This is a genomic window from Micromonospora sp. CPCC 206171 (assembly GCF_036906755.1).
In the GTDB taxonomy this organism is placed as follows: domain Bacteria; phylum Actinomycetota; class Actinomycetes; order Mycobacteriales; family Micromonosporaceae; genus Micromonospora; species Micromonospora purpureochromogenes.
The window spans coordinates 1-111,707 of record NZ_JBAKHT010000017.1; the positions used below are offsets into that span (position 1 = coordinate 1).

Below are 111,707 nucleotides of genomic sequence, written 5' to 3' on the forward strand. Positions count from 1 at the left end.
GGAATCCCGGGCTGGGAAGATCGCCGAACACCTGCTCGGCCCCGGCCTCTTCTCCGGCTGGGGAGTACGCACCCTCGCCGAGGGGGAGGGCCGGTACAACCCCATCGGCTACCACGTCGGCACCGTCTGGCCCTTCGACAACGCGTTCATCGCCTGGGGGCTGCGCCGCTACGGCTTCACCCATGAGGCGGGCCGCATCGCGGCGGGCATCATCGACGCCGCCGGGTTCTTCCAGGGCCGGCTGCCGGAGGCCTTCGGCGGGTACGACCGGACGCTGACCCGGTATCCCGTGCTGTATCCCACGGCGTGCAGTCCACAGGCCTGGTCCACGGGCACCCCGCTGTTGTTGCTGCGGACCATGCTCGGCATGGAACCCCGGGGAGACCACCTGGTGACCAGGCCGGCCGTGCCCCCGGGCATGGGCCGGATCGAGCTGCTCGGCATTCCCGGCCGGTGGGGCCGGGCCGGCGCCCTCGGACGCGCCCACCCGGAGCGGCACTGACCGCCGCGAGTGGCCACGGGACGTCCTACGCCGCCGGGCCGTACGGCAGGACAGTGGCCGGGATGCCGGCTACCCGCCTGCGCCCCGCGCCCACGAGCACCGCTGCCGGCGTCGCCCGCGCGAGCAACCGCCGGCTACGTCGCGGAGCGTACGCAAAAGGCCGCCGGTGGCACGACGGCACTGTTGCCGTCGTCACCTACCGTGACTGAGGACGGTGTGGCGCGGTTGACCATGACGTGGCGTCAGGTTCTAGCGTCGGTTCCGGCGCCGTCCCGGCGGGCGGAAACGCGCTCGACCGGTCGTCGGCTCAGGGGCAACCCTGATCCCGGGTCGGGGCCGACCCGCAGTGCGAAATCCGCATCCGCTCCACCGGGAGTCGGACGGAATCGGGGCGCGCGGCATCGAGGATGGAACCAGCCCCACCGACCAGCGGGGGCGGCGGGGGATCACCGCAGGCAGACGGAAGAGGTATATGACGTGACGGCGACGGTAGGCCGGCAGGCGCAGGCCGCGGCCAGGGCCAGCGACGTGTGGAAGGTGTACGGCAGCGGCGAGGCGCAGGTCGCCGCGCTGCGGGGGGTGAGCGCCGAGTTCGAGCGTGGCCGGTTCACGGCGATCATGGGCCCGTCCGGTTCGGGCAAGTCCACGCTGATGCACTGCCTGGCGGGGCTGGACTCGGTCACCAAGGGCACGGTGCACATCGGCGACACGACGGTGACCGGGCTCGGCGACGCCGGCCTGACGAAGCTGCGGCGGGACAAGGTCGGTTTCATCTTCCAGCAGTTCAACCTGCTGCCGACGCTGACCGCCCAGGAGAACATCCTGCTGCCGCTCTCCATCGCCGGCCGCAAGCCCGAGCAGGCCTGGTACGACACGGTGATCGACACGGTCGGCCTGCGGGACCGGCTGGGGCACCGCCCGGCGCAGCTCTCCGGCGGTCAGCAGCAGCGGGTGGCGTGCGCCCGGGCGCTGGTCGCCCGACCCGAGGTGATCTTCGCCGACGAGCCGACCGGCAACCTCGACTCCCGCTCCGGCGCGGAGGTGCTCAACTTCCTGCGCAACTCGGTACGCCAGCACGGCCAGACCATCGTGATGGTGACCCACGACCCGACCGCCGCCGCGTACGCGGACCGGGTGATCTTCCTGGCCGACGGGCAGATCGTCTCGGAGCTGATCGAGCCGACCGCCGACACCGTGCTGGACACCATGAAGAAGCTCGACACCCCGGCCGAGGTGGCGCGCTGATGTTCCGCGCGACGTGGAAGAGCCTGCTGGCGCGCAAGGTGCGCCTCATCCTCTCCGGCCTGGCCGTGGTGCTGGGCGTCATGTTCGTCTCCGGCGCGTTCGTGCTGACCGACACGCTCGGCCGCTCGTTCGACGCCGTCTTCGCCGACGCGTACGAGGGTGTCGACGTCAACGTCTCCGCCAAGCCGAAGATCGAACTCAGCGAGACCGAGGGTGAGCAGGTGCCCGCGGCGATGCCGGCCGCGACGCTGGAGAAGGTCCGCACGGTCGGCGGGGTGGCCGAGGCCACCGGGATCGTCGCCGCCGACGGCGCCCGCCTGATCGGCAGCAACGGCAAGGTGGTCACCTCGTTCGGGCCGCCGCAGCTCGGCGAGAACTGGGTGGGCGAGAGCGACCTGGTCAAGCTGCGCGAGGGCCGTGAGCCGCGCGCCGACGACGAGATCGTGATCAACGGGGCGCTGGCGCAGGCCGCGAAGGTGAAGGTCGGCGACCGGGTCGGCGTGCTGACCCTGGAGCCGAAGAAGGACTTCACCGTGGTGGGCGTCTTCGGTTACAGCGGTGACCGGGACTCCCTCGGCGGCGCCAACGAGGTCGCCTTCACCACCCCGGTGGCGCAGCGGCTGATGCTCGGCGAGCCGGACGTGTTCACCAACATCAGCGTGACGGCCGCCGACGGGGTCGGCGAGACCGCGCTGCGCGACGACATCGCCGCCGCGGTCGGCGGCGACTACGAGGTCAAGACCGGCGAGCAGCTCTCCGCCGACGCCTCGGCCGGGCTGAAGGAGGGGCTCTCCTTCTTCAACAAGATCCTGCTCGGCTTCGCCGCGGTGGCGCTGCTGGTCGGCACCTTCCTCATCCTCAACACCTTCTCGATCATCGTGGCGCAGCGCACCCGGGAGCTGGCCCTGATGCGGGCCATCGGGGCCAGCGGGCGGCAGATCATCGGCTCGGTGGTGCTGGAGGCCGTGGCGGTGGGCCTGATCGCCTCCGTGCTCGGCCTGGGCGCCGGCATCGGCGTCGGCGCGCTGCTGGCGTACCTGTTCGGCAAGCTGGCGGGCGGGCTGGCGCTGGCCGGCATCGGCGTGCCGGCGGCCGCGGTGATCGGCGCGTTCTCGGTGGGTCTGGTGATCACCGTGGTGGCGGCGCTGCTGCCGGCGCTGCGGGCCTCGCGGATCCCGCCGATCGCGGCGATGCAGGACGTGGCCACCCCGGACCGCCCGCTGACCAAGGTGACGGTGGCCGGCGCGATCGTCACCGGGATCGGCGGCACGCTGCTCTTCCTGGGGCTCAGCGGCAACGCCGGGGACAACACCCTGGCCACCATCCTCGGCGGCGTGCTGTTCGCCTTCATCGGGGTGGCGCTGCTGACCCCGCTGATCAGCCGGCCGGTGGTCTCCCTGCTCGGGGCGCTGTTCGCCTGGTCGGTGCCGGGCAAGCTGGGCCGGCTCAACTCGGGTCGCAACCCGCGCCGCACCGCGATCACCGCGGCGGCGCTGATGGTCGGCATCGCGCTGGTCACCGGCGTGACGGTGATCCTCGACTCGGCCAAGGGCAGCATCAGCGCGCTGGCCGAGGACCAGATCAAGGCGGAGCTGGTGATCTCCGGGGTGCAGGGCGGTCCCCGGCCGCCCAGCTTCGACCCGGCGGTGCTGGAGAAGGCGGCCGCCATCCCCGGCGTCCAGATGGTCGACGGCGAGTACGGCGACATGGCGGTGGTCAACGGCGAGCGCACCTGGGTGGCGGCGTCGAGCAACGTCGCGTCGCTGGAGCGGATCTTCGGGGCGAAGGCCACCGCCGGTGACATCAGCCGGCTGGCACCGGATCAGATGCTGTTCAGCTCCGACACCGCGACGTCGCGCAACGTGTCGGTCGGCTCGAAGGTCAGCGTCCAGCTGTCCCGGGGCGAGGCCCGCACGTACACGGTCAGCGGCATCTACGAGAGCTCGCAGCTGACCAACCCGGTGGTGCTGCCGCCGCAGGCGGCCAAGGACTTCGCCATCCCGCAGCCGATCCAGGGCTTCCTGCAGCTCGCCCCCGGCACCCGGGTCGCCGACGTGCAGCCGCAGGTCGAGACGCTGCTCGCCGACAGTCCCGAGGTGTCGGTGGCCGACCGGGCCGCCTTCATCGAGCAGCAGACCAGCCAGCTGGACACCCCGCTGCGGATGATCCAGATCCTGCTGGCGCTGGCCATCGTGATCGCGGTGCTGGGCATCATCAACACCCTGGCCCTGTCGGTGCTGGAGCGGACCCGCGAGCTGGGCCTGCTGCGGGCGATCGGGCTGCGGCGGGCGCAGACCATGCGGATGATCACCGTCGAGGCGGTGGTGATCTCGGTCTTCGGCGCGCTGCTCGGCGTGGTGGTCGGCACCGGCCTCGGCGCGGCGGTGGTCGAGGCGCTCAAGGACGAGGGCATCACCGACCTGATCCTGCCCTGGGGCCAGATGGGGATCTTCCTCGGGCTGGCCGCGATCATCGGGGTGATCGCCGCGGTGCTGCCCGCGGTGCGCGCCGCGCGGATCAACGTGCTGGGCGCCATCGCGCACGACTGATCCGCAGCAGGGACGACGAAGGGGCTCCGCCGACCGGCGGGGCCCCTTCGCGCGCGGTTCAGGCCGGCGGCTCGCCGAGCAGCGCGGCCAGCAGCTCCAGGTCCGCCGCGGTCAGGCTCTCCACCTGGTGTACGCCGTCGATCGGCGCGATCGGCACCTCCGCGGGCACCGCCAGCACCGCCGCGCCGGCGGCGAGCGCACTGGCCACCCCGGCCGGCGAGTCCTCGATCGCCACGCACCGGCCGATCGGCACGTCCAGCAGCCGCGCCGCCGTCAGGTACGGCTCGGGGTGCGGCTTGGCCAGGTCCACCTCGTCGCCGCAGACCACCGCGTCGAAGCTGTCCCGCCCGAGGGTGTCCAGGGCCACCTCGACCAGCGGTCGCCCGCTGGAGGTCACCAGCGCGGTGGGGATGCCGGCGGCGCGTACCGCCCGCAGCAGGGTCAGCGCGCCGGGCCGCCAGCGCAGCCCGGTGCGGAACAGCTCCAGGATGCGAGCGTTGATCCAGCGGGTGCTCACCTGCGGGTCGCGCTCCGGCTGGCCGAGGTCGTCGTGCACGATCCGCATCGACTCGGCCATGCTCGTGCCGATCACCGCGTGCCGCGCGGCGTCGGAGAGCGTGCCGCCGTACTCGCCCGCCAGCTCGCGCAGCGCGACGTCCCACAGCTTCTCGCTGTCGACCAGGGTGCCGTCCATGTCGAAGAGCACGGCGGCGGGGTGTGGGCTGCTCAGCGGGGGCCTCCTCCGGCCGGGGTGTGTCGGGCCGATCCTCTCAGCCCGGCCCGGGCGGCCCACCGCCCTCCCCGAGGAAGGTGACCTGGGCGATCCCGCTCAGCCGAGGTCGCAGGCGTCGAGGGAGTTCTCGTAGCCGCGGAAGAACGAGTCGGTGCGCTGCTCGGCGGTGCCGTGCGAGCCCTCCGCGAACCACGGCTGGTCGGGGTCGTCGCCGACGGCGAGCAGCCCCTCACGGAACTCGTCGAGGTCGCCCGTGTCCAGCTTCAGCACTCCCGAGCGGACCGAGTCACCCAGGTACGCCCCGGCCATGCAGTCGGCCTGCAACTCCTGCTGGATGGTGAAGTTGTAGCGGATGCCGAGGCGGACCTGGATGCCGTGGGCGTACTCATGGCCGAGCAGGTAGAACACGAACGCGTCGCCGACCTGGCGGAACGCGGCCACCGACCAGTTGACGTCGTAGGCGATGAAGTCGCCCTGCGAGCAGTAGACGGCGTTGTTGCGCGGCAGCGCCTGGCCGCCGCAGGCGACCTCCCCCTCGCGCTGGTAGGGGACGATCCGACGGATCGGGCGGAACTGCTGGCCGGAGGCCTTGAACTGGGTGCCCCAGTAGTCCTCGGCGATGTTCACCGCGTGGCCGATGTCGGTCTTGAACTCCTCGACGCTGGTGGTGCCGTCGGCCCGGGTGGTGTCCGGGCCCGGCGAGGCGGCCTGGCGGGACTGGCCCGGCGCCGGTTCGCGCGGCGCCTGCGGGCCGCTCTCCCCCACCCCGCCCACGGCGCAGCCGGCCGCCACCACCAGCGCCACCACCGCCGCGGCGAGCGAGCCGCGCGACTGCGATCCCGAGCGTGCCGTCACAGTTGCCCTCCCAGGCGTCGCGGCCGATGCGGTCGGTGTACCCCGACCGTGGAATGATCATGCCGGGCGACGGCCACGGGGACCACGGGCGGACGGCCGCGGTTCAGCCGTCCTGCAGGAGGAGCAGCACCACCGCCATCCGGGTCCGGGTGGAGCTGGACGGGCCGGCGCGGGAAGGGCTCTCTTCGTGGGTGGCGCGGTGCCTCACCTACCACGTTCCGGAATTGTGGCCGCGATGGGTGACGTGGCCCTGGGTGGCGTGCCGGGCCGCTTCGTACCGCTGCTGCTCCACCAGCGCAGCCTGCCCGGCACCCCGGTCCTCCGCGGAGGCTGTCCGCTCCCGGTCGCGCCAGGCGACCCAGCCGACCGCCGCCGCCACGACCGCACCGAGCACCCCGAGTATCACCCAGGTCATCATGGATCCACGGTAGACCCGGACCCCTAGGCTGCGCACCCATGACGGGGGCCAGTTTCGACGACCACGAACGGGAACGCTGGGCGGGGCGGGCAGCGGCGTACGAGCGAAGTCTCGCCCGGCTGTGCGCGTACCCGGCGGGGGCGGTGCTGGACGCGGCGGGCGCCGGGGCCGGCATGCGGGTGCTCGACGTGGGCACCGGTCCCGGCACGGTGGCGGCGCTGGCGGCCGGTCGTGGCGCCACCGTGGTCGCGGTGGACGCCGAGGCGTCGATGCTGGCCAGCGCCCGGCGGGCCGTGCCCGACGCCCGCCTGGCCCACGCCGCCTTGCCGCACCTACCGGTGGCCACCGGCGGCGTGGACGCCGCCGTGGCTTCGACCGTCCACGGCCACCGCTGGCGGTCTTCGTGATCGACGAAGCGGCGCTTCGCCGCGGAGACCCCGAAGTCATGAACCCCCAGCTGGATCACCTGATCACGATGGCGCAGCGGCCCAGCGTCATGGTTCACGTGCTGCCACTACGCGCCGGGCTTCATCCCGGCCAGGCGGGGCCGTTCATCATCGCGACGACACCGGATGGTGAGGAGGTCGGCTACCTGGACGACCAGTCGGCCGGTCGCATCACAAACGGCGTTGCTCCCGTGTGGGCGGTCTGGGATACCGTCAGGTCGGTAGCGCTTCCGCGCGACCAGACCATCGATCTCCTGAGAGCACGAGCATGGATGACCTGACCGGCGCGCGGTGGCGTACCAGCACCCGCAGCAGTTCCAACGGCGGTGCCTGCGTGGAGGTAGCCGACAACCTTCCCGGCGTCATTCTCGTCCGCGACACGAAGGACCGCGCGGGTGGCACCCTGGCCTTCAGCCGCGCCGCCTGGCAGGCGTTCGTCACTCGGGTCGCCGCCCGGCCCTGACCCGTTGTCCGGCTCGGCCCGGCGGCTCCGACGTTCCCGGTGACGGCCCACCCGGGGCCGGCCGAGAGGAGTGACACCGTGAAGTACATGATCATGCTGTACGGCTCGCAGCGGGACTACGACGCGATGGCGGGCCGCCCCGGCGACAACCCACCGCCGATGTCGCCGGAGCAGGTCGCGGCGATGCACGCCCACATGGAGGCGGTGCACAAGGAGATCGCCGAGTCCGGCGAGCTGGTCGACGGCCGGGGGCTGACCGCCCCGGTGCACGCCCGGCGGGTGCAGCTGCGCCAGGGCGCGCCCGTGGTGACCGACGGCCCCTACCCGGAGACGCAGGAGGTGCTGGCCGGCTTCACGATCGTGGAGTGCGACAGCTTCGACCGGGCCACCCAGATCGCCGCCCGGTTCGTCAACCCGGACGCCGAGGGCGAGTACGTCGACGTGCGGCCGGTCGCCGAGGGCATCGAGGACCTGAACGGCTGATGACCGCCGACGCCGTCGAGGACCTGCTGCGCCGCCTGACGCCGCAGGTCCTCGGCGCGGTGGTGCGCCGCTACGGGCACTTCGACACCGCCGAGGACGCCACCCAGGAGGCGCTGCTGGCGGCCACGACGCGGTGGCCGATCGACGGCGTACCCGATGATCCGCGCGCCTGGTTGATCACCGTCGCGGCGCGTCGCCTGACCGACCTGCTCCGCAGCGAGCAGGCCCGGCGGCGGCGCGAGGACGACGTCGCCCGGCGGTTGCCACCCGAGCAGTGGCTCGCTCCCCCGGCGGACCGCCGGTCCCCGGAGGACGACAGCATGGTGCTGCTCTTCCTCTGCTGCCACCCGGAGCTGCCCCCGGCCGCGCAGATCGCACTGACCCTGCGGGCCGTCGGTGGCCTGAGCACCGCCGAGGTGGCCCGGGCTTTCCTGGTCCCGGAGGGCACGATGACCCGCCGGATCACCCGCGCCAAGCAGCGCATCCGGGACAGCGGCGTGCCGTTCGGCCTGCCCACCGGCCCGGACCGGGAGGCCCGCCTGGCCGCCGTCCGGCACGTGCTCTATCTGATCTTCAACGAGGGGTACGCCAGCACGGCCGGCCCGCTGCTGCGCCGGGTGGACCTGTCCACCGAGGCGATCCGGCTCGCCCGGATGCTGCACCGGCTGCTCCCCGACGACGCCGAGGTGACCGGGCTGCTGGCGTTGATGCTGCTCACCGACGCGCGGGGGCCGGCCCGGGTCGGGCCGAACGGCGAGCTGGTCCCGATGGCCGAGCAGGACCGCAGCCGCTGGCGCGCCGATCAGATCACCGAGGGCGTCGCGCTGGTCAGCGCGGTGCTGCCGCGCGGCGAGGTCGGGCCGTACCAGGTGCAGGCGGCGATCGCCGCGCTGCACGACGAGGCCCCGAACGCCGAGGAGACCGACTGGCCGCAGATCGAGGCGCTCTACGCGGTGCTCACCGGCCTCTCCGACAACCCGGTGGTGGCGCTGAACCACGCGGTCGCGGTGGCCATGGCCCGGGGCGCGTCCGCCGGGCTCGACCTGCTCGCCGGGCTGGCGGCCGACCCGCGGCTCACCGCCGACCCGCGGCTGCCCGCCGCCCGCGCACACCTGCTCGAACGGATCGGCGACCTCGGCGCGGCGCGCGGGGCGTACGAGGAGGCGGCGCGGCGGTCGATGAACCTGCCGCAACAGCGCTACCTGTACGCCCGCGCCGCCCGCCTCGCCGACGCCGGCTGAGCCGGTCTCACCACTGCCGGTTCGGGCACCAGCACCCTGGTGGCATCGGGCAGCGTGGTCAGCACCCGACGGCTCCCGGCTCGACGGCGACCAGCTCGGTCCGCTGCCGGCGCTCGGTCGCAGGCTCAGCATCCCGGCCGCGCTGCCGGCCAGCGCCCGGCCATGAGAACCGCGAGTCACCCGCGCCCGCGTCCCCGTCGCGGCGTCGGTTCCTCCACCGTGGATTCCATCCCCGTCTCCCCATGCCGGGCGATCCCGCTCGGGCACAGCGAAGCCGAGGCCGGCGGCGCCGTCGACGCGCTGGTGCGATCCGACGCACGAAGTCGACCTGATCGAGTCCGGTCAGGGTCGGGGCGCGGATTCCACCCGGAACACCGGGTAACCGGCGGCGACCGCCGCGAACTGCGCCAGCGGGGCGCGCCGGTCGACCGGCAGGTGCGGCCGGGCGCCGGGGGCGAGGGCGAGGTAGCGGCGCAGGATCGGGGCGCGCCGGGCCACGTCGATCTCCCGCAGCAGCACGGGCTCCCGCCCGCCGTGGCGCAGCACCGCCCGGCCGCCGGCCGCCCGGACGTTGCGTACCCAGTTGGCGTTCTCGCCGAGCATGGATACCAGGTAACGGTCGCCGTCGAGGTCGGCCACCACCACCGGCACGGCGATCCTCCGGCCGGTGCGCCGCCCGGGTACCTCCAGGGTGACCGCGCGGCGCGGGGCGAGCACCCCGGTGGCGAACTGGGCGGCGTCCAGCCGGTTGAGCACCCGGGCCAGCCGGCTGGGGCGATCACCCGGGTACAGCCGGCGCTGGGCCTCGTACAGCAGCTTGACGACGCGGCGCACGTTCACCTCCTGCGGTCCCGACTCGGATGCGGCGTGTCGCGGTGCCCCGGGACGCGGGACCGCGACACGCGGCGAGAGTCTCCAGTCTGCGCGCCGCCGACCGGCCAGGGGCGCTCTGGTGCCGGGCGGGTAATCCGGATGCCGCCCCGGTGCGCAGGCGGCACACTATCGCCCGATGAGCGACGGCGAGGAGCACGGCTGGCACTACGCCCCGTCCAGCACCCTTGCCGGGGCGTTGCAACGCGGGTTGGGCCGTGGAGGGCACCGCGCCATGGTGAACCCGGCGGCCCCCGACCTGGTACGCGACTGCCTGCGCCGGGACCGGCGGTTCTGGTGGGTGGTGGACGAGCGCGGCGTCTACCTGGCTCGCCTGGTCCGGGACCTCGCACCGCCGCTGGAGCCGATCCTGCGCGAATGGTACGACTCACCCGACGAGGAGCACGACGACGACAACGCCTTCACCGCGACCCTGGAGGTCCTCGACGTGCTCGGCCGGGCCGGCGTCGAGGAGGCGGTCGAGGGGGTGCGCCGGTACGTCCGGGAGGGGCCCCGGTGGAACGAGGCACTCACGCAGGTGGCGCGCACGTGGCCCGAGGCGTGGTGGGACGACCTGTACCCGGCGGTGCTGAGCCGGCCGGACGCGCTGGCCCAGGCCCGCGAGTGGCGGCGGTGCCTGCCCTGGCGGGCCTGGGCGGACCGCGACCCGCGCATCGCCGACGCGGTGCGCGACGACGGACCGCGGCGGCCGCACCGGGCCGGGTGGGACGAGCCGTCGACGGTGCTGCTGGCGATACTGCGCGACCGGGACCGCTCCGCCCAGTGGCGGATGGTCCTGCGCGAACTGGGCTTCCGCCCGCCCGAACCGGCCCTGCTCGACATGGCGGAGGAGCTGGCCGCCGCCGGGCTGGCCGGTCCGCTGAGCCGACCGCTGCTCGCCGTCGGCCCGCCGGCTCTGCCGGCCGCCCGCGCGTGGGTACGCGCCGACGCCCACCCGCTGACCTGGCCGGCGCTGCAACTGCTCGCCGCCCATGGGGACGCCGGCGACGTCCCGGCGCTGCTGTCCGGGCTGGACTGGTTGGACACGCACGACGACCGGTGCGGCTACGACCAGCTCGTCGAGGGGCTGGCCCGGATCGGCGGGGCGCGGGCGCGGGAGGTTCTGCCCAGGCTGCGCCGGCTCTGGTTCAGCCCGCACTCCTACGAACGTGCCGCCTACCTGCGGGCGCACGCGGCGCTGGACCCGGTCGGGGTGCACCGGCGCTTCGCCGAGGGCCTGTGGGACTGCGAGGCGGACGTGCGGCTGCTGTCGGCCCGGCGGGTGGTGCTCGACGGCACGGCCCGGGAACGGTTGCGCTATCTGCGCGACGACCCGATCGAGACGGCCGAGGTGCGGGCCGCGGCCGCCGAGCGCCTGGACGAGTGAGGCGGCCGGTGGTAGGCGAACCGGCCGAGGATCGACCGGCCGACCGTAGCCGCCGTCAGTCCTCGGCGAGGACCTCTCGCAGGCGGGCGGCGAACCGCTTCGGGTCCTCCACGAAGCCGATGTGGCCACCGGGGAACATTGTCGGCGCGGTGCCGAGCGCCCCGGCCAGCGCCCGGGAGGTGAGGTCGCAGACCTGGCCGGTCGACTCCTCGCCCAGCCCCACGACGACCCGGGTCGGGCCCTCCCGCAGCGCGGTGACGTCCGGCTGGTACCGGGTGGTCCCGCGGATCATGTGGACGTACTGGAAGTGCTCGTCGGCGGCGGCCTGCGGCTCGGGTTCGCCGCCGAACATGCCCTGGACCACCGGCTCGGGCAGCTCGATGTTCGCGTTGGCGAGGAACTGCCGCCCCGCGCCCAGCCGGTCCCCGGCCAGGTACGTGGCGATCATGGCGTCCTCCCGGGCGAAGCGGTCCGCGCGGTCGGCGAGCAGGCCGATCAGCGGCGGCTCGTGCGCGATGACGGTGTGCGTCCGCTCCGGGTGGGCCTGGGCGAGGGCGAGGACGGTCACCGCGCCGCCGCTGGAGCCGAGCACGGCGGCCGGGCCGGCGTCGAGGTGGGCGATCAGCCGGGCGACGTCGTCGGCGCGCAACTGCGGGGTCGAGTCCTGGTGCGGGTCGTGCAACAGACTGCGGTTGATGCCACGCGGGTCGGTGGTGAGCACCGTGTGGTCGGCGGCCAGGAGGTCGGCCAGCGGCGCGAACGCCCCGGCGTCCATCGGGGCGGCGACCAGCGCCACCAGCGGCCCCCGTCCGCGTACCTCGTAGTGCAGTCGCCCGTCGGGGACCTCCAGGGTCGCGGTGGTGACAGGTGCGGTGGATGTGCTGCTCATCGGGTCCTCCCGGGTCGGGGCGTGCGCGTTCGGAGTGGAGACTTCCGTCGTACGGCAGAATCGTCGCTCGTGAGGGCTGTTTCTCCGCGCGTCACCGACGACGCCCGCGACGCCGGGCTGGACCGGGCGCGCGAGGGCGACCGGGGCGCGTTCGACGACCTGGTGGCGCCGCTGCGCCGGGAGCTGCACGCCCACTGCTACCGGATGCTCGGCTCCGCGCACGACGCCGACGACGCCCTCCAGGAGGCGCTGCTGCGGGCGTGGCGCGGGCTGCCGCGCTTCGAGGGGCGCAGCTCGCTGCGCTCGTGGCTGTACACGGTGGCCACCCGCACCTGCCTGGACGCGGTGGCCGGGCGCGCCCGCCGGGCGCTTCCGGTGGACCTCGGCCCGGCCAGCGAACGGGCGGTGCTGGACAGCGCCCCGGCGGGCCACGTCGCGTGGCTGGGGCCCTACCCCGACGCCGGGCTCGCCGCCGGTCCAGCCGCCCCCGACGTACGCTACGAGCAGCGCGAGGCCGTCGAGCTGGCCTTCGTGGCGGCCCTGCAGCACCTGCCGGGCAACCAGCGCGCGGCGCTGCTGCTCTTCGAGGTGCTGGGCTTCTCCGCCGCCGAGATCGCCACCATGATGCGCACCTCGGTCGCCTCGGTGAACTCCGCGCTGGCGCGCGCCCGGCGGCTGGTGGCCGACCGGGTGCCGGCGGTCAGCCAGCAGCGGGCCCTGCGCCGCGTCGACGACAGCCGGCTGCGGGAGATCGTCACCGGCTACGCGACCGCCCTGGAGAACGGCGACACCGAGGCGCTGGTCGCGCTGCTGACCGAGGACGTCACCTGGTCGATGCCGCCGCTGCCGCAGTGGTACCGGGGGCTGGCTGCGGTCACCGACTTCGCCCGCGAGCTGCCGATGACCCGGTGCGGGAGCTGGCGGCACCGGACGACCGGCGCGAACGGGCAGCCGGCGGTGGCCTCGTACCTGCGCGCGCAGGACGCCGGCCCGTACCTGGCGTGGTCGATCAACGTGCTGACGCTGCGGGACGGGCGGATCGCCGAGATCACCTCGTTCCTGGGGGCCGAGCACTTCGCCGGGTTCGGGCTGCCGGACTCGCTGCCACCGGCGGGCGAGGACGGCAGCGGCCCGCCCCGGTGACCGGGGCGGCGCGAATTCGTTGTCCCGCTGGTGCTGCCGGCGGCCGGGCAGCTAGTGCGGTGTCCACTAACGTTCACCGGGTATCCGGTGGGTGTTGGATCCTCGCCGGGTGGGCGAGCGACTCCCCACCGGGTGGTGGGGCGGGCCTCCGCGGGCCAACTGATCCTCGCGCCACCCATGCTGGGCGCCGCGGGTCACGTCGGGACCGTCCGGCACCAGGGAGGTGCCGGCCAGCTCGACGTGCGTGACCACCTGCGGCAGCACGACGGCTGTCGGGGTGGTGGGTCCGCCGCCCGGGGTTCGGGTGGCGATGCTGGCGGCCGCGACGAGGTCGCGGTGCCCGGAGAACGCGCAGTGCGGGCAGGACAGGGTCCGCCCGCGGGGTTTCGGTACCCGGCGGGCGCAGGCCGGGCAGGTGGAGGAGGTGCCGCGTTCGTCGACCAGCCGGACGGTGATGCCGGCGAGGGTGGCCTTGTCGGTGAGGACCTGCAGGAGCCGGCCGATCTGCCACTGCCGCAACCGCAGGTTGTGCCGCCGCCCCGCGGAAAGATCCAGCACACCCCGTGGGTCACCGACATGCAGCACACCGACCCGCTGCCGCACCGCCCACGAAACGACGCCGCGGGCGGCCTCGTGCTGGGCTTGACGGACCCTACGCCGGTGCCGGCCCTCGACTAGGCGTGCCCGACGCCGGTACTGCCGCCACCGCCGCGACCCCTTCTGGCCCGGCTTCGGTGCCCGGCGTGAGACAGCACGGCGGCGGGCTTTCGTGTCGGTTAGGTGCATGCGGTGCTCGGCGCGGATCGCCCGCCCCGACACGAGCAGCCCTTCCCCGTCGGGGCCGGCCACCGCGTAGGGGTGGGTTATCCCCAGGTCCACCCCTGCCACCCTGCCCGGGTCCGGTTGTTCACCGGCCGGGTAGACCGTCACCGGCACCTCGGCGGTCACGTCGAGGAACAGGCGCCCACCCTCACACAGCAGCGTGATCGACCGGATTTGCTCGGCCGGATACGGCACCTCCCTGGCCAGGCGCACCCACAATGGCGCGGTGCCTCTGGCGGTGGGAATCCGCAACCGGCGCCCGTCGAGGGTGAACGTGCCGTGATACCAGCGCACCGGCACCAACCCCCGCCGGCGACGGGGGAACCGGGCCGACAGGTCACCGTCCTTGCGGCGTTTCGCCGCCGCGAACCACGCATCCGAAAACCGGCGCAACACCGAGCGGGCACCCACAGAGTTCAACTCGGCGAACGTGCCCGGCCCGGATGCCGCCAGCTCGCGACACAACTGCTGATAGCCGGCCAGCGGCGTGTCCCAGCGGCGGCGCCGCCACGCGTTGACCTCCACCACACACGCCCACACGTCACCGGCGGAGCGCAGCAGTCCGAAACACCGGCGCCGCTGCCCTGGCGTGACCCGCACAGCGACACGCGCGGTGCGGTGCACGACCCGCTCGGCGGCGGGATCCCGACGGCGAGGCACAAACCGAAGCGAACACCACCCCTACGACATTCTCCCAACCCGACCCACCCAGCCAACGTTTGTGGACACGGCACTAGCCGATGCGGTCGAGGAAACCCAGCACCCGCTCGGTGAGCAGCGCGGCCGCCGGCTCGTGGTAGGAGGGCAGGCTGCTGTCGGCGAACAGGTGCTGCGGACCGGGGTACAGGAACAGTTCGGCGTCCGGGGCCGCTGCGACGAGGGCGCGGGCGGCGTCGAGGTCACCCTCGTCGACGAAGAACTCGTCGGCGTCCATCCCGTGCACCTGGACCGGCACGCCGGCCGGCCACTCCCCGCCGAACTCGGACGTCGGGATGCAGCTGTGGAAGAGCAGGGCGCCCGTCGCGCCCGATCGGGTCTGGGCCAGCAACTGCGCCGGCATGACCCCGAGGGAGAACCCGGCGTACACCAGCCCGGCGGGCAGCCCCTCGGCCGTGCGCCGCCCGCGCTCCAGGATCACGTCGAATCCGACCGTCCGGCCGTAGTCGAGGCCCTCCTCGAGGGTGTCGAAGGTCTTGCCGTCGTAGAGGTCCGGCGTGTGCACCGTGTGCCCGGCTGCCATCAGCCGGTCGGCGAAGTCGCGGACACCCGGTGTCAGCCCCTGCGCGTGGTGGAACAACAGCACCTCAGCCATGCGACGTCCCTCTCCGTGGAATCTGCTCGTGCGCGCCGTCCAGGATGATGCCCCGCACGCCCGACATTCTGGCGAGCGGCACGGCCCTGGACGACCGGTAAATCACGGGCGCCGCCGCCGGCTCCGGCGGTACGGTCCGGCGATGCGGGATGCGGACGGCTACTTCGGCGAAGCAGTGGCGGCGACCTACGACGACCCGACGAGCGAGATGTTCGACCCCGCCGTCGTGGCGGCCACGGTCAACGTGCTGGCCGAGCTCGCTGGCGCCGGCCGCGCCCTCGAACTGGGCGTCGGGACCGGACGCGTCGCGCTGCCGCTGGCCGCCCGCGGTGTGCCGACACACGGCATCGACCTGTCCCGGGCGATGGTCGACCGGCTGCGCGCCAAGCCCGGCGGCGACGCGATCGGCCTGACGATCGGCGACTTCGCCACCACCCGGGTGGACGGGACCTTCTCCGTGGCGTACCTGGTCTTCAACACGATCATGAACCTGACCAGCCAGGAGGCCCAGGTGGCCTGCTTCCGCAACGCCGCCGCGCACCTGGCCCCCGGTGGCCGCTTCGTGATCGAGGTACTGGTCCCCGAGCTGCGCCGGCTCCCGCCCGGCCAGAACGTGCTGCCCTTCCACGTGTCCCCGACCGGATGGGCGTACGACGTCTACGACGTCGCCACCCAGGCGACCAGCTCCAACTACGTCCGCATCGTCGACGGTCGCGGGGAGTACCGGTCGATCCCCTTCCGGTACGTGTGGCCGGCGGAACTCGACCTGATGGCACAGCTCGCCGGACTGCGACTGCGGAACCGCTGGGACGGATGGAACCGGGCGCCGTTCACCAGCGAGAGCCGCCAGCACGTCTCGGTCTGGGAGAAGCCCGCCGACTGAACCCCCGGGGCGCGCCACCTGCCCTCGCGCCACAGCGGTCCCGTGCCGCTCGGACCACCTGCCGCATCGCCCGGTGACATGATGGGGCATGCCCGCGATCGAAGTGGTGCTCGGTGACATCACCGCCGAGAACGTCGACGCCATCGTCACCGCGGCCAACGAATCGCTGCTGGGTGGCGGCGGTGTGGACGGGGCGATCCACCGGGCGGCCGGACCGCGACTGGCCCGGGCGGGTGCCGCGCTGGCGCCCTGCGACGCCGGCGACGCGGTCGCCACACCGGCGTTCGACCTCGACCCACCGGTGCGCCACGTCATCCACACCGTCGGCCCGGTGTGCCAGGGCGGCGGCCACGGCGAGGCCGACACCCTGGCCTCGTGCTACCGGCGCAGCCTCGCCGTCGCCGACGAGGTCGGCGCCCGCAGCGTCGCCTTCCCCGCCATCGCCACCGGCGTGTACGGCTTCCCGCCCGAGCGGGCGGCGACGATCGCGATCTCGACCATCCGAGCCACGCCCACCCAGGTTGAGCGTGTCCGCCTGGTCGCCTTCGACGAAGCGACGTACCAGCTGCTGACAAGGGCGGCGCAGGATGGAACCACGACCGGGAGCTCCCGCTTCGAGCCATGGAATGAGCCGGTTACCCGGCGGCGGCACCGAGGCCGGCGTCTCGCCGGTCGGACCAGGGACGGCGCGTCGTGGCGGGACCCCGGGGCTTGCTGAGCGCCGCAGGGCCCAGCACACAGTTCGACAATCGCCCGGTCGCCCGCCCCCGCGTCTACTAGCTTTGACCATGGCGGTGTGAAGTCACCCGGAGCACCGACCGCTGCCCTGCCGCGTACCCGGAAGGCTCCGGTCGGCCGACGGACCTGGACGTTGCCCGACGCCCGGACTGAGCACCAGGGCGATCAGTGCGTCCCGACACCGGCGGTCGACGTTCCCCGGGATCAGATCCGAGAGGGCGGCCCGGCGTCGCGAGATCGAGAAGGCCGAAGTGATGGATGCTGGTCGCCGGCTGATAACGCGGGGGCCGGGCGGTGCACGGCGGACCGATCTACTCGAGCTCTTCTTCGACCTCGCGGCCATCGCCACCCTGACCCTGGCCTCGACGAAGATGGCGACCGAGCAGAGCTGGACGGGTATCGCCCAGGCACTGCTCGCCCTGTCGACGCTCTGGGCGGTCTGGGTGACCACCACGTCCTTCACCGACCTCTACAGCCCTCAGGCGCGACCCGTCCAGCTCGTGATCCTGGGCATCATGTTCGGCGGCATGCTGATGTCCGCCGCCCTGCCGACCGCGTTCGGCGATCACGGCCTGGTGTTCGGCGCCACCTGGGCCGGGATCAACTGGGGTCGGGCGTTGGTGGTCATCCCGTCGCTGCGGGGCCGGCCGGAGCAGCAGCGCCCGAAACGGGTTCTGCTCTGGACCACGGTGTCCGGAGTCCTGTGGATCACCGGCGGCCTGATTCCCTCCCCGGGTACCCGTCTCGTCGTGTGGCTGGCCGCGCTGGCGGTGGACTACCTCGGCTTCGGCCTGCGGTTCCCGCTCCCCGGGCGACCGCCGCTGCCCAGGTACGACGTGGTGCCGGAGCACCTGGCCGAGCGGTACCAGCAGATCTACGTCCTCACCCTGGGCGAGCTCATCCTGGTCACGGTCCTCTCCCTGAGCGACATGCCGTTCAGCGCCGGCCGGATCACCGCGTTCGCCACCGCGTTCGTCGCGGCCGTGCTGCTGTGGTGGAGCTACGCCCGGGGAACCGGCGCCCGGCTGAGTATCGCCATCGAGCGGTCCCCGCACCGGGAGCGGCTCGTCCAGACCAACCCGTACGTCCATTGGCTCATGGTGGTGGGCGTGGTCGGCGTCGCGGCCGGATTCATGCGGGTCATCGAGCATCCCACGGAGCGGCCGGACGACACCATCACCGCGCTCATTCTGGGCGGCGCGGTCCTGTTCCTGCTGGGGCGGGCCGCCCTCGACCACGAGGTCCTCGGACACATCCCGCTCTCGCACGTGGTCGGCGTCCTCGCCGCCGTCGCCCTCGTGCCGGCCGCCCCGCACGTGTCGAACCTGGTTCTGGGCTTCGGCACCCCCATCGTCCTGCTGGGAGTCGCGGCAGTGGAGCTTATGAGACGGCAGCGCTCGGACGGGTCTGCGGCCCCGGCTGAGGACGAACGCCCGCCACGGCCCCCGGAAGACCGACATTGACGTCGTGGCGTCGGGTGGCTGAGGAAGCTGGCCCATCCACTTCCGCGAGACCAGTCTGTCGACGTATCTCGCTTGCCCAGACGGATCTTGACCGACAGGATGCGGGACATGCTCGCCGATCTGTGGCCGCTCTACGGTCTCACCATCGTCACACCGCACCTGCAGCTGCGCCTGCCACGCGAGGAGGAACTGGCTGCGCTAGCCGATCTCGCCGGCCAGGGCGTGCATCGTCCCGGCGAGCGGCCGTTCCTGACCCCGTGGACCGACGGCAGCCATGCGGACCGGGCGCGGTCCGTCCTGCAAGGGCACTGGGACCAGCTTGCCTCCTGGGACGTGGCAGCGTGGCAGCTCGGGATGGGGGTCTTCCGGGCGGGCCAGCCGATCGGCAAGGTCACGCTTCGCGCACGGGACTTCCCGGTCGTCAGACAGGTGACGACCTCGGCCTGGCTCGGCATGGATCATCAGGGCAGAGGCTATGGAACGGAAGCCAGAGCCGGACTGCTCACCCTTGCTTTCGATCATCTCGGCGCCACCGCCGCACTGACCGAGGTGTTCCAGGACAACCACTCCTCGCAAGGCGTATCGCGCAAACTCGGCTACGAGCACGACGGGATTTCCGTCGATGCGCGCGACGGTGAGGCCGTCGTCTCGGACCGCCTGCGTCTGACCCTGCAGCGGTGGCGCCAGCACAAGCGGCCAGCCGTGACGGTGGACGGCATGGACGCCTGCCGAGCCTCGTTCGGCCTCTGATCCAGCAGCCGGATCTGCCGCCGACGGCACGCCTCAGCGGCGCAGGGCGGTCTCCCGTTCCATGTGCGACAGTTTCTCGGGATTTCGCACGGCGTAGAGCCCGGTGATGAGGCCGTCGTCGATGCGCACCGCCACAACGGTGTCCAGCTCGCCGGCCTGCCAGAAAATCAGCGCCGGGTAGCCGTTGACCTGCGCCGGCCGCAGCGACGCGGTGTCGGCCAGCCTACCCAGCCCGGCAACCAGCAGGCGCGCCACCTTGTCGGCTCCCACGATGGGACGCGGGACGGCCTGCTTGACTCCGCCACCGTCACCCAGGAGGACGACATCCGGTGCGAGGATGTCGAGCAGACTCTGCAGATCGCCCGTCTCAGCCGCCCGGCGGAACGCCTCGAGCGCGTCTCGGGCCTCGGCCGCGGAGACGACCCCGCGCGGGCGGCGCGCCGCAACGTGTGCCCGTGCCCGGTGCGCGATCTGGCGGACCGCGGCCTGGCTCTTGTCGACGGCTTCGGCGATCTCGTCGTACCCGACGTCGAACACCTCGCGCAGCACGAACACCGCGCGCTCGGTCGGCGTGAGCGTCTCCAGCACCAGCAGCATCGCCATCGAGACGCTGTCGGCCAACTCGACGTCCTCGGCCACGTCGGGGGTGGTGAGCAGCGGCTCGGGCAGCCAGGGACCGACGTAGGACTCCTTGCGGCGGCCGAGCGTACGCAGCCGGCCGAGTGCCTGGCGGGTGGTGATCCGGATCAGGTAGGCACGCTGATCCCGCACCGTGCCGAGATCGACGCCCGCCCACCGCAGCCAGGTCTCCTGCAGCACGTCCTCCGCGTCGGCGGCCGAGCCGAGCATCTCGTAGGCGACGGTGAACAGCAGGTTGCGGTGGGCGAGGAACGCCTCGGTGGCGAGGTCCGGGCGGTCGTCGCGGGCGCTGCCCCTGCCACGAGCGTCGGGTGCGGTCTGCGACGTGCCGGCCATGGGTGACTCCTGTTCACTCGCGCCTGTGTCACCCACCAGATGCCGGACCCCGCCGTCGTGTGACACCGAGACCCTGTGGCGGGTGCCACGTACTCACACCGTCACAGGGATCTGATCGTCGGCATCTCGTGTTCGTCCAGTGCCACACCACGAGGAAGGGCTTCAATCATGGACGCTCGGTTCAACATGTTCGACAACGAGATCGCCGTCAAATTCTTCAGGCGGTTCGCCAACGCCAGCCTGGTGATCCATCAGTCGCCGCTGCCGAGCTCCACGCAGGAGTTGGTGTCGCTGCGGGCCAGCCAGATCAACGGCTGCGGCTGGTGCATCGACATGCACACCAAGGAGGCCGCGGCCGCCGGTGAAACCGCGGTCCGGCTCAACCTGGTCGCCGCCTGGCGCGAGTCCGCCGTTTTCACCGAGGCCGAGCGGGCCGCGCTGGCGCTCGCCGAGGAGGGCACCCGGCTCGCCGACGCCCACCACGGCGTGTCCGACGAGACGTGGGCACAGGTACGCAAGCACTACGACGACGACCAGATCGCCGCGCTGGTCTCCCTGGTCGCCGTGATCAACGCGGCCAACCGGCTCGCGGTGATCGTGCACCAGCAGGGGGGTTCCTACGAGCCCGGCATGTTCGCCGCCGCGTTCAACTGATCAGCGGACGAATCCGGCCCGGCCCAGGATCAGTCGGTCCGGGCCGGGCCGGCGGATGTGCGGGCGTCACCTGGCAACGTTGCCGGCAGGCGGGCGAGCAACTCGCGCCCGGGTTCACCGCCGTCATCGACCCCGACGGCGGCGTACTCGCCGGGCCGAACCACGGCGCGAGACGCTTCTCGTCACCGAGGTCGAAAGTCGCCGGCGGCATTGCACCGGTCGTCACTCGATCAGTCACCCGAAGGGCATGTGACGCCGTTATGCTGCCGCCGTGCGAGCCGTCTGGTTGATGGAGGCAGGCGCCATTCTCAGCCTTGCCAACGTCGCGGCCGGTTGGAGCTGGGCCTTGGCTGATGCCGATCTTCGTATCGGCACCTCCGCCCCTCCGGGCATCGACTGGAGCCAGGCGAGCGTGTTGTTGGGCGTGCCGGCGACAGTGACGCTCGTATTGGTGACGGCCGCTGTCCGACGTTCGATGGCTCTGCTACGGGTGGGTGCCGTCGCGATGGGACTGCTGTTCATCGCCTGTGGTTGGGCGCTGCTCATCGACCATGCAGGGATGGACGGGGCCCGCCTCGCTCCATGGGCATGGGCCGCCCATCTGATCGCTATGTTCCTCGGCCTGCCCACTGTTCTCATCGCGCTGTGGCTGCACCACCGTGACAGCCGACACTGAGGCCCCACCTCGTGTGGCGGGCCGACCCGGCCGATGCCGGCCGGAGGTCGCCAGCAGGCCGGACCATCGGCTTGGCTGGCCGCACGCAGTTCACCCAACCCAAACGCCACCGGGCCGTGGCCACCAGGTTCGACAAGCTGGCCCGTGCGCTACGAGGCCGCACTCCACGTCGTCGGAGTCAACGAATGGCTCTCACCCGAGCCAGGGGTGACACGCGGCTCGACAGGCGGCCGCACACTGACGGCATGCTGATCGCGTTGGGCGTGCTCGCCGTCGCCGTGCCGGGCGCGCTCGGCTGGTTCGTGGGCGAAGCGCTGGGCGGGCACGGCGAGGTGGGCCTGGCCGTGGTGTACGGCATCGGCGTGCTGCTGTGGGCGCTGCTCGACGAGCACACCGGCGGGGCCACCTTCACGGCGATCCTCGCCTTCGTGGTCGGCCTGCCGATCGTGTACGTCGTGGTTGTCGCGGTCAAACTGCTCGTCCTGGCATTCGGTCTCGCCGACCTGAACGCTCGCGCCATCCTCCTGTCCAGCCTGCTGAGCGCGCTGGTCGGCACGGGAATCAGCGTCGGGCTCTCGCTCGTCGGCGCGTTCAAGCGGGCGACGGAGCCGTCGGCCGGCCGGCGCCCGGCCGACCTGGAAGAGTCGTTCCTGTCCGGCCTGTCGTTCCGGATGCCGCTGGCGCTGCTCATCGCCGGCCTGATGGACCTACCCGACACCCCGGCGGCGCGGGTCGTGACCGGTACGGCGTGGGGCGTCGCCGCGGCGGTCTGCGCAGTCCTGTACACCGGGCTGGTGGACCGGGAGCCGATCCGGCGCGCGTGGTTCCACATCGTCATGGCACAGGTCATCCTCCTGGCCTGCGGCCTGTTCGCCGTCATCCAGAGCCTCGGCGAGGCGAACCTGGTCGACGAGGCCGCGCAGCTCGCCGTGCCGGCCAGCGCGGCGTGTGGCGCGACGTATCTCCTGGCGCTGCTCGGCGCCACCGCCGCCCGCCTGTTGCCCCGGCGCGCCCCGGCCATGGGCGAGCCGACGCCGTCGAGTGCGGCATCAACCGTCGCAATCAACGAGTAGCCGTCCAGGATGCGGATCTGCCGCTCGGGCGGGAACTCCTCCGCGCCGCACAGCGCCTGGACGATGAGGCCGAGCGCGAAAGACGGGACAGCGGCCCGCGATATCGTCCGGATCAAGCGTGGCAACTCTTGGGATGGTTTTCTCCGGCAGACGCCGACTCCTTGGGCACGGACGAGCTGTGCCCTCGAGATACTCGATCGTGGCCAGCATCAGCGCAGGAGTGATGCCGCTCCCATCCGCCGATTCTTCAACAGCCAGGACGGACCTGTCATCGGCGAGAAGCGGAACGGGCCTGCATCGAGACTCACGCTGCCTTCCTGGTGCATCGCCCCCGCCGCAGTTTGCCCGCTGCGCCTGCCAAGTATTTGTTGACCGGTCGGCATCGCGTCGGTACGGTCATGACGCCATCTGCGGCGTCGCGAGGGAAACCGGTGGGAATCCGGTGCGGTCGCGCCACTGTGAGCGGCCTTCCTTTCGATGATGGAGACGAGGTCGCGAGTCAGGACACTCCTTCGTCGCAGTCCTTTCGTAGGGGACGCGCCATCCCCAGGAGGTCGACTCGTCATGTCCAGTGCTACTCCGGCTCGCCCGCTGACTCATCCTGCCGTCTCCCCCCGGATGGTGTGGGCGGTGCTGACCATCGTCGCCGTCCTGCTGCTCCTGACGTACCTCGTGGCCTTCGACCAGGGGGCCGTTTCGCGCAGCGGCATGTACCTGCACGAACTGATGCACGACGGCCGGCACCTGCTCGGCGTCCCGTGCCACTGAGCGCCGCCGCGATGCCTACCTTCACAGCTGTGCTGCTGCGTGGTCTCCTTGCCGGGTTGGTCGCCGGCCTGCTCGCCGGGGCCTTCGCCTATGTCGCCGGTGAACCCCGCGTCGAGGCGGCGATCGCAATCGAGGAACAGGCTGTTCACGCCGATCCGGTGACCGGCGACGACCACCACGCCGACGAGTTGGTCAGCCGCGAAGGCCAACGCGCTGGACTGTTCCTCGCCACCGGATTGTTCGGCGTCGCCATGGGCGGCCTGTTGTCCATCGCGTACGCACTGCTACGGCGACGGCTGCGGATCCGCCACGACGCCCACGCCGCCCTCGCTCTGGCCGGTGCGGCCCTGCTCGGTGCTGTGATCGTGCCGTTCGGCAAATATCCGGCCAACCCACCTGCGGTTGGTAACCCCGACACGATCAACCAGCGCACCGGCAGCTACCTGGCAATGGTGATCCTCGGCCTGGTCGCCGTGTGGGCCGGCGCCCTCGCCTACCGATCCATGCGGGCCGGGACACCACAATGGGTACGCTGTGCCGCCGCTCTCGCTGGCTTCCTGGCCACGGTGACGGTCGGCTACCTGATGCTGCCATCGTTCAACGAGGTGCCCGCGGACTTCCCGGCGGGACTGCTGTGGAACTTCCGTCTCGCCTCCCTTGGCACCCAGCTGGTGATGTGGGCTGGCATCGGGCTTGCCTTCGCCGCGCTGCTGCAGGGTAGTCACAAGAAGCCCACCGGCAGCGAGCCCACACCTGAGACGATCGTTCCTGCCCGATCGTGACCACGACCAGGCTTCAGCTGGTCGCCCACGCGCCCACCCGTGCCCTACGACTGGTCACCTTCGGCGGCGGAAACGTGGACCTGGACGAGGGCGGCCGACGTGCCGCCCTCGCCCTGGCCAACCAATCCCCCGCCCACAAGGGCGAGAGCCGCTGCGTGAGCAGTCCCGCTGCGGCGGCTGTCCAAACCGCGATGGCATGGGGGCTGAGACCGACGATCGAAACCGCGATCGCCGATTGCGACTACGGAGACTGGACCGGTCGCACGCTCGACGAGGTCGCCGCGGCACACCCGAACGACCTGCAGGAATGGCTCACCGACCCTGATGCCGCACCACACGGGGGAGAAAACCTCACCGCGTTCATCGACCGCGTCGGCCACTGGCTTCACGCACAGACCGCCCGATGCGAGCGAATCACCGCGATCACTCACGCGGCAGTGGTCCGCGCCGCGGTGATCAACGTCCTGCAGGCACCGCCGACAGCCTTCTGGCAACTCGACGTCGCACCGCTATCGATCCTGCACCTAGGAGCAGGCAACCGCGGATGGAGAGTTCACGTGAAGACGGCAGGACCAATGAATGCCATCGGACGTTGAAGCGGAACCTGGATCGGCCCTCCCGTGACCTGCGGCAACCTCGCCGGCAGCCTGGCCACGCCCCGGATCTGATCCACGGCGTTGGTGGCCTGGTACCGACGTTTCACGCTGTCTTGTCCCCCGTGTGAGCCCCGGACGGGCTCCCTCACCCCGGGACGGCTCGCGCAGCAGGGCGGGCAGATCGCTGAGGGCGGGGAACGCGGTTCCGCCCCAGCTCGGGCCGGTGTCGTTGTGCTCCGTGGTGCGGAACACGGTCAAGCCGATCTCCACCTGACAACCCCGGCCGCCGCAGGTCAGGACACCTGCGGCGATCACTTGGCGTTGAAGTAGTTCGCCTCCGGGTGGTGCACCACGATCGCGTCCGTCGCCTGCTCCGGCACCAGCTGGAACTCCTCGGACAGCTGCACCCCGATCCGCTCCGCGCCCAGCAGCTCCACGATCTTCGCCCGGTCCTCCAGGTCCGGGCAGGCCGGGTAGCCGAACGCGTACCGGCAGCCCCGGTAATCGGTGCGCAGCAGGCCGGCCAGGTCCGCCGGGTCGTCGTCGGCGACGGTACGGCCACCGGGCAGGGTCAGCTCCGCGCGCACCCGCCGGTGCCAGTACTCGGCGAGCGCCTCGGTGAGCTGCACGGACAGCCCGTGCACCTCCAGGTAGTCGCGGTACTCGTTGCCGGCGAACATCTTCGCGGTGTACTCGCTGATCGGCTGCCCGACGGTGACCAGCTGCAACGCCACCACGTCCAGCTGGTCGCCCTTCGGGCGGAAGAAGTCGGCCAGGCAGAGCCGGCGCTCCTGCCGCTGTCGGGGGAAGGAGAACCGGGCCCGCTCGACGCTGCCGTTCTCGTCGAGCACCACCAGGTCGTTGCCCTCGGCGTACGCGGGGAAGTAGCCGTACACCACGGCCGCCTCGAGGACCTTGTCGGCGATCAGCCGGTCCAGCCAGTAGCGCAGCCGGGGCCGGCCCTCGGTCTCCACCAGCTCCTCGTACGACGGGCCCTGCCCACCCCGGGCGCCGCGCAGCCCCCACTGCCCGAGGAAGGTGGCCCGCTCGTCGAGCAGCGCCGCGTAGTCGGCCAGCGGCACCCCCTTGACCACCCGGGTGCCGAAGAACGGCGGGGTGGGCACCTCCACGTCGGTGGCCACGTCGGAGCGGACCGAGGCGTCGTGCAGCTCGGGCAGCGCCTCGGTGACCATGGTGCGCTGCCGCTCCCGGCGGGCCCGCCGGGCGGCCAGGGCAGCCTCCCGCTCCGGGTCGACGACCGGCGCGCCACCGCGCTTGGCGGTCATCACCCGGTCCATCAGGGACAGCCCCTCGAAGGCGTCGCGGGCGTAGTGGACCTGGCCGGGGAACATCGACCGCAGGTCGTCCTCGACGTACGCGCGGGTGAGCGCGGCCCCGCCGAGCAGCACCGGCCAGCGTTCGGCCACCCCTCGGGAGGCCATCTCGGCCAGGTTCTCCTTCATGATGACGGTGCTCTTGACCAGCAGGCCGGACATCCCGATCGCGTCTGCCCGGTGCTCCTCGGCGGCGTCCAGGATCGCGCTGATCGGCTGCTTGATGCCGATGTTGACGACCTCGTAGCCGTTGTTGGACAGGATGATGTCGACCAGGTTCTTGCCGATGTCGTGGACGTCGCCCCGGACGGTGGCGAGCACGATGCGGCCCTTGCCGCCGTCCTCGGCCGTCTCCATGTGCGGCTCCAGGTAGGCCACCGCGGTCTTCATCACCTCGGCCGACTGCAGCACGAACGGCAGCTGCATCTGCCCGGAACCGAACAGCTCGCCGACGACTTTCATGCCGTCGAGCAGCAGGTCGTTGATGATCGACAGCGGGGACCTGCCGCCGGCCATCGCCGCGTCCAGGTCGGCCTCCAGGCCGTTGCGCTCGCCGTCGATGATCCGCCGCTTGAGCCGTTCGTCCAGCGGCAGCGCGGCCAGTTCCTCGGCCCGCCCGGCCCGCGCCGACGCCGCGTCGACGCCCTCGAAGGCCTCGATGAACCGCTGCACCGGGTCGTACCCCTCGCGGCGCCGGTCGTAGATCAGGTCCAGCGCCACCTCCCGCTGCTCGTCCGGGATCCGGCTGATCGGCAGGATCTTGCTGGCGTGCACGATGGCGCTGGTCAGCCCCGCCTGCTGGCACTCGTGCAGGAACACCGAGTTGAGCACCTGCCGGGCCGCCGGGTTGAGGCCGAACGAGACGTTGGAGATGCCGAGGGTGAAGTTGACGCCGGGGTAGCGGCGGGCGATCTCCCGGATCGCCTCGATCGTCTCGATGCCGTCGCGCCGGGTCTCCTCCTGCCCGGTGGCGATCGGGAAGGTCAGCGCGTCGATCAGGATGTCGGAACGGTCCATCCCCCACCGTCCGGTGAGGTCGTCGATCAAGCGGGCGGCGACCCGGACCTTCCACTCGGCGGTCCGCGCCTGCCCCTCCTCGTCGATCAGCAGCGCCACCACGGCGGCGCCGTGCTCCTTGACGACCGGCATCACCCGGGCGTACCGGGACTCCGGCCCGTCGCCGTCCTCGAAGTTCACCGAGTTGACCACGCACCGGCCGCCGAGCATCTCCAGCCCCGCCTCGATCACCGCCGGCTCGGTGGAGTCCAGCATGATCGGCAGGGTGGAGGCGGTGGCGAAGCGCCCAGCCAGTTCGCGCATGTCCTGCGTGCCGTCGCGGCCGACGTAGTCGACGCAGAGGTCCAGCAGGTGCGACCCGTCCCGGGCCTGACTGCGGGCGATCTCCACGCAGGCCTGCCAGTCGGCGGCGAGCATCGCGTCGCGGAACGCCTTGGAACCGTTGGCGTTGGTCCGCTCCCCCACCATCAGCACCGACGCGTCCTGCGCGAACGGCACCGGGTGGTAGATCGAGGAGACGCCGGCCTCGTGCCGCGGCTCGCGCGGCGTCGGGGTCGCGCCGTGCAGCCGCTCGGCCAGCACCCGGATGTGCTCCGGCGTGGTGCCGCAGCAGCCGCCGACCAGCGTCACGCCGTACTCGGCGACGAACCGCTCCAGCGCGTCGGCCAGCTCGACCGGGGTCAGCGGGAAGTACGCCCCGTCCGCGGTCAGCACCGGCAGGCCCGCGTTCGGCATCACCGACAGCGGGGTACGGGAGTGCTGGGACAGGTAGCGCAGGTGCTCGCCCATCTCGGCCGGGCCGGTCGAGCAGTTCAGCCCGATCAGGTCCACGCCCAGCGGCTCGATCGCCGCCAGCGCCGCCCCGATCTCGCTGCCCACCAGCATGGTGCCGGTGGTCTCCATGGCCACCTGGCAGATGATCGGGACCGTGCGGCCGAGCTCGGCCATCGCCCGGTGGCAGCCGACCACCGCCGCCTTGACCTGGAGCAGGTCCTGGGAGGTCTCGATGATCAGCGCATCGGCCCCGCCGTCGATGAGGCCGGCGGCGTTCTCCTGGTACGCGTCACGCAGCGTCGCGTACGCGGTGTGCCCGAGGGTGGGCAGCTTGGTGCCCGGCCCGATCGACCCGAGCACGAACCGGGGCCGCTCCGGCGTGGCGTACGCGTCGGCGGCCTCCCGGGCGAGCCGTGCGCCGGCCGCGGAGAGCTCCCGGATCCGCTCCGGGATGTCGTACTCGCCGAGGTTGGCCAGGTTGGCGCCGAAGGTGTTGGTCTCCACACAGTCGGCCCCGGCAGCCAGGTACGCCTCGTGCACGCCGCGCACCACGTCCGGGCGGGTGACGTTGAGGATCTCGTTGCACCCCTCCAGCCCCTCGAAGTCGTCGAGGGTCAGGTCGGCAGCATGCAACATCGTCCCCATCGCCCCGTCGGCGACGAGGATCCGGTCGGCCAGCACATCCAGCAACGAAGTCCGCACGGGTTCAGGTTAATGCGACGATGCGCCCGTCGGTCCACAGCCGTAGCCGGTCCCACATTCTGCCAGCGGGAACGCGCATCCCTTTCGTACCCTTTCGCCCGCCCACCCGCGCGGCGGACCGGCGCGGCCGACGGGCCGCACCTGGCACCGCCACGTAGGCTGGCGGACGTGAAGGACATCAGGGACGCCACCGTGCACGGCGGGCGGAGGACCGGGTCGGCGCCCGGCGCCGTCGGCGACGAGCAGGGTGAGGTGACGGCGTGACCGAGTTCGACGGGCTGCCGGTGCTGCGGTCCCCGGTGGCGATCGCCGCCTTCGAGGGCTGGAACGACGCCGCGGACGCCTCCACCGCCGCCGTGGAGCACCTGGAGCAGGTCTGGCAGGCCCGCCCGGTCACCGAGCTGGACCCGGAGGACTTCTACGACTTCCAGGTCAGCCGCCCGACCATCACGATGGCCGAAGGTGAGACCCGGCGGGTCGAGTGGCCCACCACGAAGTTCATGGTGGCCAGCCCGGAGGGCACCGAGCGGGACGTGGTGCTGATCCGGGGCATCGAGCCCAGCATGCGCTGGCGCACTTTCTGCGAGCAGGTGCTGGAGATCTGCCACAGCCTGGAGGTCGAGCGGGTGGTGCTGCTCGGCGCGCTGCTGGCCGACGTGCCGTATACCCGTCCCCTGCCGATCAGCGGCAGCGCCTCCGACGCCGAGGCCGCCCAGCGCTACCAGCTCACCCCCACCCGCTACGACGGGCCGACCGGCATCGTCGGGGTGCTGCAGGACGCCTGCACCCGGGCCGAGGTCGACGCGGTGTCGTTCTGGGTGCACGTGCCGCACTACGCCAACAACCCGCCCTGTCCCAAGGCCACCCTGGCCCTGCTGCACCGGGTCGAGGACGTGCTCGACCTGCCGGTGCCGATGGCCGACCTGGCCGAGGAGGCCGCCGAGTGGGAGCAGCGGGTGCGCGGCGCCGCCGAGCAGGACGCCGAGCTCGGTGAGTACGTCCGCGAGTTGGAGGAGCGGGTCGGCGACGCCGGCATCACCCCGTTGACCGGGGACGAGATCGCCCAGGAGTTCGAGAAGTACCTGCGCCGCCGGGGCGGTTCCGCCGGCCCCACGGCCGGTTCCTGGTAGCACCCCCCTTCCTCGTCGCATCGACCCCGGACGTTCGCGTCCGGGTTCGATCTGCGTGTGTCGGGGTGGCGCTCGTCACGCCCTCTGAGGCATCCTAGGAACCTAGTGGTATGAGGAGGCGGGTGTGCAGATCAACCCGGGGGCCGCCGAGTTCCCGCACCGGCAGATCGCCGCGCAGCTCAAGACCCAGGTGCGCCGCGGCGACTGGGCGCCGGGCGAGCGGCTGCCGTCCATCCCGGCCATCGCCGAGATGTTCGGCGTGGCGAAGCAGACCGTGCAGCGCGCCGTCGACCAGCTGCGGGTCGAGGGCATCCTGATCACCAAGCCCGGCTCGGGTACGTACGTGCGGGGCACCCGGCGCCGGCTCAACCGGCTCTCCCGGGGCCGCTACGGCGGCTTCCGCGGCTACCACACGGACCTGGCCGCCCGGTACCGGCAGCAGCTGGTCTCCGTCGGCCGCTCCCCCGCCCCGCCGGAGGTCGCCGACGCGTTCGGGGTGCCCGACGGCACCGACCTGCTCTGCCGCCGGCACCTGGTACGCACCGAGGACTCGCCGGTGGAGGTGGGCGCCTCCTGGTTCCTCCCGGCCGACACCGCGGGCACCTCGCTGGAGCGGGCGGAGGCGTTCGGCCGCCCGCTCTACCAGGAGGCCGAGGAGGCCACCGGCCGCCGGTACGTCTCAGCCACCGACACGATCAGCGCCCGCCAGCCCAGTCGGGAGGAGGCCGAGACCCTGCAGATCCGGCCGGACACCCCGGTGCTGCACCTGCTGCACGTCGCCTACGACGAGAAGCGCAAGCCGATCGAGGTGGCCCAGGCCACCTGGCCCGGCCCGATGACCACCCTCACCGAGGAGTACAGGATCCCCGCTCCCGCCCCGGACCAGGACCCCGACCCCGGCCTGGTACTCGGCTGACCGCTTCCGCACCCGGTGGGGGCCGGTGACCCTCATGATCCAGTCGCATTCACCGACACGACACGCCGTGGGCGGTGTCGGTAAGTGCGACTGGATCATGGGGCTGCGACCCGGGCCGGCCGCCGCCGGGGGAGCCGCCGCCGGCCGAGGCTCAGAGGCGGATGCCGAGGAGGGCGTCGACGGTGTCGGCGAAGAGCGCCGGTCCCTGCCCGTCGTCGCCGGTACCGGCCAGGGCGCGGTCGGCCCAGTCGTCGGCCAGCGCCAGGGCGCCGGGGGTGTCGAGGTCGTCGGCGAGCCGGGCGCGTACCCCGGCCAGGAAGTCCGCCCCGGACGGCCCGGCGGGCGCGGCGGCGGCCCGCCGCCAGCGGTCCAGGCGCGCCTGCGCGGTGTGGAGCAGGTCGTCGGTCCAGGCTCGGTCGGCGCGGTAGTGCCCGGACATCAGGCCCAGCCGCACCGCCATCGGGTCGACCTTGTCGGCGCGCAGCCGGGAGACGAAGACCAGGTTGCCCTTCGACTTCGACATCTTCTCGCCGTCGAGACCGATCATGCCGGCGTGCACGTAGTGGGCGGCGAAGGGCGCCTGGCCGGTGAGCCGCTCGGCGTGCGCGGCGGAGCACTCGTGGTGCGGGAAGAGCAGGTCGTTGCCGCCGCCCTGCACGTCGATCCGGTCGCCGAGCAGGTTCAGCGCGATCACCGCGCACTCGATGTGCCAGCCGGGGCGGCCGGCGCCCAGCTCACCGCCGGGCCAGGACGGCTCGCCCTCGCGGGCGCCGCGCCACAGCAGCGGGTCGAGCGGGTCGCGCTTGCCGGCCCGGTCGGGGTCGCCGCCGCGCTCCGGGAAGATCTCCAGCATCTGCTCGCGGGTCAGGTTCGACTCGTAGCCGAACTCGGGGGCGGCTTTGACGTCGAAGTAGATGTCGCCGCTGCCGTCGTCGAGCCGGTACGCGGCACCGTCCTTGAGCAGGACGAGGACCTTCTCGGCGATGTCCGGGATCGACTCCACCGCGCCGACGTAGTGCGCCGGCGGGATGATCCGCAGCGCCTCCATGTCCTCCCGGAACAGCGCGGTCTCCCGCATGGCCAGGACCTTCCAGTCCTCGCCGTCGCGCGCCGCGCGCTCCAGCAGCGGGTCGTCGATGTCGGTGACGTTCTGCACGTACCGGACATCCATTCCCGCATCACGCCACATGCGCTGCACCAGGTCGAACGTGATCATGGTGGCGGCGTGGCCGAGGTGGGTGGCGTCGTACGGGGTGATGCCGCAGACGTACATGGTGGCCGCACCGTCGGGGCGGCTGGGGTGGACGCCGCGCCGCGCCGAGTCGTACAAGCCCAGTGGCCCGCCGCCGCCCGGCAGCCGTGGCACCTCGTGTCCCGCCCAAGACTCCATGACCGTCAGCCTAACGAGCCGTCCGGCGGCGGGCAGGCACCCCACGGGTGATCAACGTGACAGCGACTCACATGGGGGGCCAGGGCATCGCCGGCCAGTCCTGCGGGGGCTGCGGGTAGCGCCCGGTGTCGCGCAGCCGGTCGATCCGCGCCGCCAGCTCGGCGATCTCCCCGATCGTCAGGTGGACGGACAGCTCCTCGCCCAGCTCGCCGGCGACCTGGCCGGCCAACGTGTCGAGCATCTCCACCGCGTCCGCCGGGAGCTGCCGGCCGGCCCAGCCCCAGAGCACCGTGCGCAGCTTCTCCTCCACGTGGAAGCAGACGCCGTGGTCGACCCCGTAGAGGCGGTCGTCCGGGCCCACCAGCACGTGGCCACCCTTGCGGTCGGCGTTGTTCAGCACGGCGTCGAGCACCGCCAGCCGGGCCAGCCGCGGGTCGTCGGCGTGCGCCAGGGCGTACGCGGCGCCGTCGTCGTCGCGGGCCGCGGCGACCGGGAACCAGCGCGGCGGCACCGCCTCGGCGGGTACGAAGCCGACCAGCGGCTCGGCGTCGTCGGGCTCGTCGATCCAGAGCTGGCAGGAACCGGGGCCGAACGGGCCGTCGCGCAGCACCGTCGGCGGCACCAGGTCCCAGCCGGTGGCCCGGGAGACCAGGTAGGCGGCGACCTCCCGGCCGGCCAGGGTGCCGTCGGGGAAGTCCCAGAGCGGCCGCTCGCCGCGCACCGGCTTGTAGACGCAGCGGGCCGTCCGCCGGCCCAGGGTCAGGATCCCGCGCAGGGTGGTGTTGGACGCGTCGACCAGCCGCCCCTCCAGGGCGAGCTCACCGTCGCGGAGCAGCCGGAGCGCCGCGCTGCCGTCCTGGCGGGGCTGCAACTCCGACGACGTCACCGGTGGTAACCGTTGTGCCGCGGGCAGAGGTGCCCGGCGGGGTCGAGCGGCTGGCCACAGAGCGGGCAGGGCGGGCGGCCGGCGTTGACCACCCGGCGGGCCCGCTCGATGAACTCCCGGGTCGCCTCGGGGGTCAGCCGCACCCGGAGCCGGTCGAGGTCCTCGTCCGGCTCCTCGACGTCGTCCTCGTCGTCGTCCTCCTCCTCGCCCAGCTCGACCTCGACCTCCGCCTCGCCGGCGGCGATTGCCTCGATCACCACGGTCGCGCTGTCGACGTCGAAGGCCAGGCCGAGGGTGCCGACCCGGAACTCCTCGTCGACCGGGGTGTCCAGCGGGTCGTTGTCGCCGACGAGGGTGGGCGCGGCCTCGGGCAGGTCGACGCCGAACCGGCGCTGGGCCTCGGCGAGCAGCTCCTCCAGCTTCTCGGCGAGCAGGGACACCTGCACCTTCTCCAGCGCGACGCTGACCAGCCGGCCACCGCCGCGCGCCTGGAGGAAGAACGTACGCTCCCCCGGCGGACCGACGGTCCCGGCGACGAACCGCTCCGGCGGCTCGAAGGCGTGCACCTGGTGGGTCATACCCACGACCCTATCCGGCACACGGAGGCGTCGCGCACCGCACCGAGGGTGGTTCAGCCGAGGGCGAAACGCCCGCAGCCGCCCGCGTCGCGCCGGGCGTGGCGGGCCGCCTCACCCGGCCGCCCCCGCACCGCCGCCGACCGCGGCGTCCGAGTCGGTCGGCCGGGTGGCCCGCCGGCGCCGCTTGCGCGGCGGCGGCACGAGCCCGGCGAGGTCACCGCCGGTGTCGTTGAGCCGGACCAGGAAGGGCCGCAGCGGCGTGTAGCGGATCGCGGTGACCGACGCCGGGTCCGCGACGATGCGCTGGAAGAGATCCAGGTGTACGCCGAGCGCGTCCGCCACGATGGCCTTGATCACATCGCCGTGGCTGCACGCCAGCCAGACCGCCTCCGGCCCGTGCTCGGCGGTGACCGCGGCGTCCCAGGTACGCACCGCAGCGACCGCCCGCGCCGCCATCGCCGCCATCGACTCGCCCTCGGGGAAGACCACCGCGCTCGGGTGCTGCTGCACCACCGGCCAGAGCGGCTCCTTCGCCAGCTTCTTCAGCGGCTGCCCCTCCCAGGCGCCGTAGCCGCACTCGATCAGGCCCTCCTCGACCACCGGCTGCACCTGCGGCAGCGCCAGCTCCAGGGTCTGCCGGCAGCGGATCAGCGGGCTGGTCACCACGGTGGCCAGGGGCAGGGCGCGCAGCCGCTCGCCGACCGCCGTGGCCTGGGCCCGGCCGGTGTCGTCCAGCTCGACCGGCTGGCGGCCGGCCAGCCCGCCGTCGGCGTTCGCCGTCGTCCGGCCGTGTCGCAGAAGCAGAAGGGTCGCCACGACACCACCCTAGGGCCTGGGTCGAAGTCCTCGGTCGCGCCGAGGCGGAGTCCAGGCGGAGATCCGGCAAGGCGGAGATCCGTCCGGATACCGGTGCGGTATCCGGACGAATCTCCCATGCCGCCGGTACGCCTCAGGTGGCGCTGATCGTGCCGGTGAGCAGCAGCGCGAGCACCAACGTGCCGAGCGCCACCCGGTAGAGCACGAAGACGTACAGGGTGTGGTGGGCCACGTAGCGCAGCAACCAGGCGATCGCGGCGTAACCGATGGCGAAGGCGATCGCGGTGGCCACCACCATCTGCGCCACGCTCGGCACCGAGGTGCCCGGCGCGGCCGGTTCGAACACGTCACCGACGCTGAAGATCCCGGACATCACCACCGCCGGGATGGCCAGCAGGAACGAGTACCGCGCCGCCGCCTCCCGGGTGAGGTTGAGCAGCAGGCCGGCGGTGAGCGTGCCGCCGGAGCGGGACACCCCGGGAATCAGCGCCATCGCCTGGGCGAAGCCCATGACCACGCCGTCGCGCATCCGGAAGTTCTCCAGGGTGCGGGTCTGCCGTCCCCAATACTCGGCGAAGGCGAGCACGAAGGCGAACACGATCAGGGTGGTGGCGACCACCCAGAGGTTGCGGCCGGCGGTGCGGATCTGGTCCTTGAACAGGAAGCCGAACAGCCCGATCGGGATCGAGCCGACGATCACGTACCAGCCCATCCGGTAGTCGAGGCTGGCGCGTACCGAGCGGTCCCGTAGGCCGAGCAGCCAGGTGCGGGTGATCCGCCAGATGTCCTTGGCGAAGTAGATCAGCACCGCCGCCTCGGTGCCCAGCTGGGTCACCGCGGTGAAGGAGGCGCCGGCGTCCCGGTCGAAGAAGATCGCGGAGGTGATCCGCAGGTGTCCGGACGAGCTGACCGGCAGGAACTCGGTGAGTCCCTGGACGATGCCCAGGACGATGGCTTCGACCCAGGTCACTCGCCGACCCCGGACAGCTCCAGCGCCTCGGCGACGGTACGCAGGGTCTGCACGCCGCTGTCCCGGTCGGCGACGAAGAGGGTCACCGAGAGGGTGGTCACGCCCGCCGCGGCGTACTCGCGCAGCCGCTCGGCGATCCGCTCCTTGGGGCCGAGCAGCGAGGTGCGGTCGATGAACTCCATCGGCACCGCGGCGGCCGCGTCGCGCTGACGCTTGGCCAGGTAGAGGTCCTGCACCTCGCGGGCGGCGTCGCCGTAGCCCATCCGGGTGGCGAGCTGGTTGTAGAAGTTCTGCTGGCGGCTGCCCATGCCGCCGACGTAGAGCGCGGCGTACCAGCGGACCAGCTCGGCGCAGGTGGCGATGTCGTCGCCGACCACCACCGGCACGGAGGGGACCACGTCGAAGCCGGCCAGGTCCTTGCCGGCCTTGGCCCGGCCGGCGCGCACCGAGGCGAGCTGCTCCTCGGCGAACTCGGGGGCGTAGAAGACAGCCAGCCAGCCGTCGGCGATCTCGCCGGCCAGTTCCAGGTTCTTCGGGCCGACGGCGGCCAGGTAGATCGGGATGTGCTCGCGGGGCGGGTGGAAGCCCAGCCGCAGCGCCTTGCCGGGGCCGTCGGGCAGCGGCAGCGTGTAGTGCTCGCCGTCGTAGGCCACCTCCTTGCGGGCCACCGCGAGCTTCACGATGTCGACGTACTCGCGGGTGCGGGCCAGCGGCTTGGCGAACCGCACGCCGTGCCAGCCCTCCGAGACCTGCGGCCCGGAGACGCCCAGGCCGAGCCGGAACCGGCCGCCGGAGAGCGCGTCGATGGTGGCCGCGGTCATCGCGGTCATGGCCGGGGTCCGGGCGGGGATCTGCATCACCGCGCTGCCCACGTCGATCCGCTCGGTCTGGCCGGCCATCCAGGCCAGCATGCTGGGCGAGTCGGAGCCGTAGGCCTCCGCCGCCCACACCACCGAGTAACCGAGCCGGTCCGCCTCCTGGGCAAGTGCCAGGTGATCGGCGGGCGTGCTCCACGCCGTCTGGTATCCGAGGCTGAGCCCTAGTCGCACTGGATCCTCCCCCATCCGCACCACAGGTCGCACCAGGGTACGCAATGCCGGCGGTGGACCCGATCACCGGCTCACCCGGCTCCCGCCGGGGTGCCCGACGACCAGCGCGGGGCCCGGTCACGGTCGGATCGGCGACGTGGCGGGCAGAGATGACGGGAGCGAGGATATCCGTGACGCCAGGTTCGAAATAAGGTTCACCCATGCAACAGCGACCGCTCGGCCGAAGCGGGCTGGCGGTTTCGCGGCTCGCGCTCGGCACCATGACGTGGGGCCGGGACACCGACGCCGACGACGCGGCCGCCCAGCTGAAGAGTTTCCTCGACGCGGGCGGCAACCTGGTCGACACCGCGGACGTCTTCGGCGACGGTGACGCCGAGTCGGTGCTCGGCTCGCTGCTGGGCGCCCTGGTCCCCCGCGACGAGCTGCTCATCGCCACCAAGGCGGGGCTGCGGCCGGGCAGCGGCCGGCGCCGGGACGGCTCGCGCGGGCACCTGCTGCGCACCCTGGACGCCTCGCTGCGCCGCCTGGGCACCGACCACGTCGACCTGTGGCAGGTCCACGGGTACGACCCGGACACACCGCTGGAGGAGACCCTGGCGGCGCTGGACCACGCGGTGGCCAGCGGCCGGGTCCGCTACGTCGGCGTGTCGAACTTCTCCGGCTGGCAGACCGCCCGCGCCGCCGCCTGGCAGGCGGCCTGGCCGGGGCGCGCCCCGGTGATCGCCGCGCAGGTGGAGTACTCGCTGCTGGAGCGGGGCGTCGAACGGGAGGTGCTGCCGGCCTGCGGCGCGCTCGGGCTGGGCGTGCTGCCCTGGTCCCCGCTGGGCCGGGGGGTGCTCACCGGCAAGTACCGGCACGGCCGGCCGGCCGACTCGCGGGCCGCCTCGCCGCACTTCGAACGGTTCGTCGCCACCTACCTGGAGCCGCGCTGCTCCAGCATCGTGGAGGCGGTGGCCACCGCCGCCGGGGGGCTGGGCGTCTCGCCGATGGAGGTGGCGCTGGCCTGGATCCGGGACCGGCCGGGCGTCACCGCGCCGATCCTGGGCGCCCGTACCGTCGGGCAGCTCCTCGGCGCGCTCCAGGTGGAGCGGATGACCCTGCCGGCGGAGATCACCACGGCGCTGGACGACGTCTCGGCGGTGCCGGTGGGCTACCCGGAACGCGACGGCTGACGTCGGGGGGCAGGCCTGGGGTCTCCCGCGCGCCCGCCGGCGCGAGGCCCGGGACGGCCGCGCGGGACTGACCGGTGGCGGACCGGCGGGCGGTTGCGGCCGGGCCGAGTGCCGCGGTCAGTCGAGGGTGGGGCGGTCGCCGGGGATCTCCCGTACGGCGGCCAGGAAGCGGGCCTGGTCGTCGCGGGTGGCCGGGTTGACGATCCGGATCCACGAGCCGTCGTCGAAGTGCAGGGTCGCCGGGAACTGCATCAGCCGCGCCGAGCCGTGGTCGCAGTCGATCCGGGTGATCCGCCGCCGCTCGACGCTCCACAGCAGCCGGGGCTCGCGCCGGTCCGGCCGGCCCTCGTCCGGGCGGCGGCCCATCCGCAGCAGGTGCAGGTGGGTGTCGGTGACCGCGAGCGGGGTGCCGGTGTAGCGCTCGAGGAACAGCAGCAGGCTGCCGGCGAGGGTGGCCAGGTCGCCGCTGAAGACGTACCGGCGGCGGTAGGCGATCTCGGCGAGCTGGTCGGCGAGCGGGCGGTGGCGGCTGAGCCGGAACAGCGCCCGGAACGCCTCCTGCTCGTCGGTGAGCGGCAGCACCGGCCGGGGTTGCGGGACAGCCGGGGTCGCGTCGACGGCCACGTCCCGACCGGCCGCCTCGGGCAGTCCCGCGGCGAGCGCGGCCGCCTTGCCGGGCAGCAGCAGCACCCCGGCCACGATCCGGACCGGGGTCAGCACCGCCTCCACCCAGGCCACCGGGTTGACGATGTTCAGCAGCCCGAACAGCGCCCGAGGATCGAGCGCCTCGGCGACCTCGGTGCCGACGTCGTCGACGAACTGGCTGCCGGCGCGGTGCGTCTCGTGCGCCCGCACCGGCGCCAGGCCGACGTAGCGCAGCTCCTGCCCGGTCACCAGGGGGGCGACCAGGGCCCGCTCCGGCTCGTCGGAGGTGCGGAACTCGTCGCGCAGCGCGCGGGCCCGGTCGCGGGCCACCCGTGCGCCGTCGCGCACCGCGTCGCCGAGCCGCCCGAGCCGTCCCCACGCACCCGTCACGCCGTACCTCCTCCGTCGCCGGTCAGCGGCCCGCCGGCTGCTGCTCGGCGGGTGGCTGCCCGAAGACATTCTGGTCGATCCAGTCGGCGCCGCCCTGCACGACGTCGCCGATCTCGTCCTTGACCAGGTCGGAGCCGGGCACCGACAGGCCGCTGACCAGGGCGGTGCCGCCCCACACCGCCCCGTGCACGACCGAGTTCGGCACGTTCCAGGGCAGGTTGGTGGCCCAGTTCTGGGCGATCATCCGACCGCCGTCGGCCAGGCCGTGCGCGCGCAGGGCGCCGGCCCGCTCCAGCATCCCCATGTCGAACGGCGACCCGGACTTGCCGAGCTTGAAGGTGCCCTGCGCCGGGTCGGTGATCTTGTGGAACCACTTGTCGGCCTTGCCGGCGGCGCGCCGCTTGTCGATCGCCTTCTGCCCCATCCGCAGCGCCTTCTGCTTGTCCACCAGCTTGTCCAGGTGGTTGCGCAGCTTGCGCAGGTAGAGCATGACCCGCTGGAGCAGCCGGATGACCTTCTGCAGGTGGGTGGCGAGCGGACGGATGATCTTCAGCGACCGGGTCAGGACGATCATGCCGCGGGTCACGGTGACCCCCAGGCCGGCCGCCCAGGACGCCCCGGCGGTGAACGGCGCCATGAGCAGGGCGGTCACCAGGGTGACCAGCATCCAGTTGACGAACTCGACGCAGAGGTCGACCAGCACCTCGTGCACGATCTGCAGGGCCTCGGCGACCCCGCGCAGGTACTCGGCGGTGGCGGTGAACTGCCCCGCCACGTCCAGCAGCTGCTGCTCGACCTCGGCGAGGCGCTTGCCGTACGCCTCGCCCGCCGGCGACCGCCAGCCCGGCTGCTCGGCCTCGCGGACGCCGCGGTGGCTCAGCGCCAGCTCCCGCACCTGAGCGGCGAGGGCGTCCCAGTCACCGGCCCGGGCACGCAGCGCCTCCGGCTCGCCGTCGACCATGTCGACCAGCTGGATGAGCGGCCAGGCCAGGGTGCGGCAGACGCTGTCGACCACGTCCTCCACCCCGGACAGCGCGTTGTCGATGCCGTTCCAGAGCTGGACGGCGCTGCCGGCGGGTCCGCTCACCGGCCCATCCCCTCGCGCATCGCCCGGAAGCCGGAGTCGATGTCCTGCTCGTTGCGCTCGTACGACTCGGCGGTGGACCCCAGCGCCGCCCCGACGCGGGTGAACGCGTCCTGACCGGCCCGGAACAGCGTGGTGCCGTCGGCGACCTGCTCGGCGTACTTGGCGCGCAGCATGTCGCTGGCGAACGGCAGGTGACCGAAGGCGCCGTCGGGCAGGTCACCCGCGGCCACCACCCGGCTCTCCAGCGCGCCCAGCGCGTTGGCCACTCCGGTGGCGGCCGCCTCCAGCCGTTTCACGGCCGTCACGTCCACTTCGATGTCAGCTGCCATCGCCGTTCCTCCCCCGCATCCGACGCGCGTCGAAGATACGATTCCTCGGCCTCCGGCCGCCACCCCGGCCCAAGGAGGAACCAAGGGAGAGGAAGCCCGCATGACTGATCCGCTGTCCGGTCTGGACGCGCTCGCCGGCCGGCTCGCCGACATCGAACGCCGCTTCGCCGGGCTGCACGCCGGCCTCGACGACGTCGACGGCACCGCCACCGACGACACGGGCCTGGTGTCGGCCACCGTGGACGCCACCGGCGGGCTCACCGACCTGACCGTCGAGCCGGGGGCGCTGCGGGCCGGCACCGCCGACCTGGCGAGGATGGTGCTGGAGGCGTACCGGCGGGCCCGCGCGGCGGCGACCGCCCAGCTCGACGAGCGCACCGAGGGTCTCGACGCGACGCTCGGGGCGGGCCTGACCGAGCTGTTCGGCAAGCCGGGCGACTTCGCGGCGTTGGGCCGCCTGGAGGAGGCCGTCGCCCGACTCGGCGCCCTGGACGCCCGGCTGCCGAGGCCGCCGGCGTGACCGCGACCGGCTGGCCGGAGATCGTGGCCCGGCTGCACCGCACGCTCGTCGCCTGCGACCGGGACACCGACGTGGAACTCAGCGCCGGGTCGCGCCGGCTCCGGCTGTCCGTGCGCCGCGACAGCGTCGAGGGCCACTGCCCCGGGTACGCGGGGCAGCGGCTGGCCGAGCTGGGCTGGCAGCCCGGCGACGGCGGCGACTGGTGGTACGCCACCCCGCGTACCGCCGAGGGCCTGCACTGGTGGAGCGGCTTCGCCGCCCGGACCGCCGCCGTCGCGCTGACCGCCGACCCGGCGGCGCTCTCCTGCCGGGTGCTCCCGCTCGACGGCGGGGCGGAACCGCCGACGGCAACCGGTGCCGAGGTGACCGGCGCAGCCGGGTCCGGTGTCGGCGCGCCCGTACCGGCCGGCGTCGGCGTCGCCGTGCCGGTCGGGGCCGGCGCCGGGGTCGACGCGACGGCCGCCGACGTCGCCTCCCCGGGGGCCACGGTCGCGGACGGCGGCGGGGCGCGCCCGGCCGAGCCGGAGCCGGCCGAACTGCTCGCCCGGGCGGCGGCCGCGCACGACCTGCCCCGCTACCTGGGGGTGCTCGCGGCCGGCCCGGTCTGCGTACCGCTCGCCGGAGACCCGTCGCCCGACCGGGACTTTCCGTGGACGGTCGTCCTCGGGGCGGACCGCGCACCGCTGCTGCCGGTCTTCACCTCGGCGGACGCGCTGGCCGCGTTCGCCGGGGTGGGGGTGCCGTTCGTCGCGCTGTCCGCCGCCGACCTGCTGGCGGACTGGCCGGAGCCGGGCTGGGGCCTCGCCGTCGACCCGGGTGCCGCCCACGGCCTGACGCTGACCGCCTCGGCGCTGGCCGCGCTGCTGGCCGCGAACGACCTGACCGCTTCGCAGGGCTCCCTCGCCCCGGCCACCGTCGAGCGACCGGGCAGCACGGGCCGCTGAGGGAGCGTATCCGCCGCACGTGGGACCGGCCGGCTCGGCGCGGTCGCACAGCTGTCGGGAGCGGGCGGGCCCGGTCGCGAGGCTAACGGGACAGGTACGCCTTGATGCTGGTCGGGACGCGTCCCGCCGCATCCGCCACGGCGGCCCGCGCCTCCCTGGTCACCGGCACCACGGTGGTGTGCTTGGGCGGCAGGAGGATCAGGCCGCCGATCGGCACTACCCGCTCGGCCTGCTGCCGCTGGCCGGCCGCCGGATCGGCGGGCGGGTCGGACCAGATGATGTACACCAGCCGGACGGTCATCTGCTCGCTGTCGTCGTTGCGTACCGACACGGCGGTGAACCGGCTGTTGCGGTCGAGTACCCGGCCGTCGTCGGCCACCGGGGTCACCACCGGCTGGACGTCGACGGCGGGGGCGTCCACCGGCTCCGCGGTGCGCACCGAGACGGCCACGTCCTCGGCCGCCCGGGCTCCGGCACCCGTGAAGGTCAGCACGTCGCTGCTGGTGCCCGGCGGGACGACCAGCCGCCCCCGGTCGCTGCCGTAGACCGAGGCGACCCGCACGCTGGGCAGCGTGCGCCCGGCGGCGTCCAGCGCGGTGAACTCCAGCGTCGGCGCGAGCACCTGAGTGCCCTCGTTGACGATCGTGAGCACCTGGTTCATGTACCCGTCCCCGGAAGTCGGGGCGAACTCGAACCGCAGCGCGGCACCGGGGCGGGACCGGACGACGAGACCACAGCCGGCGAGCAGCAGCGTGGCCACCAGCCCGGCGACGGCTCGCGCGAACAGCGGAGTGGCGCGGCCAGGGCGGGGTCGGGTCACGATCATGGTGAGCGGCACCGGCGCATGGTACGGCGGGGCGCGGCGGGGCGGCTCAGCTACCCCGGAGCCGGACCGGCGCGCCGCGGCGGTCGCCCTGCGCCCGTCCGTCACAACCGCTTGACCATCTGCACCGAGGTGATCTCGTAGCCCATCTGCTCGTAGAGGGCGCGGGCGCCTAAGTTGTGGCCGAACACGTTCAGCCCGATCGACACCACGCCGAGCTCGCGGCAGAGCTGCTCCGCGGCCCGCATCATCGCCCGGCCGTGGCCGCGCCGGCGCAGGTCGGCGCGTACCTCGAAGTCGTAGCCGAAGGCGTGCAGGCCGTCCGAGCGTGGCTCGAGGTGCAGCCAGAGCACGCCGACCTCGTCGTCACCGGCGTAGGCGGTGCACAACCGGTGGCCCTCGGTGCGCAGGCCGTCGGGGAGCAGCCGGGCGTAGTCCCGGCGCGCCTTCTCCCGCGCCTCGGCCGGCGGCAGCAGACCGCTGGCGGCGATGCTGTCGGCGTAGTCGACCTCCGCCCGCTCGCGGTAGCGCGCGTACCGCGCCTCGGTCATGGGTTCCAGCCGGATGGTCGTCACCACAACACGATAGGGGCGCGGCGGCGGGGACCGGCACCCCGGGGGACGCCGCACGCAGAGCGGCGGAAACCGGGCGAGCGGTGCCTGGCCGGGCGGTGGCGGTGCCGGGGGTGGCCGGCCAGCGGCGCGGGTCACGCGGGAGGGGGTGGCGGACGGCCTGCGGGCTGGGCAGCATAGGTCCATGGACTACGAATACGCGCCGCTGCGGCTGCCGCCGAACGTCGACCGGTTGACCGCCGCGGCGCAGCTGGCGATCCAGGCGGAGTTCTCCGGTTGGGAGTTGGCCCGGGTACGGCTGTTCCGGGACGGCACGCGGCAGGTCGTGCTGCGCCGTCGGCGGGTCAACCAGCCGCAGCCGGGTCTGTCCTACTGACGGCGGGCACGCCGCCCGGCGTACCCGGGTCGGCGGCCCACGCGCCCGGGGCCGGACCGCACGGTCGGGCCCCGGGGGCGTCGCGGCCCAGGGCCTAGTGGCTGTGCCCGGCGTGGTCGTGCTCGTCCTCGTCGAGGAACGGGTGCTCGTCGAGCCGCCCGACGAGACGGTCGTCGGCGGCCGGCTGGAACGGGCCCACCGGGTCGTCGTCGTCGAAGGACTCCAGGTCGACCGGGGTGCCCACCTCGCTGACCATCACCACGCCGTCGAGCGGTTCCAGCTCCGGCACGTCCAGCGCGCTCAGCGAGCCGTCCCCGCTCTGCAGCAGCTCCAGCACCGCCTCGCCGACCCCCTCGACGGGCGCCGGCTCGTCCTCCTCCGGGGTGCCCTCGCGGCGGGCCACCTCGGCGACCCGGATGAGCGCGGACACGCTCGGCACCCGGTAGTCGCGGCGCTGCCGCACCGAGATCACCGCCGGGTGCGGGTCGCTGGCCTCGACACCCTCGGCGCCGCCGAACCGCTCGTCGGCCTCGTCGGGGTCGATCGACTCGACGTCCCACGGCGTGACCTCGCCGAACGCGTCGAGCAACTGCTCGTCGTAGGCGTACGAGGCGTTGTTCAACGCCACGTACGCCTGCCAGACGCCGTCGTCGTCGATCCGGCCCTGGGCGGCGCGCACGGCCGTCAGGTGGGCCCGGGCGGCGTCGATCACGCGCTCCAGAGCAGCGTCCAGCTCACCGTGCTGGTCGGTCATGAGGGAGTCCCTTCGCGATGGGGAGGAAGCGGTCCGGCGACGGACCCGGTCAGCAGGTGCGCAGGAACCGGTCGAGGACCCGCACGCCGAACTGTAGTCCGTCCACCGGTACCCGCTCGTCGATGCCGTGGAACAGGGCCGAGAAGTTGAGGTCGGCCGGCAGTCGCAGCGGTGCGAACCCGAAGCAGCGGATGCCGAGCTGGGAGAACGCCTTGGCGTCGGTGCCGCCGGAGAGCATGTACGGCACCGGGCGGGCCCCCGGGTCCTCCGCGCGCAGCGCCGCCGACATCGCCTCGACCAGGTCACCGTCGAAGGTGGTCTCCAGGGCCGGCTGGCGCTGGATGTACTCGATGTCGATGTCCGGTCCGACCAGCTCGCGCAGCTGGCGCTCGAGCATCTCCGACTGCCCGGGCAGGCTGCGGCAGTCGATGGTGGCGGTGGCCCGGCCGGGGATGACGTTGTCCTTGTAGCCGGCGGCCAGCCGGGTCGGGTTGGCGGTGCTGCGGATGGTCGCCCCGATGATGTTGGCGATCGGGCCGAGCTTGGCGATCGCCGCCTCCGGGTCGTCCGGGTCCAGCTCGACGCCGAGCACGTCGGAGATCTCTTCGAGGAAGGCCCGCACGGTCGGGGTGACGGTGACCGGGAAGCGGTGCCGCCCGATCCGCGCGACCGCCTCGGCGAGCGCGGTGACCGCGTTGTCGTCGTGGATGAACGACCCGTGCCCGGGGCGGCCCCTGGCGTGCAGCCGCAGCCAGTCCAGCCCCTTCTCCGCCGTCTCGATCAGGTAGAGCCGGTTGGCGTCGTCGATATCGTAGGAGAAGCCGCCGACCTCGCCGATCGCCTCGGTGCAGCCGTCGAAGAGCTCCCGGTGCCGCTGCACCAGGAAGTGTGCGCCGTAGTCGCTGCCCGCCTCCTCGTCGGCGGTGTAGGCCAGCACGATGTCGCGCGGCGGGCGCACGCCGGTGCGCTGCCAGTGCCGCACCACGGCCAGCACCATCGCGTCGAAGTCCTTCATGTCGATCGCGCCCCGGCCCCACAGGTAGCCGTCGCGGATCTCCCCGGAGAACGGGTGCACCGACCACTCGTCGGCGTCGGCGGGCACCACGTCCAGGTGGCCGTGCACCAGCAGGGCGTCCCGGCCCGGGTCGGTGCCGGGGATCCGGGCGACCAGGTTGGCCCGCCCGGGCGCCGACTCGAGGAAATGCGACGCGACGCCGACCTCGGCGAGCTTGTCCGCGACGTACTCGGCGGCGAGCCGCTCCCCCGCGCTGGTGGCGTTGTCACCGGTGTTGGTGGTGTCGATACGCAGCAGGTCGCGGCAGAGTTCCACGACCTCGTCGGTGGGGTCGGGTCGGGCGGAGTCGGGGTCGCTCGTCATCGGCTCTTTCTACCAGTCGGGCGAGCCGTCGCGGCGGCCCGGCCGGCGCTCGCACGCGTCAGCGTCCGCGCGGCACCTGCGGGCCGCCCCCGTTTCGCGATCTTGCGGTGCGGGTACCGCCTCGGCGACCCCGCACCGCCCGTCGCGCCGGCCGTCCCCAGGCTCCGGCCGCCCGTCGAGGAGGGCCCCATGACCGTCCCGCTGCCGCCCCTGCCGCCCACCGCCGACGACGCCTACCGGCCCGGCGGGCGCAGCATGGCCGACATCGCCGACACCGAGCACCGGCAACTGCTCGGCCTGGCCGACCAGGTGACCGACCCGGGGCTGAGCCCTGAGCGGCGCCGAGAGGTGGCCGAGGTGCTGACCGCGGCGATCTCGCGGCACCTCTCCGCCGAGGAGCAGTACCTGCTGCCCGCCGCGCGGGCGGCGCTGCCCGGGAGCGCCGAGCGGGTCGACCGGGAACTGGCGGCCGACGCGGCGCTGCTGGCCGCGCTCAAGGCGCTCGGCGGGCCGGACGACCCGGCGCTGGCGGACGTCGCCGCGCGGGTCCGCCGGCACGTCGAGGCGGTCTCGGCGCTGATCACCCCGCTGCGCGAGGTGGCCACCGACGCGGAGCTGATCCGGCTGGGCAACCGGTGGGAGATCGCCGAGGAGGCGGCCCCCACCCGCCCGCACCCGGGTACGCCGGCCACCCCGCCGTGGAACCGGGTGGTCGAGCCGGCGCTGGGCGTGGTGGACAAGGTGCGCGACGCGGTCACCGGGCGGCGGACGTACCTGGCCGATCTCAAGCGGGACGCGCGCGACTGATCCATCGCCGGACGCCGATCCGCCCAGGCCCTTCCGCCGGCCCGTGCGGTGGTCCTACCGTCACGTTATGAATCTGGAGCTGCGACACCTGCGGGTCGTCTGCGCGATCGCCGAGACGGGGAGCGTGACCAAGGCCGCGTCCTCCCTGGGCCTGGCCCAGCCGGCCCTGACCGCGCAGCTCCAGCGCATCGAGCGCGCCCTCGGCGGGCCGCTGTTCGAACGCGACCGGCGCGGCGCCCGGCCCACCGCGCTGGGCGAGCTGGTGCTGGCCCGGGCCCGGGTGCTGCTGCCGGCGATGAAGGGGCTCCAGGACGAGGCGGCCCGGCTGGCCGGGGCGGACGACAGCCTGGGCCGGTACCGCTTCGGCGGGGTGAACAGCCCGATCCTCGGCCGGCTGGTGCACCGGCTGGTCGCCGAGCAGCCGCAGGCGCAGATCACCACGTACGCCTCCTGGTCGGCCGCGGAGCTGGCCGGGCTGGTGGCCGGCGGGCGGCTCGACTTCGCGCTCACCGGGGTCTGCGGCGACGCCACGGTGTCCCCGGAGTTCGGGCTCTGCTGGCGGGAGGTGGCGGTCGACCCGGTGCTGGTGCTGTTGCCGACCAGCCACCCGATGGCCGGCCGGGAGGAGATCGGCCTGGCCGAGCTGCGCCGCGAACAGTGGGTGGCCGCGCCGGGCGAGGGCTGTTTCGGCGACTGCTTCGCCGCCGCCTGCGCCCGGGCCGGCTTCACCCCCCGCAAGGTGTACGAGACCGACGTGCGCGGCTGCATGGACCTGGTCGACGCCGGCGAGGCGGTGGCGCTGTGCCAGGCGACCTTCCGCCCGGTCGACGGTCTGGTCACCCGCCGGCTGGCCGGCGTGCCGCTGCGCTGGCGGCTGCTGCTCGGCTGGCACCCCGAGTCGCCCGCCGCCCGGGTCGCCGAGGCGGTGCTGGAGACGGCGGTGGCGGCGTACACCGACTCGCTGGCGCCGCACCCCGACTACCTGGCCTGGCTGCTGCGCCACCCGGAGTTCGGGGCCCGGCCGGCCGGCGGGGTGCGAATCGCCTGACGGCGGGTACCTGGACCCCATGACCGATCGCTACCCCGACGTCGACGAGCGGGAACTGCTGCGGCAGGCGGCCGCCGCGCACTCCGCCGCCGTCCGGGACCTCGAGGCGTTCCTGCGCCGGCTGCCGGCGGTGCCCGATCCGGCCGACATCGCCGAGTACGCCAACCTGCTCACCCAGGAGGAACAGACCCGGGCCGAGCGGCAGGCCGCCGCCACCGCCGCCGGCCTGGAGCTGCCCAGCCTCGGCACCGAGCCGTAGCGCGAGCCGCCGCCCGTGCGGGTCAGCGTTCGACCAGGACGTCGTGGCCCAGGTCGAGCAGGGAGTGCCGCCACTCGTCGTCGGCGTTGCCGCCGCGTGGCTTCTCCGCGGTCAGCGCCCGGATCCGGTCGATCGCCTCCCGCATCACCTCGATGTCCTCCGGGGTCAGATCCACCTTGCGCTTGCTGAGCACCCGCAGGATCTGCCGGCCCGGCTGGGGCAGGTCCATGTCCGGGTTCGGGCCGAACGACTCCTCCCCCGAGCCCCGGGTCAGCAGCCACTGCCGCAACTGTTCGGAGGGGACGTTCACCTCGGCGTGGAAGTCGTCCCAGATCACCTCGACCTCGGGGTCGAGTCGCTGCTCGCGTGCCATCACGCCTCCTCTTCCGGTGGCCCGGACGGCGCCGGGCTCCCGTCGTCGGTCTGCTGCTTCAGGCCCTCCGGCGGCACCCGCACCCGGGCCGGGTTCGCCGTCGGCGGCGCGAGGATCGGTTCGGTGCGGTCGGTCTCCTCGTCGCTCTCCTCGGGTTCGGTCATCTCCGCCCTCCGGGTCATCGCGGATGGGACGTCGAGGCCGCGGTGTAGCCCCGCTCTCCCGCGGCCACGTCGAAGGCGAGCTGACCGTCGCGCGCGTCGACGGTGATCTTCTGCCCCGGCGAGAGCTGGTTCTCCAGCAGCATCCGGGACAGCCGGTTGTCGACCTCCCGCTGGATCACCCGGCGCAGCGGCCGGGCGCCGAACTCCGGCTGGTAGCCGTGCTCGGCGAGCCAGTCGACGCCGGCGGTGGTGAACTCGACCTCGACGTCCTGGGCGTGCAGCCGGCGGCGGGTATCCTCCAGCAGCAGCTCCGTGATCTGCCGCAGCTGCTGGGCCTCCAGCCGGCGGAAGATGATCGTCTCGTCGATCCGGTTGAGGAACTCCGGGCGGAAGGCCTCCTGGAGGCGGCGCATCAGCCGCTCGCGCAGCTCGTCGCTCTCCTGGGTGCCGCCGGGCGCGCCGGCCTCGAAGCCCACCGCGCGGGTGGTGCCGGTGATCAGCTCCGAGCCCAGGTTGCTCGTCATGATCAGGACGGTGTTCTTGAAGTTCACCGTCCGGCCCTGGCTGTCGGTGAGCCGGCCGTCGTCGAGCACCTGGAGCAGGATGTTGAACACGTCCGGGTGCGCCTTCTCGATCTCGTCGAGCAGTACCACCGCGTACGGGCGGCGGCGCACCGCCTCGGTGAGTTGGCCGGCCTCCTCGTACCCGACGTAGCCGGGGGGCGCCCCGACCAGCCGGGCGACGGTGTGCCGCTCCTGGAACTCGCTCATGTCGACCCGCACCATCCGGTCGGCCTCGCCGAAGAGCGCCTCGGCCAGGGCCCGGGCCAGCTCGGTCTTGCCGACGCCCGTGGGGCCCAGGAAGAGGAAGCTGCCCATCGGCCGGTTCGGGTCGGCCAGCCCGGTACGCGAGCGGCGGACCGCCTCGGCCACCGCGGTGACCGCGTCGTCCTGGCCGACGACCTTCTCGTGCAGCTGCCCCTCCAGTCGCAGCAACCGGTCCCGCTCCTCCTCGGTGAGCTGGCTGACCGGGATGCCGGTGGCGCGGGAGACCACCTCGGCGATCTCCTGCGGGCCGACCGCGGGGACCCGGCCGGCGCCCTCGTCGCCCCGGGCGCGGCGGATCTGCTCCTCGACCTCGGCGAGCCGGTCGCGCAGCGCGGAGGCCCGCTCGTACTGTTCGTCGGCGACCGCCTGTTCCTTGTCCCGGCGCACCTCGTCGAGCTGCTGCTCCAGCTCGCGCACGTCGGCGTCGGGGGTGCGGGTGCGCAGCCGGACCCGTGCGCCGGCCTGGTCGATCAGGTCGATCGCCTTGTCCGGCAGGAAACGGTCGGTGACGTACCGGTCGGCGAGTTCGGCGGCCGCGACCAGCGCCTCGTCGGTGAAGCGGACCTGGTGGTGCGCCTCGTACCGGTCGCGCAGGCCGCGCAGGATGGTGACGGTGTCCTCGACGCTGGGCTCGGGCACCAGGACCGGCTGGAAGCGGCGGGCCAGCGCGGCGTCCTTCTCGATGCTCTTGCGGTACTCGTCCAGCGTGGTCGCGCCGATCACCCGCAGCTCGCCGCGGGCCAGCGCCGGCTTGAGCATGTTGGACGCGTCCATGCCGCCCTCGCTGCCGGCGCCGCCCGCGCCGACCAGGGTGTGGATCTCGTCCAGGAAGATGATCAGCTCGTCCCGGTGCGCCCGGATCTCCTCGATGACCTTCTTCAACCGTTCCTCGAAGTCGCCGCGGTAGCGGGTGCCGGCGACCAGGCCGGCGAGGTCGAGCTGCACCACCCGCTTGCCGAGCAGGGTCTGCGGCACGTCGCCGTCGCAGATCCGCTCGGCCAGCCCCTCCACGATCGCGGTCTTGCCGACGCCGGCCTCGCCGATCAGCACCGGGTTGTTCTTGGTCCGCCGGGACAGGATCTCCACGGCCTGCTCGATCTCGTCGGCCCGCCCGATCACCGGGTCGATCTGGTCCATCCGGGCCAGCTCGGTGAGGTCCTGCCCGTACTGGTCGAGGGTCGGGGTGCCCCGGTCGGGCTTCGGCCCGCCCATCGGTCCGCGTTCCGCGCTGGCCGCCTGCAACGACTCGGGCTGGATCCGGCCGGCGGCCAGCATCCGGCCGGCGGGCGACTCCGGGTTGAGCGGCAGCGCCATCAGGATGTGCTCGGGGCCGATGTAGTTCGCCCCCATCGCCCGGGACAGCTGGTGGGCGTCGAGCAGCGCCCGCTTGGCGGCGGGGGTGAGCGACAGGTTCGGCGGCACCTCGCCCCCGGGCGCGCCGTCGCCGCGCCCGCCGAGGGCGTTGACCAGGGCGTCCGGGTCGGCGCCGGCCCGGCGTACCAGGTCGCGCAGCGGCTCGCGTTGCAGCGCCGCCCAGAGCAGGTGGTCGGTGTCCAGGTCGTTGCTGTGTTTCTGGGCGGCCCGGCGGGCCGCGTCGGCCAGCATCTCCCGGGCGTCGGCGGTCATCAGCCGGGTGATGTCGACCCGGTGGGCCGGTCGGCGTCCGCCCTCACCCCGGCCGAAGTACCGGGCCAGGAACTCGTCCCAGGGGTCGGAGCCGTAGTCACCGGGTCCCATCATCTCTGTCCTCCGCAGTCGGGGCGTGGCACGGTCGCCGAGGGCGACACGGCGGGCGCGGCACGGTCGCCGGTGGCTACCCGGCGACCGGCGCGACAAACGCCAGGGGATGGCAGGCTGGGGGCATGGACTCCCGCCCGCTGCTGATCGTCGACGGTGCCAACGTGGTCGGTTCCCGCCCGGACGGCTGGTGGCGGGACCGGGCCGGGGCGGCGGCCCGGTTGCGCGACGCGCTGGCGCCGCTGGCCGACCGGGGGCTGCCGCCGGAGCTGCCGCCGCCGGTGGAGGTGGTGCTGGTGGTGGAGGGCGCGGCGCGGGAGGTGCCCGCGGTGGCCGGGGTGCACACGGTGCCGGCGCCCGGTTCCGGGGACGACGCGATCGTCGCGCTGGTGCGCGACGCGCCCGACCGGCGCCGGTTGGTGGTCACCTCCGACCGGGAGCTGCGCGACCGGGTGGCGGCCCTCGGCGCGGAGCTGCACGGCCCGCGCTGGCTGCGCGAGCACACTCACCCCACCACCTGATCCGCCGGCCCGCCCCCGTGAGCAGGGAGTTCGCGCGGCGGTCGGACGGTCCCGTCGGCGGGACCGGAGGATCCCCTGGTGGGACCGGACGGTCCGGCGGCGGGCGCCTTCCCGCAGGTCACGGGGGTAACCGGACACCAGGGCGGGAACGGCGACAAGGGCGGATGTTCGCTACCCACGGGTATGCGTTGTAATGGACGTCTCCCCGCCCCCAGGAGGTCACCGTGGCGAGCGTCGCCGAGCTGAAGGCAGCCATCGAGGTCGCCCTCCAACAGATCGGTGACGGGCAGACAGCCGTGCAGGCGGCCGGCGAGAAGCTCTCCGAGGCGCAGCAGACCCTGGCCGGGGCGCTGGAGGGCAGCGGGCACGAGACGGTGGAGAACGCCCAGGCCTCGCTGACCCAGGCCGGCCAGGAGCTGGAGGAGTGCCTCGCCGCGACCCTCGTCGCGGTCGAGCAGGCGCAGCTCTACGTCTCGACGCTCTGAGCGGGCGGCCGTGTCCATCATCGAGGACGTCGGGGCGCAGGTGCGGGCCGCCGCCGAGGAGCTGCCGCTGGCGCCGCTGGCCCAGGCGCTGGAGAAGTTCGGCCAGGCCACCGAGCGGCTGCGCTGGGTCCGGCAGGAGTCGGCCAACCCGATGGGGGTGCCGGAGCTCTCCGCGGCCACCGAGCACGCCGAGGCCGCCGGACACGCGCTGCGGGTGGCCCAGGAGCAGCTGTCGGCGTACCTGGCCGCGATCGGGCTGGCCCCCGACGGCGCGCCCCCGGCGGCGCCGGCCCGCCGCGAGCCGAGGCACGACGCACCCCGCGCGGACGCCGCGCCGCCGACCGGTCCGGCACCCCGACCACCGGCGGACCCGACGGTCAAGCGCTGGTGGTCGGTGCGGGTGGCGGAGCTGACCGGAGGCAGGGAGGGCCCGCCGGACGAGCCGGACGAGCGGATCGCCGACTCGCGGGAGCTGCTGCGCCGGGTGGTCACCGGGGTCCGCTCCGGCGACCGCGACCGGCTGCACCGGGAGCTGCGCACGGCACACGCCGACGTGGGCCTCGGGCTGGCCGCGGTGGCCCCGCCGCTGCTGCGCGACCTGGCCGGGGAACTGCTCGGGCACCCGCCCCGCGCCGACGACCTGGGCCGGCTGCGGCGCGAGCTGGACGGCCGGGTCCGCGACCTGCTCCCCGGGCTGCCGCCGCCGGTGCTGGACACCCTGCTCACCCGGGTCTGCCGGATGCCCCCGCCCCGTGCCGGCGAGCAGCCGCACGCCGCCGACCCGGCGGTCACCGCCGGGGTGGTGACCGGGGTGCTGCTGGCCCGGCTCGGTCGGGACCTGCCCCGCGACGAGCCCGACGCCCGCCGGGCGCCGGCCGCCGCCGCGCCGGTCGCCGGGCACCGGCCCGACGGTGGGCACCGTGGCTGACCTGCGCAGCCAACTGGTCACGCGGGTACGGGGGACGCTCTCCGAGGCCCTCGGCGCGACGCGTACCCGGTTGGCCGGTGCCGAGACGGAGCTGACCGCCGCCCGCGAACGGCTGGTCCGGGTGCGGCGGGCCGCCGCGGCGGTGCCGCAGCGGGTCGGCGCGGAACGCGACCGCCGGCTGGCCGAGATCGACGACCGGCACGCGGCGCGGATCGCCGAGCTGGCCCGCCGGGCCGCCGCCGCCGCGCTGCGGGAGGCGCCGGGCGCGGCGTCCGCGTCGTGGACGGCCTGGCGGGCGGCGCCGGCCGGGCGCGGGGAGCCGATCGGTCCGGTACGCGTCGGCACGCTGCGCATCGCCGGCGCGGAACCGGTCCCGGCGCTGGTCCCGCTGCTGGACGCCGGCCACGTGCACCTGTCCGGCGGCGACCGGGACGGCGCGGACGCGGTGGTCAGCGCGCTGCTGCTGCGCGGGGTCGGTCGGGCCGACCCGGGCGCGGTGCGGCTGTCCGGCTACGACCCGGAGCACCTGGGCGGCGGGCTGGCCGGCTTCGCCCCGCTGGGCACCGCCGGGCTGCTCACCTTCGTCGGTCCGGGCGGGCTCGGCCGGCTGCTCGACGACCTGGTGGAGCAGATCCGCCGGATCAACGAGACGGTGCTGGCCGGCGAGTACGGCTCGCTGCGCGAGCTGGCCGCGGCGACCGGCCGCCGGCCGGAGCCGTGGCGGGTGGCGGTGCTGCTCGGCGGGGACGAGCTGTCCCGGCACGAACGCGGCCAGCTGGACCGGGTGGTCCGCACCGGGGCGGCCTGTGGGGTGCACCTGGTGGTGCGCGGCATCCCGCTGCCCGAGGACCCGACGGTCACCCGGATCGTCGCCGAGCCGGGCGACGCCCGCGTCGGCGCCCCGCCCGGCCTGCCGGTACGCCTCGACCCGCCGCCGCCCGCCGCGCTGGTCACCGAGACCTGCCGGGAGATCGCCTCCCGGGTCAACGCCGGCCCGCCGCCGACGCCCTTCACCGACCTGCTGCCCCCGCCGGAGCAGATGTGGAAGGAGGACTCGGCGCACGGGCTGACCGCGCCGATCGGCGAGGGCCCGCACGGGCGGCCGGTGCTGCTGACCCTGGGCGACTACCCGCCACACGCGCTGATCGGCGGCCCCTCCGGCACCGGCAAGACCAACCTGATCTTCGCCTGGATCGGCGCGCTCGCCGCCCGCTACTCCCCCGCCGAGCTGGAGTTCTATCTGCTCGACTTCAAGGAGGGAGTGTCCTTCGCCCGGTTCGCCCAGGGCCGGCGCGACCCGAGCTGGCTGCCGCACATGCGGCTGGTCGGCATCAACGTCAACACCGACCGGGAGTTCGGCCTGGCCCTGCTGCGGTTCCTCGCCGAGGAGCTGCGCCGGCGGGCCGACGCCGCCAAGAAGCACGAGGTCACCAAGCTGGCCGAGCTGCGGGCGGTGGACCCGACCGGGCACTGGCCGCGGATCGTCGCGGTGGTCGACGAGTTCCAGGCGCTGCTGGCCGGCCGGGACGTGGTGGCCCGGGAGGCCGCCGACCTGCTGGAGGACCTGGCCCGGCGGGGCCGGTCGCAGGGCATCCACCTGGTGCTCGCCTCGCAGGACGTGCGGGGCATCGAGGCGCTGTGGGGACGCCCCGCGCTGGTCGCCCAGTTCACCCTGCGGATCGCGCTGCCCAAGGCGCTGCGCATCCTGGCCGAACGCAACGACGCGGCACAGGCACTGCCCCGGCACCACGCGGTGGTCAACGCCGAGTCCGGGATGACCGAGGGCAACCAGCTGGCCCGGATCCCGTCGGCCAGCGACTGGGAGACCTGGAGCGAACTGCAGCACCGGCTGTGGCGGATGCGGCCGCAGGACGCCGCGCCGGCGCGGCTCTTCGACGGCGACGCCGTCCCCCGGCTGGTCGACGCGCCCGACTACCGCGCGCTGACCCCGCAGGGCGACACCCCGCCGCCCCGGGGGCCGGTCGCCCTGCTCGGCGAGATCATCGACGTGCAGGCCCGCTCGGCGGCGCTGCGGCTGCCCCGCGCCCCCGGGCGCAACCTGGCGGTGCTGGGCACCCGGGTGGACGAGGCGTGCGCGGTGCTCGACGCCGCTGCCCGGTCGCTGGCCCGCCAGCACCGGCCGGGTACCGCCCGGTTCTCCATCGCCTGCCTCGACCCGGACGCCGACCCGGCCGCCCGCGCCCTCTACGAGGACCTGGCCGACGACGCGGCCTGGTACGACGAGGAGACGGTGCCGGAGCTGATGGCCGAGACGGCCGAGGCCCTGGGCCGGCCGGGCACCCCGAGCACCCCCCACTACCTGCTGCTGTTCGCCGTGGACGCGGCGGCCGGGCGGCTGGCCGCGCCGGCCGGCGGGCGCAGCGGGCTGGAGCAGCTGCGCCGGATCCTGCACGACGGGCCGGAACGGCGTACGCACGTGCTGGCCTGGTGGCGCGGGATCGCCCGGATGCGGGTGGACCTCGGCGGCCCGGCAGCCCGCACCGACCAGATCGGGGCCTGGGTCGCTCTCGACGTGCAGGGGGCGGAGCTGGGTTCCTCGCTCTACCCGGGCACCGGCGGCCCGGACTGGTACCCCCGTCCGTGGCGCGGGCTCTTCTTCGACCGGGCGGTGCACCGCACCGGACAGGTGATCATCCCTTATGGTCCCTCCCGATGAACGAACCGGTCGCCAGTGACACGTACGCCGCCCACGTCCGCCGACTGGCCGAGCTGACCGGCCGGGTCCGGGCCCAGCGGGCCGAGGCGCAGGCCTGGCACGACCAGCAGTGTGCCGCCGCCGAACGGGCGGTGGCCGAGGCGACCGCCCAGCTACGCCGGGCCGAGGCCGAGGTGGTCGAGGCCCGGTCCATGGTGGAGCGGGTCGACGCCGAGGTCGGGCACCTCTGGGCGGAGCTGCGGGGCCGGCTGGGACTGGGCGGGCGGCGACTCGGCCCCGCGCCGGGGCCGGCCAGGGACGCCTCCGGTGATCCGGTGTCGTCGCTGCGCGCGGCGCGGGAGCTGCTGGACCGGGCCGGGCAGCCGGGTGAGCTGCCCGCGTCGGTGAACCCGCTGCTGGCGCTCTGCGGAGTCGCGGGAGCACTGCTCGCGTACGGCCTCGGGGCGGGCGCCCGTGCGCTCGGCCACCGCTACGGCGGTGACCTGGCGGTGGGGATGCCGGTGCTGGCCCTGGTCGTGACGCTGCTCGGACCGCTGGCCGGCCTGGCGCCGGCGAAGCGGCTGGCCGACCGGCGGCACGCCCTGCTGGGGCCGCGGCCGATGGCGATCGTGCTGGTCGCCGGGGTGGCGAGCACGGTGGCCCTGCTGGTGTCGACCCGCTGACCCCGGCGGTCCGGGCCGGCCCGGCGGGCCGCCCGGTCGGCTCGGTGGACCGGCCGAGGCGCAGCGGCTGTCAGGCGGGGACCGCGACGGCCTCGCGCAGCAGCCGGCGGGCCAGCACCAGCCGGTCGGCGTCGTCGTCCAGGCCGGGCAGGTCGCCCACCCGGGTGACGGTGCCGGTGAGCAGGGTGCGCACCGCCGGCTCGCAGGTACCGGGCAGGGTGATGGTCCGGTCGGGCAGCCGCAGCGCCACCCGGTGGTCGGCGGTGGTGGTGAGCTGCCAGCGCAACCCGGCCCGCGGGGCGATCCGGCTGTCGGCGTCGAGCGCGGCCAGCGCGGCGGCCTGGGCGAGGGGCCGGATCGGGGCCGGCCGCGCGGCGGGCCAGGCGCGCTGCCGCAGCCGGGCGGCGACCGCCGCCGGGTCGACGCGCAGCAGCCAGTCCCGCAGCGCCTCGACGGTCTCGGTCAGCTCGGGCTCGACGGCGTCGGGGTCGGCGACGTCGGTGCCGAAGGGCAGCCCGGCGCGCAGCCGGGGATCCTCGGCGGCCAGGGTGAGCAGTTCCTCGACCATGGCGTACCGGGTCAGCGCGCGGATGCCGACGGTCAGGTGCAGCGAGCTGGACTCCTGCGCCTGGGCGCTGTGCAGCCAACCGCGCGGCAGGTAGAGCGCGTCGCCGGGGGCGAGCACCACGTCCAGCGCGGCGGGCCCGTCGGCGGTGGCGGCGACCTCGTCGGCCCGCCCGCCCCAGGGCTGCTGCTCCAGCGGGTCGGGCAGCACCGGCGGGTGGATCCGCCAGTGCTTGCGGCCGTCGACCTGGAGCACGAAGACGTCGTGGGTGTCGTAGTGGGTGGCGAAACCCTGGCTGCCGGCCGGGGTCAGGTAGGCGTTGACCTGCAACGGCTGGGACAGCGCGGTGCCGAGGTCGCGGGCGAAGTCGACCAGGGCGGGCCAGGTGCGGTGCAGTCCCTGGAGCACCAGCGTGGCGCCGGAGGCGTACAGCTCCAGCACCTTCTCGTCGAGGACCTGGTCGGTGATCTCGGCGCCGGCGCCGCCGCCGCCGGTGTAGCGCGCCGCGGGCACGAGCTGGCCGTCCTTGGCCACCCGCAGGAACGGGGTACGCAGACCCCGGCGGCTGAGCAGCTCGTCGGCGTCGGCGGGGCTGAGCAGGTCGGTGAAACCGTCCGGGTTGGGCAGTTCGTCCGCGCGGGAGAGCAGCGGGGCGCGTCCCCAGTGGGCGGCGGCGAACTTCGCCGGTTCCACGCTGACGCAGCGCGCCAGGGCCTCGGCAGCGGACGAGACCGCCGGGCGGCCGTGGCCGCCCGGCGAGTCGATGATCGTCATGACGTCGTCAGCTGGCGCTGCCGTCGGCGCCGCCGTCCTGCTGGCCCGGGGTCGCGCCGCCGTCGGCCGGACCCTCGGCTCCACCGTCGGCGCCACCGTCCTGCTGGCCGGGGGTCGCACCACCGTCGGCCGGACCCTCGGCACCCCGGTCCGCGCCCTGGTCGGCGCCGCGCTCCGCACCGCGGTCCGCGCCGCCGTCGGCGCCGCCGTCCTGCTGCCCGGGAGTCGCGCCACCGTCGGCCGGGCCCTCGAGGCCGCCGCCGCTGGTGGTCTGCATGTCGTCGTCGTTGAGTGCCATGGGTGCTCCCTCGGGTGTGCCGCCCCGCCACCGGCGGGGTCCGTCGTGCAGCGGGTGGTACCCCACGCGCGATCTTCTCTAACCACACGGTAGACGGCGGGACCCGGCGAGCGGGACAGTTCGCCCGGCCCCGGCGGGACGCTCCGGCGCGCCGCGAACCGGGCGCGGCGGCGAACGCGGTGCCAGGATGGGGGGCACGATCCGTCCGGGCAGGGAGGTCACCATGGGGCAGCCGCAGCCCGCACCGCTGGCGCCGCTGGCCGAGGACTGGCAGCGCGCCCTGGCCGTGGTGGCCCACCCCGACGACCTGGAGTTCGGCGCGGCCGCCGCCGTCGCCCGGTGGACCGGGCAGGGCAAGGAGGTCGTCTACTGCCTGGTGACCAGCGGCGAGGCCGGGATCGACGGGACGACCCCGGAGCGGGCCCGGGTGGTGCGCGAGGAGGAACAGCGCGCCTCGGCCGCCGTGGTCGGGGTGACCACGGTGGAGTTCCTCGGCCAGCCCGACGGGCTGCTGGAGTACGGCGTGCCGCTGCGCCGGGCGATCGCCGAGGTGATCCGGCGGCACCGCCCCGACGTGGTGATCACCAACAACTTCCGCGACACCTGGGACGGGGCGTACGCGCTCAACCAGGCCGACCACATCGCGACCGGGCGGGCCGTGCTCGACGCGGCCCGTGACGCCGGCAACCGGTGGATCTTCCCGGAGCAGCTGATCGGCGGCGTGGCGCCGTGGAACCGGGTCCGGGAGGTGTGGGCCGCCGCCTCGCCGCTGTCCCGGCACGGGGTGGACGTCACCGCCACCTTCGACGCCGGGCTGGCCTCGCTGCGCGCGCACGACGCCTACCTGCGGGGCCTCGGCGACGGCGGGTTCGACCCGGCGGAGTTCCTGGAGGGCATCAGCCGCCCGGTCGGCACCCGGCTCGGCGTCCGCTACGGCGCCGCGTTCGAGATCTTCCCGCTGGGCCTGCACTAGGCGGACGCGATGATCCTGGTCGGCACCTCGGGATGGCAGTACCGCGACTGGCGGGAGCGCTTCTACCCACCGAAGCTGCCCCAGCGGCTCTGGCTGGAGCACTTCACCACCCGGTTCGCCACCGTCGAGGTGAACAACGCCTTCTACCGGCTGCCCGAACGGGACACCTTCGCCGCCTGGCGGGCGCGTACCCCGGACGACTTCTGTGTGGCGGTGAAGATGAGTCGCTACCTGACCCACATCAAGCGGCTGCGCGACCCGGCCGAGCCGGTCGCCCGGTTCCTGGGTCGGGCCACCGCGCTCGGCGACCGGCTCGGGCCGGTGCTGGTGCAGCTCCCACCGAACCTGCCCGCCGATCCGGAGGCGCTCGATACCACCCTGCGCCTCTTCCCCGACGAGGTGCGGGTGGCCGTGGAGCCCCGGCACCCGTCCTGGTGGACGCCGTCGGTGCGGCAGGTGCTGGAGCGCCGGCGGGCCGCGCTGGTCTGGGCGGACCGGCGGGGCCGGCCGGTGACCCCGCTGTGGCGCACCACGGACTTCGGCTACCTGCGGCTGCACGAGGGCCGCGCACAGCCGTGGCCGCGCTACGGCCGGGCCGCGCTCGCCTCCTGGGTACGCCGCCTCGCCGCGACCTTCGACGACGCCGAGCCGGTGTACGTCTACTTCAACAACGACCCGGGCGGGGCGGCCGTGGTCGACGCCGTCGCCTTCGCCGGGCTGGCCCGCCGGGCGGGGCGCTCGGTCAGCCGGACGGAGTGAAGCGGCCCGCCCCACCGGACGGGGGGCGGGCCGCTGGGCGATCCGGTTACGGCATCATCCGTTGCAGGTCACTGGGCATGTTGTCCTTCACGTCGTCCCACTGGCCCTGGGTCACGTGCCGGCTCAGGGCGTCCAGCACCACCTGCACCACGCGCTCGGTGCCGCCCTCGACGTCGTACGGAAAGTGCCGCCGGACCTCGAGAAGGAAGTCGTCCCGATTGAGCTTGATCGGCACGTCCATCGGCTTCCAGCCGTCGAAGTAGATTCCGCGGACCAGCACCGGCAACTGCGCGGCGAACTCCACGCTCTCCTGCACCGGCATCCGGTCGCGCAGCAGGTGCAGAACAGTGCGCAGCGCGCAGTAGGACTGGTTGCGTTGCTCCTTCGGCCAACCGTACGCCTGTTCGATGTCCTTGAGCATCAGGTTCGTCTTCTCCAAAGAGGATTCGAACGCCGATTGCAGCTGCTCAGCCATCTGTCCACCCCCGTGCGTCGTCTTCCCATCGTCGGTCGTCGGTGCGGCGCGGCGGCCCGCTCGGCCCCCGCCACAGCCGGGTCGGCCTGATCCGACCGGGTCGCTCGCGGGCGTTGCCGTCGGCCCTTCCGACCACGTGCAGCACCCCGCCACGTCGTCTGTCCGTCACGACGCGAACCGCCATGGGCCACCTCCGTCGCTGTCGGCCTCACGGTTCCGTCGGTCGACGGACCGCAGACACCGCCCATGCTGTTCGGCGATCGGGTGAGCCGGCGTCACCCCGCCCGGGTGAACTCCGGCGACCGTCAGCCGGCGGCGTCGAGCAGGCCGGCCAGGGTCGCGGCGTTGGTCTGGGCAAAATCGCGGTAACAATTGTTCATCAGTACGTGGGTCTGCCCGGCCGAGTCGGCCAGCTCGCGCAGCTTCGGCGCCCAGTCCCGCAACTCCCGGTCGGAGTAGTGGTAGCCGAACTTCTCGTGGATGTCCTTGCTGGTCCACTTGTCGCTGTGCCCGTGGAAGCGCACCACCGCGAGGTCCGCGGTGGCGGCCAGCACCGGGGGTACGGAGGAGCGGTGCCCCTGCGGCATGTCGACGCAGACGTACGGCAGCCGGTGCTTGCGCAGGAAGGCGATGGTCTCGTCGGCGTTGGCGCCGTCGAACCAGGAGGCGTGCCGGAACTCGAAGACCGGCCGCAGCGGGCGGCAACGCCGCTCCACCTCCAGCAGGTACTCCTTGTTCTCCCGCTTGATGGTGAACCAGGGCGGGAACTGGAACAGCACCGCGCCGAGCTTGCCGGCCGTCACCAGCGGGTCCAGCGCGGACAGGAACCGGGTCCACACCTCCTCGTACGCCTGCGCGGGCAGGTCGTCCGGGTACAGGTTCTTCTTCTCGGTCTCCGGGCGCAGGTCCTTGTAGAGCGCGGACACCTTTGTCGGGTGCCCGGTCAGCAGGCTGAACGCCTTGACGTTGAAGGTGAAGCCCGCCGGGGTGCGCTCGGCCCACAGCCGGGCGGTCCGTTCGGCCGGCGGCGAGTAGTAGGTGGCGTCCACCTCGACCAGCGGAAAGCGCCGGGCGTAGTACGCCAGGCGCTTCTCCGGGGTGTCCGCGGTCTGCGGATACCACCCCGACTCCAGCAGCGTCCGGTCGGTCCAGGACGCGGTGCCCACCTTGATGTCACCCATGGAAGGAGTCCACCGCGCCCGGACCTGACCGGCAACCGCGACGCCCGCCGCTCAGGCGACCCGCCGCTCCCGCGTCTGCTTGCAGGCCACACAGGAGGTGGCCGACGGGAAGATCTCCAGGCGCTCGACCGGGATCGGCGCCGAGCAGCCCTCGCAGAAGCCGTAGGTGCCCTCTTCCAGGCGGGTCAGCGCGTGCTCGAACTGGGCGCGACGGTCGAGGATCGTGCGCAGCAACGACTGCGCGGTGTCCCGTTCGGCGGTCTTGGTGCCGCTGTCGGCCTGGTCGTCGCCGGCGGTGTCGCCGACCTCCACCAGCCGCAGCACCTGGCTCTGCGCGACGGCCTGCTCGTACTCCGCGGACAGCTCGTCGTAGCGGGCCTGCAGGGAGAGTCGGATCTGGTCGATCTCCGCCTGGGATCGGCCCGTACCGACGGTGTCGTGGACGAGCATCGCTGCCTGCCTTTCGTGGGGCTCCGGCCGGCCGGGCCGGTCGCCCGGATACGGTCCGCACGGGCGAGATCACCCGTGCTCTGTGAGCCGGGCGAATACCCACCTCCGCAGTGGATCAAACCGACGAGTTTTTCCGACCTCCGTCGACCGGTTCGTCCGGCTCGGCCAGGGCCGGGTGCCGCGGGTCGTCGGCCCGGACCACCACGTCGGCGACGGAGGCCGGGTCGACCTCGTCGGCGTAGCGGGCGAAGGCGGGCAGGGTCCAGCGCAGCTCCGGGTCGGTGCGCCGGGCCAGGGCGGCCGGCGAGAGCGCCAGGTGCACCGCGACGTCGAAGGGCAGCCCGCCGCCGAGCAGCAGCGCCCCGCTGACCAGCAGCACCGCGCCGGGCGGCAGCGGGACGTACCCGGCCCGGCTGGCCCGGTCGGTCGCCGGGTCCCAGAGGGAGGGCAGCACCCGCCCCGAGCCACCCGGGCCGGCGGGGTCGAGCACCTCGCGACGCAGCCCGGCCTCGTCGGTCCAGCTCTCGTAGTACGCGTCCGGGTTGGTCCGGCCCTGCTCGAAGCGGATCGAGGCGGGCCGCAGGAAGTCCTCGGCGCGCACGTGCAGCACCGGGCGGCCGAGCGCGCGCAGCGGATCGACCAGCGCCTCGGCGAGGCGCTGCGGCGCGGCGGCCGGCGGGCCGTCGACGGCGACCCGCAGTCGGCCGGGCCGGTCGGTCGGGGCGTCGGGGCCCGCACCGGTCACGGCCGGGAGGCCGGGCTCGGGGGCGGCGGCGAGGAGCCGCTCGGTCAGCTCGGCGACGAGCCGCTCGGGCGAGATGGGTCGGACACGCATCCGACCATGGTGCCCCGGCCGGCCAGCCGGTGCGGTCGATGGTGACCCCGGCGGACGCCGGCGCGGTCGATGGTGACCCGGCGGACGCCGGTGCGGTCGATGGTGACCGGGTTGGTCAGCCGGTGCGGTCGATGGTGACCCGGGCGTCGTCGGCGAGCCGGTAGCCGACCCCGTAGACGGTGGTCACCAGGGGGACGTCCACGCCGACCTTGCCGCGCAGCCGGCGCACGTGCACGTCGACGGTGCGGACCCCGGCGTGCTCGTAGCCCCAGACCGCGTTGAGCAGCTGCAACCGGGTGAAGACCCGGCGCGGGTGGGCGACCAGGTGCAGCAGCAGGTCGAACTCCAGCCGGGTCAGCGGCAGTGGCTCGCCGTCGCGCAGCACGGACCGGGACGAGGCCAGGATGTGCAGGGCCGGGATGGTCGGCGCGAGCGACCGGGCCGGGGACCGGCCGCCGGGCAGCGGCTCGGGCCGCCGCTCGGCGGGGACACCGTTGGTGATGATGGTGCCCTCGCCGCGTTCCAACATCTCGCGGGCGGCCTCCAGCAGCCGCCGGGCCGGCGGGGTCAACGACTCCTCACACGCCAACGGGATGGACAGGGTCACGGTGAGCACGGGTGCGGCCGTGTTCGCCGGGCGGCGCTGGCCGCCGGGGGGACGACCAGGAACCGCAGGTTGGGACGTATGCCATCCGGCGCGCGACGAGGCGGGGCTGACCGACATGGTCCTCCTTGGCTGGTCCGGGTAAACCCACGGCCCGGGACGCCGCTTCATCGATGCTTCCCGGCCCCTGAGCGAGGGTCAAGGGGCGGCCACGTTGCATGAATGTGACAATTGACGAACACATCGCAGCCGAACCCTCGCTCTGCGTACGAGCCAGATGATTACAGCAGAGTCGCCGGGGCGGTCGAATACGGGGGGTACCCGCTCCGCTTCACATTGGCCGGTCCGGCCCGACGCACCACGGCGGACGGTGCCCCGGGCGTGCCGCGCCGGCGCCGGATCAGCGGAACCGGTCGACCCGGACCCGGGCCTCGTCGGCCAGCCGGTAGCCGACGCCGTACACGGTGGTCACCAGCGGGGTGTCCGCGCCGAGCTTGGCGCGCAACCGGCGCACGTGCACGTCCACGGTACGGGCCACCGCGTGCTCGTAGCCCCAGACGCTGCCGAGCAACTGGAGCCGGGTGAAGACCCGGTGCGGGTGCTCGGCGAGGAAGAGCAGCAGGTCGAACTCGATCCGGGTGAGCGGGATCTCCCGGTCGCCCTGCCGGACCACCCGGGATCCGGCCAGGATCCGCAGCGTGTCCGGGTGCTCGTCGGCGGGGGCCGGCGCGGGCACGGCCGTGACCGCCCGCACCGGCACCGGTTCGGCCAGCCGGACCACGCCCTCCCCCGCCTCGGCCAGCTCGCCGAGCAGGTCGACCAGGCGGGCCAGCCGGGGCGTCAGGGGCGCGGCGGCCAGATCGAGGGTGATGGTCAGCGTCGGGGCGGACCGGGGCCGGGGCGGTCCCGGCCGGTCGGAGCGGCCCGGCGGGTGCGGGCGTGAGGTGATGGCGACGACGGACATCGGTGCCTCCTGAGATGACGGGGTCGTCCGCCACGCCCGGTGGAGCGTGGCGGTCAGCGCGGCGCCCGGCCGGCGGTCACCGGGGGCGCGGTGGCCGGGGAACCGGCCGGCGGGGTCGGACCGAGCGCGGGCAGGCCGGCGATCCGCCAGGCGACGAAGCCGCCGACCACGTCGGTGGCCCGGTGCAGGCCGAGGTCCTGCAACGCGGCGGCGGCCAGCGAGGACGTGTAGCCCTCCTGACAGATCACGACGACCGGCAGGTCGTAGCCGACCGCCTGGGGCAGCCGGGCCGGGCAGCGCGGGTCGAGCCGCCACTCCAGCACGTTGCGCTCGATGGCCAGCGCGCCCGGCACGGTGCCGTGTGCGGCCCGCTGGGCGGCCGGCCGGATGTCGACCAGCAGGGCCCCGGCGCGGTACGCCAGGTGCGCCGCCTCCGGGTCGAGCCGGCGCAGCCGGGCGCGGGCGGCGGCCAGGATCTCGTCGATGCCCCGGGATCCCGGTGGTGGCACCGGCGGGCTGTCGGTACTCGGGTGGTGCTGCTGCGGCATCCTCGCGGTCCTTCCAGGAACGAGCCGGTGGGCGGGCGTGGGGGGGTCACCAGGCGACGCCGGCCTCGGCCACGTCGGCGACCCGCAGCCGACCGGCGTCGAGCCGGTAGCGGGTCATCCGGCGCAGCGCGGGCCGGTAGACGTGGACGCTGACCGCGGGCTGGTGGGCGTGGTTGGTCACCACGTGCACGTGCCGGGGGCCGAACCGTCGCCCGGCCCCGGCGGTCAGGCGGTGCGGGCGCAGCCGTGCACCGGACACCGTCTCCTCGGTGAGCTCACCGGCGACGACCAGGAAGGCGCCCGAGGAGCCGCCGTGGTCGTGCAGGTCGGTGCCCTGGCCGGGGAGCCAGCTCAGCGCCCAGACCTCGTGCGTGTCGGTGCCGGCGAGCCGGGCGTACCAGCGCTCGACCGGGTCGAAGCGCAGCGGCACCGGCCAGCGGGCCGGGTCGGCGTACGAGGCGGCGACGGCGAGCAGGTCGGTGTGCGGGTCGGTCATGGCGGTCTCCCGTGGCGATGCGTCCGGCCACCACTATAGGAGTCAAAGCCTATAGGTTTAGTAGGTAATACCGAATGCTGGGACGGCCACCGGAACCACCGGGGATCAGCGCGAGACCGGCGGGTCCACCCGGTAGCCCGGCACCGAGGGCCAGCGCACGGTCAGCACCACCGACGCCTGCTCGGCGTACCAGCAGTGGTCCACCCCACGGCCCCACACCACGTAGTCGCCCGGCGCGCCCAGCACCACCGTCCGGTCCGGGAACTCCACCCGGAACCGGCCGCTGATCAGAACCAGCAGCGCGATCCGCCGCTCCTGGGTGGCCCACCGCGAGCGGGCCTCCCCCGGCGGGTGCACGCCCCACTTCACCTCGACCTCGGCGCTGTGCCGCGGGTCGCCGGCGGGCATGAAGTGCCCGAGCAGCCAACCGGCGTTGGTGGCACCGTCCACCCCCGCGTTGCCGACGTACACGTCGTCCATGACCCTCCCGTCGTGGGCAGGCAAGCTACCAGCCCGCCGGCCGCGGCGGCCGACTAGCCTGGACGGGTGACCGACGACCCGGACGCCGAGACGTCGGCCTTCGCCCACCGGAGGTTCGACCTGGCCCGCGCCGGTCACGGCGACCCGTCGGCGCCGGAGACCGCCCGCTTCGTCGACCTGCCGGAGCTGCTCACCCTGCCCACCTCCCGCTGAGGCGACACCATGGACGATCCCGTACCGGAGCGGATGCGCACGGCGGCCGGCGCGCTGCTGGCCACGCTCGACGAGCCGGCCCGCGCGGCCGCCGGGCACGCCTTCGACGACGAGGGCCGGCGGTGGCTGGAGTACCGGCCCCGGCCCCGCCCCGGGGTGTGCCTGGCCGACCTGGACCGCGCCGGGCGCAAGGCGGCGCACCGGCTGCTGGCCACGGCGCTGAGCCCACCGGCGTACGCCCAGGCGATGACCGTGGTGGCGCTGGAGGAGGTGCTGGACCGGGCGGAGGAGTGGCGACGTGGCCGGCACAGCGGCGACTACTGGGTGGCGCTCTACGGCGACCCGGCCCGCGACGACCGCTGGGCGTGGCGGTTCGAGGGGCACCACCTGTCGGTGAGCATGACGGTGGTCGACGACGAGGTCTCCCCCGCCCCGCTCTTCCTCGGCGCCAACCCGGCCACCGTCCGGCACGCCGGGCGGCCCGTCTCCCGCCCGCTCGGCATCGAGGAGGACCTCGGCCGGGAGCTGCTGGAGGCGATCGGGCCGGCCGGGCGGGCCGCCGCGATCATCGCCGACGAGGCCCCGGCGGACATCGTGAGCGCCACCCGGCCGTCGGTCGACGGGCCGCTCACCCCGCTGGGCGTGCCCGGTGACCGGCTCGGTGTCACCGGCCGCGCCCTGCTCGACCAGCTGGTGGCGCTCTATTTGGACCGGCTCCCCGCCGAGCTGGCGGTCCGCGAGGCGGATCGCCTCGCCGGCGGCGAGCTGCACTTCGCCTGGGCCGGGTCGACCCGGCCGGGTGGGCGGCACTACTACCGGGTGCAGGGCGACGACCTGTTGATCGAGTACGACAACACCACCGAGGACGGCAACCACGCGCACACGGTGCTGCGCCGTCCGGCCGGCGAGTTCGGCGCCGACGTGCTCGCCGCCCACCACGCCCGCGCCCACTGACGCCGCTCAGGCCGGCCGGACCGCCTCGATCAGGAAGCGGCGGGCGTGGGCGACGAAGGCCCCCTCCGCGCGGATCCGCCGGTCCAGCGCGGCGAGCTGCGGCCGGTGCCGGTCCACGTCGAAGCCCGGCGCCGTCCAGACGACCTTGCGCAGGAACCAGACCACCGCGCCGACGTCGTGGAAGACCGCGCGCAGGGTGGCCTGTTCGAGGCGGACCACGGACAGGCCGGCGGCCCGGGCGGCGGCCACCGCCCGCTCCGGCTGCCGGCTGGTCGCCGGCGGCAGTGGGCCGAGGATCGCCTCGCTCAGCGCCCGCATCGTCCCCGGGCCGATCTGCTGGGACAGGTACGCCCCGCCGGGGCGCAGCACCCGGGCGATCTCGGCCCACCCGGTGGCGACCGGGTGCCGGCTGGTGACGAGGTCGAAGGAGGCATCCTGGAACGGCAGCCCGGACGCGGGGCCGACCTGGACGACGGTGGCGCCGACCCGGCGCAGCGTACGCCGGGCGACCGCCACGTTGGGCGGCCAGGCCTCGGTGGCGACCAGCAGCGGTGGCGGGGCCGGCGCCTCGGCCAGCACCTCTCCCCCGCCGGTGTCGATGTCCAGGGCGGCGGAGACCGCCGCCAGCCGGGCCGCCACCAGCCGGGCGTAGCCCCACGGCGGGCGTTCCTCGGTGGCCCGGCCGTCGAGCCAGGAGAAGTCCCAGCCGTGCACGGGCGCGGCCGCCGCCTCGGCGACCAGTTCGGCGAAGGCGCGCTCTGCCATCCGGCCACCCTGCCGGGCCCGAAGGGTGGCCGACAACCGGATTTCGCCGGCCCCGGTCGAACCCGGTCGGGGAGGTGGCGGCCTCCGCCCCGGAGGACACCGCCACGTCGCCGACATGGGCGGGCGGGCGGTCCGGGGCGAGCGGCGGGGCTGTCAGGCGCGGGGGCGGATGATCTCCACGGTGGCGCCGGCGGCCGGCACGCCGTCCAGGGCCTCGAAGCCGCTCGGCTCCCGGCGGCCGGCGTCGAACTGGCGCATCAGGCGGGCGCCCAGCCGGACCCCGACCGCGCCGACGGCCAGGGCGACCAGCTCGGTGATCACCAAAACCGCGGTCGCGCCGCGCTGCGGCGCGTCGGCCCGGATCAGGCAGGCCAGCAGGAACAGCGCGGCCATGCCGGCGTTGACCAGGTTGAAGGTGACCATGGTGCGGCGGGTCCGGCCGGCCCGGACGTCCCACAGGTCGACCATGCCGGCCACCCCGGCGAGCGCGGCGGCGACCAGGGCGGCGACCGCCGTCCAGTAGCCGACCTCGCCGAGGAAGGCCGGCCCGCCGGCCACGTCGGCGAGGTCGAAGAGGACCGCGCTGACGAAGAGCCCGAACGGGAACGTCACCAGCATCGGTTGGATCGGATGCCCCTGCACCCGTAGCCGGCTCTCCATCGGTTCCTCCCAGGTTTCGCGTCAGCTCACGAATCCAGGGTGCTACCCGGCGGCCAGTCCGGCGAAACGACGCGCTCAACCCTCCCGGGGACGCGACACCGTGGCGACCAGCCGCTCGGCGACCTCGCGCAGCGGGATGTCCAGCGAGGAGGCGGCGTTGCGCAGCACGTCGAGCGCCTCCGGCGCGGGGCACCCGCGCTGGGTCATGATCACCCCGACCGCCTGACCGACGACGCCCTTCTCCAGCAGCGATTCGTCCAGCTCCCCGGCCCGCTCGGCCTGCTTGACCCGGTCGCGGACGGCCGCCAGCAGCAGGCCGGCGTGCTCGGCGAGCAGCATCGCGGTGAGCTGGTGCCGGGTGGTGAAGGTGCCGGCGGAGTCGGTGTAGAGGTTGATCACCCCGATCGCCTGCTCGTCGACGTCGACCGGCGCGGAGATCACCCCGCGTACCCCGAGGCCCCGCGCCCGGGCCGTCCAGCCCGGCCAGCGGTCCTCGACGGCGAGGTCCTGGGCGACGGTCATCTCCCGGCGCCCGATGGCGCTCATCGCCGGCGACTCCGGGCCGTGCCGCAGGTCGTCCAGCTCCGCCAGGTCGGCGTCGGAGGCGGCCACCCCGGCGGGCTCCCCGGCGCGCAGCGCGGTGAAGCCGCACCAGGTCACGTCCGGTACGGCGTCCCGGGCGATCCGCACCAGCCGGGCCAGCGCCTCGTCGAAGTCGTCGGTTGCGATCAGGCCGGCGGTCAGCTCGCGCAGCAGGCCGGCCGTCTCCAGCACGCCGAGGGTGTCGATCATCGGCTCCCGCATGTCCAGGTTCACCGGCGCACGGCCCCCGCGCGCCGACCGATCCCGCCGACCGGCCCCATTGCCTGTCCCATCGTGTGATCTCCCCTGACTCATGAGCCCCGGGCTTCTACCCTCGCAAACCAGGATCGAAACCGCGTAAAGGGCTCCCTTCCGGCGCGGACCCGCGCCGGAAGGGACCCCGTTGACCGCTCAGCGCGCGGCGGAGAGCCGCCGGCCGACCGAGGCGATCAGCCGGTCCAGCTCCGAGCCGAACGGGTTGTCGTGGACCAGGTACGTCCAGGTGGCGGTCGGCCGCACCAGCTTGGCGGCGTCCGGCTCCCAGTCGGTGTCGAACTCGGTCTCGGTGAAGGTGGCGATGGTGCGGGTCTCGATCTCGGGGACGAGGTTGTTGAACGCCGGCACCGCCGCCCGGTGGAACTCGTCCAGCGGGTCGAGGCGGCCCAGCGCCCGCAGGTGCACGCCCTCGCGGACCTCGGAGAGCTCGGCCAGGTGCTCGGCCCAGAGCCGGTCGAGGTGGTAGAGGGCGATCGACCGGGCCACCCGGGCGAGCAGGTCCTCGTCCATCTCGCCGGCCTTCTCCGGCATCCGGTCGAGCAGCATCAGCGCGGCCACGTCGCTGGTGAGCAGCCGCTCGCGGCGCTCCGCGAGCGCCTTGCGCTGCTGCTCGATCACCACGCTGTACCGCCAGGTGTTGCGGTGGATCTCGTGGTTGACGCCCTCGGCCACCCGCTGGGCGTGCTCCACGGCGTAGTCCACCTGCTCGTCGGTGACCAGGCCGTCGGCGTTCATCCGCGGCGAGGCCGGCACGGCGTCGCCGGCGTGCCGGACCACCAGGTCGTCCTCGAGGCTGACGAAGAAGACCGAGCCACCCGGGTCGCCCTGCCGGCCGGCCCGGCCGCGCAGCTGGTCGTCGACCCGGCGGCTGTCGTGCCGGCCGCTGCCGATCACGTACAGGCCGCCCAGTTCGGCCACCCGGTCCCGGTCGCTCTGGTCACTGCCGCCGAGGCGGATGTCCACGCCCCGGCCGGCCATCTGGGTGGAGACGGTGACCGCGCCGTACGCGCCCGCCTCGGCGATGATCGCCGCCTCCTCGTCGTCGTTCTTGGCGTTCAGCACGACGCAGGGCACCCCGGCGGCGTGCAGGCCGGCGGCCAGCCCCTCGGACTCCTTGACGTCCAGGGTGCCGACCAGCACCGGCCGGCCGGCCTGGTGGCAGCGCGTGATCTCGTCGACCAGCGCCTCCTCCTTCTCGGCCCGGGTGGCGTAGATGCGGTCCGGCTCGTCCTCCCGGACGCAGGGGGTGTTCGGCGGGATCACCGCCACCTCGAGGCCGAAGAACTCGCGCAGCTGGTCGCCGACGAGCACGGCGGTGGCGGTCATCCCGCAGACCGTCGGGTAGAGCGCGATGTACGCCTGCACGGTGACGGTGCCCAGCACCTCACCCTCGGCCGTGGCGTCCACGCCCTCCTTGGCCTCGACCGCCGCCTGCAGGCCGTCCGGCCAGCGGCGACGCTGGGCCACCCGGCCGCGCATCTCGTCGATCAGCTCGACCGAGCCCTCCCGGACGATGTAGTCCACGTCGCGGTGCAGCAGGGCGTGCGCGTGCAGCGCCACGTTGACCGCCGAGAGCTGCCCGACGTGCTCGGTGTCGTACAGGTCGATGCCGCCGAGCTTCGCCTCGACGGTGGCCAGGCCGGCGGCGGTGAACGCCACGCTGCGGCCGTCCTCGGCGACGGTGTAGTGCTTGCCCTTGCGCAGGCCGCGCACCAGCGCCGCGGCGGCGTGCACCGGGTCCTGCTCGCCGGCTACCGCACCGGCGAGCACCATCGGCACCCGGGCCTCGTCGATCAGGATCGAGTCGGCCTCGTCCACGATCGCGGTCTTCAGCGGCGGCTGGACCCGGTCGGCGAGGTCGGTGACGAGCTGGTCGCGGAGGAAGTCGAAGCCGGCCTCGCTGACCGCGACGTAGGTCACGTCGCAGGCGTACGCGGCGCGCCGCTCCTCGGGGGTGGAGGCCTCGTTGACCCAGCCCACGGTCAGCCCGAGCAGCCGGTAGACCGGCGCCATCCACTCGGCGTCGCGGCGGGCCAGGTAGTCGTTGACGGTGAGCACGTGCACCGGTCCGTTGCCCAGCCGGACGTGCCCGTACGCGGCGATGGTGGCGGTGAGGGTCTTGCCCTCACCGGTGGCCATCTCGGCGACCTTGCCCGACAGCAGCGCCATCGCCCCGAGCAGCTGCACGTCGTACGGCCGCTGGTCCAGCCCGCGACGGGCGGCCTCGCGGCCGATCGCGCAGATCTCCGCGTACTCCGTGGCGGCGCCGGCGGCCTCGGTGAGCTCGGCGTCGTCGAGGGCGGACAGCTCGTCCTCGCGCGCGGCGATCTGCGGCAGCAACTTCTCCAGCGGGGCCAGGTCGACCGTCGTCCCCGGGCGCTGGAGGAACCGCCGGAACCTGCTCTTCAACCGTTGCGACACACCCATGAGCGGCAACGGTACGCGAACCGGCCGGGCTGTCGCTGCCCGGCTCGTCCGGGGCGTCCCGGGTGTCCCCGTCCCGGCACGTCCGCGCAGGTCAGCGGCGGCGGATCGGGTCAGCTCACCAGCAGCTGGTGGGCGGCCAGTTCCCGGTAGAGCGGACTGGTGACGGTCAATTCGTCGTGGGTGCCGACCGCGACCACCCGGCCGCCGTCGAGCACCACGATCTGGTCGGCGTCGACGACGGTGGCGAGCCGGTGCGCGACGATCAGCAGGGTGCGCCGCACGGCCACCGCGTCGATGGCCCGGCGCAGCGCCGCCTCGTTGCGCGCGTCGAGGTTGCTGGTCGGCTCGTCCAGCAGCAGCACCGGCGGGCCGGCGAGCAGCGCCCGGGCGATCGCCAGGCGCTGCCGCTCGCCGCCGGAGAGCAGCACCCCGCCCTCCCCCACCTGCACGTCCAGCCCGGCGTCGGTGCGCTCGGCGAGGTGGCCGAGGTTGACCTCGTCGAGGACGGCGAGCAGCGCGGCGTCGGTCGCGTCCGGGGCGCCGATCAGCAGGTTCTGCCGCAGCGTGCCGGCCAGCACCGGGGCCTCCTGCTCGACGTAGCCGAGCCGGGCCCGCAGGGCGTCGCGGGACAGCCGGCGCACGTCGACGTCGTCGAGCCGCAGCGACCCGGTGTCGACCTCGTAGAAGCGCTCCACCAGCGCGAGCAGGGTCGACTTGCCGGCTCCGGAGGGGCCGACCAGGGCGGTGCGGCTGCCGGCCGGCACGGTGAAGCTCACCTCGTGCAGCACCGGGGCACCGTCCGGGTAGCCGAACCCCACCCGGTCGAACTCGATCGCCGCCGGGCGGCCGGCGGGTGGGGCCGCCGCCAGGTCCGCGCCGTCCCCGGCGTCCTCCGCGGGTACGGCCAGCACCTCCTCGATCCGCTGCAACGCGCCCAGCCCGGTCTGCAGCTGGGTGTACGCGTGCACCGCCTGGCCCAGCGGCAGGACCAGGAAGAACAGGAACATCACGAAGGCCACCAGATCGCCCACGGTGATCGCCCCGGCCGCCACCCGGGCCCCGCCCACACCGAGGACCAGCAGGAACGCGCCCTGGATGGTGACCGTGCTGACCGGGCCCACCACCGCCTGCACCCGGGCCACCCGCAGCCCCGCCGCGTACGCCTGGGCGGCGCTCTCACCGACGGCCTCGGCCTCGCGGTGCTCGGCACGGGCGGCGCGGATGGTCCGAGCGGCGGAGATGGCCCGCTCGACGGCGGAGGTCATCTCCCCGACGCGCTCCTGGGCGGCGCGGGACAGCCCGCGCACCCGGCGGGCCACGGTGAGCGCGAAACCGACGCCGGCGGCCACCCCCAGCAGGGTCACCCCGAACAGCACCGGATCGAGCAGGGCCATCGCGCCGGCCGCGCCGACCACCATCACCGCGCCGGTGACCGTCTCGAACAGCCCGGAGGTGACCACGGCCCGCAGCAGGGTGGTGTCCGAGCCGACCCGGGAGAGCAGGTCGCCGGTGCGGCGCCGGTCGTACTCGACGATGGGCAGCCGCAGCAGGTGCCCGGCGAGCCGGCGCCGGGTGCCCAGCACGACGCCCTCGGCGGTGCGTTGCAGCAGGAAGTCGCGCAGCCCGCCGAGGGCGGCGCCGGCCACCACCAGGGCCACCAGCGCCGCCACGAGGCCGGTGACCGGCCGGGCCGCCGCCATCCGGTCGAGCACCTGGCGGGTGAGCAGCGGCTGCGCCAGCGCGGCGCCCGCGCCGGCCAACGACAACGCGCCCACCACGGCGAGGGTGCCGCGGTGGGCGCGCAGGTACGGCAGCAGGGCGGCCAGGCCGGCGGGCCGGCGGGCGGCGGCGGTGGTCATGCGCCGACCGTAGCCGCCCCCGCCCAGCCGGCTGCCGGGTGTCCGGCTGCCCGGCTGCCCGGCTGCCCGGCTGCCCGGGTCAGCCGGTCAGCACCACCTGGAGTTCCTGCCGGCGGCGCTCGGCCAAGTCGGTCAGCAGGGCGGGCGCGTCCTCCATCGGCACCACCGCCGAGACGAGGTGCTTGCGGATCACGTCGCCGTACTGCCGCAGCAGCTCGATGGTCTCGGCGGAGAGCCGTTCCCGGTCCCAGGTCGGCGCCAAGCCGCGCGGCACCCGACCGATCTGCGCGCAGCGCAGCGAGAGCCCGTTGTGGTGGAACTCCTCGCCGAGCCGGACGGCGTCCGCGCCGTCCTGGTAGAAGGCCAGGTCGATCACGGTGCCCTGCGGGCGCAGCAGGCGCAGCGCCAGGTGCAACGCCCAGGCCTGGCCGCGACACTGGAACACCACGTCGGCGCCCCGGTCCCCGGCGGCGTGGTTCCACCGGGTCTTGAGCACCACGGCCGGGTCGTCGGCCTCCGGGTCGAGCGTCTCCAGGCCGAGCGCCTCGGCCACCTGGCGGCGCTGCGGCGTCGGGTCCAGCACCACCACGGAGGCGGCGCCGTGCCGCTTGGCGAACAGGGCGGTGAGCAGGGCGACCACGCCGCTGCCGACCACCGCGACCCGCCGGCCGCGCACCCCGTCGCCGAGCGAGCGCACGTCGGTGCCGCACAGGTCGGCGGCGGCGTGCAGCAGGCCGTTGGCGCAGATCGGGCCCATGTGCGCGACGTAGATGCCGAGCAGCGGGTCGAGGTCGTCGGGGAGCGGGACGAACCGCTCGGCGACCGGGTCGGCCACGTACCCGGTGCGGTGGCCGTAGGTCATGGCGCCCACCGTGCCGACGGCGACGGCCGGGGTACGGCTCTCCACCACCCGGCCGACCTGCATGTAGCCGAGCCGGGTGACCGGGTACGGGGTGCCCGCCGCACCGGGCTGGAACAGGCCGAGGTCCGGGTCCCAGGTGACGTTGAGGTACGGGTTCGTGCCCTTGACGAAGCTCAGTTCGGTGCCGGCGGAGACGCCGCTGTAGAGGGTCTCCACCCGGAAGCTGCCCTCGCGCAGCTCGGCGGCGTCCTGTTCGGCCAGTTCGACGGCGCCGGGGCCGCTGACCACCACGACCTTGTCACGCATCGACACTCACCCCCGCGGCGGCCAGCGGCACGGACGCCGGGCCGGTCGGCAGGGCCACGGCACGCCCGGTGCGGGCCGACTCGGCGACCGCGAGGGCCAGCCGCTGGGTCCGCATCGCCTCGGCGTACGGCACCCGGACGTCGTCGCCGACCCCGGTCACCGCGTCGATGAAGGCCCGGTCGACGGCCATCCGGGCACCGTCCGGATCGGATTCGATCCGGCGCTCCCCGTCGGCGTCGCAGATCACCAGGCCGTCCTCGGCCAGCGACAGCGCCAGGCCGTCGGCGAGGATCTCCAGCCCCGCCCGGTGCTTCCAGGTCAGCACGCAGGCCGCGGCGAGCGTGCCCACCGCCCCGTTGGCGAAGCGCAGCGTCGCCGCGGTCACCGAGTCGATGTCGGCGCCCTCGACCGGTGGCGGGTTGCCGTCGCCGTACGCGGTCACCTCGACCGCCTCGCCGACCAGCGACCGCACCAGGTCCAGCACGTGCGCGGCCTGCTCGACGACCGGGCCGCCGGAGCGGTCCCGCACCGCCCACCAGGCCACCGGGGGGACCTTGTCCAGCCAGGAGCCGTTGACCATCCGCACCGGCCGGTCGGCCAGCAGCTCGCGGGCCCGCTCGACCACGTGCAGGTAGCGCCAGTGGTGGCCGACGGCGGTGAGCAGGCGCTTCTCCTGCACCAGCGCGGCGATCCGCTCGGCGGTCTCCAGGTCGACCGCGACGGGCTTCTCCACGAACATCGGGACGCCGGCGGCGATGACGGCCTCCTCCACCGGGCCGTGCGCGAACGGCGGCAGGCAGACGTACACCGCGTCCGGTCCGGCGGCGAGCAGCTCGTCCACGTCGACGAAGCTCCGGCCGCCGTACGCGCCGGCCAGCTCCGCCGCCGCGTCCCGGGACACGTCGTGCACCCCGAGCAGTTCCACGTCCTCGAAACCGCTCAACACGCGGGCGTGGCGTTGCGCCACCCCACCGGCCCCTACCAGTCCCACCCGGCACGTGCGCATTCCACCGACCCTTTCGACGCTGTTCTCCGACTCGCGGGAACAGCACTCCCCCCAGCGCCCGAACGCGAAACCCCGTGCCGTTCGGCAACGAACCGTTCATCTGCCGGGAACCGGCTGGTGCACGGTCCGTGATCAAGCTGTTAGGCATGATCCGGTTAGCGCGCGGGCGGAGATGGGAAAACCAACTCCGCGTTTTCCGCCACGATCTGGGGGTGTGCCAGTGCGGGATACAGATTCGATCGTCTCACCAGTGGTGGAGGCATGGGCGACTTACCGGACGACTTCGGCCGAGGACTGGCCGACGCGGCGGCTGATGCGGGCCAAGGGTGACACCCGGGTCAGTGTGGTGCTGCCGGCCCGCAACGAGGAGGTCACCGTCGGCGCGATCGTGTCCACGATCCGCGAACACCTGATGGACCGGGTCGCCCTGGTCGACGAGCTGATCGTGGTGGACTCCCGGTCCACCGACCGGACCGCCCAGGTGGCCCGGGCCGCCGGCGCGGAGGTGGTCAGCCAGGACGAGATGACCCGGGGACTGCCCCGACTGACCGGCAAGGGCGACGCGCTCTGGGCCGGCCTGGCCGCCGCCGAGGGCGACGTGGTCGCCTTCGTCGACGCCGACCTGCGCGAGTTCCGTCCGCACTTCGTGACCGGCCTGATCGGACCGTTGCTGACCGATCCGTCGGTGGACTTCGTGAAGGGCTTCTACCACCGGCCGCTGGTCGGTGCCAGCAGCGTGGAGGCCGACGGTGGCGGGCGGGTGACGGAGCTGATGGCCCGCCCCCTGCTCAACCTCTTCTGGCCGGAGCTGGCCGGTTTCGTGCAGCCCCTCGCCGGCGAGTACGCCGGCCGCCGGGACGTGCTGGAGCAGGTGCCGTTCGTCTCCGGCTACGGGGTCGAGACGGCGATGCTGATCGACCTGCTGGAGCTGGTCGGCCTCGACGCGCTCGCCCAGGTCGACCTCGGCGAGCGCAAGCACCGCCACCAGGACACCGCGGCGCTGGGCCGGATGTCCGCGCAGATCATGCACACCGCCTGGTCGCGGTTGCAGCGGCGCGGCTGGGCCAGCCCCGGCACCATGCCGGCCACCATGCTGACCCAGTTCCGCCGGGGCGGCTCCGACGCGCTGCCCAACCTGGACCGGGAGATCGTGGTCAGCGACGTCTCGGTGGCGGAGCGCCCGCCGCTGGCCCAGCTGCGGCACCGGGTGCCGCGCCGGCGGGTGGCGGCGTGAGCGGCGGTTCGCCGCGACGGGTACCCGACGGCCGGCACGAGCCGGCCGGGGGCGGAGAGCGGACGGCCGACCGGGTCTCCGCCGAGGGAAGGACCACAACGCGATGAGCCTCACCGTCCTGATGAACGCCGGCCCCTGGTTGTCAGTGCCGCCCCCCGGCTACGGCGGGATCGAGAACGTCATCGCCACCCTGGTGCCGGAGCTGCGGCGCCTGGGCGTACGGGTGGTGCTGGCCTCGGTGGAGAGCAGCACCCTGCCGGTGGACGAGAAGTTCTCGGTCTTCCCCGACGGGCAGTTCCACGCCCTGCAGCGCCCCTACAACCAGGTGTGCGGCGTCTCCCAGGCCCACCTCAACGGCGTGATCCGGCAGCTGCACCACCGCGACGACATCGACCTGGTGCACGACCACGTCGAGGCGGTCGGGCTGGCCACCCTGGCCGCGATGGGGCCGGACGGCCCGCCCGTGCTGCACACCCTGCACTGGGACCTGGCCAAGCACCCCGAGCTCTACGGCAACCTGGACGCCGGTGACCGGGTCCGGGTCAACGGCGTCTCCGCCTCCCAGCTGGCCCGCGCCCCCCGGGCGCTGCGGGAGCACTCGGTGGGGCACGTGCACCTGTCCACCCCGCTGGCCGTCGGCGCGGACCGCGCGCCGCGCCCGGAGAAGGGCGACTACACGATCATCCTGGGGCGGATCAACCCGGGCAAGGGGCAGGACGTGGGCGCCCGGCTGGCCCAGCGGGTCGGCGTCCCGCTGGTGCTCGCCGGCCCGGTCGGGCCGTACCACCGGCCGGAGGACCTGGCCGCCGCCGGCGACGAGGCCCGGCAGAACCCCGACGTGCGGTTCTTCTACGACGAGGTGGCCCCGCACGTCGATGGCGAAATGGTCCGCTGGGTCGGCACGGTGGCCGGTCAGGACCGCGACGACCTGCTGGCCGGGGCGAAGGCCTCGCTGTTCCCGCTGCGCTGGGAGGAACCGGGCGGCACCGCCGTGGTGGAGTCCCTCGCGCTGGGCACCCCGGTCGTGGCGACCGCCCGGGGCTGCCTGCCCGAACTGATCGAGCACGGCCGCACCGGCCTGCTCACCAGCGACGAGGACGAGCTCGGCGACCTGCTGCTGGCGGCCAGTCTGCTCGACGCGGACGAGTGCCGGCGGGAGGCCGCGGCCCGGTTCACCCCGGCGATGATGGCGCAGCGCTACGTCGAACTGTACGAGCGGGTCCGCCACGGCGCCCGGGCCCGGCAGTTGCAGGTCGCCTGAGGCGTACCCCCTGCTCTCACGGGCCCGGACCGGCATGGTCCGGGCCCGTTTGTCGGGCCGGGAGGCGGGAACGCCACGGCGCGACGGAGGGAGCGCGCGATGGCCGGTCCGATGGCCCACTCCCGGGCCCGGCGCAACCCGGCGGACGGCCGCGCGCCGGTACGCCGGGCCGCCGCCACGGTCGGGACGGTGTTCCTCCTGATCGGGGCCCTGGGGTTCGTGCCCGGGATCACCAGCGACTACGCCGACCTGCGGCTGGCCGGGCACCAGTCCGGCGCCCAGCTGTTCGGGTTGTTCCAGGTGTCGGTGCTGCACAACCTGCTGCACCTGGCCTCCGGCGTGGCCGGGCTGGCGCTGTCGCGCACCGTCCGGCTGGCGCGCGCCTACCTGGTCGGCGGTGCGGCGGTCTACCTGGTGCTGTGGCTCTACGGGCTGGCCGTCGACCACCGCAGCGCGGCGAACGTCATCCCGGTCAACCCCGCCGACGACGTCCTGCACCTCGCGCTCGGCGCGGGAATGCTCGCGCTCGGCGTGCTCACCCGTCGTGACGGGGATCGCCACTGACCCGGCCACCGTATCCGGTCGGTCCGGTTTCGCCCGGAGAAGCCCCGGGTACCTGCCAGAACCTGGGCATGCGAGCGGAATCGAGGGGCCGATGGCGAGCCGGATCAGCTGCGAGGTGCGCGACGAGTCACCCGTGACCGTCGTCCGCCTGCACGGCGCGCTCGACCTCGACACCATGCGGTCGGTGCACACGGTGCTGGACCGCTGCCTCTCCGCCCAGCCGGACGCGCTGGTGGTCGACCTGGCGGACATCACCGTCGCCGACCGGCTCGCGCTGTCCGTCTTCGCCGCCACGGCCCGCGAGGCCGCCGGGTGGCCGGCCGTGCCGGTGCTGCTCTGCGCTCCCCCGTCGGACGCGGCCGCCTGGCTCGCCGAGTCCACCGCCTGCCGGGTGGTGCCGGTGCACCGGGACTGTGCCGAGGCGACCCGGCTGGCCGGCGAGGTCGCCGCACCCCGGCTGCGGGCCCGGCTGGAGCCGGTGGCGACCGCCTGCCGGCGCGCCCGGGAGCTGGTCGGCGAGGCCTGCGGCCGGTGGAACGCGCCGGAGCTGGTCGGCCCGGCCTCGCTGGTGCTCAGCGAGCTGGTCGGCAACGTGGTGCGGCACGCGCACACGCCGATGCAGGTGACGCTGACGCTGCGCCGGCCGTACCTGCACGTGGCGGTGACCGACGGCAGCCGCGGCGCGGCGCGGCCGGGCAGCCCCGGGCTGCGTGCCGAGGGTGGGCGCGGGCTGATGCTGGTCCGGGAGATGGCACAGCGGTGGGGCAGCACCCCGCTCGCCGACGGAAAGGTGGTCTGGGCGGTCGTGCCGGCGAATTGACCGAAATTCCCCCTCTCGCCTGGTTACATGGGCAGAGGGGACGGGTAGTCGCGCTCGTCCTTTCTGTCGTCATGACGGGGTGAGAAGCCATGCCCAGACGGGTAACCACGGAGCCGGCACGAGACCGGGGGCCGGCGATCCTGGCGCCGGCCCGGTTCGGCGGCTTCCCCGGCCCGGTCCGCACGGCGCTGCCGGGCAACCACCTGATCAAGCTGCTCGGCACCACCGACCACAAGCTGATCGGCCTGATGTACCTGGTCACCGCCTTCTTGTTCTTCGTGGCCGCCGGGATCGAAGCGATGCTGATCCGAGGCGAACTGGCCCGGCCAGGGCTGCAACTCCTCTCCCCCGAGCAGTACAACCAGCTCTTCACCACGCACGGGCTGGCGATGCTGCTGCTCTTCGCCACACCCGCGGCTCTGGGAATGGCCAACTACATCGTCCCGATCCAGATCGGCGCCCCGGACGTCGCGTTTCCCCGGCTGAACGCGTTCGGCTACTGGCTGTTCCTGTTCGGCGGCCTGATGCTGTACGGCAGCTTCGCCACGCCAAGCGGGTCGGCCGACTTCGGGTGGACCGCCTACCCGCCGTTGAGCACGCTGGAGAACTCCCCCGGCGTCGGGCCGAACATGGTGGTGATCGGGCTGGTCATCGGCGGTCTGGGCACCATCCTCACCGCCGTCAATCTGGTCACCACCATCCTCACGCTGCGCGCGCCCGGGATGACCATGTTCCGGATGCCAATCTTCACCTGGAACATTCTGCTCACCAGCGTCCTGGTGCTGTTGGTCTTCCCGCTGCTGGCGGCGGCGCTGCTCGCGCTGGCCTCTGACCGGCTCCTGGACTCGCACGTCTTCGACTCGACCACCGGCGGGCCGATGCTGTGGCAGCATCTGTTCTGGTTCTTCGGCCATCCCGAGGTCTACATCATCGCGCTCCCGTTCTTCGGGATCGTCACCGAGATCATCCCGGTCTTCTCCCGCAAGCCGATCTTCGGCTACACCGGTCTGGTGCTCGCCACCATCTCGATCACCATCCTGTCGATGACCGTCTGGGCGCACCACATGTTCGCCACCGGCCAGGTGCTGCTGCCCTTCTTCAGCATCGTCAGCTATCTGATCGCGGTGCCCACCGGGGTGAAGTTCTTCAACTGGATCGGCACCATGTGGAAGGGGCAGATCACCTTCGAGACACCGATGCTGTTCGCCATCGGCTTCCTGGTCACCTTCCTGCTCGGCGGCCTCACCGGGGTGCTGCTGGCCAGTCCGCCGGTGGACTTCCACACGCACGACACCTATTTCGTGGTGGCGCACTTCCACTACGTCCTCTTCGGCACGGTGGTTTTCGCGTTCTTCGGTGGAATCTACTTCTGGTTCCCGAAGATGACCGGTCGGCTGCTCGACGAGCGACTCGGCAAGGCCCACTTCTGGACCATGTTCCTGGGCTTCCACATAACGTTCCTGATCCAGCACTGGCTGGGCAACGAGGGTATGCCCCGCCGGTACGCCGACTACCTCGCGCAGGACGGCTTCACCACGCTGAACACGATCTCCAGCATCGGCTCGTTCATCCTCGGCGCGTCCACGTTGTTCTTCATCTACAACGTCTGGAAGTCCTGGCGGTACGGGGCGATGGTGAACGTGGACGACCCCTGGGGCTTCGGCAACTCCCTGGAATGGGCGACGACCTGCCCGCCCCCGCTGCGCAACTTCGACCGGATGCCCCGGATCCGCTCCGAGCGCCCGGCGTTCGACGCCAAGTACGGCCCACACGTCGCCGACCTGGGCCGGGACCTGCCGCAGCGCACCACCCTCCCGCCCCAGGAGTTCCGCGAGGAGCTGCACCACGAGCGGCACGTCCCGGAGTCGCCGGCGGCCGAGGGCGCGCACGGCGCCCGGGAGGCGGTGGAGTACCAGCCCGCCCCGCAGTCCGGGGCCCGGCCGGTCGAGGTACCGGAGCCGGAGGTGGTGCGCCGGCCCAGCTTCGAGCAGGCCGACGAGCCGGAGGGCAACCCGCTCGACGCCCAGGCGCGCCCGGAGTCGGACGAGCGCTGGCGGCATCCGCACACCAAGGGCGACCCCGAGGAGCACTGACCGGGCGCCCGCCGCGCCGACGGGCACGTGGCCGCCACCACCGCGACTCGGTGGTGGCGGCCACACCGTGTCGCCCCCGACCCCGGCACGGGCCGGCCGTGTCGGGGTCGGGCGGCGATGATCAGGCGTCGGCGGTGGCGGGCAGGCCGGCGGCGGTGAGCGACCGGCGTACCGCGGGCTGGACCCGGGTCAGCCGCAGCGGGACGCCGGTGCGCGCCGCCGCGTCGCGGCCGGCCATCAGGGCGGCGATCCCCCCGGCGTCGACCCCGCCGGCGCCGTCCAGGTCGACCACCACCTCGCGGGGCTGGCCGGTGACCGCCTCCAGCATCACCCGGCGCAGCTGGTCGGCGCCGTCCCGGTCGATCTCGCCGCCGACCTCGACCACCACCCGGTCGCCGGTGCGCTTGAGCGCGATCCGGTTCCGGCCGGTCTCGCACTCGGCGGCGCCGTTCTGCCAGGGCGGCGGCGCGTCGGCGAGCATCGCCTGGCGCAGCCAGGTCAGCGCCCGGGACAGCAGCCGGGAGACGTGCATCTGGGAGATGCCGAACCGGGCGGCGATCTCCGCCTGGGTCTGGTTGCCGTAGAACCGCATGGCCAGGATGCGCCGTTCCCGCCAGGGCAGCCGGTGCAGCAGTCCGCTGACCGTCACCCGGTCGTCGACGGACTCCAGCGCGTTGTCGGACTCGCCGACCAGGTCGCCGAACTCGGCCGAGCTCTCTCCGCCCACCGGCGCGTTCAGCGAGGCCGGGCTGTAGCCGGCGGCCGACTCCAGCGCGGCGAGGATCTCCTCCTCCGGGGTCTCCAGCCGCGCGGCCAACTCCGCCACGCTGGGCGCCCGGGACAGCTCGCTGGTCAGCGCCGCGGTGGCCTGCCCGACCTCCAGGATCAGGTCGCGCAGCCGGCGGGGCACATGCACCCCCCAGGTGCGGTCCCGGAAGTGCCGTTTGATCTCGCCGACGATGGTGATCGCCGCGTACGCGGTGAACGAACCCCGCTCGGGGTCGTACCGGTCGACGGCGTTGACCAGGCCGAGGCGGGCCACCTGCTCCAGGTCCTCCAGCGGCTCGCCGCGCCCCCGGTAGCGGCGGGCCAGCCGGCCGGCGAAGGGCAGGGCGAACCGGACGAGGTCGTCCCGGGCCTCCTGCCGACGCTCCGGTGGCAGGCCCGCGATCCGCGCCGCGTACGCCAGCGCGGCCGCGTCCAGGTCCTCCAGGCCGCGTTCGGTCGGCGGTGGTGTGGTTGTGGTGGTCTGTCCGAACATCCGCGCCTCCCTCAGGAAGGTCCCCCGCCCGGAGTGGGAGCCGGTCGTGCGCGTGGTCGGGCCACGCACCGGGCCGGAAGCTTGGGTCACGTGCCGCGCCGGTGTCACCGGACGCGCGAGAGCGACGACAGCACGCTACGCGGCGTGCTCGATCCGTCGCAGCGAGCGGTGTTCCCGCTCCGTAGGTACTCAATCACGCGACCCCGGGTTCGCGAGGATGTTTCGGCAGCTCGGTCCGGCGGGTCGGTGGGAAACCGCCGGACGTCCGGTTTCCCACCGGATTCAGGAGACGGCGAGGCCCATCGAAGCCCCGTCCTCCCGCAGCGCGGCGACCGCCTCGGCCACCCCGAGCGGCGGCGGCACCGGCAGGTCGTAGGGCTGGTTGCGGAGCACCTCGGTGGCCCGGCGGGTGGGCACCGAGGCGATCGGGTAGCCCCGGGCGGCGGTGCGGTCGAGCGCCCGGCGGCGGCGGCCGAACGCGGCCACGGCGAGCCACTGGGGCAGCCCGGCGAGGGCGGGCGAGCGCATCCCCGGCGACTCCGGCAGCACGTCCACCGAGCTGAACGGCTCGCTGCCGGCCAGCCACAACTCCACCCCGTCGACGCAGCGCCGGGTGGCGTTCTCGCACCAGTACGGCACCAGCCCCGCCCGCACCACCTGCCACGGGTCGAGCAGCCGGCCGCACTCGACCACCAGCCGGTCGCCGGTCTTGCCGGCCCGCCGCAGCCAGCGCCGATACAGGTCGGCGACGGCCGCGCTCAGCGCCGTGGGCCGCGGGACGTGCACCTCGTGCAGCCCGTGGCCGTGGCGCCGGCCCCACTGCCGCGCCCCGTCGAGGAAGCCGGGCTCCACCCCGTGCTCGGCATGCTCGGCGGCGGCGGAGACCTCCGGCGGCTCCCAGTGCCCGCCGTCGCCGCCGGCCGACCGGAGCACCTGGCGCAGCGCGTGCGAGTCGGGGTGGAAGTCCACCGGCTCCAGGCCGCTGCCCGGGCAGCCGAGCTGGAAGCTGTGCCCCTGTCCCTCGTCGCTGACCGGCCAGGTGCGCGCGTCGCGGACCACCAGCAGCGACGCGGCGGGCTCCAGGCGATCGGCCAGGAAGCGGGCGTACGCCCGGGGCAGGGCCTGCCAGCGGGCCACCAGCGACACCGTGGACCCGGCCAGCGCGCCCCGGCTGGCGGGGCAGTGCACCTGCCGCAGGTGCAGCTCGGGGTTGCCGGCAAGCACCCGGGCGGCGAGCGCCGCGCCGTGGTCGAGGGCCGCGCGCGGCCGGTCCACCGCGCCGCAGGTCCAGTGCGCGGTCATCTCGAAGGCGGCGGGCAGCCACGGTACGCCCAGGGCGACCGCCAGGTGCACCGCCGAGGCGTGCGGGGAGCCCAGCACCACCCCGGGGTACCGGCGGCGGGGGTACTGGTCGACGATCCACCGGGCCACCCGCTCGGCGTCGACCTCGGCCGTCTGGTCCGGGGTGAGCGCGACCCGGCCGGCGGCCCGCGCGGCGGCGGCGCGGCGGACCGCTTCCGGCGCCGCGGTGAACCGGGACAGCGGCGTCGACTGGCCGAGGTCGCCGCAGTCGACGCCGCGCAGGGCCCGGGCGGTGGCCGCCACCAGTACCCGGGCCGTGCTGCCCGCGGCGACGACCCGGTCGCCGGCCATGCCGGCGCCCTCTGCCGTGAGCCCCTTCTGCACCTTGGGCACCGGCCCCACCTTGCCTCGTTCGCTCACCACGCGACCCGGCTTCCCGTCCGGATGGGGTCTAAACGGGCATTGGGGGCAATGCTCGGGTGGGCGGCGGTACGCCGGTCCGGGGCGCTCGGGTGAGTCGACGCCCACCGGCGTCCCGCCGCCCCGCCGGGTTTCGGCCGGGCCGGCAGGGGCACATCCGGTCCCATGAGTGCCCAGCACCCCACCGCCGACGCGGCGGCCACCATCACCCCCTACGAGGACGGACCGCTGCTGGTCCGGGGCGACTTCGCGCTGGTCACCCCGAACGGGCGCAGTATCGACGCCCGGCGGGGCACGGTCGCGCTGTGCCGGTGCGGCAAGTCGGCGCTGAAGCCGTTCTGCGACGGCACGCACAAGGCGATCAACTTCCGCGCGGCCACCGACCGGGACGGCTGACCCAGCGCGGGCGTGGTTGCTGACGGGCTCAGGCGGCCACGTCCACCCGGGACGGCTCGGCAACGGCTCGCAGCGACGAACCCCCGGCCGCCCAGCTCGCCAGCAGGTGACCGGCGAAGAGCCCGTCGACCGCCAGGGCGGCCGCCGCGCCGAACAGCACGTCGGCGGCGAGGCCGGGCTCGGTGCGGACCAGCCCGCCGCAGAGGTCGTGTGCGGCGATCTGCTCGTGCACCGCGTCGGCCTCGACGTGCTCGTCGTAGAAGCGGGTGGCTGTCTCGTCGAGCCCGAGGCGGCGCAGGCCGTTGGCGTACCGGCGGTTGGGCAGCGAGGACGTCATCTCGAAGGCGGCGAGGTGACCGAGCAGCGCGCCGCGCAGCCGGCGGTGCAGGCCGAACAGCGAGATCAGGTTGTTGGTGGCGAGGGTGACGGCGGGTGCCCGGTCCAGGTACGCCGCGTACCCGGTGTCCAGATCGAGCCGGCCCAGGGTGCGGCGGAACAGCTCGGCGTGCATCCGGTCCAGCCGGCCGTTGCCGTACTCGTCCATCTGGATCTCCACCAGCGCGGCCTTGGCCGGACCGCCCAGCCGGGGCAGGGCCCAGCTGTGCGGGTCGGCCTCCCGCAGGTGGTAGATCGACCGGTGGGTGACGAACTCGCGGAACTGGGCCAGCGTCGCCCGGCGCTGCAGCGCGGCGGCCAGCGCCGGGTCGTCGTCGGCGGCCACCAGGTCGGCCAACGCGCGCGGCACCCCGCCGGGCAGCACCGCCGGCAGCGGGCCGACCAGCCGGCGCAGCGCCGCCTCGAAGGACCGCTCGGCGACGGACCGCAGCGCCAGCAGCGACGGCTGCCACTCCCAGTCCTCGTCCACCCCCTGCCAGCCCCGGTAGTGCAGCTCGTAGCAGAGGAAGAGGGTGAGCTGGAGGTCCTCGTCGACCACCGGGTCCGCCGGGTCGAACTCCGCGCCCAGCCCGGCCGGCAGCTCGTGCGGCGGCCGGACCAGCGCCTCGATCACGGCGGTGGAGACCGGGCCCCGGGGCTGCGGCAGCGGCGCGGGGCCGTAGCGGCGGTCGACGGAGTCGGACATGGAACCTCCCGGTCACGGCTGGGGGTCTCCTGATGCCCTGCCCCGGTGGCGCTAAACGAGGTCCTCCGCCTCCACGGTCATCCGGGTGGCGAGCATCCGCTCGCGGACCCGGCGAGCGGCGTCGCCGTCGGCGAAGATTCCCCGCAGGTCGGCCAGCGCCGGTTCCGGCGGGCGCAGCGGCACCTCCGGGTCCACCACCGCCTCCAGCACGCACGGCCGGTCCGCGGCGAGCGCCTCGTCCCAGGCCGCCCCGACCAGGTCCGGCCGGTCGACCCGGACCCCGTGCAACCCGAGCAGCCGCGCCCAACCGGCGTACGGCACGTCCGGGCGGCGGTGGGTGGCGTCGGTGACCTGCCGGCCGCCGCCCATGCCGGACTGGTCGCGGTTGTTGAGCACCAGCACCACCAGCCGCGGATCCGCCCACTCGTGCCAGCGGTGCGCCACGGTGATCAGCTCGGCGAGGCCGTTGAGCTGCATCGCGCCGTCGCCGAGCAGCGCGAGCACCGGCTGGTCGGGGTGGGCGAGCTTGGCGGCGAGGGCGTACGGCAGAGCGCAGCCCATCGAGCCGAGCGTGCCGCAGAGCTGCGCGTTCACCCCGGGCGGCAGCTCCAGGTGGCGGGCGTACCAGTAGATGACCGAGCCCACGTCGACGGCGACCGCGCCGCGCCGGGGCAGTCGGTTCGAGAGTTCGTGCAGCACCAGCTGCGGGTTGACCGGCTGGGCGGGCGCCTCGGCCCGGGCGATCGATTCCTGCCGCCAGCGGTCCACCGAGCCCTCGACGGTGGCGCGCCACTGTCGGTTCGGCTGGTCGTGCACCCGGGTGAGCAGCGCGCGGAGCGTCTCGGCGGCGTCGCCGACCAGCGGCACGTCCACCGGGTAGCGGGTGCCGATCCGCCGCCCGTCGATGTCGATCTGGACGGTCCGGGTCTGCCCGGCCATCGGGAAGTAGTCGGTCCACGGGTCGTTCGTGCCGACCAGCAGCAGCGTGTCGGCGCCGCCCATCAGCTGCGCGGCCGCCGTGGTGCCGGCCTCGCCGAGCACCCCGGTGTGGAACGGCAGCCGCTCGTCGAGCACCGGCTTGCCGAGCAGCGAGGTGGCCACTCCGGCGCCGAGCCGGTCGGCCAGTGCCACCACCTCGTCCTCGGCGCCCCGGGCGCCCTGACCGACCAGGATCGCCACCCGCTGCCCGATGGTGAGCAGCGAGGCGGCGGCGTCCAGGTCCGCGTCGTGCGGCAGCACCCGGGCCAGCGGCTCCCCCGGCGTCGCGGTCAGCACCCCGGCGGCCTGCGGCTGGAGATCAGGTACGGCGGTCTCCTGCAACTCCCGGGGCAGCACCACGCAGGTGGGGCTGCGGGTGGCCGCGGCGGTCCGGAATGCCTGGTCCAGCAGGGCCACCACCTGCCCCGGGGTGCGGCCGTACCGGACGAACTGGTTGCACACGTCGCCGAAGAGCCGGCTCAGCCCGATCTCCTCGTGCGCGCCGCCCAGCGGGCCGGTGACGTCCTCCCCGACGATCGCCACCACCGGCTTGCTGTCCAGCTTGGCGTCGTACAGGCCGTTGAGCAGGTGCACCGCGCTGGGGCCCTGGGTGGCCAGGCAGACGCCGATCCCACCGGTGTACTTGGCGTGCCCGGTGGCCATGAACGAGGCGGTCTCCTCGTGGCGGGCCGGCACGAACTCCGGGTCACCCCCGGCAACGTCCAGCGCCTCGACCAGCGGGGCGATGGCCTCGCCCGGGTAGCCGAAGGCGCGGGGCACCCGCCAGGCCCGCAGCCGGTCCACCACCAGGTCCGCGACCGTCCGGTCAGCCATTGCCGCGCCCAGGGGTGCCGGCGTCGACGTAGCGCAGCACCGCGCCGATGCCGTCGGTCAGGTCCGGTGCCTCGTCCCGGCCGAGGACGGCCAGCTCGGCGTCGGTGCCGACCAGGGCGCGGACCAGGGCCGCGTCGGCGCGGACCTGCTGCGGGTCGCGCACCGCGGGGAGCTGCCCCGGCTCGATGGCGATGTCGGTCGGCTCCGGACCGATCCAGAGCTGACCGGTCGCCGACGGGTCGTCGACGATGAGCATGGTGTCGACCTGGTTGCGCTGCAGGGCGGCAACCACGGCCTCCAGCCCGGCGCCCACGTCCTCCTGCATGCCGAAGCGGTCGAGGGCGGCGTTGACGTGCTGCTCGGCGACCTCGGCGATGGCCTGCACGGTGATGTCGTCCATCAGCTGCGGGTCGGCACCGCCGGCGCGCGCGCCCGCGTCGGTACGCACCATCGCGTCCTGCCAGCGGTCCGGCAGCTGCGCGGCGATCATGCCGGTGGCCCGGACGTCCCCGGCCACCACCACCACCTCGGCGCCGACCTGCTCGGCCAACTGGACGGTGGCCGCGACGGCGTCGCCGGCGTTGTGGTGCCACGCCTCCATGGCGGCGCGCTGGTAGCGCGACTGCGACCAGCCGCCCGGCTGGACCCGGCGCAGCTGGAAGCTCTCCCGGCCGGCGATCTGCGCCCGGCGGGGCACCCCACCGGCGCTGATCGCGATCGCCTCGGCGCCGGACCGGTCGGCCAGCACCCGGACCCAGGCGATCTGCTCGCCCCGCTGGGCGACCAGCGGCATGGTGTGCGGCAGGGCGGACCAGACGGCCAGGTCCTTGAACGGTGGCGCGCTGAGGTACTCGGTGAGCACCACCCGGCCACGGGTGGCGAAGATCGCCACGCCGTAGTCTCCGGGCATCGGGTCGTGCCCGCGCACCACCTGCCCGATCGCCTCGACGGTCGCCGCGTCGGCGCCCTGCTCCAGCAGGCGCCCCTTGACGGCCCGCCAGCGGAGGTCCACCTGGGGGTGGGCGTCGTGGGTGTCCCTGGAGGCGTCCAGGTAGACCGAGCACCACGGCCCGGGACGGTCGTAGAGCGGGCGCAGGAAGGACAGCTGCATGCTCAAGACCCCTTTCCAGCTCGGCCGCACGCTTACCCGCGCCACCGGGGATGTCACCTCGCCGGCACGTCCGCGTGACCGGGGTTCATTCACGTCATTCGACCGGGGCGACCGCTACCATCAGTGCACGTATCCGGACTCTCGGTGGTGGCCATGGACAGCGATCTCCGGCTCCGCGTCGTACATCCGACGCAGCGGATCCTCACCGGGCGGGTCGTCCGGTTGCTGGAGGGATATCCCCGCGAGGTGCGGGTCGGCCAGCCGGTGCTGGTGGCGGTGGTGACCGCGGCGAGCGTGGTGGGACTGCTGATGCTGCTGGTGCGCAGCCTGCTGTCCACCGGTGGCGGGGGCGGCGCCCGGCGCGGCTGGAAGGACCTGAAGAAAGGCCCGGAGTTCCTGGTCACCCCGCTGCGGGTGCGCGACGCCGCCGGTCTGCTCTATGAGGTGGAGCTGCACGGCCACCTGCCGCAGAGCGCGCTGCACCCGGCCGACCACGTGCAGCTGACCCTGCGCCGGCAGCCCGACCCGGACCTGCCGCCCCGGGTGGAGCGGATCGTCAACGTCACCACCGGGCAGCTGCTCACCCCGCGCACCGCGACGGTCTGGTCGCACCTGGGGCCGCCGCTGCTGCTCCAGGCGCTGCTCGGCGCACTGCTGCTCGCCGGCGTGGCGGCCTGCTCGGTGGTCACCGGCTGAGGGGTTTCCCGGCCCGCCCCGGGGCACCGCCCGGACCTGCGCGGCTACGGTGGCTCGTCGAAGCCGCCGGCCGGCCTCGACCACGCCGGGTACGCGAAGCGGGCGATGGCGGCCGACGTGGTCGGCCTGCTCGACGCCCTCGGGCACGACCGGGCGGCGGTCGTCGGCCACGACCGGGGCTGCTACGTGGCGATGCGCACGGCGCTGGACCACCCGGACCGGGTGAGCCGGCTCGGCGTCCTGGACGGGGTGCCGATCGGCGAGGCGCTGGCCCGGTGTGACGCCCGCTTCGCCGCCCGCTGGTGGCACTGGTTCTTCCTGGCCCAGTCGGACAAGCCGGCCGAGCGGGTGATCAACGCCGACCCCGACGCCTGGTACGGCGGCTCCCCCGCCGAGATGGGTGCGCAGGCGTACGCCGACTACCACCGGGCCATCCACGACCCGGCGACGGTGCACGCGATGTGCGAGGACTACCGGGCCGGCCTCGGCCCGGACCGGGCGGCCGACGAGGCCGACCGGGCCGCCGGGCGGCGCATCGGCTGCCCGGTGCTGTTCTGCTTCTCCACCCGGGACGACATGGCCGAGCTGTACGGCGACCCGGCCGCGATCTGGCGCGAGTGGGCCCCGGACCTGCAAGTGGCGTCCGTCGACTCCGGGCACCACCTGGCCGAGGAGGCGCCGGAGCAGCTCGCCGCCGTGCTGGGCGCGTTCCTGGCGGCCGCGGGCGGTTAGCCGACCGAGGTGAGCGGGCGGGCCGGCTCGGGGGCGGTGCGGAGCTTGCCCCGCCGGCGGGCCCAGCGCTCGAAGAACAGCGTGGCGAACGGCGGCACGGCGCTGACCAGGGCGACGGCGGTGACGGGCAGGCTCCACCGGTGGGTGCGGGCCATCACCAGCACCAGCAGCCCGTAGGCGACGAAGAGTCCGCCGTGGATCGGCCCGAAGATCTTGACGCCGATCTCGTCGGCGGGCGGGCCGTACTTGACGGCCATGCCGACCAGCAGGGCCAGCCAGGAGCACGCCTCGGCGATCGCCGCCGCCACGAACAGCCGGGTCGTCTTCTCACGCATCGCGCCATGTTATCCAGCCGGGTCGCTCGACCCGGGGCGGAACCGCGGCGCAGGGACGGGGATCACGGAGGCCGCGAATGGGTAGGTCAGAGTCCTTCGGGTCTTCCCCGCCCGCGCCGGGACGTGCGAGGTTTGGGGGAACCAACGGTGACAAGGTGGTGACCAATGGGCGAAGACGTCGGTGCGCGGACCTTCAGCCGAGAGGACCGGGCCCGCTACCGCGAGAAGGTACGCCGTTGCCTGGACGTCTTCGCCGAGATGCTGCGCGAGTCGCGGTTCGACGTGGAGCGGCCGATGACCGGGCTGGAGATCGAGCTGAACCTGGTCGACGAGGAGTCGATGCCGGCGATGCGCAACGCCGACGTGCTGGCCGCCGTCGCCGATCCCAGCTTCCAGACCGAGCTGGGGCAGTTCAACGTCGAGATCAACGTGGCGCCCCGCCGGCTCACCGGCACCGGCACCGCCGAGTTCGAGGAGCACGTCCGGGCCAGCCTGAACGCGGCGGAGCAGAAGGCTCGCACGATCGGCGCGCACATGGTGATGATCGGCATCCTGCCCACCCTGCGCCCGGAGCACCTCACCGCCGCGACGCTGTCGCAGAACCCGCGCTACGAGCTGCTCAACGAGCAGATCTTCGCCGCTCGGGGCGAGGACCTGCGGATCTCGATCAACGGGGTGGAGCGGTTGGCGACCACCGCGGACACCATCACCCCGGAAGCGGCCTGCACCAGCACCCAGTTCCACCTCCAGGTCAGCCCGGCGCAGTTCGCCGACCACTGGAACGCCGCCCAGGCGGTCGCCGGCATCCAGGTGGCGCTCGGCGCGAACTCGCCGCTGTTCTTCGGCCGGGAGCTGTGGCGGGAGACCCGCATCCCGCTGTTCCAGCAGGCCACCGACACCCGCTCGGAGGAGATCAAGGCCCAGGGGGTACGCCCCCGGGTCTGGTTCGGCGAACGTTGGATCACCAGCGTCTTCGACCTGTTCGAGGAGAACGTCCGCTACTTCCCGGCGCTGCTGCCGGTGTGCGACCCGGAGGACCCGGCCGAGACGCTGGCCGCCGGCGGGGTGCCGAAACTGGCGGAGCTCCGGCTGCACAACGGCACCGTCTACCGGTGGAACCGGCCGGTCTACGACGTACTCAAGGGCCGCCCGCACCTGCGGGTGGAGAACCGGGTACTGCCGGCCGGGCCGACGGTGCTCGACACCGTCGCCAACGGCGCCTTCTACTTCGGGCTGGTCCGGGCCCTGGCGGAGTCCGACCGTCCGCTGTGGTCCCAGATGTCGTTCAGCGCCGCGGAGGAGAACTTCACCAACTGCGCCCGGCACGGGATCGACGCGCAGGTCTACTGGCCCGGCCTGGGCTACCTGCCGGTGACCGAGCTGGTGCTGCGGCGGCTGCTGCCGCTGGCGTACCACGGGCTGGACCGGTGGGGGGTGGACCCGACCGAGCGGGACCGGCTGCTCAGCATCATCGAGCAGCGCTGCCTGACCGGGCGCAACGGGGCGACCTGGCAGGTGGAGACGCTGCACCGGCTGGAGTCCGCCGACCACCTGGACCGGCCGGCGGCGCTGCGCGAGGTGGTCCGCCACTACGTGGACCTGATGCACAGCAACCGCCCGGTGCACGAGTGGCCGCTGCCCTGAACGGCGGACCAGGCCCCGGGGCCGTCAGACCTTGAGCACCACCTTGGTGCAGTCGTCCTGCTTCTTCTGGAAGATCTTGTAGCCCTTGGCCGCGTCCTTCAGCGGCATCCGGTGGCTGACGACGAAGCTCGGGTCGAGCTCGCCCTTCACGATCCGCTCCAGCAGCGGCCGGGTGTAGCGCTGCACGTGGCACTGCCCGGTCCGCATGATCAGCGAGCGGTTCATGAACGCCCCGATCGGGAACTTGTCCACGAACCCGCCGTACGCCCCGATCACCGAGACCACTCCCCCGCTGCGGCAGGACAGGATCGCCTCGCGCAACGCGAAGGGTCGCTCGGTCTCCAGCCGGCCGGCCTGCTTCACCCGGTCGTAGGCGTACATCGCGGCGTTGCCGTGGTGCCCCTCCAGCCCGACCGCGTCGATGCAGGCGTCCGGGCCCCGGCCGGCGGTGAGCCGGTTCAGCTCGTCCAGCACGTCGAGCTGCTCGTAGTTGATCGTCTCCGCGCCGGCCCGTTCGGCGGCGAGCCGCAGCCGGTACGGGTACCGGTCGATGACGATGACCCGCTCCGCGCCGAGCAGCCGGGCGCTGGCGGCGGCGAGGAGGCCGACCGGCCCGGCGCCCCAGACCGCGACCACGTCGCCGGGCGTGATGTCGCACATCTCCGCCCCCATGTAGGCGGTGGGGAAGACGTCGGCGAGCATCAGCGCCTGGTCGTCGGGCACCTCGTCGGGGATCTTGATCGGGCCGACGTCGGCGAACGGCACCCGGGCGTACTCGGCCTGGCCGCCGGCGTACCCGCCGAGCAGGTGGCTGTAGCCGAAGATGCCGCCGGGCGAGTGGCCCATGATCTTCTCGGCGATGCCGGCGTTGGGGTTGGAGTTCTCGCAGACCGAGTAGCGGCCCTGCTGGCAGGAGGCGCAGTTGCCGCAGGAGATGGGGAACGGCACCACCACCCGGTCGCCGACGGCGAGGTTGTCCACCTCCGGGCCGACCTCGACCACCTCGCCCATGAACTCGTGGCCGAGGATGTCGCCCTTGCGCATGGCCGGGATGTACCCGTGGTAGAGGTGCAGGTCGGAACCGCAGATCGCCGTCGAGCTGATCTTCACGATGGCGTCCCGGGCGTTCATGATGCGCGGGTCGGGCACGTCGACGACCTTGACGCTGTTCGTGCCCGTCCAGGTGGTGGCTCTCATCGTCTTCCTTCGCGGTGGCGGTCAGCGGGCGGGCAGCGGCTGGGCGGGACGTTGCTTGAGCTGCTGGTGCAGGGTGATCCCCTGCGGGCTGGCGTCGGAGCGGACCACCTCACCGGTCTCCAGCACCTGCTTGAACCGGCGCAGGTCGTCGCGGATCTGCTGCTCCGGCTCCTCGCCGAAGAGCTTCGCCACCGCGCGGCCGAGCCGCCCGGCGGGCGGGGCGTACCCCAACTCCACCCGGACCTCGGTGCCCCGGTCGCCGGGGGCCGGCACGAAGCGGACCCGGCCGGCGTTGGGCACCTGGGCGCCGGGCAGCGAACGCCAGGCGATCAGCTCGTCCGGACGGTCCTCGACGATCTCGGCGTCCCAGCCGACCAACCGGCCGGCGGGGCCCCGTGCGGTCCAGTGCGAGCGGCGCCGGTCGTCGGCGCGGACGGACTCCAGGTGGGCCATGAAGCGGGGCAGGTTCTCCAGGTCCCGCCAGAACCGGTACGCCTCCGCCGCCGGCCGGTTGACGGTGACGCCGACCTCCATGAGGATCAGCCGTTCCCGGGCCCGGCGGGCCCGGCCGGCGCGGACGGCGGCGAGCAGGTCGACGACGGCGATGCCGGCGACGACGGCGGTGGTCACGGCGACCCGCCGACGCCGCTCGCCGCACCGGTCGGCGAGCGCCCGGCCGAGCAGGGTGAGGTCGGCCGCGTCCCCGGCCACCCGGGTCCAGGCCCAGCCGCCGGGGCGACGCCCGGTGAGCAGCCCGGCGGCGTGTCCCAGTTCCCGGGCGGCCACCGCCGGGATGACGCCCGCCGCCTGCGGGGAGTCGTCCACCCCGGTCAGCCGGGCCACCGCCCGCGGGGCGAGCAGCCCGCCCGCGCCCAGGGCGAGACTGACCACGCCCAGCAGCCGGGGCAGCCCGGTGCCCCGGCCCTTGCCTTCCAGCTCGTCCAGCACCGTCGGTTCGGTCCTGTCCACGTCCGCACCACCGTCACTCGGCCGTGACCGCCCACCGAGGACGGCCCGGCGGCCGGAAGCCGCCACGCCTGACGCTATGCCCACCAATCGCCCCACGAGCCCCGAATCAGCCCGAAACCCGCACGGACCTCCGAACGGGGCGAGGGACGGGCTGGATGGCCTCCGGGCGTCGTCCGGCACCGCCCGGCGATCGGCCGTGCTCCAGACACCGTCGGATGTGGCACGATCTGGTAGGTGACCAGCAGATCCTCCGAGGCGCAGCGCCTGAGCGACCTCGCGCGGCTGCGCCGGGTCCGCGACCGGATCGACCGGGAGTACGCGCAGCCGCTGGACGTCGAGGCGCTCGCCCGCGGCGCGAACATGTCGGCCGGACACCTCAGCCGCCAGTTCCGGCAGGCCTACGGCGAGTCGCCGTACTCCTATCTGATGACGCGGCGCATCGAGCGCGCCATGGCGCTGCTGCGTCGTGGCGACCTCAGCGTCACCGAGGTCTGCTTCGCGGTCGGCTGCTCGTCGCTGGGCACCTTCAGCACCCGCTTCACCGAGCTGGTCGGCATGCCGCCGAGCACCTACCGGGCCGAGCAGGCTCGCACGACGGCGGAGATGCCGCCGTGCCTCTCGAAACAGGTGACCAGACCGGTCAGGAATCGAGAAGCACCGGTCACCTAGCCGCGATTAGCGTGACCGCCATGAGGGTCAGCATTCACCACGCCTTCCTCCCGCACACCGACGCGGACGCCGCCCCGGCCTTCCGCGACCCCACGGGCACCCTCACCCGGATCAACGAGCTGCGCTGAGCCGTCCGGCTTCCGGCGCGCGGTCTGGTGCCCGACCACGAGCCGATGCGCGACGGCTGACTGCTCCGACGCCTCGGCCGGGCGCGCCGGGTGGCCGAGGTCACCGGGGCGCCCCGGCCGGAGCAGCCTGGATACCGTGGTTCCTGCGCCGAGCGCGACGCCGACGGAGCCCACGAAGCGGCCCCGCCACACAGATGGAGACACGATGAGCATGGCCACGAGGACGGACCCGCGGTCGCCCGCGCCGCACGTCGCCGACAGCCACGACCTGATCCGCGTGCAGGGCGCCCGCGAGAACAACCTCAAGGACGTCAGCATCGAGATCCCGAAGCGCCGGCTGACGGTGTTCACCGGCGTCTCCGGCTCGGGCAAGAGCTCGCTGGTGTTCGGGACGATCGCCGCGGAGTCGCAGCGGATGATCAACGAGACCTACAGTGCCTTCCTGCAGGGCTTCATGCCGACGCTGGCGCGGCCCGAGGTCGACGTCCTCGATGGGCTGACGACCGCGATCATCGTCGACCAGGAGCGGATGGGCGCCAACGTCCGGTCCACGGTCGGCACCGCCACCGACGCCAACGCGATGCTGCGGATCGTCTTCAGCCGGCTCGGCCAGCCGCACATCGGATCGCCCCAGGCGTTCTCCTTCAACGTCGCCTCGATCAGCGGTGCGGGGGCGGTCACCCTCGAGCGCGGCGGCAAGACCGTCAAGGAGCGGCGCAGCTTCGCCATCACCGGCGGCATGTGCCCGCGTTGCGAGGGCATGGGCTCGGTCACCGACTTCGACCTGTCCGCGCTGTACGACGACAGCCTGTCGCTCAACGAGGGCGCGCTCACCATCCCCGGCTACAGCATGGACGGCTGGTTCGGCCGCATCTTCCGCGGCTGCGGCTTCTTCGACCCGGACAAGCCGATCCGCAAGTACACCAAGCGGGAACTGCACGACCTGCTCTACAAGGAGCCGACCAAGATCAAGATCGAAGGGATCAACCTGACGTACGAGGGGCTGATCCCGAAGATCCAGAAGTCGTTTCTGTCCAAGGACGTCGACGCGCTGCAGCCGCACATCCGCGCCTTCGTGGAGCGGGCGGTGACGTTCACGACCTGCCCCGAGTGCGACGGCACCCGGCTCAGCACAGAGGCCCGGTCGTCGAAGATCGAGGGGAAGAACATCGCCGACGTCTGCGCGATGCAGATCAGCGACCTGGCCGACTGGGTCCGCGGGCTCGACGAGCCGTCGGTGGCCCCGCTGCTCGCCGGGCTGCAGCACCTCCTCGACTCGTTCGTGGAGATCGGGCTGGGCTACCTCTCGCTCGACCGGCCCTCGGGCACGCTGTCGGGTGGCGAGGCGCAGCGCACCAAGATGATCCGCCACCTCGGCTCCTCGCTCACCGACGTCACCTACGTCTTCGACGAGCCCACCGTCGGGCTGCACCCGCACGACATCCAGAAGATGAACGACCTGCTGCTGCGGCTGCGGGACAAGGGCAACACGGTGCTGGTCGTGGAGCACAAGCCGGAGACGATCGCGATCGCCGACCACGTCGTCGATCTCGGCCCCGGCGCCGGTACGGCGGGCGGCACCGTCTGCTTCGAGGGCACCGTCGAGGGGCTGCGGACCAGCGATACCATCACCGGCCGCCATTTCGACGACCGGGCCGCCCTCAAGGAGACGGTGCGCACGCCGACCGGCACCCTGGAGATCCGCGGCGCCGCCACCCACAACCTCCAGGACGTCGACGTCGACATCCCGCTCGGGGTGCTCACCGTGGTGACCGGCGTCGCCGGCTCCGGCAAGAGCTCCCTGATCCACGGCTCGGTGTCCGGGCGGGACGGCGTGGTGTCGGTCGACCAGACCGCGATCCGCGGATCCCGGCGCAGCAACCCGGCGACGTACACCGGACTGCTCGAGCCGATCCGCAAGGCGTTCGCGAAGGCCAACGGCGTGAAGCCGGCGCTGTTCAGCCCCAACTCCGAGGGCGCCTGCCCCACCTGCAACGGCGCCGGCGTCATCTACACCGACCTGGCGATGATGGCCGGGGTCGCCACCGTGTGCGAGCAGTGCGAGGGGAAGCGGTTCCAGGCGTCGGTGCTGGAGTACCACCTCGGCGGCCGCGACATCAGCGAGGTGCTCGCGATGTCGGTGACCGAGGCGGAGGAGTTCTTCGGCGCCGGCGAGGCGCGGATCCCCGCGGCCCACGCGATCCTGCAGCGGCTCGCCGACGTCGGGCTCGGCTACCTCAGCCTCGGCCAGCCGCTCACCACGCTCTCCGGCGGCGAGCGGCAGCGGCTCAAGCTGGCCACCCGCATGGCCGAGAAGGGCGGCGTCTACGTCCTGGACGAGCCGACCAGCGGCCTGCACCTCGCCGACGTCGAGCACCTGCTCGGCCTGCTCGACCGGCTCGTCGACTCCGGCAAGTCGGTCATCGTCATCGAGCACCACCAGGCCGTCATGGCGCACGCCGACTGGATCATCGACCTCGGCCCGGGCGCCGGCCACGACGGCGGTCGGGTCGTCTTCGAGGGCACCCCCGCCGACCTCGTCGCCGCCCGATCCACCCTCACCGGCGAGCACCTCGCCGCCTACGTCGGCGCCTGACCGCGCCCCGACCCCGTCGGACGCATCCGGTTGACGGCGGCGGCGCCGAGGTGATCTCGGCCCCGCCGCCGGCCGTCAGCCGGAGCGACGCCGTGCGCGTCGATCAGCCGGCGTGCGGCCCCAGGCACAGCACCGATCTGGAGGTACGCCCGCGCGGCGTCCAACTCCGCTCTGCCTCTGTCAGTCGTCGTGTCAGGGGCGTGTCAGGCCGGTGACAGGTCGGCCGCCGATCGTAGGCGCATGACAAGTTCAGCGATTGAGGTTTCCGGGCTACGGAAGGCCTTCGGGGACAAAATCGTGCTCGACGGCATCGATCTGGATGTCCGTGCGGGCACGGTCTTCTCCCTGCTCGGTCCGAACGGGGCGGGCAAGACGACGACGGTGAACGTGCTGACCACGTTGATGAAGGCCGACGGTGGGACGGCACGGGTTGCCGGGCATGACATCGCGACCGAGACCAAGGCGGTGCGCGCGGCGGTCGGGGTCACCGGTCAGTTCGCGGCGGTGGACGAGCTGCTGACGGGCCAGGAGAACCTGCGCTTGATGGCGGATCTGAAGCGGATGGGCTCCGGCGAGGGCAGGCGGGTCGTCACGGAGTTGCTGGAGCGGTTCGATCTGGTGGAGTCGGCGCAGAAGTCGGTGTCGACCTACTCCGGGGGTATGCGCCGAAAGCTGGATCTGGCGATGACGCTGGTCGGCAAGCCACGGATCATCTTCCTGGACGAGCCGACGACCGGACTGGATCCGCGCAGCCGCCGCACGATGTGGGACATCGTCCGCGAGTTGGTGGCCGATGGCGTGACCATCTTCCTCACCACGCAGTACCTCGAGGAAGCCGACCAACTCGCCGACCGGATCGCGGTACTCCACCAGGGCCGCCTGGTCGCCCAGGGCACTCCCGACGAGCTCAAACGCCAGGTCCCCGGCAGTCATGTCCGGCTTCGGTTCACCGACGTCGCCGAACTCGACGCGGCCGCGCGGGTCCTCACCGACGCCACGCGGGACGACGAGGCACTGGCCCTGCGGGTTCCCGGCGACGGCGGGACGAGATCCCTGCGGGCGCTGCTGGACCGGCTCGACGAGTACTCGATCAGTGCCGAAGAACTCTCCGTCCACACTCCGGACCTCGATGACGTCTTCCTCGCCCTGACGGGCCGCACCCACACCACGGAGGTGGTCGCCAAATGAGCACCAAGTCCCATGCGATGGTCATGTTGCGTCGCAACTTCAAGCACATCGCCCGGAATCCGACCTCGGTGTTCAACGCGGTCCTGATGCCGATCGTGATCATGTTGATGTTCGTGTACATGTTCGGCGACGCCTTCAACGTCGGAGTCGACTACATCGACTACGCGACGCCGGGACTGATGCTGTTGGCCGTCTGTTACGGGCTGGGGGCCACCGCCACGTCGGTGAACTCCGACATGACGAAGGGCATCATCAACCGGTTCAAGGTCATGGACGTCTCCCGTGGTGCTGTGTTGGCCGGTCACGTCGTCGCCAGTCTGCTGACCAACCTGCTCGCCATCGGGGCGCTCGTCGGGGTGGCGTTCCTGCTGGGATTCAACCCGGCGGCGAGTGCCCTCGACTGGCTCGGCGTGGCCGGCATCGTGGTGCTGCTCGGTTTCGCGGCCGGCTGGCTCACGGTCGCCCTGGGACTGGCGGCGAAGTCTCCGGAGACGGCGGGTCTGGCCTCCGTGCCGCTGGTCATGCTGCCGTTCTTCAGCAGCGCGATCGTACCGGCGGAGAAGATGGGGCCGGGACTCCGGCAGTTCGCCGAGTACCAGCCCTTCACGCCGATCATCGAAACCATGCGCGGGTTGCTCAACGGCGCACCGTCCTCCAGCGACGCGATCACCGCCGTCGCCTGGTGCGTCGGCATCGCTCTCGTCGGCTACCTGTGGGCGCGTTCCACCTTCACGAAGCGCGCCTGAGCTCCCGGGCGATGGCCTTCCCAGGCCCGTGATCGGGCTGACCCGGAAGCCGCCGGCGACGAACTGACCCGGCGCGCGCTCGTCGCCGACGAGCGCGCGCCGCCGCGCGCGGACCGATGCTGCACGGCCAGGGCGGCCGAGCCGCCCACCAGCAGACCACGTAGAGACAAGAGGAGAGGCATCATGCCTACATTCGCCACGCCCGGACCCATCGGCGCCACAGTTGTCGTCGCCGGTGCTCAGGTGCGGGTCACCGCGAGCGACCGGACCGACACCGTGGTGCTGGTCGAACCCATCGACAAGGCGAGCCGGTCGGACGTCAGGGTGGCCGACAAGACCAAGGTCGACTTCGCGGGCGGTCAGCTCTCGGTCAAGACGACCGCCTCCGGGGACAAGAACGGTTCGGTCGCCATCACGATCGACCTGCCCGCCGGCTCCAGCCTGGTCGCGTACCTGGCGCACTCGGATGTGCACGCCGACGGTTCATTGGGAGAGTGCGAGCTGCACATGGCTTCGGGTCGGGTCCAGCTCGATCGCATCAACGCGCTGCAGGGGAACATCGGGGGCGGCGAGGTCACGATCGGCCACATCGCCGAGCGCGCGACCATCGACGGCAGCGCGTTCGCGATGCGGATCGGCGAGGTCATGGACACCGTCAAGCTCTCAAGCGCGAGCGGGCAGATCTGGATCGGCCACGCATCGGCCGACCTCGACCTCACCAGTGGCAGCGGCGGTTTCGACATCGACCGCGCCGACGGCAGCGTCACCGCCAGGACGGGCGACGGCGTGATCCGGATCGGCCGGTTGACCCGCGGTCGGGCGGAGCTGGCGAACCACTCGGGAAACATCGAGGTCGGCATCAGCGAGGGCACCGCTGCCCGGGTGGACGCCAACAGCAAGCGAGGGTCGGTACGCAACTCCGTACCGGCCCAGGAAACCCCTGTCACCTTCGGCAACAGGCTCACGGTCCACGCCCGTACCCGGCACGGCGACATCACCCTTCAGCGCGCCGCAAACTGACGGCGCTCGCCACGTTCAGGGGGCGAGCGTGACCGTCACCACCTGAGACCAGTTCGTCCGCGTGCCTTCCCGAGCCGCCTCGGCGAACCGTGTGTCGCCGAGGCGGCTCCGCGCGGCCTGCTCGATCCGGGCCACATCCGGGTGGGAACGATCCGGCAGTCCGCGCACGCCGGTGCTCGCCGCGAGCAGCCGCGCGGCCTGCTCGTACTCGTCGCCGCGTAGTGCCAGGTCCGCGACGCCGACGAGGATCTGCGCGATCAGGGGGGCGTGCCCCGCCTCGGCCGCCGCCTGGCAGGCCGCCGCATGGTGCGTACGGGCCTCGCCGAGATCGTCGGCAAGGTGGCCGAGCAGGTCGTGTTTCACCGCGCGGATGTTCGCCTGCTCCGCGTCGTTGCCCAGCATGGTTGTCGCGACGCCGAGTTCCTCATACGCCTCCTCGGCGTTGCCGCGCCAGCGGGCGAGTTCCGCCTTCGAGAGGGCCAGTTCGGCCAGCGCATCCGGCCAGGTGACCCGTTCCGCGCACCGTTGCGCCTCGGCCAGGGCAGCCGCGCTGGAGTCCTTGTCGCCCAGCAGCCAGTACAGCTGGGCCTGTCGCGACCGCATGCGGATGACATCCTCGATGGCCCCGACTTCGGTGACGACCGCGATCGCCTGTTCGTAGTGCGCGCACGCACCGGCGAACTCGCCGCGCACGGCGATCCGGTCCGCCAGCTCGGCCAGGGCGATCGAGATCCCGAACCGTTCGCCGATCGCGCGGAACTCGGCGAGCGCCATCTCGAGATACGCATCCGCATCCCGCCCGCCCTGGCCGAGCATGATGCGCATCTTGCCGAGATGGAACCGGGCCAGTGCGCGTACCCAGGGGTCCTCGTCGTCCAGCAATGGTTCCCACGAGGACAGGAGCGCGTCCGGCGCCCGCAACATGCGTTCCAGCGGGACGATCAGTCCCAGCAGCGGATTACGGGACTGACTGCGCTGGCGGAACCGGTATGCCTTGTGGATCCACTCCTGGGCATGGTGCTCGTCGCCCCGTCCGGCGCTCACGAACAGCACAACGAGCGCATAGACGGTGGCGCGGATCTCATCGGCCACCTCTCCAGGCGTGTCGGTGGCCGCGGTGATCAGCTCGATGCCTTCGGCCTTGTGCCCGCTGAGCCACCAGTACCAGCCGGCGCCGGCCGCGAGCCGCATCGCCGCGTGTGCCTCGCCGGCCGCGAGCGCACCACGCATCGCCGCACTGATGTTGTCGTGCTCGACACCGAGCGTGGCGAGCCATTCCAACTGCTCGGCGCGGCGGAGATGCGGCTCGGCGGTCTCGGCCAGCTCGGTGAAGTAGGCGAGATGCGCACGGCGCGCCAGGTCCGATTCCCCCGCCTCCGCGAGCCGGTGCCCGGCGTACTCCTTGATCGTGCCGAGCATCCGGTAGCGCGGTGCATCGGCGCGATCGGCGACCAGCAGCGACTTCTCGGTCAGCGACGTGACCAACTCGAGCACCTGCTCCTGCTCGACCGCGTCGCCGGCACAGACCCGCTCGGCCGCTTCCAGGCTCGCCCCGCCCGAGAACACCGAGAGCCTGCGCAGCACCCTCCGTTCGGCGTCGGTGAGCAACTCCCAACTCCAGTCGACCACCGCGCGCAGCGTCCGGTGCCGCGGCAACGCGGTACGGCTGCCGCTGGTCAGCAGGCGGAACCGGTCGTCGAGCCGGTGGGCGAGCTGGTCGACGGACATGGTGCGCAACCTGGCCGCGGCCAGTTCGATCGCCAGCGGCATCCCGTCCAGCGCCCGGCAGACCCGCAGCATCGTCGACAACGTGTGGGCGTCGACCGCGAGGTCCCTGCGCACCGCGCCCGCCCGGTCCCGCAGCAACCGGACGGCCGGCGCGGACTCGATCTCGCCGGGGCCGGCGTCCCCCGCCGGCAGGGCCAGCGGCTCGACCAGCCACAGCGCCTCACCGGTGATGCCGAGCGGTTCCCTGCTCGTCGCCAGGATCCGCAGCCGCCGGCACTCCCCGAGCACGCGATGGGCGAACGTCGCCGCCGACTCGATCACGTGCTCACAGTTGTCCAGGATCAGCAGCGCCTCGCGCTCGCGGATCGCGGCGATGAGCCGGTCCGTCGGCTCCGCGCTCGGTGCCTCGCCGAGCAGCGCGTCCCGCAGGCCGAGCCCGGCGAGCGCCGACTGCGTCACCTCACCGTCGGCGCCGATGGCGGCGAGCTCCACCAGCCAGGCCCCGTCCGGCAGGTCACCGAGCAGCGTGCGCGCGGTTTCCGTGGCCAGCCTGGTCTTCCCCGAGCCGCCCGGCCCGATCAGGGTGGTGAGCCGATGGTCGGCGACGAGTTCGCGGACCGCGGCGACATCGGCGTCCTTGCCGACGAAGCTGGTCAGTTCGGCGCGCAGGTTGGTCTTCCGGTTCTCCTCCCGCCGTCCCAGCTCGCCGCGCAGCAGCGCGACGTGCAAGGCGGACAGCTCCGGTGCGGGGTCGACGCCCAGCGTGTCGGCCAGGGCTTCTCTGGTGCGCTGGTACACCAGCAGCGCCTCGCTGCCCCGACCGGCCGCCACGAGGGCACGCATCAGCGCGGCGACGAGCCGTTCTCGCACCGGATGCGCGGCCACCAGGTCGGTCAGCTCGGTGACCAGCTCCGCACCGTGGCCGAGGTCGACCTCCGCATCGAACCGATCCTCCAAGGCCCTCAGGCGCAGCCCCTCGAGCCGGGTGGCCGCCGCGTCGAACGCGGCACTGCCCTGCAGACCGACGTCCTGCAGGGCCGCACCCCGCCACAGGGCGAGGGCCTCGCGGAGCAGCCGCACCCGCCGTGGACCGTCGTCATTGCGGGCCTGGCCCGCGGTGACGAGGCGTTCGAACCGCACGGCGTCGACGGCGTCGGGTTCCATCGTCAAGCGGTAGCCGTCCGGCTGCCCCTCGACCGATCCTTCCGGCAGCGCCTTACGCAGCCGGGAGACCAGGCGGTGCAGGGCGTTCGTCGCGTCGGCGGGCCGGTGTTCACCCCAGATCCAGTCGACGAGCGTCGCCTTCGGGACCACCCGACCGGGTTCGAGCGCGAGAGCGATCAACAGTCCGCGCAGCCGCGCGCCCGGCACGTCGGCGAGGGCCCCGTCGTCCGTGCGAACCTCGAACGATCCGAGCATCCCGATCTGCACGCAGCAGATCTTGCCATGGGCCGCCGACCGCAGAGCGCCACGATCGCCGCCGTCGTAAGGTCCGCACCTCGCCGGGCCACGCCTGCTACTGACGGCGACGCCCACCGCGGCGGCGAGCACACCCGATCGGCGGCAGACGAGGTGGTTGCTGGTGGCCGCGTTCGTCGCCCCGGCGCTGCTGGTCACCCCCGGCTGGCTGGCGGTGGCCCGCCGCCTGCGGTGGCGATGTCTAGAGTCTGCGTCGTGACCGACACTGGAGCCGACGTCGACAAGCGCGTCGCCGAGGCGTGGGCGCGGATCGAGGCTGGCCTGAGTCGCGTCCTGCCGGCTTCCCTACGGCAGCTCAACGCGCCGGCTCCGGTAGCGGCGATCGATGCGGTGGAGGCGGCCCTGGCCGTAGCACTGCCGCAGGATTTCCGCGTCAGTCTCCGCATTCACGATGGAACCGACCCCGGCCCGACCCTGCCGTCCCCTGAGCCCAGCCCGGTACCGCTGACGTACCTCTGCGACACCAACGACATCATCGAGATGACCCGGATGTGGCGCGACAACTATCATCCGGAGCCGGACTGGGACGATCCTCAGGTCTGGGCACACCTGGTCGATACGGAGATGCTCTTCCTGAACGGGCCGGTGCGACCGATCGTCGGTTCGCCGGGCGCAGTGGTGGTGGGCGACATGAACGGCGACGTCCGGTGGCTGCTCGACTTCGATCCGGCCCCGGGGGGAACGCCCGGACAGGTGGTTCGGGTCGATGTCGAATGCGCCTCGTGGGACGTGCTGGCCCCGTCCTGGACGCAACTGCTCGTCCGCTACGCCGAGGATCTCAAACTGTTCGCCGCTGATCCTGACAACTCGCCTCTGGAGATCGATCCCCTCGCGGGACCGGCGTGCGAATGGGGCAGCACGCCGTCGGACTCGTGGGGGACGCGTCCGGCATGGCTCCAGGATGTCCAAGCTCGCAGTCCACACCCGTAATCCGGCGCCCGCATACGTTCCGAGGTCGCAGGCCTCAGAGCGCCACGATCGCCGCCGTCTCCGCCGGCAGCTCGATCCCGTCCCGCATCACCGTGACCCCGGTCCCGGTGGCCAGCAGCACGGTGCGCACCACCCCCGGCAGGTTGATCCGCTGCGCCTTCCCGGCGAGGTTCGCCACCACCAGGTGCTCGCCCCGGCGCATCAGCAGGAAGCGGTCGCCGTGGCGTACCTCGACCCGGTCCAGCCGGGGGTCGGACAGGTCGGGGCGGCTCTTGCGCAGCGCGATCAGCCGGCGGTGGAACTCGTACATCTCCCGGTGCTCGGGCTTGTCCAGCTCGGCCCAGTCCAGCCGGGAGCGCAGGAAGGTCTGCGGGTCCTGCGGGTCGGGCACGTCACCCGGCGGCCAGCCGTGCGCGGCGAACTCGCGCCGGCGGCCGGTGGCCACGGCGGTGGCCAGCTCCGGCTCGGGGTGGCTGGTGAAGAACTGCCAGGGCGTGCTGGCCGCCCACTCCTCGCCCATGAACAGCATCGGGGTGAACGGCGCGGTCATCAGCAGCACCGCGCCGACCCGCAGCAGCGCCGGGGAGAGGCTGGCGGAGATCCGGTCGCCGGTGGCCCGGTTGCCGATCTGGTCGTGGTTCTGCAGGTACGCCACGAAGCGGTGCCCCGGGGTCCGCTGCCGGTCCACCGGCCGCCCGTGGCTGCGGTTGCGGAAGCTGGACCAACTGCCGGCGTGGAAGAACGCGCCGGTCAGCACGTCGGTCAGGCACTCCAGCGAGCCGAAGTCGCCGTAGTAGCCCTGCCGCTCCCCGGTGAGCAGGGTGTGCAGGGCGTGGTGGGCGTCGTCGTTCCACTGGGCGTGCAGGCCGAAGCCGCCGGCCTCGCGTGGGGTGATCAGCTTCGGGTCGTTGAGGTCGGACTCGGCGATCAGCGACAGCGGCCGGCCCAGGTGGGTCGAGAGCGCCTCCACCTCGGTGGCCACCTGCTCCAGGAAGTGGGTGGCCCGGGAGTCGGGCATGGCGTGCACGGCGTCCAGCCGCAGCCCGTCGACGTGGTAGTCACGCAGCCACATCAGCACGCTGTCGACGATGTAGCGGCGCACCCCGTCGGAATGCGGGCCGTCCAGGTTGACGGTGCGGCCCCAGGTGTTGCTCTGCTCGGTGAGGTACGGCGCGAACATCGGCGCGTAGGCCCCGGAGGGCCCGAAATGGTTGTAGACGACGTCGAGGATCACCCCCAGCCCCTTGGCGTGGGCGGCGTCGACCAGCCGTTTCAGCCCGTCCGGGCCGCCGTAGGGCTGGTGCGGGGCGTACCAGCAGACCCCGTCGTAGCCCCAGTTGTACTCGCCGTTGAAGGCGTTGACCGGCAGCAGCTCGATCATGTCGACGCCGAGGTCGGCCAGGTGGTCCAGGCGGCCGATCGCCGCGTCGAAGGTGCCCTCGGGGGTGAAGGTGCCGACGTGCAGCTCGTACAGGACGCTGCCCGGTAGCTGCCGGCCGGTCCAGTCCTGGTCGGCCCAGCGGAAGGCGGTGTGGTCGTAGAGCCGGCTGGGCCCGTGCACACCGGCGGGCTGCCAGGCGGAGCGGGGATCGGGCAGGGCCCGCTCGTCGTCGTCGAGCAGGAACGCGTAGTCGGTGCCCGGCCCGGCGTCGGGAACCTCGAAACGCCACCAGCCGTCGGGGCCGGCGCGCATGTCGTGGTCGGCCACGCCGGGCAGGCGCAGCCGGACCCGTGCGGCCTCGGGAGCCCACACCGTGAACTCGGTCATGCGGCAGCCTCCACGGAGTCGGTGGGAGCCAGCAGGGCGACGGGATAGGTGCTCAGCAGATCATCCAGGAGCAGCTCAGACCCACTGTAGACCCGACCGGTGAACACGTCCGTAACACTGTTGCCGGAAATCGGTAGGGTGGTCCGCCGCCAGCCGCCCGAGCGGGCCAGCCCCAGCGGGAGGCGGGTGGCCACCGCGACCGCGCCGCCCCGGTCGAAGGCGACCGCGTGCGCACCAGCCGGCCCGCGTGCGGCGACCGGCCGGTAGGTGGTGAACAGCTCCGGGTGGTCGCGGCGCAGCCGCAGGGTCCGGGAGACCACCAGCAGCTTCGCCGCGCCGTCGGCGGCGACCGCGGGCCGCCGGCCGCCGTCGAGCCGGGCCAGCAGCTCCCGGCGTACGGCGAAGTCGACCGGGCGGCGGTTGTCCGGGTCGACCAGGCTGTTCTCCCACAGCTCGGTGCCCTGGTAGGTGTCCGGCACACCGGGCATGGCGAGCTGCACCAGCTTCTGCCCGAGGGAGTTGGACCAGCCGGCCGGGGTGATCTCGTCGGCGAAGCCGGTGATCTCGGCGCGCAGCGCCGGGTCGTCGTACATCCGGTCGACCAGGGCGTGCAGGTCGCGCTCGAAGGCCAGGTCGGGGTCGGCCCAGCTGGTGGAGACCGACGCCTCCCGGGCGGCCTTCTCCACGTACGCGTGCAGCCGCTCGCGCTCGACGGGCCAGGCGCCGACGGCGGTCTGCCAGAGCAGGTGGGCGAAGGCCGGGTCGGCCAGCGGCGCGCGGGACATCCAGTCCTGCACCCGCTCGGCCCACCGCCCGGGCAGTTCCGACAGGACGGCGAGCCGGGCCCGGACGTCCTCGCCGCGCTTGGTGTCGTGGGTGGAGAGCGTGGTCATGCCGGCCGGCCAGCGGACCTGCCGGGCGGCGGCGGCGCGGTGGAACTCCGCCGGCGGCACGCCGAAGTGCGCCGGTGAGCCGCCGACCTCGTTGAGCGCGACGAACCGGCTCCACCGGTAGTAGGCGGTGTCCTCCACCCCCTTGGCCATCACCGCCCCGGAGAGCTGCGGGAACCGCTTCGCCAGCTCGTGCTCCGGGTCGCGCAGGTGGGCGGTGACCGCGTCCAGGGTGGCGGTCAGGTCGGGGCGGCGGCGGCCCGCCTCCGCGCGGGCGACGGCCAGGTGCCGGGCGCCCTCGGGCGGGTAGCCGCGGTAGACCGGGAAGCAGGCGGCCAGCTCGGCGAGGGCCTCCCGGGTGGCCCGCGGGTCCAGGTCCGGCGCGAGGGCGGCCAGCCGGGTCAGCTCGGCGGCGAGCAGCCGGGTGGCGGCGGCCAGCTTGGTGTCGTGGGTCAGGTCCTGCCAGGAGGTGTGCCGGCCGTTGAGCCGGGCGTCCAGGGCGGTGAAGTCGCCCTCGGCACGCGGGTCGACGAAGAGCCCGCAGACCACCGGAAGGGCGTCGTAGCCGGTGGTCCCGTCGACGGGCCAGTCGGGCAGCTCCTCGCCGTACTCCAGGATCTTCTCCACCACCAGCCACGCGTCGGGGGCGGCGGCGCGCAGCCGGGCCAGGTAGCCGGCCGGGTCGCGCAGGCCGTCGGGGTGGTCGACCCGGATGCCGTCCAGCTCCCCGGCCGCCGCCCACCGCAGCACCTCCGCGTGGGTGGCGTCGAAGACCGCCGGGTCCTCCACCCGCAGCCCGGCCAGGTCCGAGACGGCGAAGAACCGACGGTACGTCAGCTCGCTGTCCCCACGCCGCCAGGAGACCAGCTCGTAGTGCTGCCGGTCGTGCACCTCGCGCGGCCCGCCCGCCTCGGTGCCGTCGGCGATCGGGAAGCGGTGCTCGTGGTAGCGCAGTTCCCCGTCGACGACCTTGAGGTCGTCGAGGGCGTCGGGGGTGTCGGCGAGCACCGGCAGCAGCAGCCGGCCCCGGTCCCAGTCGATGTCGAACCAGTCCGCGTACGCCGAGGACCGGCCCCGGCGCAGCACGTCCCACCAGGCCGGGTTGGCCGCCGGCTGGGCCACCCCGGCGTGGTTGGGCACGATGTCGACGACCAGGCCGAGTCCGGCCGCGCGCAGTGCCCGGACCAGCCGCCGCCGGCCGGCCTCACCGCCGAGTTCCGGGTTGACCGCCCGGTGGTCGACCACGTCGTAGCCGTGCGCGGAGCCGGGGGTGGCAGTCAGCAGGGGTGCGCTGTAGAGGTGGGTGACGCCGAGATCGGCGAGGTAGCCGGCCAGGCCGGCGGTGGCGTCCAGGTCGAAGCCGGGCCGCACCTGGACGCGGTAGGTCGACCCCACCCGCGTCGTCGGTGCCGCCGTCGAATCGGGTCGAGGGGTGTCGGGCATGGTCAGACCGTCCTCTCCAGGACCACCAGGGAGCGGTCCGGCACGCAGATCGCGCCGCCCGCCTCGATCATCGTGGTCTTCTCCGGTTCCGGTTCCGCGGTGCTGATCACCAACTCCCACCGCTGCCCGAACTCCTCCCCCGGCAGCGTGAAGTCCAGCGGGGCGTCGTGGGCGTTGAAGCAGAGCAGGAAGGAGCTGTCCTGGTGGCGCTGGCCGTACTGGCCGCGCTCGCGGATGCCGTCGCCGTTGACGAAGAGCGCCACCGAGCGGCCGAAGTCGTTGCCCCAGTCCTCGCCGGTCATCTCCTGGCCGTCCGGGGTGTACCAGGCCAGGTCGGGCAGGCCCGAGCCGGCGGCGCGCCCGCCGACCGGCAGGCCGGTGAAGAACCGCCGGCGGCGGAACACCTGGTGCCGGGCCCGGAAGTCGGTGAGCCGCTGCACGAAGGACAGCAGCTCGTCGTCGGCGTGCTCCCAGTCGATCCAGGCGAGTTCGCTGTCCTGGCAGTAGGCGTTGTTGTTGCCGCGCTGGGTGCGGCCCAGCTCGTCGCCGTGGCCGATCATCGGCACGCCCTGGGAGAGGACCAGGGTGGCGAGGAAGTTGCGCCGCTGCCGGGCGCGCAGGGCCAGTACCGCCGGGTCGTCGGTCTCCCCTTCGACGCCGCAGTTCCAGGACCGGTTGTGGCTCTCGCCGTCGCGGTTGGACTCCCCGTTGGCCTCGTTGTGCTTGTCGTTGTAGGAGACCAGGTCGTTGAGGGTGAACCCGTCGTGGCAGGTGACGAAGTTGATGCTGTGGAAGGGGCGCCGCCCGTCGTCCTGGTAGAGGTCGGCGGAGCCGGAGATGCGGGAGGCGAACTCGGCGAGGGTGGCCGGCTCGCCGCGCCAGAAGTCCCGCACGGTGTCCCGGTACTTGCCGTTCCACTCGGTCCACTGCGGCGGGAAGTTGCCGACCTGGTAGCCGCCGGGGCCGACGTCCCACGGCTCGGCGATCAGCTTGACCTGGCTGACCACCGGGTCCTGCTGGACCACCTCGAAGAAGGTGGAGAGGCGGTCGACCTCGTAGAACTCGCGGGCCAGGGTGGCGGCGAGGTCGAAGCGGAAGCCGTCGACGTGCATCTCGGTCACCCAGTAGCGCAGCGAGTCCATGATCAGCTGGAGCGAGTGCGGGCTGCGGACGTTGAGGCTGTTGCCGGTGCCGGTGTAGTCCACGAAGTACCGGCGGTCCTCTTCCGAGAGCCGGTAGTAGCTGGCGTTGTCGACGCCCTTGAAGCTCAGCGTCGGGCCGAGGTGGTTGCCCTCGGCGGTGTGGTTGTAGACCACGTCGAGGATGACCTCGATGCCGGCGGCGTGCAGCGCCCTGACCATGCCGCGGAACTCCTGGACCTGCTGGCCGAGCCGGCCGAGCGCGGAGTATCCGTGGTGCGGGGCGAAGAAGCCGATGGTGTTGTAGCCCCAGTAGTTGCGGAGCCCGAGGTCGACCAGGCGGTGGTCGTGCACGAACTCGTGCACCGGCATCAGCTCGACGGCGGTGATGCCGAGCCGCTTGAAGTAGTCGATCATGACGGGCGAGGCGATCGCCGCGTACGTGCCGCGCAGCTCGTCCGGGATGCCGGGGTGGCGCATGGTCAGCCCGCGCACGTGCGCCTCGTAGATGACCGAGTGGTGGTACGGGGTGCGCGGCGGCCGGTCGTTGCCCCAGTCGAAGTACGGGTTCACCACCACCGACTTGGGCATGAACGGCGCCGAGTCGGTGGTCGACATCCGGTCCGGGTCGCCCAGTTCGTAGTCGTAGACCGCCGGGTCCCAGGAGATCTCCCCGTCGACCGCCTTGGCGTACGGGTCGAGCAGCAGCTTGTGCGGGTTGCAGCGTGCTCCGCCGGCCGGGTCGTACGGGCCGTGCACCCGGTAGCCGTACCGCTGGCCCGGCTCCACCCCGGGCAGGTACGCGTGCCAGACGTACGCGTCCACCTCGCGCAGCTCCACCCGCCGCTCCGCGCCGGTGTCCCACTCGTCGAAGAGGCAGAGCTCGACCTTCTCGGCGACCTCGGAGAAGATCGCGAAGTTGGTGCCCATCCCGTCGTAGGTCGCCCCGAGGGGGTAACGCTCGCCCGGCCAGACCTGCATGTCGCTCCTTCGGCCCATGATCATGAGCGCACCAGGCGGGCGGGCCACCGGGTGCGCACGCGGCTAATGCCCCACGCCGCCGCCGCCCAATCCACCCGTTCGGCGGGCACCCGATATCCACCCACCTGATGCCGAGACAGACCTTCGGGTGTCCTCCGTCACGATAGGCCTTTTCGAGGTGCGCGGGACCGCGTCATGCCCTTTGCTTGATGCGGACGCGCCCGCGCGGGCGCCTCCGCTCGGCCCTCGGCCACCCCACCACCTTCTTTCCGCCGCCACCGTTGCCGGCGCGACCCTTCGTGCATGGACGGAGATAGATGTGACCACCCCGCGGGTCGGCGAGCAGCCCGTGACCGCACCGGACCGGACCTGCCGGCCCTCCCCCACCCACCGCCCGCAGATCCCGCCGCAGGGCACCGGCCCCGGGGTGGCCCCACGCACCCGCCGCATCCTGATGCTCTCCTGGGAGTACCCGCCGGTGCTGGTCGGTGGCCTGGGCCGGCACGTGCACGCGCTGTCGGTCGCCCTGGCCGCCGCCGGGCACGAGGTCACCGTCGTCACCCGGCACGCCGAGGGCGCACCCCTGGAGGAGTACGCCGACGGCGTGCGGATCGTCCGGGCCGCCGAGGACCCGGTGACCTTCCCGCTGGCCACCGGCTCCCTGCTGGCCTGGACGATGGCCTTCAACCACACCCTGACCCGGGCCGCGCTGCGCGCCACCGAGTCCGGCTCGTACGACGTGATCCACGCTCACGACTGGCTCGTCGCGCACACCGCGATGACCCTGCGCGAGCACCTGGACGTCCCGCTGGTCAGCACCATCCACGCCACCGAGGCCGGCCGGCACCAGGGCTGGCTGCCGGAGGAGATGAACCGCACCATCCACGGCGTCGAGCACTGGCTGGCCAGCGAGTCCGGCCGCGTGATCGTCTGCTCGGGGTACATGCGCGACGAGGTGGGCGCGCTGTTCGGGGTGCCCGCCGGCCGGGTGGACGTGGTGCCCAAC

Annotated in this window: 107 protein-coding genes, 2 pseudogenes and 1 riboswitch (1 of these 110 running past the window's edge); of the genes and pseudogenes, 54 read left to right on the forward strand and 55 right to left on the reverse strand. The window is 73.5% G+C overall.

What is annotated here, in order from left to right; all coding sequences use genetic code 11:
* The 3 genes from V6U89_RS19400 to V6U89_RS19410 form a co-directional block, all read left to right on the forward strand.
* Positions 1–502 (forward strand): amylo-alpha-1,6-glucosidase (locus V6U89_RS19400; RefSeq protein ID WP_442933952.1); only part of this gene is annotated, 502 nt, incomplete at its 5' end.
* Positions 503–979: 477 nt separating this feature from the next.
* Positions 980–1,747, forward strand: coding sequence for an ABC transporter ATP-binding protein (locus tag V6U89_RS19405; RefSeq protein WP_280841395.1), 768 nt, complete (start codon positions 980–982; stop codon positions 1,745–1,747).
* On the forward strand, positions 1,747–4,296 hold the full coding sequence (locus V6U89_RS19410) for an ABC transporter permease (RefSeq protein ID WP_334572746.1): 2,550 nt from the start codon (positions 1,747–1,749) through the stop codon (positions 4,294–4,296). Before V6U89_RS19405 ends, V6U89_RS19410 begins: the two co-directional genes overlap by 1 nt.
* Positions 4,297–4,354: 58 nt before the next feature.
* Here the strand turns inward: V6U89_RS19410 and V6U89_RS19415 are convergent, their stop codons facing one another.
* From V6U89_RS19415 to V6U89_RS19425, 3 genes are all read right to left on the reverse strand, one after another.
* Entirely contained in the window at positions 4,355–5,002 is a 648-nt protein-coding gene (locus V6U89_RS19415; RefSeq protein ID WP_334572747.1) for an HAD family hydrolase, read from the reverse strand.
* A gap of 123 nt (positions 5,003–5,125) precedes the next feature.
* Positions 5,126–5,884 carry a neutral zinc metallopeptidase gene (locus V6U89_RS19420; RefSeq protein WP_334572748.1) on the reverse strand — a complete coding sequence of 253 codons (759 nt, stop codon included), beginning with the start codon at positions 5,882–5,884 and terminating at the stop codon, positions 5,126–5,128.
* Positions 5,885–6,092: 208 nt separating this feature from the next.
* Positions 6,093–6,302, reverse strand: a complete 210-nt coding sequence (locus V6U89_RS19425; protein WP_334572749.1) for a hypothetical protein — start codon at positions 6,300–6,302, stop codon at positions 6,093–6,095.
* Positions 6,303–6,475: 173 nt separating this feature from the next.
* Between V6U89_RS19425 and V6U89_RS19430 the strand changes: the two genes are divergently transcribed.
* The 5 genes and pseudogenes from V6U89_RS19430 (at position 6,476) to V6U89_RS19450 (ending at position 8,935) form a co-directional block, all read left to right on the forward strand.
* On the forward strand, positions 6,476–6,709 hold the full coding sequence (locus V6U89_RS19430) for a class I SAM-dependent methyltransferase (RefSeq protein WP_334572885.1): 234 nt from the start codon (positions 6,476–6,478) through the stop codon (positions 6,707–6,709).
* Positions 6,673–7,029: pseudogene (locus tag V6U89_RS19435) on the forward strand (DUF5753 domain-containing protein); the annotation flags it as partial. The gene V6U89_RS19430 and the pseudogene V6U89_RS19435, both read left to right, overlap by 37 nt.
* Entirely contained in the window at positions 7,017–7,211 is a 195-nt protein-coding gene (locus V6U89_RS19440; protein ID WP_280841405.1) for a DUF397 domain-containing protein, read from the forward strand. The pseudogene V6U89_RS19435 and the gene V6U89_RS19440, both read left to right, overlap by 13 nt.
* An 87-nt stretch (positions 7,212–7,298) precedes the next feature.
* Complete coding sequence (locus tag V6U89_RS19445; protein WP_334454715.1) at positions 7,299–7,694, forward strand: YciI family protein; 396 nt, start codon at positions 7,299–7,301, stop codon at positions 7,692–7,694.
* Positions 7,694–8,935: an RNA polymerase sigma factor gene (locus V6U89_RS19450; protein WP_334572750.1), complete on the forward strand. Its 1,242-nt coding sequence runs from the start codon at positions 7,694–7,696 to the stop codon at positions 8,933–8,935. Before V6U89_RS19445 ends, V6U89_RS19450 begins: the two co-directional genes overlap by 1 nt.
* Before the next feature lie 342 nt (positions 8,936–9,277).
* Here the strand turns inward: V6U89_RS19450 and V6U89_RS19455 are convergent, their stop codons facing one another.
* Entirely contained in the window at positions 9,278–9,769 is a 492-nt protein-coding gene (locus tag V6U89_RS19455) for a nitroreductase/quinone reductase family protein (RefSeq protein WP_334572751.1), read from the reverse strand.
* Between the two features lie 175 nt (positions 9,770–9,944).
* Here V6U89_RS19455 and V6U89_RS19460 point away from each other — a divergent pair, with 175 nt between their 5' ends.
* Positions 9,945–11,192, forward strand: a complete 1,248-nt coding sequence (locus tag V6U89_RS19460) for a hypothetical protein (protein ID WP_334572752.1) — start codon at positions 9,945–9,947, stop codon at positions 11,190–11,192.
* A 55-nt stretch (positions 11,193–11,247) separates the two neighbouring features.
* On the opposite strand, the gene V6U89_RS19465 is transcribed toward V6U89_RS19460, so the two are convergent.
* Entirely contained in the window at positions 11,248–12,081 is an 834-nt protein-coding gene (locus V6U89_RS19465) for an alpha/beta fold hydrolase (RefSeq protein WP_334572753.1), read from the reverse strand.
* A gap of 69 nt (positions 12,082–12,150) precedes the next feature.
* Between V6U89_RS19465 and V6U89_RS19470 the strand changes: the two genes are divergently transcribed.
* Positions 12,151–13,224, forward strand: coding sequence for a sigma-70 family RNA polymerase sigma factor (locus V6U89_RS19470; RefSeq protein ID WP_334572754.1), 1,074 nt, complete (start codon positions 12,151–12,153; stop codon positions 13,222–13,224).
* Between the two features lie 66 nt (positions 13,225–13,290).
* On the opposite strand, the gene V6U89_RS19475 is transcribed toward V6U89_RS19470, so the two are convergent.
* Positions 13,291–14,706 carry an RNA-guided endonuclease InsQ/TnpB family protein gene (locus V6U89_RS19475; RefSeq protein ID WP_334572755.1) on the reverse strand — a complete coding sequence of 472 codons (1,416 nt, stop codon included), beginning with the start codon at positions 14,704–14,706 and terminating at the stop codon, positions 13,291–13,293.
* 73 nt (positions 14,707–14,779) lie between these two features.
* Positions 14,780–15,358 (reverse strand): dienelactone hydrolase family protein, encoded by a 579-nt coding sequence (locus V6U89_RS19480; protein ID WP_334572756.1) that lies wholly within the window; start codon positions 15,356–15,358, stop codon positions 14,780–14,782.
* Positions 15,359–15,500: 142 nt separating this feature from the next.
* Between V6U89_RS19480 and V6U89_RS19485 the strand changes: the two genes are divergently transcribed.
* From V6U89_RS19485 to V6U89_RS19500, 4 genes and pseudogenes are all read left to right on the forward strand, one after another.
* Positions 15,501–16,241 carry a class I SAM-dependent DNA methyltransferase gene (locus V6U89_RS19485; RefSeq protein WP_334572757.1) on the forward strand — a complete coding sequence of 247 codons (741 nt, stop codon included), beginning with the start codon at positions 15,501–15,503 and terminating at the stop codon, positions 16,239–16,241.
* Between the two features lie 88 nt (positions 16,242–16,329).
* Positions 16,330–16,821: pseudogene (locus tag V6U89_RS19490) on the forward strand (O-acetyl-ADP-ribose deacetylase); the annotation flags it as partial.
* A 412-nt stretch (positions 16,822–17,233) separates the two neighbouring features.
* Complete coding sequence (locus V6U89_RS19495; RefSeq protein ID WP_334572758.1) at positions 17,234–18,442, forward strand: low temperature requirement protein A; 1,209 nt, start codon at positions 17,234–17,236, stop codon at positions 18,440–18,442.
* 108 nt (positions 18,443–18,550) lie between these two features.
* Positions 18,551–19,192, forward strand: a complete 642-nt coding sequence (locus V6U89_RS19500) for a GNAT family N-acetyltransferase (RefSeq protein ID WP_334572759.1) — start codon at positions 18,551–18,553, stop codon at positions 19,190–19,192.
* Between the two features lie 33 nt (positions 19,193–19,225).
* On the opposite strand, the gene V6U89_RS19505 is transcribed toward V6U89_RS19500, so the two are convergent.
* Complete coding sequence (locus V6U89_RS19505; RefSeq protein WP_334572760.1) at positions 19,226–20,167, reverse strand: RNA polymerase sigma-70 factor; 942 nt, start codon at positions 20,165–20,167, stop codon at positions 19,226–19,228.
* A gap of 168 nt (positions 20,168–20,335) precedes the next feature.
* On the opposite strand from V6U89_RS19505, the gene V6U89_RS19510 reads away from it, so the two are divergent.
* From V6U89_RS19510 to V6U89_RS19535, 6 genes are all read left to right on the forward strand, one after another.
* Positions 20,336–20,821, forward strand: a complete 486-nt coding sequence (locus V6U89_RS19510; protein ID WP_334572761.1) for a carboxymuconolactone decarboxylase family protein — start codon at positions 20,336–20,338, stop codon at positions 20,819–20,821.
* A gap of 271 nt (positions 20,822–21,092) precedes the next feature.
* Positions 21,093–21,497, forward strand: coding sequence for a hypothetical protein (locus V6U89_RS19515; protein WP_334572762.1), 405 nt, complete (start codon positions 21,093–21,095; stop codon positions 21,495–21,497).
* 245 nt (positions 21,498–21,742) lie between these two features.
* Complete coding sequence (locus tag V6U89_RS19520; protein WP_334572763.1) at positions 21,743–22,570, forward strand: hypothetical protein; 828 nt, start codon at positions 21,743–21,745, stop codon at positions 22,568–22,570.
* Between the two features lie 382 nt (positions 22,571–22,952).
* Positions 22,953–23,101, forward strand: a riboswitch (cobalamin riboswitch).
* Between the two features lie 99 nt (positions 23,102–23,200).
* Complete coding sequence (locus V6U89_RS19525) at positions 23,201–23,338, forward strand: CbtB domain-containing protein (RefSeq protein WP_334572764.1); 138 nt, start codon at positions 23,201–23,203, stop codon at positions 23,336–23,338.
* 29 nt (positions 23,339–23,367) lie between these two features.
* Positions 23,368–24,120 (forward strand): CbtA family protein, encoded by a 753-nt coding sequence (locus tag V6U89_RS19530; protein ID WP_334572765.1) that lies wholly within the window; start codon positions 23,368–23,370, stop codon positions 24,118–24,120.
* Positions 24,117–24,716, forward strand: a complete 600-nt coding sequence (locus V6U89_RS19535) for a histidine phosphatase family protein (RefSeq protein WP_334572766.1) — start codon at positions 24,117–24,119, stop codon at positions 24,714–24,716. The genes V6U89_RS19530 and V6U89_RS19535 overlap by 4 nt, the downstream gene beginning before the upstream one ends.
* Before the next feature lie 311 nt (positions 24,717–25,027).
* Here the strand turns inward: V6U89_RS19535 and metH are convergent, their stop codons facing one another.
* The gene (gene metH, locus V6U89_RS19540; RefSeq protein ID WP_334572767.1) at positions 25,028–28,543 is read right to left on the reverse strand and encodes a methionine synthase; all 3,516 of its coding nucleotides are present in this window, start codon (positions 28,541–28,543) and stop codon (positions 25,028–25,030) included.
* 260 nt (positions 28,544–28,803) lie between these two features.
* On the opposite strand from metH, the gene V6U89_RS19545 reads away from it, so the two are divergent.
* Both V6U89_RS19545 and V6U89_RS19550 read left to right on the forward strand, forming a co-directional pair.
* The gene (locus V6U89_RS19545; protein ID WP_154937452.1) at positions 28,804–29,673 is read left to right on the forward strand and encodes a PAC2 family protein; all 870 of its coding nucleotides are present in this window, start codon (positions 28,804–28,806) and stop codon (positions 29,671–29,673) included.
* A gap of 124 nt (positions 29,674–29,797) precedes the next feature.
* Positions 29,798–30,589, forward strand: a complete 792-nt coding sequence (locus V6U89_RS19550; protein WP_334572768.1) for a GntR family transcriptional regulator — start codon at positions 29,798–29,800, stop codon at positions 30,587–30,589.
* A gap of 151 nt (positions 30,590–30,740) precedes the next feature.
* Here the strand turns inward: V6U89_RS19550 and mshC are convergent, their stop codons facing one another.
* The 6 genes from mshC to V6U89_RS19580 form a co-directional block, all read right to left on the reverse strand.
* A complete protein-coding gene (gene mshC, locus V6U89_RS19555) occupies positions 30,741–31,979 on the reverse strand; it encodes a cysteine--1-D-myo-inosityl 2-amino-2-deoxy-alpha-D-glucopyranoside ligase (RefSeq protein WP_334572769.1) in 1,239 nt (412 codons plus the stop codon).
* A 67-nt stretch (positions 31,980–32,046) separates the two neighbouring features.
* Positions 32,047–32,865: an SCO1664 family protein gene (locus V6U89_RS19560; protein ID WP_334572770.1), complete on the reverse strand. Its 819-nt coding sequence runs from the start codon at positions 32,863–32,865 to the stop codon at positions 32,047–32,049.
* Positions 32,862–33,443, reverse strand: a complete 582-nt coding sequence (locus V6U89_RS19565) for a DUF3090 domain-containing protein (RefSeq protein ID WP_334572771.1) — start codon at positions 33,441–33,443, stop codon at positions 32,862–32,864. The genes V6U89_RS19560 and V6U89_RS19565 overlap by 4 nt, the downstream gene beginning before the upstream one ends.
* Before the next feature lie 111 nt (positions 33,444–33,554).
* Entirely contained in the window at positions 33,555–34,259 is a 705-nt protein-coding gene (locus V6U89_RS19570; protein WP_179804602.1) for a histidine phosphatase family protein, read from the reverse strand.
* Between the two features lie 133 nt (positions 34,260–34,392).
* A complete protein-coding gene (locus tag V6U89_RS19575) occupies positions 34,393–35,229 on the reverse strand; it encodes an undecaprenyl-diphosphate phosphatase (protein ID WP_238450554.1) in 837 nt (278 codons plus the stop codon).
* Complete coding sequence (locus V6U89_RS19580; RefSeq protein ID WP_334572772.1) at positions 35,226–36,278, reverse strand: LLM class F420-dependent oxidoreductase; 1,053 nt, start codon at positions 36,276–36,278, stop codon at positions 35,226–35,228. The genes V6U89_RS19575 and V6U89_RS19580 overlap by 4 nt, the downstream gene beginning before the upstream one ends.
* Before the next feature lie 200 nt (positions 36,279–36,478).
* Here V6U89_RS19580 and V6U89_RS19585 point away from each other — a divergent pair, with 200 nt between their 5' ends.
* Positions 36,479–37,450 (forward strand): aldo/keto reductase, encoded by a 972-nt coding sequence (locus V6U89_RS19585; RefSeq protein ID WP_334572773.1) that lies wholly within the window; start codon positions 36,479–36,481, stop codon positions 37,448–37,450.
* 117 nt (positions 37,451–37,567) lie between these two features.
* Here V6U89_RS19585 and V6U89_RS19590 read toward each other — a convergent pair whose 3' ends face one another.
* The 3 genes from V6U89_RS19590 to V6U89_RS19600 are packed head-to-tail and all read right to left on the reverse strand — an operon-like array spanning position 37,568 to position 39,901.
* On the reverse strand, positions 37,568–38,485 hold the full coding sequence (locus V6U89_RS19590) for a hypothetical protein (RefSeq protein ID WP_334572774.1): 918 nt from the start codon (positions 38,483–38,485) through the stop codon (positions 37,568–37,570).
* 22 nt (positions 38,486–38,507) lie between these two features.
* Positions 38,508–39,572 carry a WXG100 family type VII secretion target gene (locus V6U89_RS19595; protein ID WP_334572775.1) on the reverse strand — a complete coding sequence of 355 codons (1,065 nt, stop codon included), beginning with the start codon at positions 39,570–39,572 and terminating at the stop codon, positions 38,508–38,510.
* Entirely contained in the window at positions 39,569–39,901 is a 333-nt protein-coding gene (locus tag V6U89_RS19600) for a hypothetical protein (protein ID WP_154937482.1), read from the reverse strand. The genes V6U89_RS19595 and V6U89_RS19600 overlap by 4 nt, the downstream gene beginning before the upstream one ends.
* 100 nt (positions 39,902–40,001) lie before the next feature.
* On the opposite strand from V6U89_RS19600, the gene V6U89_RS19605 reads away from it, so the two are divergent.
* Positions 40,002–40,421 carry a YbaB/EbfC family nucleoid-associated protein gene (locus tag V6U89_RS19605; RefSeq protein WP_334572776.1) on the forward strand — a complete coding sequence of 140 codons (420 nt, stop codon included), beginning with the start codon at positions 40,002–40,004 and terminating at the stop codon, positions 40,419–40,421.
* Positions 40,418–41,365 carry an SseB family protein gene (locus V6U89_RS19610; protein WP_334572777.1) on the forward strand — a complete coding sequence of 316 codons (948 nt, stop codon included), beginning with the start codon at positions 40,418–40,420 and terminating at the stop codon, positions 41,363–41,365. Before V6U89_RS19605 ends, V6U89_RS19610 begins: the two co-directional genes overlap by 4 nt.
* 82 nt (positions 41,366–41,447) lie before the next feature.
* Here V6U89_RS19610 and V6U89_RS19615 read toward each other — a convergent pair whose 3' ends face one another.
* Both V6U89_RS19615 and V6U89_RS19620 read right to left on the reverse strand, forming a co-directional pair.
* A complete protein-coding gene (locus tag V6U89_RS19615; protein WP_334572778.1) occupies positions 41,448–42,203 on the reverse strand; it encodes a hypothetical protein in 756 nt (251 codons plus the stop codon).
* Positions 42,204–42,292: 89 nt separating this feature from the next.
* Positions 42,293–42,763 (reverse strand): GNAT family N-acetyltransferase, encoded by a 471-nt coding sequence (locus V6U89_RS19620; protein ID WP_334572779.1) that lies wholly within the window; start codon positions 42,761–42,763, stop codon positions 42,293–42,295.
* Between the two features lie 181 nt (positions 42,764–42,944).
* Here V6U89_RS19620 and V6U89_RS19625 point away from each other — a divergent pair, with 181 nt between their 5' ends.
* Positions 42,945–43,136: a DUF5703 family protein gene (locus V6U89_RS19625; protein WP_053655860.1), complete on the forward strand. Its 192-nt coding sequence runs from the start codon at positions 42,945–42,947 to the stop codon at positions 43,134–43,136.
* A 94-nt stretch (positions 43,137–43,230) separates the two neighbouring features.
* Here V6U89_RS19625 and V6U89_RS19630 read toward each other — a convergent pair whose 3' ends face one another.
* Complete coding sequence (locus tag V6U89_RS19630) at positions 43,231–43,890, reverse strand: hypothetical protein (RefSeq protein ID WP_334572780.1); 660 nt, start codon at positions 43,888–43,890, stop codon at positions 43,231–43,233.
* Positions 43,891–43,939: 49 nt separating this feature from the next.
* A complete protein-coding gene (locus tag V6U89_RS19635) occupies positions 43,940–45,268 on the reverse strand; it encodes a M20/M25/M40 family metallo-hydrolase (protein WP_334572781.1) in 1,329 nt (442 codons plus the stop codon).
* Positions 45,269–45,457: 189 nt separating this feature from the next.
* On the opposite strand from V6U89_RS19635, the gene V6U89_RS19640 reads away from it, so the two are divergent.
* From V6U89_RS19640 to V6U89_RS19650, 3 genes are all read left to right on the forward strand, one after another.
* Positions 45,458–46,075: a hemerythrin domain-containing protein gene (locus V6U89_RS19640; protein ID WP_334572782.1), complete on the forward strand. Its 618-nt coding sequence runs from the start codon at positions 45,458–45,460 to the stop codon at positions 46,073–46,075.
* Positions 46,076–46,142: 67 nt separating this feature from the next.
* Positions 46,143–47,123, forward strand: coding sequence for a LysR family transcriptional regulator (locus V6U89_RS19645; RefSeq protein WP_334572783.1), 981 nt, complete (start codon positions 46,143–46,145; stop codon positions 47,121–47,123).
* Positions 47,124–47,142: 19 nt separating this feature from the next.
* Positions 47,143–47,382, forward strand: coding sequence for a hypothetical protein (locus V6U89_RS19650; RefSeq protein WP_334572784.1), 240 nt, complete (start codon positions 47,143–47,145; stop codon positions 47,380–47,382).
* A 22-nt stretch (positions 47,383–47,404) separates the two neighbouring features.
* Here V6U89_RS19650 and V6U89_RS19655 read toward each other — a convergent pair whose 3' ends face one another.
* From V6U89_RS19655 to V6U89_RS19665, 3 genes are read right to left on the reverse strand one after another with little or no spacing between them, the layout of a single operon-like run.
* On the reverse strand, positions 47,405–47,755 hold the full coding sequence (locus tag V6U89_RS19655; protein WP_334572785.1) for a DUF3140 domain-containing protein: 351 nt from the start codon (positions 47,753–47,755) through the stop codon (positions 47,405–47,407).
* A complete protein-coding gene (locus tag V6U89_RS19660; RefSeq protein ID WP_334572786.1) occupies positions 47,755–47,919 on the reverse strand; it encodes a hypothetical protein in 165 nt (54 codons plus the stop codon). Before V6U89_RS19660 ends, V6U89_RS19655 begins: the two co-directional genes overlap by 1 nt.
* Positions 47,920–47,933: 14 nt before the next feature.
* Entirely contained in the window at positions 47,934–50,486 is a 2,553-nt protein-coding gene (locus V6U89_RS19665; RefSeq protein WP_334572787.1) for an ATP-dependent Clp protease ATP-binding subunit, read from the reverse strand.
* Positions 50,487–50,608: 122 nt separating this feature from the next.
* On the opposite strand from V6U89_RS19665, the gene V6U89_RS19670 reads away from it, so the two are divergent.
* From V6U89_RS19670 to V6U89_RS19690, 5 genes are all read left to right on the forward strand, one after another.
* Complete coding sequence (locus V6U89_RS19670; RefSeq protein WP_334572788.1) at positions 50,609–51,004, forward strand: hypothetical protein; 396 nt, start codon at positions 50,609–50,611, stop codon at positions 51,002–51,004.
* A 224-nt stretch (positions 51,005–51,228) separates the two neighbouring features.
* Entirely contained in the window at positions 51,229–51,489 is a 261-nt protein-coding gene (locus V6U89_RS19675) for a hypothetical protein (protein ID WP_334454418.1), read from the forward strand.
* Positions 51,490–51,499: 10 nt separating this feature from the next.
* The gene (locus V6U89_RS19680) at positions 51,500–52,417 is read left to right on the forward strand and encodes a hypothetical protein (RefSeq protein ID WP_334572789.1); all 918 of its coding nucleotides are present in this window, start codon (positions 51,500–51,502) and stop codon (positions 52,415–52,417) included.
* Entirely contained in the window at positions 52,410–55,094 is a 2,685-nt protein-coding gene (locus V6U89_RS19685) for an FtsK/SpoIIIE domain-containing protein (protein WP_334572791.1), read from the forward strand. Before V6U89_RS19680 ends, V6U89_RS19685 begins: the two co-directional genes overlap by 8 nt.
* On the forward strand, positions 55,091–55,756 hold the full coding sequence (locus V6U89_RS19690) for a hypothetical protein (RefSeq protein ID WP_334572793.1): 666 nt from the start codon (positions 55,091–55,093) through the stop codon (positions 55,754–55,756). Before V6U89_RS19685 ends, V6U89_RS19690 begins: the two co-directional genes overlap by 4 nt.
* Positions 55,757–55,826: 70 nt before the next feature.
* Here V6U89_RS19690 and V6U89_RS19695 read toward each other — a convergent pair whose 3' ends face one another.
* Both V6U89_RS19695 and V6U89_RS19700 read right to left on the reverse strand, forming a co-directional pair.
* The gene (locus V6U89_RS19695; protein WP_334572794.1) at positions 55,827–57,095 is read right to left on the reverse strand and encodes a cupin domain-containing protein; all 1,269 of its coding nucleotides are present in this window, start codon (positions 57,093–57,095) and stop codon (positions 55,827–55,829) included.
* Between the two features lie 7 nt (positions 57,096–57,102).
* Positions 57,103–57,393 (reverse strand): hypothetical protein, encoded by a 291-nt coding sequence (locus tag V6U89_RS19700; RefSeq protein WP_334572795.1) that lies wholly within the window; start codon positions 57,391–57,393, stop codon positions 57,103–57,105.
* Positions 57,394–57,616: 223 nt separating this feature from the next.
* Between V6U89_RS19700 and V6U89_RS19705 the strand changes: the two genes are divergently transcribed.
* A complete protein-coding gene (locus V6U89_RS19705) occupies positions 57,617–58,366 on the forward strand; it encodes a PIG-L deacetylase family protein (protein WP_334572796.1) in 750 nt (249 codons plus the stop codon).
* 9 nt (positions 58,367–58,375) lie between these two features.
* Complete coding sequence (locus V6U89_RS19710) at positions 58,376–59,125, forward strand: DUF72 domain-containing protein (RefSeq protein WP_334572797.1); 750 nt, start codon at positions 58,376–58,378, stop codon at positions 59,123–59,125.
* A 46-nt stretch (positions 59,126–59,171) separates the two neighbouring features.
* Here the strand turns inward: V6U89_RS19710 and V6U89_RS19715 are convergent, their stop codons facing one another.
* The 9 genes from V6U89_RS19715 to V6U89_RS19755 form a co-directional block, all read right to left on the reverse strand.
* Entirely contained in the window at positions 59,172–59,600 is a 429-nt protein-coding gene (locus V6U89_RS19715) for a DUF2267 domain-containing protein (protein WP_334572799.1), read from the reverse strand.
* Between the two features lie 305 nt (positions 59,601–59,905).
* The gene (locus tag V6U89_RS19720) at positions 59,906–60,781 is read right to left on the reverse strand and encodes a DUF72 domain-containing protein (protein WP_334572800.1); all 876 of its coding nucleotides are present in this window, start codon (positions 60,779–60,781) and stop codon (positions 59,906–59,908) included.
* A 51-nt stretch (positions 60,782–60,832) separates the two neighbouring features.
* Positions 60,833–61,231, reverse strand: coding sequence for a TraR/DksA family transcriptional regulator (locus tag V6U89_RS19725; protein ID WP_334572801.1), 399 nt, complete (start codon positions 61,229–61,231; stop codon positions 60,833–60,835).
* 115 nt (positions 61,232–61,346) lie between these two features.
* Entirely contained in the window at positions 61,347–62,066 is a 720-nt protein-coding gene (locus V6U89_RS19730; protein WP_334572802.1) for a uridine kinase, read from the reverse strand.
* 115 nt (positions 62,067–62,181) lie between these two features.
* Positions 62,182–62,790 carry a winged helix-turn-helix domain-containing protein gene (locus V6U89_RS19735; protein WP_210778335.1) on the reverse strand — a complete coding sequence of 203 codons (609 nt, stop codon included), beginning with the start codon at positions 62,788–62,790 and terminating at the stop codon, positions 62,182–62,184.
* A gap of 280 nt (positions 62,791–63,070) precedes the next feature.
* Positions 63,071–63,547: a winged helix-turn-helix domain-containing protein gene (locus tag V6U89_RS19740; protein WP_246157875.1), complete on the reverse strand. Its 477-nt coding sequence runs from the start codon at positions 63,545–63,547 to the stop codon at positions 63,071–63,073.
* A gap of 140 nt (positions 63,548–63,687) precedes the next feature.
* Entirely contained in the window at positions 63,688–64,182 is a 495-nt protein-coding gene (locus V6U89_RS19745; protein WP_334572803.1) for a rhodanese-like domain-containing protein, read from the reverse strand.
* A 46-nt stretch (positions 64,183–64,228) separates the two neighbouring features.
* The gene (locus tag V6U89_RS19750; protein ID WP_334572804.1) at positions 64,229–64,678 is read right to left on the reverse strand and encodes a cysteine dioxygenase; all 450 of its coding nucleotides are present in this window, start codon (positions 64,676–64,678) and stop codon (positions 64,229–64,231) included.
* A 105-nt stretch (positions 64,679–64,783) separates the two neighbouring features.
* Positions 64,784–65,158: a signal peptidase I gene (locus V6U89_RS19755; RefSeq protein WP_334572805.1), complete on the reverse strand. Its 375-nt coding sequence runs from the start codon at positions 65,156–65,158 to the stop codon at positions 64,784–64,786.
* A gap of 66 nt (positions 65,159–65,224) precedes the next feature.
* Here V6U89_RS19755 and V6U89_RS19760 point away from each other — a divergent pair, with 66 nt between their 5' ends.
* Positions 65,225–65,371, forward strand: a complete 147-nt coding sequence (locus tag V6U89_RS19760) for a hypothetical protein (protein ID WP_334572806.1) — start codon at positions 65,225–65,227, stop codon at positions 65,369–65,371.
* 9 nt (positions 65,372–65,380) lie between these two features.
* On the forward strand, positions 65,381–66,325 hold the full coding sequence (locus V6U89_RS19765) for a DUF3500 domain-containing protein (protein WP_334572807.1): 945 nt from the start codon (positions 65,381–65,383) through the stop codon (positions 66,323–66,325).
* A gap of 6 nt (positions 66,326–66,331) precedes the next feature.
* Here V6U89_RS19765 and V6U89_RS19770 read toward each other — a convergent pair whose 3' ends face one another.
* The 7 genes from V6U89_RS19770 to V6U89_RS19800 form a co-directional block, all read right to left on the reverse strand.
* Positions 66,332–67,090, reverse strand: a complete 759-nt coding sequence (locus V6U89_RS19770) for a class I SAM-dependent methyltransferase (RefSeq protein ID WP_334572809.1) — start codon at positions 67,088–67,090, stop codon at positions 66,332–66,334.
* A 153-nt stretch (positions 67,091–67,243) separates the two neighbouring features.
* Complete coding sequence (locus V6U89_RS19775; protein WP_334572811.1) at positions 67,244–67,750, reverse strand: DUF2231 domain-containing protein; 507 nt, start codon at positions 67,748–67,750, stop codon at positions 67,244–67,246.
* A gap of 75 nt (positions 67,751–67,825) precedes the next feature.
* Complete coding sequence (locus tag V6U89_RS19780) at positions 67,826–68,566, reverse strand: GAF and ANTAR domain-containing protein (RefSeq protein WP_334572812.1); 741 nt, start codon at positions 68,564–68,566, stop codon at positions 67,826–67,828.
* Between the two features lie 177 nt (positions 68,567–68,743).
* On the reverse strand, positions 68,744–71,035 hold the full coding sequence (gene secA2 / locus V6U89_RS19785; RefSeq protein WP_334572813.1) for an accessory Sec system translocase SecA2: 2,292 nt from the start codon (positions 71,033–71,035) through the stop codon (positions 68,744–68,746).
* A 110-nt stretch (positions 71,036–71,145) separates the two neighbouring features.
* The gene (locus V6U89_RS19790; RefSeq protein ID WP_334572814.1) at positions 71,146–72,894 is read right to left on the reverse strand and encodes an ABC transporter ATP-binding protein; all 1,749 of its coding nucleotides are present in this window, start codon (positions 72,892–72,894) and stop codon (positions 71,146–71,148) included.
* A gap of 79 nt (positions 72,895–72,973) precedes the next feature.
* On the reverse strand, positions 72,974–74,062 hold the full coding sequence (locus V6U89_RS19795; RefSeq protein WP_334572815.1) for a zinc-binding dehydrogenase: 1,089 nt from the start codon (positions 74,060–74,062) through the stop codon (positions 72,974–72,976).
* Positions 74,055–75,068 (reverse strand): Gfo/Idh/MocA family protein, encoded by a 1,014-nt coding sequence (locus tag V6U89_RS19800; protein WP_334572816.1) that lies wholly within the window; start codon positions 75,066–75,068, stop codon positions 74,055–74,057. Before V6U89_RS19800 ends, V6U89_RS19795 begins: the two co-directional genes overlap by 8 nt.
* A gap of 220 nt (positions 75,069–75,288) precedes the next feature.
* Here V6U89_RS19800 and V6U89_RS19805 point away from each other — a divergent pair, with 220 nt between their 5' ends.
* The 5 genes from V6U89_RS19805 (at position 75,289) to ctaD (ending at position 81,040) form a co-directional block, all read left to right on the forward strand.
* On the forward strand, positions 75,289–76,302 hold the full coding sequence (locus V6U89_RS19805) for a glucosyl-3-phosphoglycerate synthase (protein WP_334572817.1): 1,014 nt from the start codon (positions 75,289–75,291) through the stop codon (positions 76,300–76,302).
* Between the two features lie 103 nt (positions 76,303–76,405).
* On the forward strand, positions 76,406–77,563 hold the full coding sequence (locus tag V6U89_RS19810; protein ID WP_334572818.1) for a glycosyltransferase: 1,158 nt from the start codon (positions 76,406–76,408) through the stop codon (positions 77,561–77,563).
* A gap of 99 nt (positions 77,564–77,662) precedes the next feature.
* Positions 77,663–78,127 (forward strand): DUF4383 domain-containing protein, encoded by a 465-nt coding sequence (locus tag V6U89_RS19815; RefSeq protein ID WP_442933953.1) that lies wholly within the window; start codon positions 77,663–77,665, stop codon positions 78,125–78,127.
* A 91-nt stretch (positions 78,128–78,218) separates the two neighbouring features.
* A complete protein-coding gene (locus tag V6U89_RS19820; RefSeq protein WP_334572820.1) occupies positions 78,219–78,947 on the forward strand; it encodes an ATP-binding protein in 729 nt (242 codons plus the stop codon).
* A gap of 89 nt (positions 78,948–79,036) precedes the next feature.
* Complete coding sequence (ctaD, locus tag V6U89_RS19825) at positions 79,037–81,040, forward strand: aa3-type cytochrome oxidase subunit I (RefSeq protein WP_334572821.1); 2,004 nt, start codon at positions 79,037–79,039, stop codon at positions 81,038–81,040.
* Positions 81,041–81,161: 121 nt separating this feature from the next.
* Here ctaD and V6U89_RS19830 read toward each other — a convergent pair whose 3' ends face one another.
* Together V6U89_RS19830 and V6U89_RS19835 are read right to left on the reverse strand one after the other, a co-directional pair.
* A complete protein-coding gene (locus V6U89_RS19830) occupies positions 81,162–82,301 on the reverse strand; it encodes a SigB/SigF/SigG family RNA polymerase sigma factor (RefSeq protein ID WP_154937603.1) in 1,140 nt (379 codons plus the stop codon).
* 282 nt (positions 82,302–82,583) lie between these two features.
* Entirely contained in the window at positions 82,584–83,954 is a 1,371-nt protein-coding gene (locus V6U89_RS19835; RefSeq protein WP_442933956.1) for a hypothetical protein, read from the reverse strand.
* 234 nt (positions 83,955–84,188) lie between these two features.
* Between V6U89_RS19835 and V6U89_RS19840 the strand changes: the two genes are divergently transcribed.
* Positions 84,189–84,419: a CDGSH iron-sulfur domain-containing protein gene (locus V6U89_RS19840; protein WP_334572822.1), complete on the forward strand. Its 231-nt coding sequence runs from the start codon at positions 84,189–84,191 to the stop codon at positions 84,417–84,419.
* 28 nt (positions 84,420–84,447) lie between these two features.
* On the opposite strand, the gene V6U89_RS19845 is transcribed toward V6U89_RS19840, so the two are convergent.
* Genes V6U89_RS19845 through V6U89_RS19855 form a run of 3 tightly spaced genes read right to left on the reverse strand, consistent with a single transcriptional unit; the run spans position 84,448 to position 88,423 of the window.
* Positions 84,448–85,500: an iron-containing redox enzyme family protein gene (locus V6U89_RS19845; RefSeq protein WP_334572823.1), complete on the reverse strand. Its 1,053-nt coding sequence runs from the start codon at positions 85,498–85,500 to the stop codon at positions 84,448–84,450.
* A 51-nt stretch (positions 85,501–85,551) separates the two neighbouring features.
* A complete protein-coding gene (locus V6U89_RS19850; RefSeq protein ID WP_334572824.1) occupies positions 85,552–87,312 on the reverse strand; it encodes a thiamine pyrophosphate-binding protein in 1,761 nt (586 codons plus the stop codon).
* Positions 87,305–88,423, reverse strand: a complete 1,119-nt coding sequence (locus V6U89_RS19855) for a baeRF2 domain-containing protein (RefSeq protein WP_334572826.1) — start codon at positions 88,421–88,423, stop codon at positions 87,305–87,307. The genes V6U89_RS19850 and V6U89_RS19855 overlap by 8 nt, the downstream gene beginning before the upstream one ends.
* 144 nt (positions 88,424–88,567) lie before the next feature.
* Here V6U89_RS19855 and V6U89_RS19860 point away from each other — a divergent pair, with 144 nt between their 5' ends.
* Complete coding sequence (locus V6U89_RS19860) at positions 88,568–89,119, forward strand: hypothetical protein (RefSeq protein ID WP_334572889.1); 552 nt, start codon at positions 88,568–88,570, stop codon at positions 89,117–89,119.
* A gap of 36 nt (positions 89,120–89,155) precedes the next feature.
* Positions 89,156–89,851: an alpha/beta fold hydrolase gene (locus V6U89_RS19865; protein WP_334572890.1), complete on the forward strand. Its 696-nt coding sequence runs from the start codon at positions 89,156–89,158 to the stop codon at positions 89,849–89,851.
* Here the strand turns inward: V6U89_RS19865 and V6U89_RS19870 are convergent.
* A complete protein-coding gene (locus V6U89_RS19870; RefSeq protein ID WP_334572827.1) occupies positions 89,848–90,186 on the reverse strand; it encodes a DUF3817 domain-containing protein in 339 nt (112 codons plus the stop codon). The two genes, V6U89_RS19865 and V6U89_RS19870, sit on opposite strands and share 4 nt — an antisense overlap.
* A gap of 165 nt (positions 90,187–90,351) precedes the next feature.
* On the opposite strand from V6U89_RS19870, the gene V6U89_RS19875 reads away from it, so the two are divergent.
* Positions 90,352–91,830, forward strand: coding sequence for a glutamate--cysteine ligase (locus tag V6U89_RS19875; protein WP_334572828.1), 1,479 nt, complete (start codon positions 90,352–90,354; stop codon positions 91,828–91,830).
* A gap of 24 nt (positions 91,831–91,854) precedes the next feature.
* On the opposite strand, the gene V6U89_RS19880 is transcribed toward V6U89_RS19875, so the two are convergent.
* A complete protein-coding gene (locus V6U89_RS19880; protein WP_334572829.1) occupies positions 91,855–93,027 on the reverse strand; it encodes a zinc-dependent alcohol dehydrogenase in 1,173 nt (390 codons plus the stop codon).
* A 21-nt stretch (positions 93,028–93,048) separates the two neighbouring features.
* The gene (locus V6U89_RS19885) at positions 93,049–93,996 is read right to left on the reverse strand and encodes an SRPBCC family protein (protein WP_334572830.1); all 948 of its coding nucleotides are present in this window, start codon (positions 93,994–93,996) and stop codon (positions 93,049–93,051) included.
* A gap of 234 nt (positions 93,997–94,230) precedes the next feature.
* Here V6U89_RS19885 and V6U89_RS19890 point away from each other — a divergent pair, with 234 nt between their 5' ends.
* The 5 genes from V6U89_RS19890 (at position 94,231) to V6U89_RS19910 (ending at position 100,343) form a co-directional block, all read left to right on the forward strand.
* On the forward strand, positions 94,231–94,665 hold the full coding sequence (locus V6U89_RS19890; protein ID WP_334572831.1) for a helix-turn-helix transcriptional regulator: 435 nt from the start codon (positions 94,231–94,233) through the stop codon (positions 94,663–94,665).
* A gap of 333 nt (positions 94,666–94,998) precedes the next feature.
* Positions 94,999–97,389 (forward strand): ATP-binding cassette domain-containing protein, encoded by a 2,391-nt coding sequence (locus V6U89_RS19895; RefSeq protein WP_442933954.1) that lies wholly within the window; start codon positions 94,999–95,001, stop codon positions 97,387–97,389.
* 240 nt (positions 97,390–97,629) lie between these two features.
* Complete coding sequence (locus tag V6U89_RS19900) at positions 97,630–98,577, forward strand: ATP-binding cassette domain-containing protein (protein WP_334572832.1); 948 nt, start codon at positions 97,630–97,632, stop codon at positions 98,575–98,577.
* Complete coding sequence (locus V6U89_RS19905) at positions 98,574–99,323, forward strand: ABC transporter permease (RefSeq protein WP_334572833.1); 750 nt, start codon at positions 98,574–98,576, stop codon at positions 99,321–99,323. The genes V6U89_RS19900 and V6U89_RS19905 overlap by 4 nt, the downstream gene beginning before the upstream one ends.
* A 243-nt stretch (positions 99,324–99,566) precedes the next feature.
* The gene (locus V6U89_RS19910) at positions 99,567–100,343 is read left to right on the forward strand and encodes a DUF4097 family beta strand repeat-containing protein (RefSeq protein ID WP_334572834.1); all 777 of its coding nucleotides are present in this window, start codon (positions 99,567–99,569) and stop codon (positions 100,341–100,343) included.
* 15 nt (positions 100,344–100,358) lie between these two features.
* Here the strand turns inward: V6U89_RS19910 and V6U89_RS19915 are convergent, their stop codons facing one another.
* On the reverse strand, positions 100,359–103,502 hold the full coding sequence (locus V6U89_RS19915; protein WP_334572835.1) for a BTAD domain-containing putative transcriptional regulator: 3,144 nt from the start codon (positions 103,500–103,502) through the stop codon (positions 100,359–100,361).
* A gap of 243 nt (positions 103,503–103,745) precedes the next feature.
* Between V6U89_RS19915 and V6U89_RS19920 the strand changes: the two genes are divergently transcribed.
* The gene (locus tag V6U89_RS19920) at positions 103,746–104,480 is read left to right on the forward strand and encodes an SMI1/KNR4 family protein (protein WP_334572836.1); all 735 of its coding nucleotides are present in this window, start codon (positions 103,746–103,748) and stop codon (positions 104,478–104,480) included.
* Positions 104,481–104,514: 34 nt separating this feature from the next.
* Here the strand turns inward: V6U89_RS19920 and treZ are convergent, their stop codons facing one another.
* From treZ to glgX, 3 genes are read right to left on the reverse strand one after another with little or no spacing between them, the layout of a single operon-like run.
* Complete coding sequence (treZ, locus tag V6U89_RS19925) at positions 104,515–106,248, reverse strand: malto-oligosyltrehalose trehalohydrolase (RefSeq protein ID WP_334572838.1); 1,734 nt, start codon at positions 106,246–106,248, stop codon at positions 104,515–104,517.
* Positions 106,245–108,581 (reverse strand): malto-oligosyltrehalose synthase, encoded by a 2,337-nt coding sequence (gene treY, locus V6U89_RS19930; protein ID WP_334572840.1) that lies wholly within the window; start codon positions 108,579–108,581, stop codon positions 106,245–106,247. Before treY ends, treZ begins: the two co-directional genes overlap by 4 nt.
* 2 nt (positions 108,582–108,583) lie before the next feature.
* A complete protein-coding gene (gene glgX / locus V6U89_RS19935; protein WP_334572841.1) occupies positions 108,584–110,701 on the reverse strand; it encodes a glycogen debranching protein GlgX in 2,118 nt (705 codons plus the stop codon).
* Positions 110,702–111,020: 319 nt separating this feature from the next.
* Between glgX and V6U89_RS19940 the strand changes: the two genes are divergently transcribed.
* A protein-coding gene (locus V6U89_RS19940) for a glycosyltransferase family 4 protein (protein WP_334572842.1) crosses the window boundary here: on the forward strand, positions 111,021–111,707 show its beginning. It continues 720 nt past the right edge of the window; only the first 687 of its 1,407 coding nucleotides appear in the window; its start codon is at positions 111,021–111,023; its stop codon lies off the right edge, out of view.

Bases quoted from the DNA above. Each gene is read 5' to 3' on its own strand.
- V6U89_RS19410 (WP_334572746.1), top strand. From the start codon at position 1,747: ATGTTCCGCGCGACGTGGAAGAGCCTGCTGGCGCGCAAGGTGCGCCTC.
- V6U89_RS19425 (WP_334572749.1), bottom strand. From the start codon at position 6,302: ATGATGACCTGGGTGATACTCGGGGTGCTCGGTGCGGTCGTGGCGGCG.
- V6U89_RS19430 (WP_334572885.1), top strand. From the start codon at position 6,476: ATGCGGGTGCTCGACGTGGGCACCGGTCCCGGCACGGTGGCGGCGCTG.
- V6U89_RS19440 (WP_280841405.1), top strand. From the start codon at position 7,017: ATGGATGACCTGACCGGCGCGCGGTGGCGTACCAGCACCCGCAGCAGT.
- V6U89_RS19445 (WP_334454715.1), top strand. From the start codon at position 7,299: ATGATCATGCTGTACGGCTCGCAGCGGGACTACGACGCGATGGCGGGC.
- V6U89_RS19450 (WP_334572750.1), top strand. From the start codon at position 7,694: ATGACCGCCGACGCCGTCGAGGACCTGCTGCGCCGCCTGACGCCGCAG.
- V6U89_RS19460 (WP_334572752.1), top strand. From the start codon at position 9,945: ATGAGCGACGGCGAGGAGCACGGCTGGCACTACGCCCCGTCCAGCACC.
- V6U89_RS19465 (WP_334572753.1), bottom strand. From the start codon at position 12,081: ATGAGCAGCACATCCACCGCACCTGTCACCACCGCGACCCTGGAGGTC.
- V6U89_RS19480 (WP_334572756.1), bottom strand. From the start codon at position 15,358: ATGGCTGAGGTGCTGTTGTTCCACCACGCGCAGGGGCTGACACCGGGT.
- V6U89_RS19485 (WP_334572757.1), top strand. From the start codon at position 15,501: ATGCGGGATGCGGACGGCTACTTCGGCGAAGCAGTGGCGGCGACCTAC.
- V6U89_RS19495 (WP_334572758.1), top strand. From the start codon at position 17,234: ATGGATGCTGGTCGCCGGCTGATAACGCGGGGGCCGGGCGGTGCACGG.
- V6U89_RS19500 (WP_334572759.1), top strand. From the start codon at position 18,551: ATGCTCGCCGATCTGTGGCCGCTCTACGGTCTCACCATCGTCACACCG.
- V6U89_RS19505 (WP_334572760.1), bottom strand. From the start codon at position 20,167: ATGGCCGGCACGTCGCAGACCGCACCCGACGCTCGTGGCAGGGGCAGC.
- V6U89_RS19510 (WP_334572761.1), top strand. From the start codon at position 20,336: ATGGACGCTCGGTTCAACATGTTCGACAACGAGATCGCCGTCAAATTC.
- V6U89_RS19520 (WP_334572763.1), top strand. From the start codon at position 21,743: ATGCTGATCGCGTTGGGCGTGCTCGCCGTCGCCGTGCCGGGCGCGCTC.
- mshC (WP_334572769.1), bottom strand. From the start codon at position 31,979: ATGGAGTCTTGGGCGGGACACGAGGTGCCACGGCTGCCGGGCGGCGGC.
- V6U89_RS19565 (WP_334572771.1), bottom strand. From the start codon at position 33,443: ATGACCCACCAGGTGCACGCCTTCGAGCCGCCGGAGCGGTTCGTCGCC.
- V6U89_RS19585 (WP_334572773.1), top strand. From the start codon at position 36,479: ATGCAACAGCGACCGCTCGGCCGAAGCGGGCTGGCGGTTTCGCGGCTC.
- V6U89_RS19600 (WP_154937482.1), bottom strand. From the start codon at position 39,901: ATGGCAGCTGACATCGAAGTGGACGTGACGGCCGTGAAACGGCTGGAG.
- V6U89_RS19605 (WP_334572776.1), top strand. From the start codon at position 40,002: ATGACTGATCCGCTGTCCGGTCTGGACGCGCTCGCCGGCCGGCTCGCC.
- V6U89_RS19625 (WP_053655860.1), top strand. From the start codon at position 42,945: ATGGACTACGAATACGCGCCGCTGCGGCTGCCGCCGAACGTCGACCGG.
- V6U89_RS19630 (WP_334572780.1), bottom strand. From the start codon at position 43,890: ATGACCGACCAGCACGGTGAGCTGGACGCTGCTCTGGAGCGCGTGATC.
- V6U89_RS19635 (WP_334572781.1), bottom strand. From the start codon at position 45,268: ATGACGAGCGACCCCGACTCCGCCCGACCCGACCCCACCGACGAGGTC.
- V6U89_RS19640 (WP_334572782.1), top strand. From the start codon at position 45,458: ATGACCGTCCCGCTGCCGCCCCTGCCGCCCACCGCCGACGACGCCTAC.
- V6U89_RS19645 (WP_334572783.1), top strand. From the start codon at position 46,143: ATGAATCTGGAGCTGCGACACCTGCGGGTCGTCTGCGCGATCGCCGAG.
- V6U89_RS19650 (WP_334572784.1), top strand. From the start codon at position 47,143: ATGACCGATCGCTACCCCGACGTCGACGAGCGGGAACTGCTGCGGCAG.
- V6U89_RS19655 (WP_334572785.1), bottom strand. From the start codon at position 47,755: ATGGCACGCGAGCAGCGACTCGACCCCGAGGTCGAGGTGATCTGGGAC.
- V6U89_RS19660 (WP_334572786.1), bottom strand. From the start codon at position 47,919: ATGACCGAACCCGAGGAGAGCGACGAGGAGACCGACCGCACCGAACCG.
- V6U89_RS19665 (WP_334572787.1), bottom strand. From the start codon at position 50,486: ATGATGGGACCCGGTGACTACGGCTCCGACCCCTGGGACGAGTTCCTG.
- V6U89_RS19670 (WP_334572788.1), top strand. From the start codon at position 50,609: ATGGACTCCCGCCCGCTGCTGATCGTCGACGGTGCCAACGTGGTCGGT.
- V6U89_RS19690 (WP_334572793.1), top strand. From the start codon at position 55,091: ATGAACGAACCGGTCGCCAGTGACACGTACGCCGCCCACGTCCGCCGA.
- V6U89_RS19695 (WP_334572794.1), bottom strand. From the start codon at position 57,095: ATGACGATCATCGACTCGCCGGGCGGCCACGGCCGCCCGGCGGTCTCG.
- V6U89_RS19700 (WP_334572795.1), bottom strand. From the start codon at position 57,393: ATGGCACTCAACGACGACGACATGCAGACCACCAGCGGCGGCGGCCTC.
- V6U89_RS19705 (WP_334572796.1), top strand. From the start codon at position 57,617: ATGGGGCAGCCGCAGCCCGCACCGCTGGCGCCGCTGGCCGAGGACTGG.
- V6U89_RS19710 (WP_334572797.1), top strand. From the start codon at position 58,376: ATGATCCTGGTCGGCACCTCGGGATGGCAGTACCGCGACTGGCGGGAG.
- V6U89_RS19715 (WP_334572799.1), bottom strand. From the start codon at position 59,600: ATGGCTGAGCAGCTGCAATCGGCGTTCGAATCCTCTTTGGAGAAGACG.
- V6U89_RS19720 (WP_334572800.1), bottom strand. From the start codon at position 60,781: ATGGGTGACATCAAGGTGGGCACCGCGTCCTGGACCGACCGGACGCTG.
- V6U89_RS19725 (WP_334572801.1), bottom strand. From the start codon at position 61,231: ATGCTCGTCCACGACACCGTCGGTACGGGCCGATCCCAGGCGGAGATC.
- V6U89_RS19730 (WP_334572802.1), bottom strand. From the start codon at position 62,066: ATGCGTGTCCGACCCATCTCGCCCGAGCGGCTCGTCGCCGAGCTGACC.
- V6U89_RS19735 (WP_210778335.1), bottom strand. From the start codon at position 62,790: ATGTCGGTCAGCCCCGCCTCGTCGCGCGCCGGATGGCATACGTCCCAA.
- V6U89_RS19745 (WP_334572803.1), bottom strand. From the start codon at position 64,182: ATGCCGCAGCAGCACCACCCGAGTACCGACAGCCCGCCGGTGCCACCA.
- V6U89_RS19750 (WP_334572804.1), bottom strand. From the start codon at position 64,678: ATGACCGACCCGCACACCGACCTGCTCGCCGTCGCCGCCTCGTACGCC.
- V6U89_RS19755 (WP_334572805.1), bottom strand. From the start codon at position 65,158: ATGGACGACGTGTACGTCGGCAACGCGGGGGTGGACGGTGCCACCAAC.
- V6U89_RS19765 (WP_334572807.1), top strand. From the start codon at position 65,381: ATGGACGATCCCGTACCGGAGCGGATGCGCACGGCGGCCGGCGCGCTG.
- V6U89_RS19770 (WP_334572809.1), bottom strand. From the start codon at position 67,090: ATGGCAGAGCGCGCCTTCGCCGAACTGGTCGCCGAGGCGGCGGCCGCG.
- V6U89_RS19775 (WP_334572811.1), bottom strand. From the start codon at position 67,750: ATGGAGAGCCGGCTACGGGTGCAGGGGCATCCGATCCAACCGATGCTG.
- secA2 (WP_334572813.1), bottom strand. From the start codon at position 71,035: ATGGGTGTGTCGCAACGGTTGAAGAGCAGGTTCCGGCGGTTCCTCCAG.
- V6U89_RS19790 (WP_334572814.1), bottom strand. From the start codon at position 72,894: ATGACCACCGCCGCCGCCCGCCGGCCCGCCGGCCTGGCCGCCCTGCTG.
- V6U89_RS19795 (WP_334572815.1), bottom strand. From the start codon at position 74,062: ATGCGTGACAAGGTCGTGGTGGTCAGCGGCCCCGGCGCCGTCGAACTG.
- V6U89_RS19800 (WP_334572816.1), bottom strand. From the start codon at position 75,068: ATGCGCACGTGCCGGGTGGGACTGGTAGGGGCCGGTGGGGTGGCGCAA.
- V6U89_RS19810 (WP_334572818.1), top strand. From the start codon at position 76,406: ATGAGCCTCACCGTCCTGATGAACGCCGGCCCCTGGTTGTCAGTGCCG.
- V6U89_RS19815 (WP_442933953.1), top strand. From the start codon at position 77,663: ATGGCCGGTCCGATGGCCCACTCCCGGGCCCGGCGCAACCCGGCGGAC.
- V6U89_RS19820 (WP_334572820.1), top strand. From the start codon at position 78,219: ATGGCGAGCCGGATCAGCTGCGAGGTGCGCGACGAGTCACCCGTGACC.
- ctaD (WP_334572821.1), top strand. From the start codon at position 79,037: ATGCCCAGACGGGTAACCACGGAGCCGGCACGAGACCGGGGGCCGGCG.
- V6U89_RS19830 (WP_154937603.1), bottom strand. From the start codon at position 82,301: ATGTTCGGACAGACCACCACAACCACACCACCGCCGACCGAACGCGGC.
- V6U89_RS19835 (WP_442933956.1), bottom strand. From the start codon at position 83,954: ATGGCCGGCGACCGGGTCGTCGCCGCGGGCAGCACGGCCCGGGTACTG.
- V6U89_RS19840 (WP_334572822.1), top strand. From the start codon at position 84,189: ATGAGTGCCCAGCACCCCACCGCCGACGCGGCGGCCACCATCACCCCC.
- V6U89_RS19845 (WP_334572823.1), bottom strand. From the start codon at position 85,500: ATGTCCGACTCCGTCGACCGCCGCTACGGCCCCGCGCCGCTGCCGCAG.
- V6U89_RS19850 (WP_334572824.1), bottom strand. From the start codon at position 87,312: ATGGCTGACCGGACGGTCGCGGACCTGGTGGTGGACCGGCTGCGGGCC.
- V6U89_RS19855 (WP_334572826.1), bottom strand. From the start codon at position 88,423: ATGCAGCTGTCCTTCCTGCGCCCGCTCTACGACCGTCCCGGGCCGTGG.
- V6U89_RS19870 (WP_334572827.1), bottom strand. From the start codon at position 90,186: ATGCGTGAGAAGACGACCCGGCTGTTCGTGGCGGCGGCGATCGCCGAG.
- V6U89_RS19875 (WP_334572828.1), top strand. From the start codon at position 90,352: ATGGGCGAAGACGTCGGTGCGCGGACCTTCAGCCGAGAGGACCGGGCC.
- V6U89_RS19880 (WP_334572829.1), bottom strand. From the start codon at position 93,027: ATGAGAGCCACCACCTGGACGGGCACGAACAGCGTCAAGGTCGTCGAC.
- V6U89_RS19895 (WP_442933954.1), top strand. From the start codon at position 94,999: ATGAGCATGGCCACGAGGACGGACCCGCGGTCGCCCGCGCCGCACGTC.
- V6U89_RS19900 (WP_334572832.1), top strand. From the start codon at position 97,630: ATGACAAGTTCAGCGATTGAGGTTTCCGGGCTACGGAAGGCCTTCGGG.
- V6U89_RS19905 (WP_334572833.1), top strand. From the start codon at position 98,574: ATGAGCACCAAGTCCCATGCGATGGTCATGTTGCGTCGCAACTTCAAG.
- treZ (WP_334572838.1), bottom strand. From the start codon at position 106,248: ATGACCGAGTTCACGGTGTGGGCTCCCGAGGCCGCACGGGTCCGGCTG.
- treY (WP_334572840.1), bottom strand. From the start codon at position 108,581: ATGCCCGACACCCCTCGACCCGATTCGACGGCGGCACCGACGACGCGG.
- glgX (WP_334572841.1), bottom strand. From the start codon at position 110,701: ATGCAGGTCTGGCCGGGCGAGCGTTACCCCCTCGGGGCGACCTACGAC.